Source organism: Thermotoga sp. RQ7, assembly GCF_000832145.1.
Taxonomy (GTDB): Bacteria; Thermotogota; Thermotogae; order Thermotogales; family Thermotogaceae; genus Thermotoga; species Thermotoga neapolitana.
The window spans coordinates 690,054-805,396 of record NZ_CP007633.1; the positions used below are offsets into that span (position 1 = coordinate 690,054).

109 protein-coding genes, 9 tRNA genes and 3 rRNA genes (2 of these 121 cut by a window edge) are annotated in these 115,343 nt (G+C 48.4%); 36 read left to right on the top strand and 85 right to left on the bottom strand.

Annotation, left to right across the window (positions count from 1 at the left end; genetic code table 11):
• Positions 1-395: the start of a hypothetical protein gene (locus TRQ7_RS03480; RefSeq protein WP_038066616.1), read on the bottom strand. It extends 844 nt beyond the left edge of the window; 395 of the gene's 1,239 nt are visible here — the first part of the coding sequence; the start codon lies at positions 393-395; the stop codon falls past the left edge of the window.
• A 65-nt stretch (positions 396-460) separates the two neighbouring features.
• Between TRQ7_RS03480 and TRQ7_RS03485 the strand changes: the two genes are divergently transcribed.
• From TRQ7_RS03485 to mnmE, 4 genes are read left to right on the top strand one after another with little or no spacing between them, the layout of a single operon-like run.
• Positions 461-1,306, top strand: coding sequence for a methylenetetrahydrofolate reductase (locus TRQ7_RS03485; protein ID WP_041844045.1), 846 nt, complete (start codon positions 461-463; stop codon positions 1,304-1,306).
• Positions 1,293-1,901, top strand: a complete 609-nt coding sequence (locus TRQ7_RS03490; protein WP_038066621.1) for a methionine synthase — start codon at positions 1,293-1,295, stop codon at positions 1,899-1,901. The genes TRQ7_RS03485 and TRQ7_RS03490 overlap by 14 nt, the downstream gene beginning before the upstream one ends.
• Complete coding sequence (locus tag TRQ7_RS03495; protein ID WP_015918913.1) at positions 1,885-4,191, top strand: homocysteine S-methyltransferase family protein; 2,307 nt, start codon at positions 1,885-1,887, stop codon at positions 4,189-4,191. The genes TRQ7_RS03490 and TRQ7_RS03495 overlap by 17 nt, the downstream gene beginning before the upstream one ends.
• 4 nt (positions 4,192-4,195) lie before the next feature.
• A complete protein-coding gene (mnmE, locus tag TRQ7_RS03500; protein WP_041844046.1) occupies positions 4,196-5,548 on the top strand; it encodes a tRNA uridine-5-carboxymethylaminomethyl(34) synthesis GTPase MnmE in 1,353 nt (450 codons plus the stop codon).
• A gap of 24 nt (positions 5,549-5,572) precedes the next feature.
• On the opposite strand, the gene hup is transcribed toward mnmE, so the two are convergent.
• The 29 genes from hup to TRQ7_RS03645 all read right to left on the bottom strand — a co-directional run bounded on the left by hup (position 5,573) and on the right by TRQ7_RS03645 (position 29,484).
• Entirely contained in the window at positions 5,573-5,845 is a 273-nt protein-coding gene (gene hup, locus TRQ7_RS03505) for a DNA-binding protein HU (RefSeq protein WP_015918915.1), read from the bottom strand.
• 180 nt (positions 5,846-6,025) lie between these two features.
• Entirely contained in the window at positions 6,026-7,699 is a 1,674-nt protein-coding gene (gene uvrC / locus TRQ7_RS03510; RefSeq protein ID WP_038066627.1) for an excinuclease ABC subunit UvrC, read from the bottom strand.
• Positions 7,656-8,378, bottom strand: a complete 723-nt coding sequence (locus TRQ7_RS03515; RefSeq protein WP_015918917.1) for a pseudouridine synthase — start codon at positions 8,376-8,378, stop codon at positions 7,656-7,658. The genes uvrC and TRQ7_RS03515 overlap by 44 nt, the downstream gene beginning before the upstream one ends.
• Entirely contained in the window at positions 8,375-10,255 is a 1,881-nt protein-coding gene (gene mnmG / locus TRQ7_RS03520) for a tRNA uridine-5-carboxymethylaminomethyl(34) synthesis enzyme MnmG (RefSeq protein WP_041844047.1), read from the bottom strand. The genes TRQ7_RS03515 and mnmG overlap by 4 nt, the downstream gene beginning before the upstream one ends.
• Positions 10,256-10,264: 9 nt before the next feature.
• Complete coding sequence (gene dnaN / locus TRQ7_RS03525) at positions 10,265-11,365, bottom strand: DNA polymerase III subunit beta (RefSeq protein WP_041844048.1); 1,101 nt, start codon at positions 11,363-11,365, stop codon at positions 10,265-10,267.
• Between the two features lie 13 nt (positions 11,366-11,378).
• Entirely contained in the window at positions 11,379-12,587 is a 1,209-nt protein-coding gene (locus TRQ7_RS03530; RefSeq protein ID WP_015918920.1) for an inorganic phosphate transporter, read from the bottom strand.
• A 13-nt stretch (positions 12,588-12,600) separates the two neighbouring features.
• The gene (locus tag TRQ7_RS03535; protein WP_015918921.1) at positions 12,601-13,272 is read right to left on the bottom strand and encodes a DUF47 family protein; all 672 of its coding nucleotides are present in this window, start codon (positions 13,270-13,272) and stop codon (positions 12,601-12,603) included.
• A 4-nt stretch (positions 13,273-13,276) separates the two neighbouring features.
• Positions 13,277-14,182 carry a D-alanine--D-alanine ligase gene (locus tag TRQ7_RS03540; RefSeq protein WP_038066631.1) on the bottom strand — a complete coding sequence of 302 codons (906 nt, stop codon included), beginning with the start codon at positions 14,180-14,182 and terminating at the stop codon, positions 13,277-13,279.
• Positions 14,097-15,995 carry a type I DNA topoisomerase gene (gene topA / locus TRQ7_RS03545; RefSeq protein ID WP_041844049.1) on the bottom strand — a complete coding sequence of 633 codons (1,899 nt, stop codon included), beginning with the start codon at positions 15,993-15,995 and terminating at the stop codon, positions 14,097-14,099. Before topA ends, TRQ7_RS03540 begins: the two co-directional genes overlap by 86 nt.
• Positions 15,988-17,001: an HD domain-containing protein gene (locus tag TRQ7_RS03550; RefSeq protein WP_041437470.1), complete on the bottom strand. Its 1,014-nt coding sequence runs from the start codon at positions 16,999-17,001 to the stop codon at positions 15,988-15,990. The genes topA and TRQ7_RS03550 overlap by 8 nt, the downstream gene beginning before the upstream one ends.
• 1 nt (position 17,002) lies before the next feature.
• Entirely contained in the window at positions 17,003-17,275 is a 273-nt protein-coding gene (locus TRQ7_RS03555; RefSeq protein ID WP_236681735.1) for a hypothetical protein, read from the bottom strand.
• Positions 17,276-17,401: 126 nt separating this feature from the next.
• The gene (gene rpmB, locus TRQ7_RS03560; protein WP_038066635.1) at positions 17,402-17,614 is read right to left on the bottom strand and encodes a 50S ribosomal protein L28; all 213 of its coding nucleotides are present in this window, start codon (positions 17,612-17,614) and stop codon (positions 17,402-17,404) included.
• Between the two features lie 50 nt (positions 17,615-17,664).
• Positions 17,665-18,114, bottom strand: a complete 450-nt coding sequence (gene smpB, locus TRQ7_RS03565; protein ID WP_174872576.1) for an SsrA-binding protein SmpB — start codon at positions 18,112-18,114, stop codon at positions 17,665-17,667.
• A gap of 4 nt (positions 18,115-18,118) precedes the next feature.
• Positions 18,119-18,445 carry a YraN family protein gene (locus TRQ7_RS03570; protein WP_038066638.1) on the bottom strand — a complete coding sequence of 109 codons (327 nt, stop codon included), beginning with the start codon at positions 18,443-18,445 and terminating at the stop codon, positions 18,119-18,121.
• The gene (gene gatC / locus TRQ7_RS03575; RefSeq protein ID WP_038066640.1) at positions 18,442-18,732 is read right to left on the bottom strand and encodes an Asp-tRNA(Asn)/Glu-tRNA(Gln) amidotransferase subunit GatC; all 291 of its coding nucleotides are present in this window, start codon (positions 18,730-18,732) and stop codon (positions 18,442-18,444) included. Before gatC ends, TRQ7_RS03570 begins: the two co-directional genes overlap by 4 nt.
• Positions 18,695-18,946, bottom strand: a complete 252-nt coding sequence (gene csrA, locus TRQ7_RS03580) for a carbon storage regulator CsrA (RefSeq protein WP_015918930.1) — start codon at positions 18,944-18,946, stop codon at positions 18,695-18,697. Before csrA ends, gatC begins: the two co-directional genes overlap by 38 nt.
• A gap of 4 nt (positions 18,947-18,950) precedes the next feature.
• On the bottom strand, positions 18,951-19,964 hold the full coding sequence (gene dprA / locus TRQ7_RS03585; RefSeq protein ID WP_015918931.1) for a DNA-processing protein DprA: 1,014 nt from the start codon (positions 19,962-19,964) through the stop codon (positions 18,951-18,953).
• A complete protein-coding gene (locus tag TRQ7_RS03590) occupies positions 19,951-20,244 on the bottom strand; it encodes an RnfABCDGE type electron transport complex subunit B (RefSeq protein WP_038066643.1) in 294 nt (97 codons plus the stop codon). Before TRQ7_RS03590 ends, dprA begins: the two co-directional genes overlap by 14 nt.
• A gap of 13 nt (positions 20,245-20,257) precedes the next feature.
• Complete coding sequence (rsxA, locus tag TRQ7_RS03595) at positions 20,258-20,833, bottom strand: electron transport complex subunit RsxA (protein ID WP_015918933.1); 576 nt, start codon at positions 20,831-20,833, stop codon at positions 20,258-20,260.
• Positions 20,830-21,432, bottom strand: coding sequence for an electron transport complex subunit E (locus TRQ7_RS03600; RefSeq protein ID WP_015918934.1), 603 nt, complete (start codon positions 21,430-21,432; stop codon positions 20,830-20,832). The genes rsxA and TRQ7_RS03600 overlap by 4 nt, the downstream gene beginning before the upstream one ends.
• A complete protein-coding gene (locus tag TRQ7_RS03605; protein ID WP_041844050.1) occupies positions 21,429-22,106 on the bottom strand; it encodes an RnfABCDGE type electron transport complex subunit G in 678 nt (225 codons plus the stop codon). Before TRQ7_RS03605 ends, TRQ7_RS03600 begins: the two co-directional genes overlap by 4 nt.
• A complete protein-coding gene (locus TRQ7_RS03610; protein WP_015918936.1) occupies positions 22,103-23,059 on the bottom strand; it encodes an RnfABCDGE type electron transport complex subunit D in 957 nt (318 codons plus the stop codon). The genes TRQ7_RS03605 and TRQ7_RS03610 overlap by 4 nt, the downstream gene beginning before the upstream one ends.
• Entirely contained in the window at positions 23,056-24,363 is a 1,308-nt protein-coding gene (gene rsxC, locus TRQ7_RS03615; RefSeq protein ID WP_015918937.1) for an electron transport complex subunit RsxC, read from the bottom strand. The genes TRQ7_RS03610 and rsxC overlap by 4 nt, the downstream gene beginning before the upstream one ends.
• 4 nt (positions 24,364-24,367) lie before the next feature.
• Positions 24,368-25,219 (bottom strand): radical SAM protein, encoded by an 852-nt coding sequence (locus TRQ7_RS03620; protein WP_015918938.1) that lies wholly within the window; start codon positions 25,217-25,219, stop codon positions 24,368-24,370.
• Complete coding sequence (locus TRQ7_RS03625; RefSeq protein ID WP_015918939.1) at positions 25,216-25,479, bottom strand: hypothetical protein; 264 nt, start codon at positions 25,477-25,479, stop codon at positions 25,216-25,218. Before TRQ7_RS03625 ends, TRQ7_RS03620 begins: the two co-directional genes overlap by 4 nt.
• A 5-nt stretch (positions 25,480-25,484) precedes the next feature.
• On the bottom strand, positions 25,485-26,513 hold the full coding sequence (locus tag TRQ7_RS03630) for a DUF4899 domain-containing protein (protein WP_015918940.1): 1,029 nt from the start codon (positions 26,511-26,513) through the stop codon (positions 25,485-25,487).
• 3 nt (positions 26,514-26,516) lie between these two features.
• Positions 26,517-27,788 carry a glucose-1-phosphate adenylyltransferase gene (locus TRQ7_RS03635; protein WP_015918941.1) on the bottom strand — a complete coding sequence of 424 codons (1,272 nt, stop codon included), beginning with the start codon at positions 27,786-27,788 and terminating at the stop codon, positions 26,517-26,519.
• Positions 27,789-27,799: 11 nt separating this feature from the next.
• Positions 27,800-28,912 (bottom strand): glucose-1-phosphate adenylyltransferase subunit GlgD, encoded by a 1,113-nt coding sequence (gene glgD / locus TRQ7_RS03640; RefSeq protein WP_041844051.1) that lies wholly within the window; start codon positions 28,910-28,912, stop codon positions 27,800-27,802.
• 35 nt (positions 28,913-28,947) lie between these two features.
• Positions 28,948-29,484 carry a hypothetical protein gene (locus TRQ7_RS03645; RefSeq protein WP_015918943.1) on the bottom strand — a complete coding sequence of 179 codons (537 nt, stop codon included), beginning with the start codon at positions 29,482-29,484 and terminating at the stop codon, positions 28,948-28,950.
• A 63-nt stretch (positions 29,485-29,547) separates the two neighbouring features.
• Between TRQ7_RS03645 and TRQ7_RS03650 the strand changes: the two genes are divergently transcribed.
• The 7 genes from TRQ7_RS03650 to murC are packed head-to-tail and all read left to right on the top strand — an operon-like array spanning position 29,548 to position 37,974.
• Positions 29,548-31,020, top strand: a complete 1,473-nt coding sequence (locus TRQ7_RS03650) for a UDP-N-acetylmuramoyl-L-alanyl-D-glutamate--2,6-diaminopimelate ligase (RefSeq protein ID WP_015918944.1) — start codon at positions 29,548-29,550, stop codon at positions 31,018-31,020.
• Positions 31,017-32,300 carry a UDP-N-acetylmuramoyl-tripeptide--D-alanyl-D-alanine ligase gene (gene murF, locus TRQ7_RS03655; protein ID WP_015918945.1) on the top strand — a complete coding sequence of 428 codons (1,284 nt, stop codon included), beginning with the start codon at positions 31,017-31,019 and terminating at the stop codon, positions 32,298-32,300. Before TRQ7_RS03650 ends, murF begins: the two co-directional genes overlap by 4 nt.
• Positions 32,297-33,205, top strand: coding sequence for a phospho-N-acetylmuramoyl-pentapeptide-transferase (gene mraY / locus TRQ7_RS03660; RefSeq protein WP_015918946.1), 909 nt, complete (start codon positions 32,297-32,299; stop codon positions 33,203-33,205). The genes murF and mraY overlap by 4 nt, the downstream gene beginning before the upstream one ends.
• On the top strand, positions 33,202-34,500 hold the full coding sequence (murD, locus tag TRQ7_RS03665) for a UDP-N-acetylmuramoyl-L-alanine--D-glutamate ligase (RefSeq protein WP_015918947.1): 1,299 nt from the start codon (positions 33,202-33,204) through the stop codon (positions 34,498-34,500). Before mraY ends, murD begins: the two co-directional genes overlap by 4 nt.
• Positions 34,497-35,588 carry a putative peptidoglycan glycosyltransferase FtsW gene (locus tag TRQ7_RS03670; RefSeq protein ID WP_041844052.1) on the top strand — a complete coding sequence of 364 codons (1,092 nt, stop codon included), beginning with the start codon at positions 34,497-34,499 and terminating at the stop codon, positions 35,586-35,588. The genes murD and TRQ7_RS03670 overlap by 4 nt, the downstream gene beginning before the upstream one ends.
• Positions 35,585-36,604, top strand: coding sequence for an undecaprenyldiphospho-muramoylpentapeptide beta-N-acetylglucosaminyltransferase (gene murG, locus TRQ7_RS03675; protein WP_015918949.1), 1,020 nt, complete (start codon positions 35,585-35,587; stop codon positions 36,602-36,604). Before TRQ7_RS03670 ends, murG begins: the two co-directional genes overlap by 4 nt.
• Entirely contained in the window at positions 36,601-37,974 is a 1,374-nt protein-coding gene (gene murC, locus TRQ7_RS03680; RefSeq protein WP_041844053.1) for a UDP-N-acetylmuramate--L-alanine ligase, read from the top strand. The genes murG and murC overlap by 4 nt, the downstream gene beginning before the upstream one ends.
• Here the strand turns inward: murC and TRQ7_RS03685 are convergent.
• The 6 genes from TRQ7_RS03685 to TRQ7_RS03710 all read right to left on the bottom strand — a co-directional run bounded on the left by TRQ7_RS03685 (position 37,926) and on the right by TRQ7_RS03710 (position 43,114).
• The gene (locus TRQ7_RS03685) at positions 37,926-38,402 is read right to left on the bottom strand and encodes a metallophosphoesterase (protein ID WP_015918951.1); all 477 of its coding nucleotides are present in this window, start codon (positions 38,400-38,402) and stop codon (positions 37,926-37,928) included. The genes murC and TRQ7_RS03685 overlap by 49 nt on opposite strands.
• Before the next feature lie 4 nt (positions 38,403-38,406).
• Positions 38,407-39,267: an AEC family transporter gene (locus tag TRQ7_RS03690; protein WP_015918952.1), complete on the bottom strand. Its 861-nt coding sequence runs from the start codon at positions 39,265-39,267 to the stop codon at positions 38,407-38,409.
• A 58-nt stretch (positions 39,268-39,325) separates the two neighbouring features.
• Positions 39,326-40,963 (bottom strand): NADH-quinone oxidoreductase subunit NuoF, encoded by a 1,638-nt coding sequence (gene nuoF / locus TRQ7_RS03695; RefSeq protein WP_015918953.1) that lies wholly within the window; start codon positions 40,961-40,963, stop codon positions 39,326-39,328.
• Complete coding sequence (gene nuoE / locus TRQ7_RS03700) at positions 40,960-41,433, bottom strand: NADH-quinone oxidoreductase subunit NuoE (protein ID WP_038066648.1); 474 nt, start codon at positions 41,431-41,433, stop codon at positions 40,960-40,962. The genes nuoF and nuoE overlap by 4 nt, the downstream gene beginning before the upstream one ends.
• A gap of 68 nt (positions 41,434-41,501) precedes the next feature.
• Positions 41,502-42,176 carry a DUF554 domain-containing protein gene (locus TRQ7_RS03705; RefSeq protein WP_038066650.1) on the bottom strand — a complete coding sequence of 225 codons (675 nt, stop codon included), beginning with the start codon at positions 42,174-42,176 and terminating at the stop codon, positions 41,502-41,504.
• Positions 42,176-43,114: a D-cysteine desulfhydrase family protein gene (locus TRQ7_RS03710; RefSeq protein WP_041844054.1), complete on the bottom strand. Its 939-nt coding sequence runs from the start codon at positions 43,112-43,114 to the stop codon at positions 42,176-42,178. The genes TRQ7_RS03705 and TRQ7_RS03710 overlap by 1 nt, the downstream gene beginning before the upstream one ends.
• A 50-nt stretch (positions 43,115-43,164) precedes the next feature.
• Here TRQ7_RS03710 and TRQ7_RS03715 point away from each other — a divergent pair, with 50 nt between their 5' ends.
• Positions 43,165-43,872, top strand: coding sequence for a biotin--[acetyl-CoA-carboxylase] ligase (locus TRQ7_RS03715; protein ID WP_015918957.1), 708 nt, complete (start codon positions 43,165-43,167; stop codon positions 43,870-43,872).
• Here the strand turns inward: TRQ7_RS03715 and TRQ7_RS03720 are convergent.
• Complete coding sequence (locus TRQ7_RS03720) at positions 43,841-44,074, bottom strand: S4 domain-containing protein (protein ID WP_038066653.1); 234 nt, start codon at positions 44,072-44,074, stop codon at positions 43,841-43,843. The two genes, TRQ7_RS03715 and TRQ7_RS03720, sit on opposite strands and share 32 nt — an antisense overlap.
• Entirely contained in the window at positions 44,071-44,871 is an 801-nt protein-coding gene (ecfA2, locus tag TRQ7_RS03725; protein WP_041437486.1) for an energy-coupling factor ABC transporter ATP-binding protein EcfA2, read from the bottom strand. Before ecfA2 ends, TRQ7_RS03720 begins: the two co-directional genes overlap by 4 nt.
• 76 nt (positions 44,872-44,947) lie before the next feature.
• On the opposite strand from ecfA2, the gene fliF reads away from it, so the two are divergent.
• The 4 genes from fliF to fliI are packed head-to-tail and all read left to right on the top strand — an operon-like array spanning position 44,948 to position 49,546.
• Positions 44,948-46,549, top strand: coding sequence for a flagellar basal-body MS-ring/collar protein FliF (gene fliF, locus TRQ7_RS03730; protein WP_041844055.1), 1,602 nt, complete (start codon positions 44,948-44,950; stop codon positions 46,547-46,549).
• 4 nt (positions 46,550-46,553) lie between these two features.
• A complete protein-coding gene (gene fliG / locus TRQ7_RS03735; protein WP_015918960.1) occupies positions 46,554-47,561 on the top strand; it encodes a flagellar motor switch protein FliG in 1,008 nt (335 codons plus the stop codon).
• 1 nt (position 47,562) lies between these two features.
• Positions 47,563-48,270 carry a FliH/SctL family protein gene (locus TRQ7_RS03740; RefSeq protein WP_038066658.1) on the top strand — a complete coding sequence of 236 codons (708 nt, stop codon included), beginning with the start codon at positions 47,563-47,565 and terminating at the stop codon, positions 48,268-48,270.
• Positions 48,230-49,546 carry a flagellar protein export ATPase FliI gene (fliI, locus tag TRQ7_RS03745; protein WP_038066659.1) on the top strand — a complete coding sequence of 439 codons (1,317 nt, stop codon included), beginning with the start codon at positions 48,230-48,232 and terminating at the stop codon, positions 49,544-49,546. Before TRQ7_RS03740 ends, fliI begins: the two co-directional genes overlap by 41 nt.
• On the opposite strand, the gene glyS is transcribed toward fliI, so the two are convergent.
• Genes glyS through TRQ7_RS03785 form a run of 8 tightly spaced genes read right to left on the bottom strand, consistent with a single transcriptional unit; the run spans position 49,529 to position 57,198 of the window.
• On the bottom strand, positions 49,529-51,541 hold the full coding sequence (gene glyS / locus TRQ7_RS03750; protein WP_015918963.1) for a glycine--tRNA ligase subunit beta: 2,013 nt from the start codon (positions 51,539-51,541) through the stop codon (positions 49,529-49,531). The two genes, fliI and glyS, sit on opposite strands and share 18 nt — an antisense overlap.
• On the bottom strand, positions 51,522-52,382 hold the full coding sequence (locus TRQ7_RS03755; RefSeq protein ID WP_015918964.1) for a glycine--tRNA ligase subunit alpha: 861 nt from the start codon (positions 52,380-52,382) through the stop codon (positions 51,522-51,524). Before TRQ7_RS03755 ends, glyS begins: the two co-directional genes overlap by 20 nt.
• 3 nt (positions 52,383-52,385) lie before the next feature.
• Complete coding sequence (locus tag TRQ7_RS03760) at positions 52,386-52,772, bottom strand: RidA family protein (protein ID WP_038066661.1); 387 nt, start codon at positions 52,770-52,772, stop codon at positions 52,386-52,388.
• Positions 52,738-54,198 carry an aminomethyl-transferring glycine dehydrogenase subunit GcvPB gene (gene gcvPB / locus TRQ7_RS03765; RefSeq protein WP_015918966.1) on the bottom strand — a complete coding sequence of 487 codons (1,461 nt, stop codon included), beginning with the start codon at positions 54,196-54,198 and terminating at the stop codon, positions 52,738-52,740. Before gcvPB ends, TRQ7_RS03760 begins: the two co-directional genes overlap by 35 nt.
• Positions 54,195-55,508 carry an aminomethyl-transferring glycine dehydrogenase subunit GcvPA gene (gene gcvPA / locus TRQ7_RS03770; protein WP_038066868.1) on the bottom strand — a complete coding sequence of 438 codons (1,314 nt, stop codon included), beginning with the start codon at positions 55,506-55,508 and terminating at the stop codon, positions 54,195-54,197. Before gcvPA ends, gcvPB begins: the two co-directional genes overlap by 4 nt.
• Before the next feature lie 22 nt (positions 55,509-55,530).
• Positions 55,531-55,905 (bottom strand): glycine cleavage system protein GcvH, encoded by a 375-nt coding sequence (gene gcvH, locus TRQ7_RS03775; RefSeq protein ID WP_015918968.1) that lies wholly within the window; start codon positions 55,903-55,905, stop codon positions 55,531-55,533.
• Complete coding sequence (gene gcvT / locus TRQ7_RS03780; protein ID WP_015918969.1) at positions 55,902-56,993, bottom strand: glycine cleavage system aminomethyltransferase GcvT; 1,092 nt, start codon at positions 56,991-56,993, stop codon at positions 55,902-55,904. The genes gcvH and gcvT overlap by 4 nt, the downstream gene beginning before the upstream one ends.
• Positions 56,971-57,198, bottom strand: a complete 228-nt coding sequence (locus TRQ7_RS03785) for a DUF2007 domain-containing protein (RefSeq protein ID WP_038066664.1) — start codon at positions 57,196-57,198, stop codon at positions 56,971-56,973. Before TRQ7_RS03785 ends, gcvT begins: the two co-directional genes overlap by 23 nt.
• A 159-nt stretch (positions 57,199-57,357) precedes the next feature.
• On the opposite strand from TRQ7_RS03785, the gene pfkA reads away from it, so the two are divergent.
• The 5 genes from pfkA (at position 57,358) to recG (ending at position 63,282) form a co-directional block, all read left to right on the top strand.
• Entirely contained in the window at positions 57,358-58,317 is a 960-nt protein-coding gene (pfkA, locus tag TRQ7_RS03790; protein ID WP_015918971.1) for a 6-phosphofructokinase, read from the top strand.
• Between the two features lie 15 nt (positions 58,318-58,332).
• Entirely contained in the window at positions 58,333-59,736 is a 1,404-nt protein-coding gene (pyk, locus tag TRQ7_RS03795; RefSeq protein WP_038066666.1) for a pyruvate kinase, read from the top strand.
• 12 nt (positions 59,737-59,748) lie between these two features.
• Positions 59,749-60,375: an MBL fold metallo-hydrolase gene (locus tag TRQ7_RS03800; protein WP_015918973.1), complete on the top strand. Its 627-nt coding sequence runs from the start codon at positions 59,749-59,751 to the stop codon at positions 60,373-60,375.
• Positions 60,375-60,887, top strand: a complete 513-nt coding sequence (gene hpt, locus TRQ7_RS03805) for a hypoxanthine phosphoribosyltransferase (RefSeq protein WP_038066669.1) — start codon at positions 60,375-60,377, stop codon at positions 60,885-60,887. Before TRQ7_RS03800 ends, hpt begins: the two co-directional genes overlap by 1 nt.
• A 142-nt stretch (positions 60,888-61,029) precedes the next feature.
• Positions 61,030-63,282 carry an ATP-dependent DNA helicase RecG gene (recG, locus tag TRQ7_RS03810; RefSeq protein WP_236681736.1) on the top strand — a complete coding sequence of 751 codons (2,253 nt, stop codon included), beginning with the start codon at positions 61,030-61,032 and terminating at the stop codon, positions 63,280-63,282.
• Here the strand turns inward: recG and TRQ7_RS03815 are convergent.
• The 7 genes from TRQ7_RS03815 to TRQ7_RS03845 form a co-directional block, all read right to left on the bottom strand.
• Positions 63,266-63,967: an ABC transporter ATP-binding protein gene (locus TRQ7_RS03815; protein ID WP_041844057.1), complete on the bottom strand. Its 702-nt coding sequence runs from the start codon at positions 63,965-63,967 to the stop codon at positions 63,266-63,268. The two genes, recG and TRQ7_RS03815, sit on opposite strands and share 17 nt — an antisense overlap.
• Positions 63,943-64,674, bottom strand: coding sequence for an ABC transporter permease (locus TRQ7_RS03820; RefSeq protein WP_041844058.1), 732 nt, complete (start codon positions 64,672-64,674; stop codon positions 63,943-63,945). The genes TRQ7_RS03815 and TRQ7_RS03820 overlap by 25 nt, the downstream gene beginning before the upstream one ends.
• A complete protein-coding gene (locus tag TRQ7_RS03825) occupies positions 64,671-65,573 on the bottom strand; it encodes an ABC transporter substrate-binding protein (protein ID WP_041844059.1) in 903 nt (300 codons plus the stop codon). Before TRQ7_RS03825 ends, TRQ7_RS03820 begins: the two co-directional genes overlap by 4 nt.
• A gap of 45 nt (positions 65,574-65,618) precedes the next feature.
• On the bottom strand, positions 65,619-67,367 hold the full coding sequence (locus TRQ7_RS03830) for an NADH-dependent [FeFe] hydrogenase, group A6 (protein WP_038066678.1): 1,749 nt from the start codon (positions 67,365-67,367) through the stop codon (positions 65,619-65,621).
• 96 nt (positions 67,368-67,463) lie between these two features.
• Positions 67,464-68,522, bottom strand: coding sequence for a DNA integrity scanning diadenylate cyclase DisA (gene disA / locus TRQ7_RS03835; RefSeq protein ID WP_015918981.1), 1,059 nt, complete (start codon positions 68,520-68,522; stop codon positions 67,464-67,466).
• A complete protein-coding gene (gene radA / locus TRQ7_RS03840; RefSeq protein ID WP_015918982.1) occupies positions 68,500-69,822 on the bottom strand; it encodes a DNA repair protein RadA in 1,323 nt (440 codons plus the stop codon). Before radA ends, disA begins: the two co-directional genes overlap by 23 nt.
• A complete protein-coding gene (locus tag TRQ7_RS03845; RefSeq protein ID WP_041844060.1) occupies positions 69,819-72,281 on the bottom strand; it encodes an ATP-dependent Clp protease ATP-binding subunit in 2,463 nt (820 codons plus the stop codon). Before TRQ7_RS03845 ends, radA begins: the two co-directional genes overlap by 4 nt.
• Before the next feature lie 219 nt (positions 72,282-72,500).
• Between TRQ7_RS03845 and ttuA the strand changes: the two genes are divergently transcribed.
• The gene (gene ttuA, locus TRQ7_RS03850) at positions 72,501-73,415 is read left to right on the top strand and encodes a tRNA-5-methyluridine(54) 2-sulfurtransferase (RefSeq protein ID WP_041844061.1); all 915 of its coding nucleotides are present in this window, start codon (positions 72,501-72,503) and stop codon (positions 73,413-73,415) included.
• Between the two features lie 9 nt (positions 73,416-73,424).
• Here the strand turns inward: ttuA and TRQ7_RS03855 are convergent, their stop codons facing one another.
• The 3 genes from TRQ7_RS03855 to TRQ7_RS03875 form a co-directional block, all read right to left on the bottom strand.
• Complete coding sequence (locus tag TRQ7_RS03855) at positions 73,425-73,916, bottom strand: adenosine-specific kinase (protein WP_041844549.1); 492 nt, start codon at positions 73,914-73,916, stop codon at positions 73,425-73,427.
• Between the two features lie 846 nt (positions 73,917-74,762).
• A tRNA-Arg gene (locus tag TRQ7_RS03870) sits at positions 74,763-74,839 on the bottom strand.
• A gap of 11 nt (positions 74,840-74,850) precedes the next feature.
• A tRNA-Ser gene (locus TRQ7_RS03875) sits at positions 74,851-74,940 on the bottom strand.
• 53 nt (positions 74,941-74,993) lie between these two features.
• On the opposite strand from TRQ7_RS03875, the gene TRQ7_RS03880 reads away from it, so the two are divergent.
• From TRQ7_RS03880 to TRQ7_RS03910, 7 genes are all read left to right on the top strand, one after another.
• Complete coding sequence (locus tag TRQ7_RS03880; protein ID WP_041844063.1) at positions 74,994-75,632, top strand: ABC transporter ATP-binding protein; 639 nt, start codon at positions 74,994-74,996, stop codon at positions 75,630-75,632.
• Entirely contained in the window at positions 75,613-76,401 is a 789-nt protein-coding gene (gene fetB, locus TRQ7_RS03885; protein WP_041844064.1) for an iron export ABC transporter permease subunit FetB, read from the top strand. The genes TRQ7_RS03880 and fetB overlap by 20 nt, the downstream gene beginning before the upstream one ends.
• Before the next feature lie 72 nt (positions 76,402-76,473).
• Positions 76,474-76,549: transfer RNA gene (locus TRQ7_RS03890), tRNA-Gly, on the top strand.
• 10 nt (positions 76,550-76,559) lie between these two features.
• Positions 76,560-76,636 (top strand) — tRNA-Arg (locus TRQ7_RS03895).
• An 11-nt stretch (positions 76,637-76,647) separates the two neighbouring features.
• Positions 76,648-76,723, top strand: a tRNA-His gene (locus TRQ7_RS03900).
• A 5-nt stretch (positions 76,724-76,728) separates the two neighbouring features.
• A tRNA-Arg gene (locus TRQ7_RS03905) sits at positions 76,729-76,805 on the top strand.
• 69 nt (positions 76,806-76,874) lie between these two features.
• Positions 76,875-77,138, top strand: a complete 264-nt coding sequence (locus TRQ7_RS03910) for a stage V sporulation protein S (protein ID WP_015918989.1) — start codon at positions 76,875-76,877, stop codon at positions 77,136-77,138.
• A gap of 52 nt (positions 77,139-77,190) precedes the next feature.
• Here the strand turns inward: TRQ7_RS03910 and TRQ7_RS03915 are convergent.
• The 5 genes from TRQ7_RS03915 to tsaA form a co-directional block, all read right to left on the bottom strand.
• Positions 77,191-77,266, bottom strand: a tRNA-Ala gene (locus tag TRQ7_RS03915).
• A 38-nt stretch (positions 77,267-77,304) separates the two neighbouring features.
• On the bottom strand, positions 77,305-78,063 hold the full coding sequence (locus TRQ7_RS03920; protein ID WP_015918990.1) for an ABC transporter ATP-binding protein: 759 nt from the start codon (positions 78,061-78,063) through the stop codon (positions 77,305-77,307).
• Positions 78,060-79,094 (bottom strand): iron ABC transporter permease, encoded by a 1,035-nt coding sequence (locus tag TRQ7_RS03925; RefSeq protein WP_236681737.1) that lies wholly within the window; start codon positions 79,092-79,094, stop codon positions 78,060-78,062. The genes TRQ7_RS03920 and TRQ7_RS03925 overlap by 4 nt, the downstream gene beginning before the upstream one ends.
• Positions 79,094-80,164, bottom strand: coding sequence for an iron ABC transporter substrate-binding protein (locus tag TRQ7_RS03930; RefSeq protein ID WP_041844066.1), 1,071 nt, complete (start codon positions 80,162-80,164; stop codon positions 79,094-79,096). Before TRQ7_RS03930 ends, TRQ7_RS03925 begins: the two co-directional genes overlap by 1 nt.
• Positions 80,154-80,603: a tRNA (N6-threonylcarbamoyladenosine(37)-N6)-methyltransferase TrmO gene (gene tsaA, locus TRQ7_RS03935; RefSeq protein WP_041844067.1), complete on the bottom strand. Its 450-nt coding sequence runs from the start codon at positions 80,601-80,603 to the stop codon at positions 80,154-80,156. The genes TRQ7_RS03930 and tsaA overlap by 11 nt, the downstream gene beginning before the upstream one ends.
• 207 nt (positions 80,604-80,810) lie before the next feature.
• On the opposite strand from tsaA, the gene TRQ7_RS03940 reads away from it, so the two are divergent.
• Genes TRQ7_RS03940 through TRQ7_RS03950 form a run of 3 tightly spaced genes read left to right on the top strand, consistent with a single transcriptional unit; the run spans position 80,811 to position 83,716 of the window.
• Positions 80,811-82,259, top strand: coding sequence for a HAMP domain-containing sensor histidine kinase (locus tag TRQ7_RS03940; protein ID WP_236681738.1), 1,449 nt, complete (start codon positions 80,811-80,813; stop codon positions 82,257-82,259).
• Positions 82,234-83,343, top strand: a complete 1,110-nt coding sequence (locus tag TRQ7_RS03945) for a cyclic di-GMP phosphodiesterase (RefSeq protein WP_041844068.1) — start codon at positions 82,234-82,236, stop codon at positions 83,341-83,343. The genes TRQ7_RS03940 and TRQ7_RS03945 overlap by 26 nt, the downstream gene beginning before the upstream one ends.
• Positions 83,267-83,716: an SRPBCC domain-containing protein gene (locus TRQ7_RS03950; protein ID WP_038066695.1), complete on the top strand. Its 450-nt coding sequence runs from the start codon at positions 83,267-83,269 to the stop codon at positions 83,714-83,716. The genes TRQ7_RS03945 and TRQ7_RS03950 overlap by 77 nt, the downstream gene beginning before the upstream one ends.
• Here the strand turns inward: TRQ7_RS03950 and glmM are convergent.
• Genes glmM through holA form a run of 4 tightly spaced genes read right to left on the bottom strand, consistent with a single transcriptional unit; the run spans position 83,696 to position 87,878 of the window.
• Positions 83,696-84,982: a phosphoglucosamine mutase gene (gene glmM, locus TRQ7_RS03955; protein WP_015918998.1), complete on the bottom strand. Its 1,287-nt coding sequence runs from the start codon at positions 84,980-84,982 to the stop codon at positions 83,696-83,698. The genes TRQ7_RS03950 and glmM overlap by 21 nt on opposite strands.
• Positions 84,979-85,761 (bottom strand): carbon-nitrogen hydrolase family protein, encoded by a 783-nt coding sequence (locus TRQ7_RS03960; RefSeq protein WP_343327291.1) that lies wholly within the window; start codon positions 85,759-85,761, stop codon positions 84,979-84,981. Before TRQ7_RS03960 ends, glmM begins: the two co-directional genes overlap by 4 nt.
• Entirely contained in the window at positions 85,721-86,935 is a 1,215-nt protein-coding gene (locus tag TRQ7_RS03965; protein ID WP_041844070.1) for a TIGR04013 family B12-binding domain/radical SAM domain-containing protein, read from the bottom strand. The genes TRQ7_RS03960 and TRQ7_RS03965 overlap by 41 nt, the downstream gene beginning before the upstream one ends.
• Positions 86,904-87,878 (bottom strand): DNA polymerase III subunit delta, encoded by a 975-nt coding sequence (holA, locus tag TRQ7_RS03970; RefSeq protein ID WP_015919001.1) that lies wholly within the window; start codon positions 87,876-87,878, stop codon positions 86,904-86,906. The genes TRQ7_RS03965 and holA overlap by 32 nt, the downstream gene beginning before the upstream one ends.
• A gap of 80 nt (positions 87,879-87,958) precedes the next feature.
• Here holA and TRQ7_RS03975 point away from each other — a divergent pair, with 80 nt between their 5' ends.
• Positions 87,959-88,528, top strand: coding sequence for a hypothetical protein (locus TRQ7_RS03975; protein WP_041844071.1), 570 nt, complete (start codon positions 87,959-87,961; stop codon positions 88,526-88,528).
• A gap of 24 nt (positions 88,529-88,552) precedes the next feature.
• Here the strand turns inward: TRQ7_RS03975 and TRQ7_RS03980 are convergent, their stop codons facing one another.
• From TRQ7_RS03980 to leuS, 17 genes are all read right to left on the bottom strand, one after another.
• Entirely contained in the window at positions 88,553-88,831 is a 279-nt protein-coding gene (locus TRQ7_RS03980; RefSeq protein ID WP_015919003.1) for a hypothetical protein, read from the bottom strand.
• 70 nt (positions 88,832-88,901) lie between these two features.
• Positions 88,902-89,018 (bottom strand): 5S ribosomal RNA (rrf, locus tag TRQ7_RS03985).
• A gap of 42 nt (positions 89,019-89,060) precedes the next feature.
• Positions 89,061-92,782, bottom strand: a 23S ribosomal RNA gene (locus TRQ7_RS03990).
• A gap of 40 nt (positions 92,783-92,822) precedes the next feature.
• A tRNA-Ala gene (locus TRQ7_RS03995) sits at positions 92,823-92,898 on the bottom strand.
• A gap of 5 nt (positions 92,899-92,903) precedes the next feature.
• Positions 92,904-92,980, bottom strand: a tRNA-Ile gene (locus TRQ7_RS04000).
• A 44-nt stretch (positions 92,981-93,024) separates the two neighbouring features.
• A 16S ribosomal RNA gene (locus tag TRQ7_RS04005) occupies positions 93,025-94,585 on the bottom strand.
• Together the 16S, 23S and 5S rRNA genes with 2 tRNA genes alongside form the textbook arrangement of a ribosomal RNA operon.
• A 231-nt stretch (positions 94,586-94,816) precedes the next feature.
• Positions 94,817-97,021 carry a primosomal protein N' gene (gene priA, locus TRQ7_RS04010; RefSeq protein WP_038066709.1) on the bottom strand — a complete coding sequence of 735 codons (2,205 nt, stop codon included), beginning with the start codon at positions 97,019-97,021 and terminating at the stop codon, positions 94,817-94,819.
• Positions 97,021-97,872 (bottom strand): YitT family protein, encoded by an 852-nt coding sequence (locus TRQ7_RS04015; RefSeq protein WP_015919005.1) that lies wholly within the window; start codon positions 97,870-97,872, stop codon positions 97,021-97,023. The genes priA and TRQ7_RS04015 overlap by 1 nt, the downstream gene beginning before the upstream one ends.
• A gap of 25 nt (positions 97,873-97,897) precedes the next feature.
• A complete protein-coding gene (locus tag TRQ7_RS04020; RefSeq protein WP_015919006.1) occupies positions 97,898-98,779 on the bottom strand; it encodes a DUF89 domain-containing protein in 882 nt (293 codons plus the stop codon).
• Positions 98,757-99,026, bottom strand: a complete 270-nt coding sequence (locus tag TRQ7_RS04025; protein ID WP_038066713.1) for an acyl carrier protein — start codon at positions 99,024-99,026, stop codon at positions 98,757-98,759. Before TRQ7_RS04025 ends, TRQ7_RS04020 begins: the two co-directional genes overlap by 23 nt.
• 58 nt (positions 99,027-99,084) lie before the next feature.
• Positions 99,085-101,256: a sodium-translocating pyrophosphatase gene (locus TRQ7_RS04030; protein ID WP_038066715.1), complete on the bottom strand. Its 2,172-nt coding sequence runs from the start codon at positions 101,254-101,256 to the stop codon at positions 99,085-99,087.
• Positions 101,257-101,259: 3 nt separating this feature from the next.
• Positions 101,260-104,562, bottom strand: coding sequence for a reverse gyrase (gene rgy / locus TRQ7_RS04035; protein ID WP_041844072.1), 3,303 nt, complete (start codon positions 104,560-104,562; stop codon positions 101,260-101,262).
• Entirely contained in the window at positions 104,553-105,767 is a 1,215-nt protein-coding gene (locus TRQ7_RS04040) for an adenosylhomocysteinase (RefSeq protein ID WP_041844073.1), read from the bottom strand. Before TRQ7_RS04040 ends, rgy begins: the two co-directional genes overlap by 10 nt.
• Entirely contained in the window at positions 105,754-106,221 is a 468-nt protein-coding gene (locus tag TRQ7_RS04045; protein WP_015919011.1) for an HAD-IIIA family hydrolase, read from the bottom strand. Before TRQ7_RS04045 ends, TRQ7_RS04040 begins: the two co-directional genes overlap by 14 nt.
• The gene (locus TRQ7_RS04050) at positions 106,218-106,439 is read right to left on the bottom strand and encodes a DUF4911 domain-containing protein (protein WP_015919012.1); all 222 of its coding nucleotides are present in this window, start codon (positions 106,437-106,439) and stop codon (positions 106,218-106,220) included. Before TRQ7_RS04050 ends, TRQ7_RS04045 begins: the two co-directional genes overlap by 4 nt.
• Positions 106,440-107,066 (bottom strand): redox-sensing transcriptional repressor Rex, encoded by a 627-nt coding sequence (locus tag TRQ7_RS04055; protein ID WP_015919013.1) that lies wholly within the window; start codon positions 107,064-107,066, stop codon positions 106,440-106,442.
• Between the two features lie 9 nt (positions 107,067-107,075).
• Positions 107,076-109,550 (bottom strand): leucine--tRNA ligase, encoded by a 2,475-nt coding sequence (gene leuS, locus TRQ7_RS04060; RefSeq protein WP_041844074.1) that lies wholly within the window; start codon positions 109,548-109,550, stop codon positions 107,076-107,078.
• Positions 109,551-109,646: 96 nt separating this feature from the next.
• On the opposite strand from leuS, the gene TRQ7_RS04065 reads away from it, so the two are divergent.
• From TRQ7_RS04065 to ruvA, 3 genes are read left to right on the top strand one after another with little or no spacing between them, the layout of a single operon-like run.
• On the top strand, positions 109,647-110,828 hold the full coding sequence (locus TRQ7_RS04065; protein ID WP_038066721.1) for a phosphopentomutase: 1,182 nt from the start codon (positions 109,647-109,649) through the stop codon (positions 110,826-110,828).
• Positions 110,829-112,124 (top strand): folylpolyglutamate synthase/dihydrofolate synthase family protein, encoded by a 1,296-nt coding sequence (locus TRQ7_RS04070; RefSeq protein ID WP_015919016.1) that lies wholly within the window; start codon positions 110,829-110,831, stop codon positions 112,122-112,124.
• Positions 112,121-112,687, top strand: coding sequence for a Holliday junction branch migration protein RuvA (gene ruvA / locus TRQ7_RS04075; protein ID WP_038066724.1), 567 nt, complete (start codon positions 112,121-112,123; stop codon positions 112,685-112,687). Before TRQ7_RS04070 ends, ruvA begins: the two co-directional genes overlap by 4 nt.
• Here ruvA and TRQ7_RS04080 read toward each other — a convergent pair.
• The 3 genes in view from TRQ7_RS04080 to TRQ7_RS04090 are tightly spaced (at most 2 nt apart) and all read right to left on the bottom strand, a layout consistent with a single transcriptional unit that may run on beyond the window.
• The gene (locus TRQ7_RS04080) at positions 112,664-113,455 is read right to left on the bottom strand and encodes a DUF368 domain-containing protein (protein WP_041844075.1); all 792 of its coding nucleotides are present in this window, start codon (positions 113,453-113,455) and stop codon (positions 112,664-112,666) included. The two genes, ruvA and TRQ7_RS04080, sit on opposite strands and share 24 nt — an antisense overlap.
• Before the next feature lie 2 nt (positions 113,456-113,457).
• A complete protein-coding gene (locus TRQ7_RS04085) occupies positions 113,458-114,282 on the bottom strand; it encodes a tetratricopeptide repeat protein (protein WP_015919019.1) in 825 nt (274 codons plus the stop codon).
• Positions 114,264-115,343 carry the 3' end of a hypothetical protein gene (locus TRQ7_RS04090; RefSeq protein WP_015919020.1) on the bottom strand. It continues 1,224 nt past the right edge of the window, so 1,080 of the gene's 2,304 nt are visible here — the last part of the coding sequence; its start codon lies off the right edge, out of view; its stop codon occupies positions 114,264-114,266. The genes TRQ7_RS04085 and TRQ7_RS04090 overlap by 19 nt, the downstream gene beginning before the upstream one ends.

Genomic DNA, 115,343 nt, shown 5'->3' on the forward strand with positions numbered 1-115,343 from the left:
ATCGTGACGACGCTTTCTGCTCCAAAAAGATCGGCCAGAAGGGATTTCACACTGTCTTTCAGAGTCTTTGCCTTGCTGGACGGTCCCAGGATAAAACAGTTGTCTTCGTCGTCGAGCTGTACGTAAAGGAGCTCATGGGAGAGAAGATCGTAGAAATCTGAAGGTTCTATGTTTCTGCTGAGAAGCTGGGATTCCAGAACACCCTGAACCATCATCTCCAGGCCAAGAGTTTCTGTGAGGAATCTTCCGGTAGGAAGGTTTTTGAGTTCACCGTAGAAGTCCGAGAGATTTTTCACATATCGAATCGCCTTGAAATCGGTCGGGACATAGTTTAATATTTGTGAAAAAGAAAGGACAGCGATCAACACCGAAATGAAAACGAGCCACTTTCTCATAATGAGGACCTCCTCCTTGTTTTTCTTCCCAACTTCTATGATAACACAGGAAAGGAGGTAGCAAGTTGAGAAAATCTCTTGAATCAGGAAAGTGTGTGGTTCTGGAGGTTCTGACACCGCGAGGGACGAATCTAAAAAAGTTTCTGGATTTCACTGAAAAAGCCTGGGAAACCGGCATCGACGCGTTCACGGTGACGGACATGCCCATGGGCAGGGTGAGAATGGCACCATGGGCGGTCTCTCATCTGCTTGTGGAGAGTGGAAAGGAGGTTCTCATGCATTTCACAAGGAACACCAGAAACATGATAAGGATACAGTCCGACCTTCTGGGGTGTCACGCCCTCGGAATAGAGAATCTTTTGCTCCTCTCTGGAGACGATCCGTCCCACGGGGATTATCCACAGACAACTTCCGTGAACGACGTGGATATACTGGATCTTATACGACTCACAAAACTTTTGAACGAAGGAACAGATCTTGCGGGAAACAGGATGTATGGGAAGACGAATTTCTTCGTTGGAGGTGCGTTGAATCCATTCAGCGAAAAAGATCTGGAGAGGGCAAAGCAAAAAATAGAGGCTGGAGTGGATTTCCTTGTCACACAACCTCTTTTCCAGAAAGATGTAGCACAAAAGATCAAGGAGAAATTGAGCACGAAAATCCTTGTTTCGATAGCATTCTTCGAAAACGCAAAGCAAATGAATCACTTTTCTGGTGTTCCGGGAATAGAAATACCAAAAGAAATAATCGAGTCAGCAGAAAAGGGCGACGAACATGTGAAGGAGAGAAGCTTCGAGGCTGTTCTGAGGTTCGTCGAGGAAACCAGAAACATCGTCGACGGTTTCTACATAGTGGCCGTCGTAAAGGATCTCGAAAAAATAAGGATGGTGGTGGAGGTTGCCAAAGGTTGAACTGAATCCGGAGGAAATAAAGATTCCAGACAACGTGTTGAAAGCAAAACTTGGATTTGGAAAGGCCAGGGAAATTCCGGAGCATTTCAGAGAATACGTGATGAAGGCTTACGAAGAGTTACTCAAGGTTGCAGAACCTGTTGTTCTGTGGAAAGATTTCGAAACAAAGGGATCCCTTTCTTTCAACGACATAGAGATCACGGGTGATCTGGCAAAGAAGCATCTGTCGGGTAGCAAGATCATCACCGTTTTTCTTGCCACGCTGGGAAAAGAGGTGGATAAGAAAATAGAAGAGTGCTTCAAGAAAGGAAACGATCTTCTTGGCTTTTTCATAGACGGTATCGCATCGGAGATGGTGGAGTACGCCCTCAGAAAGGTCGACTCCGATCTGAGAACGAAACGATCTCACCTTGAAGGAAGTTTCAGGATATCACCGGGTTATGGGGATTTGCCACTTTCGCTGAACAAAGAGATAGTAAAACTCTTCAAAGACGAAGTGGATGTGGACGTACTCGAAGATTCCTACGTTCTCGTTCCCAGAAAAACCATCACAGCACTCGTGGGATGGAGGGAAAAGAATGAGGAACAGGCGTGAAGTCGCAAAAATGTTGTCGGAAAAGGTGTTGCTCCTGGATGGGGCGTATGGAACGGAGTTCATGAAACTGGGACACGAAGAACTTCCAGAAGAACTCAACATAAAAGCACCTGAGGTGGTTTTTAAGGTCCACAGGACGTACATAGAAAGTGGCTCCGATGCCGTGTTGACAAACACCTTCGGTGCCACAAAAATGAAACTGAGAAAGCACGGACTGGAGAACGAACTGGATTCTATCGTCAGAAACGCAGTGAGGATCGCAAGAAAAGCCGCCGGTGAAAGACTTGTGTTCGGTGACATCGGTCCAACGGGAGAGCTCCCTTTCCCGCTTGGAAACACCCTGTTCGAAGAGTTCTACGAGAATTTCAAAGAAACAGCCAGGATCATGGTGGAAGAAGGTGTGGACGGCATCATTCTGGAGACGTTCTCCGACATTCTGGAACTGAAAGCGGCGGTTCTCGCGGTGAGGGATGTTTCAAAGGATGTGTTCCTCATAGCGCACATGACGTTCGACGAGAATGGAAGAAGTCTCACGGGGACGGATCCGGTGAACTTTGCCCTCACCTTCGATGAATTGGATGTCGATGCCCTGGGTATAAACTGCTCACTCGGACCGGAGGAGATCCTTCCCATCTTTCAAGAACTGTCTCAGTACACCGACAAGTTCCTCGTCGTAGAACCGAACGCCGGAAAGCCCATTCTGGAAAACGGAAAGACGGTTTACCCCCTGAAACCAGAAGACTTTGCAGTTCACATCGATTCCTACTACGAGGCAGGCGTGAACATCTTTGGTGGCTGCTGTGGCACCACTCCAGAACACATAAAGTTGTTCAGAAAGGTGCTCGGAAGCAGAAAACCACTTCCAAGGAAAAAGAAAAAGATCATCGCCGTTTCTTCCCCGTCTAAACTTGTGACGTTCGACCACTTCGTGGTGATAGGGGAGAGAATAAATCCTGCGGGAAGAAAGAAGCTGTGGAAGAAAATGCAGGAAGGAAACCTGGATGTGGTGGCGAACGAGGCAAAGGATCAGGTGGAAAAAGGTGCAGAGGTTCTCGACGTCAACTTCGGCATAGAATCCCAGGTGGATCCATCTTATGTGGAAAAAGTGGTGCAGTCACTTCCCTATACAGCAAGCGTTCCCCTGTCTCTGGATGTGCAGAGTTTAAACCTTGCAGAAAGATCCCTGAGAGTATACCCCGGAAGACCCCTGTTCAATTCATCAAAAGTCACGGAAAAAGATCTCGAAGAGAAGATAAACATGCTGAAAAAATACGGTGGAGTTCTCATTGTTCTTCTCATGGAAAATGACGTTCCAAAGACCTTCGAAGAGAGAAAGAAAAACTTCGAAAAAGCCTTGAAGATCCTGGAAGAACACCGTTTTCTGGACAGAGTGCTGTTCGATCCGGGAGTTTTGCCCCTTGGAGCAGAGGGAAAGCCCACCGAGGTATTGAAGACCATAGAGTACATCTCGAAGATGGATTTCAAAACGACTGTTGGTCTTTCCAATCTCTCCTTTGGGCTGCCCGACAGGAGTTTTTACAACACGGCTTTTCTCGTTCTTGGAATATCAAAGGGATTGAGTTCAGCCATCATGAACCCGCTCGATGAGAACCTGATGAAGACCCTGGACAGCACGCTCGTGATTCTTGAAAAGAAAGATCTTCCAAAAGCCGAGGTAAGAGAAGACAAACTGGTGGAAGCGATACTTTCAGGAAGAAGAGAGGACGTTGAAAAAGAGGTGGAGAACCTCCTGAAAGAGAAAGATCCTCTCTCGATAATAGAGGAGCACCTGAGACCGGCCATGGAGAAAATCGGTTTGCTTTACGACAAAGGAAAAATATTCCTTCCTCAACTCATTCTTGCTGCTCAGACTGTAAAACCCGTCTTCGACAAACTGGCATCGATGCTTTCATCCGAAAACCAGGGAGAAACCTTCGTCATAGCGACCGTGAAAGGAGACGTACACGACATAGGAAAGAACATCGTGGCGTCCGTTATCAGGAGTAGCGGTTATCGAGTGGTAGACCTGGGAAAAGACGTCGATACCGAAAGAATAGTGGAAGCGGTAGAAAAAGAAAAACCGGTTGCACTGGGACTTTCTGCCATGATGACGACCACCGTGGGAAGGATCAAGGAAGTCGTTGAAAGCCTTAAGAAGAAGGGATTGAAAGTTCCGGTTATAGCAGGTGGCGCATCTTTGAACGAAAAATTGGCGAAAGAACTTGGAGCCGATTATTACGCAAAGAACGCTTCTGAAGCTGTGAAGATATTGAAGTCTCTTGGGAGATGAGAGTATGGACACGATAGTGGCGGTTGCCACGCCACCCGGAAAGGGAGCGATAGCGATTTTGAGATTGAGTGGCCCTGAAAGCTGGGGCATTGTAAGAAAACACTTCAAAACCCGCTCAAACATCGTCCCAAGAAAAGCGATCCATGGCTGGATACGAGAAAACGGAGAAGACATTGATGAAGTGGTAGTGATCTTTTACAGATCTCCAAGGAGTTACACCGGAGAAGACATGGTGGAAGTGATGTGTCATGGTGGGCCATTCGTTGTGAAAAAGCTCCTTGATGTGTTCTTGAGTGCAGGGGCGAGGATGGCAGAGCCAGGTGAGTTCACAAAGAGAGCCTTTCTGAACGGAAAGATGGATCTCACCTCCGCCGAGGCAGTGCGGGATCTTATAGAAGCAAAGAGTGAAGCGAGCCTGAAGCTTTCTCTGAAAAATCTGAAAGGTGGCCTGAGACAATTTGTTGAAACACTGAGGGAAGAACTCATAAACGTCCTCGCGGAGATCAGGGTGGAACTGGACTATCCCGATGATGTGGAGACGGATGTGGAAAGTGTCAAAACAAAGATCGAATCGATTCATGAAAGACTGAAAGAAGAACTGAAAAAAGCGGACGCAGGAATCATGCTGAACAGGGGTCTCAGGATGGTGATAGTGGGAAAGCCTAATGTGGGAAAATCCACTCTTCTGAACAGGCTTTTGAAAGAAGACAGAGCGATCGTCACCGACATACCTGGAACCACAAGGGACGTGATAAGCGAAGAGATCGTGATAAAAGGCATTCTGTTCAGAGTTGTGGATACAGCGGGAGTGAGATCCGAAACGAGAGATCTGGTGGAAAGGCTGGGAATAGAAAGGACTTTTCAGGAGATAGAAAAGGCCGATATCGTTCTCTTCGTGCTCGACGCATCATCACCGCTGGACGACGAGGACCGATTGATTCTCGAGAGAATAAAGCACAAAAGATACCTTGTGGTGATAAACAAGGTGGATATTGTCGAGAGAATAGACGAGGAAGAGCTGAAAAGGAAACTCGGAACCGACAGGCACATAGTTAAGATCTCAGCGCTGAAAGGTGAAGGCCTGGAGAAACTGGAAGAAGCCGTCTACAGGGAAACACAGGAAATATTCGAGAAGGGTTCCAGTTCTCTGATAACGAATCTTCGCCAAAAACAGCTGCTTGAAAACGTGAAAAAATCTCTGGAAAGTGCCATCGAATCTTTGAAGAACAAAACACCTATCGATCTGGTATCCATCGATCTGGAGAGGGCCCTTCATGTTCTCGATGAAGTCACCGGCAGGAGTTTCAGGGAGGACCTTCTGGACGCGATATTCTCCACCTTCTGCGTGGGAAAATAAAGGGGAAGGGATTCCCCTTCCCCATCACTTGACCTTTTCTTTGAGAGCCTTTCCAGGTCTGAACTTCGGAACTTTCCTTTCGGGAATGGTGATGGGTTTCTTGGTCTGCGGGTTCACGCCTTTTCTGGCGGCTGCCTTTCTCACTTCAAAGCTTCCAAATCCAACCAGCTGGACCTTCTCGCCCTTTGCGAGGGCTTCTGTGATCGTTTCGAGAACAGCATCGAGGATCACTTTCACGTCCTTCTTCTTCGCACCCGCTTTCTTCGCCACCCTGTCAACGAGTTCCTTCTTGTTCATGAAACCCCCTCCTTCCTAGGGTTGTGAAGCGATCTCCTCACTGCTTGTAAATATACCATTTTGTACGAGGGGTTTGCAAGTCTCTACACAAAAGCATTTCGAAGATTTTGAATTCCAGAACCAGCATCAGAAGCGGATTTGGATATCACAAAGAAAAAAATTGGACTTTTTACTAAAAGTTTACAATCTCTCCAGAATTCTCCTTGCCACCTCAGCGCTTCCTATTACTCTTGCTATTTCTTCCACAGAAGCAGAGCGAATGCTCTCTATGGAACCAAAGTGCTCAAGAAGCTTCTTTTTTCTGATAGGACCCACTCCAGGAATCTCGTCCAGAACAGATCTGAGAGACTCTTTTTCCCTTCTTCTTCTGTGGTAGTTGACAGCGAATCTGTGAGTTTCGTCCCTCACCTGAATGAGAAGCCTCAAAACAGGATGATCCTGCGGGAGTACGATATCTTTGTCCTCAGTCACGATGATCTCCTCTTTCTTCGCAAGACCAACAACGGGACATGCTTTTCCCAGATCTTTCAACGCTTCCAGGGCAGCGTTTACCTGTCCCCTTCCACCGTCCACGAACAGAAGGTTCGGAAGAGGATGTTTGCTGTACCGTCTTCTTACAACTTCCCTTATAGCTTCGTAATCGTCGGGCCGTTCCAGATTCAATCTGTACCGTCTGTACTCGCTCTTTTTCGGGAGGCCATCCTCGAACACCACAAGGGAAGCAACGGTGTGTTTGCCCTGAAGATGAGAAACATCGATTCCCTCTATTCTATAGACGAATTCTTTCAGGTTCAACAGTTTCATCAACTCCTTCAGTGCTTCTTTTTTAAGCCCTCTCATACTCAGCTCGGTTTCGAGATTTTTCCTGGCCTTTTCCAGCAGATCCTTTTCCAGCTGAGATCGAGGTTTTCCAACATACTGGAAACCCAGTGAGGTGTAGTCCATTTCTTCCAGGTCGCTTTCCACTACGAGAGAATTTGGCACATCTCCCCTTCCAGACACGTAGTATTCTCTTATGAAGTCGTCCAGGTTTCCTCCTTCCATCTCAAAGGAGATCTTTCCTATCAGATAACCATCCCTTACCCTCAAAACCACGAACAATCCCTGAGCGTGAACTACAACGTCACAGTTGATCTTCTCTTCAAAAGCAACTCCCTGCGACTCCAGAACACTCGAAAGGTTCAAAAGCAGATCCCTGTACTTTGCAGCATTCTCAAAATCCAGCATCCTGCTGTGAAGTTCCATCTTCCTGCGCAGATAATCGAAAACGTCCCGCATGTTTCCAGAGAGGAAGTCTCTCAGTTTCTCTATCGCTTCTTCGTGCTGATCAACGTTACCAGCACACGGTCCAACACACCTTTTCAGATGGAAAAGAAAGCAGGGTCTTTTCACCCTGTTCAGATCGAACTTGCACGTTCTAAAACCCAGTATCCTTTGAAGCGTCTCAAGAAGATCTCGAACAAAACGGACCGTCGTGTAGGGGCCGAAGTAGGTACCATCCTTCAGCCTTCTCTTCACGATTTCCACATAGGGGATGTCATCATTCGATATCCGGATGTAAGGGTAAAACTCCGTGTCTTTCAGTCGAACGTTGTACTTTGGCCTGTATTTTCTTATGAGATTTGCCTCCAGAAGAAGCGCTTCCTTTTCGGTTGTTACCACGATCGTCTCCAGATCGTCCGCCTCTTCCACTATCCTTTCAACCTTCTCCGAGGAGGGATTGAGATAACTTTTCAGTCTGGAAGAGAGCCTCTTTGCCTTTCCTATGTATATGGGAGTCTCACCCTTTTTGAACAGGTAAACTCCCGGATCATCCGGTGCCAGTTCGATCTTCTTTCTGATCGTTTCCTTCAAAGACCTGCCTCACCTCCTCTTCGCTGAGGAACCTGTACTCACCCGGTTTCATCTCCTGGGGAAGTCTGAGTCCACCTATTCTGACTCTCTTCAAATGGATCGTTTTCAAACCAACCGCCGCCATCATTCTTTTCACCTGATGATACTTCCCCTCCGTTATGACGATCTTCACCGTATCATTCGAGATTTTCTCCACGTGTTTTGCTTTTGCAAAGAAACCATCCCTTAAACTCACACCTCTTCTCAGTTTTTCCAGTTTATCCTCCGTTATCTCTCCTTCCACTTTGACCACGTACTCTTTCTCGACCTTCCATCTCGGAGAGATCACCCTGTGGGCGAACTCACCATCGTTGGTCACCAGAAGAAGCCCCTCTGCATCCTTGTCGAGTCTTCCCACAGGGAATATACCCTTTATATCCGGTAAGAATTCCATGATAGTTTCCGAGTGAGGATCTCTGGTGCTTGTAACGTAGCCGGCAGGTTTGTAGAAGAGGATGTAAACTTTTTCGGGAAGATCGATCACCTTTCCATCGACTTTCACCACATCTTTATCCGAGAGTTTGTAAGCGGGATCGAGGACTGTTCTGTCGTTGACGGTTACCCTTCCGTGTTTTATTAACGCCCTTACTTCTTTCCTTGTTCCTATTCCCCTGTTTGAAAGATATCTATCCAGTCTCATTTTTTCCTTCCATCCAGGTAGATGATGAGGTTGGATATATCGGAAGGATTGATGCCCGGGATCCTCATGGCTTGTCCTATCGATCTTGGTCTGATCCTCTTCAATTTGTCCCTTGCCTCGGTGGAGAGGTTTGGAACAACGTCGTAGTCTATGTCTGCAGGTATCTCGTAACTTTCGTACTTTTCGAATATCGCCACCTCTTCAAACATCTTCTGGATGTATCCCTCGTACTTCACGTTGATCTCCACCTGTTCCGCAACCTCTGGATCGTCTATGGGATTCGGATCGAATCTCTTCAGCACCTCGTAACTCAACTCTGGTCGCTTCAAGAGCTGGTAGAGAGAGGTTGCTTCTTTCAGAGGAGTTGTGCCTTCGGCCATCAGAATGTCGTTGATTCTGTCTGAAGGTTTGATCACAACTTTTTTGAGCCTCTCTATTTCTTCCTTGACTCTTCTCTCCAGACTAAGCACCTTTTCGTAGAACCACTTTGGGATCAATCCAACACGATAACCGTGTTTTGCCAGTCTGAGGTGAGCGTTGTCGTGTCTTAAGAGAAGGCGATACTCTGCCCTTGAGGTGAGAAGTCGATAGGGCTCGTCGACACCCCTTGTCACCAGGTCATCTATGAGAACTCCGATGTAGGCTTCCGATCTTTTCAAAATCAGGGGAGGTTCCCCTCTCAACTTCAAGGCGGCGTTTATACCGGCTATTAAGCCCTGCCCGGCCGCTTCTTCGTAGCCGCTCGTTCCGTTCACCTGCCCTGCGAAGAACAGGTTCTCCACGATCTTTGACTCGAGTGTTGGATAGAGTTGTCTTGGATCTATGTAGTCGTACTCTATGGCGTAAGCAGGTCGTGTGATGATGGCGTTTTCCAGTCCCTTCACGCTCCTTATCATCTTTATCTGGGCTTCATACGGAAGACTCGTACTCAGACCGTTCAGGTAGTACTCTTCCGTGTCTCTGCCCTCTGGTTCAACGAAGACCTGATGGGATTCTTTGTCCCTGAATTTGATCACCTTGTCCTCTATCGATGGACAGTACCTTGGTCCAACACCCTCTATGAGTTTTACCGTTCCGTAGAGTGGCGAAAATTCCAGGTACTGCCTTATTATGTTATGGGTTTCGGGATTTGTTCTGGTCAGCCAGCAGGGATAATCTTTCGGAAGGACTTTTGGCTCGCTGAAGAAAGAAAATGCAAGGGGCTCATCTGACGTGTCCTGCCTCTCCATGACAGAAAAGTTTATGCTGCGCTTCAAGACCCGAGCGGGAGTGCCCGTTTTGAATCTTCCAACCTCAAAACCCAGTTCGATCAGACTCTGCGTGAGTTTTGCAGCCGGAAACTCCCCCATTCTACCTGCAGGAAAAACCGATCGACCTATGAATATCTTTCCCCTCAAGAACGTGCCGGTTGTGATGATAACGGCCTTCCCAAGATAGTCTATCCCGTAGTTGTCAACAACTCCGACGACTTTGCCTTTCTCCACAAGAAGCCTTTCAACGATTCCATGTCTCAAAACAATGTTCGGGTTGGTTTCGAGTTTTCTTTTCATGGTTCTGCTGTACGAGATCTTGTCTATCTGAGCCCTCAGAGCTCTTACAGCCGGTCCTTTGCTCACGTTCAGCATTCGTACGTTGATCATCGTCTCATCGGTGGTTTTGGCCATCTCGCCCCCGAGAGCGTCTATTTCACGAACAACAACACCCTTTGCGGGACCACCTATGGCTGGGTTGCAGGGAGCCCAGCCTACCGTGTCGGGATTCACAGTGAGCACCAGTACCCTGAAACCCATTCGAGCAGAAGCCAGAGCCGCTTCTATACCGGCATGACCGGCACCCACCACTATGATGTCATAGACTCTATCATCGTCTGACCTCAAATTCTCACCTCATGCCAATCTTATGGGCATGACAATGTAAATGTAGCCGGAGATATCGAGAGGATTTATCTGACAGGGACTGGTCGAGTCGACAAAGTTCATCTCCAGTTCTTCCGTTTCAATGCGCTTCAGGGCATCCACTATGAACTTCGGATTGAACGCTATGATGAGGTCTTCACCCTCTTTCTGAACCTCCAACTCATCGATGACTTCACCGTAGTCCGGACTCCTACTCACAAGTCTCATCGTGTTCTCTTCTATCTCAAACTTCACGGATTCGCTTCCCTTGCTGGCGATCACCATCACCCTTTTCAAAGACTCCTGAAGGGACTTCTTCGAAACAACTACCTTCGTTTTGAAGGTCTCGGGTATCACCCTTCTGTAATCGGGGAACTCCGCGTCCACCACTCTCATCACGGTTTCAACATCGTTCGTTGTGAGGGAAACCCTTCGTCCATCGTATCTCACAACCACCGTCGGTTCCGTTGTGTTGTTCAAAACGTTCTGGACTTCCTTCATGCTCTTCAGAGAAAGCAAAAAGTTCGTCTCCTCCTCGTTTTCTATTTGCTCCTCAGCCAGTGCCAATCTGAAACCGTCGCTTGCCACGAGCCTGAGAAAACCTTTGTGAAGCTCCCAGAACACACCGTTCAGGTTTCTCATGAACTCATCTGTCGCCGCCGCAAATATGACTTTCTCAACCATCTCCTCCAGAAGTGATGTGTCGATTTCGAAGGATATTCCAGATTCCGCCGGAGCAATGTCCGGAAATTCATCGGCCGGCATGGTTGTTATCCTGAAAACAGTACTTCCCGACGTGATCACCAGATTGTCTCCTTCGAGGGAAAGCTCGGTGGTCTCGTCTGGCAAAACCTTCACAAGTTTTTGAAGAACATCCCCTGGCACTACAAATCGAGCATCCCCAGAAATCTCGGCGCAGTTAACTGACGCCTTAACACCCGTTTCAAGATCTGTGGCACAGATGAAGAAGTTTCCGTTCTTCACCTCGAAGAGAAAGCCAGCAAGAACCGGTTTGACCGATTTCTTTGCGAGTGCCTTTGATGCTATTGTTACCTTGTCCTTCAGTTCCAGTGTGGTGGTCACGATCTTCATCTTTACACCCCCATTAGAATTTTAACACGAGTTTCAAAATAGAATACACACCCGCAGAGGTCGCAGCGACGGTGGGAACGATCAGAAACCAGGAAATAACTATGTTCTTGAGAACACCGACGTTCACAACCTCAAGCCCTCTGGCCAATCCAACACCGGTGACCGCTCCCACGACCACGTGCGTGGTGGAAACAGGAAGACCCAGTGAGGACGCAAGAAGAACCGTCGTTGCGGTTGAAAAGTCAACGGTGAATCCCCTTGAGTTCGTCAGGGTGGTTATCTTCTCACCCACCGTTTCCATGACCTTCTGCCCGAGGAAGAAAACCCCCATGGAGATACCGATTCCACCCAAAGCAAGTGCCAGAAAGGGAATTTCAACGGTTTTGGGGATAACACCCGTTGATGCAACCATCATGACTGCGGCTATTGGACCGGCAGCGTTTGCCACGTCGTTTGCACCGTGCGAAAAAGAAACATAGCAAGAGGTCAGAATCTGAGCACGTTTGAATACATTTTCTACCACATCGTACTCGTTCTTGCTGTTTCGGATCAATCTCTTGACGATCAAATGCAGTGAGATAAAAGTCACTACGGCGAGGACCAATCCCAAGATCAAGGATTCAGACAATGGTTGTTTCAGAGTTTTCCTCACAAAGAGGGATGCCATGGTGAAGATGGCCAGAGATATGAAAAAGGGAACGGCGAAAACAGAGGATCTTTTCGGGTTTTTTGTGTGAAATATGGTGAAAGAGATCAGTTTGAAAACGACAAAGGACAGTGCTCCACCCAGGAGAGGAGAAATGATCCAGGACAGGACTATGAAGAGAAACACCTTCCAGTTTATTCCATCGAAACCCGCTGCTACAATTCCAAATCCCAGCATGCCACCAACTATCGAGTGCGTCGTGGAAACGGGATAGCCCCAGTTTGTGGCGATCAGGATCCACAGAGAAGCCGCTATCAGCGCCGAAAGAGAACCGTACATGAGTTCGACCGGTTGTATCCTTTCGATCTCCACGATTCCCTTCACTATCGTCTGCGAAACATGAGATCCAAACATCACAGCCCCCAGAAACTCAAGGAACATGGCTATCAAAGCAGCTTGCCTTACGGTGATGGCTCTGGCACCCACAGCAGTCGCCATGGAGTTTGCAACATCGTTGGCTCCTATGGAGAACGCCATTATGAATCCGAGAACTCCAGCCACAACGAGTATTAACACGACACTCCCTCCTTTATTTCAAAATTGCAGAGTTTATCCTCTTTGTTATGTCCTTTCCCTGGTCCGCAATCTTCGAGACAAGACGTGCTATCTTGTTCAGAAAGATGAGATCGACCGGATTCATGGAATTCTTCAAAGAGTAGAGTTTCTTTCCAAGATCTCTGGAGATGGTGTCCACCTCTCTTTCCTCCATTGAGACGTCAAACACTTCCCTCCTTTCCTTCTCCTCTTCGATCGGGGAGAAATCCGTTTCTGCCAGAACCTTCAGTTGCTCAACAGCCTCCACCGTTTCTCTGATCGTGCTGAGAACACTGTCAACAAGTTCCAGGAAGCGGTCTTTTACTTCCTCTGGCACATCATCAACTCTGTTCATGTCGAGCATAATGACCACATCTCTCACGATGTCGAGTATTTCGTCCGATTTGTGCACTATGTAGAGGAAATCATCCTTTTCGAAGTAGGAGTATTTGATCTTCTGGTAAATTCTCTTCAGCTTCGCTTTCAACTGGTCAGCATCTCTCTCCAGATCGATGACACGGTTGAGGTGTCCTTCACCGAACTTCTTTTCAAAATAGTCCTGGATAGCATCCTTGAGCAGGACCACCGCTGTTTCTCCACGCCTAGCAAGACCAACGAGCAACTGGATCGGAGATTCTTCAGGTATCATCTTTTCTATGAACCTCATGGCCTCACTCTCCTTTCAAAAAGGCACTCTTTATGATTATATCTATCAACTCCTCAAATTCGATGCCAGCTGCCTTTGCACTCGCGGGAAGGTCGCTGAGTTCGGTGAGTCCCGGGACTGTGTTTATCTCGAGAAAGAAAAACTCTCCGTTGAAGAAGATTCCATCCACACGTCCAAAGCCCCTGCAGCCTGCTTCAGTGAATGCCCTGAGGGCAGTTTCTTTCACTCGCTGTTCTTCTTCTGGTTTCAGCGGGGCTGGCAGCAGAAATTCCGTTTCACCTTCTGTGTACTTCGCGATGTAATCATAGAACTTCCTTCTCTTTGGTCTCAGTTCCAGTATGGGTAAAACTTTGAAACCTTCTTCGGTCTCTATTATCGATACCGTCATTTCTCGCCCCGGGATGTATTCCTGAACGATCACACTGCCGTAGAGCGGTAGATCTTCTTTCAGCGCCCTCTGGAATTCCTCATCCGATTCACAGATGAAAACACCGATACTGGAACCTTCTCTTCGTGGCTTCACCACACAGGGATAACCAACAGGAGATGAATCGATGTGTTCCTTGACTTCGACGAAATTCGGTATCTTAACAAAATCCTTCAGGAATCTGTAGGCGAGAAGTTTGTCGAAGCAGAGCATGCTGGAGAACGCATCAGAACCCGTGTACCGAACCCCGAGGAAATCCAGTATGGACTGGAGTGAACCATCCTCTCCGAACGTTCCGTGAAGCACGTTGAACACCAGGTCGAACTCCTTCAACTTTGGAGCCTCTTCCAGGAAATTTCTGCCAACGTCGAAGACGACGTATTCGTACCTCAGAGCATCAAGAGCTTTTTTTACCCTTTCTCCGCTTCTCAGTGAGACTTCTCTTTCTCTTGACGTTCCCCCCATCAGAAGTGCTATCTTCATCGTTCTTCCTCCCGATGAACATCTTTCCGTTCTCTATGACGGCAACCTCATCGTTTCTTACACTTCTGCTTTTTCCACATTCACACTTCAGGTAAAACCCATACCTTCCAAAAGAAAGAACCATGTCCTTTCCACAGGAACATTTTTGATCCGTTGGGTAATTGATGATGATCCTGTCGTTCTCGTTGAAGACCTTTGAAAAGGTTCGATAGAAATCCTGTAAAACTACTTTGTCTGTTTTCTTTCCCTGTTCTACCTCGTCGAGTTCTTTCTCCATCTCGGCGGTGAAAGAAATATCCACGATGTCGGCGTACTTTTTCTCCAGGTAGTCCATGACAACACTTCCGATAACCGTGGGATAGAGGTATCCCCTGATTTTCTTCACGTATTTTCTGGAAAGAAGAAGTTTTATCGTAGATGCATACGTGCTGGGGCGTCCTATTCCGAGTCTTTCCATTTCCTTCACCAGAGTACCTTCAGTGTATCTGGGTTTTGGCTTTGTTTCCAGTTCCTTTATCTCCACTTCCACCGGTTTTACGATCTCACCCTCTTCGAAGGGAAAATCACCGACGTTCCTCTCCGTTTTCCATACTCTCTCGTAACCATCGAAGATCCTCTTCAGAATCGAACCTTTGAATCGGTATTTCCCGTCTTTCGATCTCAACACAAAGCGAGTCTCTTCGTACTCTGAGGGTTTCATTTGAGAAGCAAAGAACCTTTTCCATATCAGTTCATAAAGCTTTCTCTGATCTGGGTTCAAATACTTGCTGATCTTTTCGGGCGTCATGAAAACATCCGTAGGGCGTATGGCTTCATGAGCATCCTGTATCCTGGCAGTCCTGCTCTTTTTTCTTCTTCCAGTTCCGATGTATTCCTTTCCAAAATCTTTCTCTATCAGCTCACGAGCGGCCTCTTTAGCGTAGTCTGAAACTCGGGTGGAGTCCGTCCTCATGTAGGTGATGAAAGCGATGTGACCTTCTTTCGTCTCCACTCCTTCGTACAGCTGCTGGGCGAGTAACATGGTCTTTGCTACAGAAAAACCCAGTTTCGCGTAGGCTTCCTGTTGGAGTGAACTGGTCTTGAAGGGATCCGGTGGTGAGAACTTCTTTCTGGAGACGGTCTTTTCCTCCACAACCAGTTCCTCTATGGACTGCAGCTCTTTGAGTACATCCTCTTCCAGAAAGGTCTTTTCCTTCGTTATCATCTCGGCTTCCAGACCATGGAACTTAACGACAACGCGATGGTATTTCTTCGGTACAAATCTCAGTATTTCCCTTTCCCGGTCACACACGAGTTTCAAAGTGGCAGACTGTACTCTACCGGCGCTCAAGTTGGATTTGAAATTCTTCCACAACACAGGGCTCAGAGAGTAGCCAACGATTCTATCCAGAATCCTCCTTGCAAGCTGGGCATGAACCTTGTTCATATCTATTTTCCGGGGATTTTTGACCGCTTCCTTTATGACCCTGGGGGTGATCTCAGAGAAGATGATTCTGTTTCTCTTTCCAAGGGTGTTTGTGAGTCTGGCCACATGCCACGCGATGGCTTCACCTTCTCTGTCCATATCGGAAGCGATGAATATCTCTCCATCTTTCGAAATAGCCTTTATCTTTTCGACGATCTTTTCCTTTCCTTTTATCACGGTGAACTGGGGTTCGAAGTTGTTCTTCAAATCAACACCGAACTTACTCTTTGGAAGATCCACGATGTGTCCCATCGAAGCGAAAACCTCATACTCAGGTCCCAGAATTCCCTTTATCGTCTTCGCCTTCGCCGGAGATTCCACTATTATGTACTTCTTTTTTTTACTCATTCAGCTCCTCACCTCTTATGAATATCCTTCTTTTGAGGTTCTTGTCGTACTCCGTCCACACCTGATCCGAATCGGCGTTCTCTATGATTTCAAAGAACCTGGCAAGTTTTGAGTCAAGATTTTCCACATGGTGAACGATCAACGCCTCTATGGTCTTCGGTACAACGGGAGATCCCCACTCCAGTTCTCCATGATGAGAAAGGATGATGTGTTCCACTTCTAGCACCTTTTTCTCAGGAAGGCCAAGTTCTTTTGCCTTCTCCCTCACCATCATGGCACCTATCGATATGTGCCCCTTCAATTCTCCCTCCGTGGTCACATCGATTCCAGACTCCGTAACAACGTACTCTCTCACCTTCCCTACGTCGTGGAGAAGAGCCCCGGTTATGAGAAGATCACGATCCACCGGATAATACCTGCTGATTTCCCTGCATATTTCTGCAACCGTAAGGCTGTGTTCCAGAAGTCCTCCTATGTAGGCATGATGAACCCTCATCCCCGCAGGCGATTTGAAGAACTTTTCTGAGAACTCCTCATCTTCTACGAAAAATGCCCTCAACAGTCTTTTGTAATCTCGATCTTTGATCTGATCTATCAAAGAGAACAATTTTTTCTTCATAACCTCAAGATCTTTCTTCGATTGGGCCACGAACTTCGAGAAGTCGTATTCATCTTTCTTCAAAACCCTGATGGCGTTGTAGTCGTTTTCTACGTTTATCTGGATTCTGTTTTCAAAGAAAACGACCCTTCCCTTCACCTTGACGACACTTCCTTCTTTCAACCTCTGATCGTTCAACTCAGCGTTGTACCAGTCAACGGCCCTCACCGCCCCTGTTCGATCCTCCAGGGTCATTATCAGAAACTTCTTGTTGTCTTTAGTTTCTTGAAGCTTTTTGCTTCGAATTTTCAGAACGATTTCGACGTTGTCGTTGATGTGATCCTTGAGATCCTGAACGAAGAGTTCCTGACCAAGCAGATCCTTCGGCATCAGATCTCCCAGTTTCAATTCACTCACTTCCTTTCTCGACGATCAATTTCTTCAAAAAGTCGAAGTCCTCAACAGGATGAGGAAAAACAAAAGATGTCCCATCTTCAAAATAAAAAACTACAGATAGAGCTCTCTTCTCTACACTCTTCACCGAAGAGAGCCTGAAGACTTTTTTTCCCAATCTCAACGCGTCTGCTTCCTGATCGACGACGATTTCTCTTTTGAATATGGAAAGTACCCATACACCAAAGATTATATCCAGAATCAGGAAGAGATACCTCAGAAGAGCCAAGAGGGGTTTGTATAAAAGGAAAATTGTGAGATCAAAACTCACAACCCATAAGGCGAGCAAGGCAAACTTGTACCAGAAAGGTGTTCTGAATCTTATTGTCATGAACAACGCGGGCGAAACGCCCGCTCACACCTCCGAAACCTGACCTACGTATTTCTTCACCTTTCCGGCTTTCAAGCAAGAAGTGCAGACTCGCATTCTCTTGATGGTTCCATCCGGGAGCACGACTCGTACCTTTTGAAGATTCGGTCTGAACCATCTACCGGTCTTTTTGTTGGAATGACTCACGTTGTTTCCAGATCTGGGCGCCTTTCCGCACACTTCACACCTTTTTGCCATGATCACGACCTCCTGTGGATCTGTTTTTTCTCTTCATGAGTATACCACAGTTATCTGGAGTACTTCATGTACTCTCTTATTTTCCTTTCCATCTCCCTTCTCTTTATCGCCTCTCTCTTGTCGTACTTCTTTCTTCCCCGTGCAACGGCTATCTCTACCTTCGCTATTCCCCTATCGTTGAAGTATATCTTCAAGGGGACTATGGTGATTCCTTCCTCCTGCACTTTTCCCATGAGCCTTTTGAGTTCCCTCTTGTGAAGAAGAAGTTTCCTGGGTCTTTCTGGATCGTGGTTGTGTATTCCGCCATGACTGTACGGTGGTATGTGGAGGTTCAAAAGATACAGTTCTCCATCTTTGAACCGGCAGAAAGAGTCTTTGAAATTGACTGAACCGTTCCTGAGAGACTTCACTTCGGTTCCGGTGAGAACGATGCCCGCCTCGTACGTCTCAAGAATCTCGTAGTCCGTGTAGGCCTTTTTGTTGGTGGCCACGATCTTCACTCTCTCACCCCAGCCAGAGACCTTCAAAGTGGTCAATCCCTTTCGGTGTTACCCTCACAAAATCCACCCTCACAGGTCCTTTCAATCCTTTCTGAAGCATGTACAGTTTTGCCGCTTTCTCTATGTTTCGAACCTTCTTCATATCGATCCTTTCAAGGGGATCCACCTTTCCTCTCCCACTTTTGACCTCCACGAACACGGTTTCTTTTCCACAGCGCGCTATTATGTCTATTTCTCCGTACTTTGTTCGGTAGTTTCTTTCCAGAATCCTGTATCCTTTCTTTTTTAAAAAGTCACACGCGAGGTCTTCAGCCGCTCTCCAGTCCATCACCGATGAATCCCGGGAACCTTTATGTGACCGTCTTTTTCTTCGGGGAAGTTTTTCTTTATGAGATCTCTACCCTCGAAAAATCTGGGCCCACCTGTTCTGAGTTCAGCAACATCCTCGACCGGTGTGTACATCGGTTCCACACCTTCAACGTCCACTTCACTCAAAAGTTCCACATAATCGAGTATCTCCTGAAAATCCTTCATGAGGCTTTCTCTCTGTTCTTCAGAAAGTTCGAGTCTTGCCAGATTTTCAAGATGAAGGACCAGGTCTTTTGTAACCTTTATCATTCTTCCATACCTCCTTGAGATCGTCCTTTGATACGCTGGCTGCCTTTACGTTCTCATTTTTGAGTTCTTCGTAGAGTTCTTCCCTCAAAATTTTCACATGCTTTGGTGCCTCTATTCCGATTTTAACAGAATTTCCCTCGATTTTAAGAACAGTTATAACTATATCATCACCGATCACGATCCTTTCTCCGACCTTTCTTGTGAGAACCAGCATACTATCACCCCAGTGTTCTGTAGATACCCCCAGTGAATTCAACAAGGCCCATGAGTTCCAGTTCAGAGATCACCCTGAGAACCTCCGACACATCCCATTCCAGTTCCTCTACCAGATCATCCACAGATTTTGGAGAAACCTTCAGATATTCGTAAACCGTCCTCTGTGCCGGTTCGAGTGAAAGATCTTTTTTTGAGGCAATTCCAAAATAAAGTCTCAAGTCTTCTTCGTCCGTGAGGGGATACGCTCCAGACCTGACGAGATAGTTCGTTCCCTCACTCGTCTTCCTGTCTATATCACCGGGGACCGCAAACACATCCCTTCCGTTTTCCAGAGCAAACTTCGCCGTTATCAGAGCACCACTTTTTATGGGAGCCTCTGTGACGATGATCACCTTGGAAAGGCCCGCTATGATACGATTCCTCGCCGGAAAGTGATGTTTTCTAGGCTTTGTTCCCATCGGGTACTCACTCACAACACACCCGCTCTCCAATATCCTGTAAAACAAACCTTCGTTCGATCTTGGATAGATCACGTCCACCCCGGCTCCAAGAACCGCAACGGTTTTTCCACCGCTTTTCAGAGTTTCTCTGTGGGCAACAGAGTCTATCCCAAGAGCCATACCCGAAACAATCACAAAGCGCTCACACAAAAGCCTCACAAAACGCTTTGTTACACTGATTCCATAACCGGTCGGCCTTCTCGTTCCCACAACTCCTACACAGCTTTCTCTGAGAAGACTGTCATCCCCTCGAACGAAGAGAACAGCAGGTGGAAACTTGCTTCTTCTCAGAGACTCCGGATAGGAATCGTCCCAGAAAGAGATGAGTTTCACATCGTATTTCTCTATGAGGAATTTCTGTCTTTCAAACTCTTCTTCATCACACTTTTTTCGAAACCTCTGTGCTTTTTTTGGATCGGAGTTTTCCAGAAAGTCTTCCAGTTCAAGATGAGGTTTCAGTTCAGAAAATCTGAACCCTCCGTGGTGAACGAGTAGAGCTATCTCAAGAGGCGTCACTTTTGTGCTCCTCGAGTATTTTTTTTATCTTCTCTTCCACGCCCTGCGGTCTTCCTGGAAGACATCTGTTGGTTTCTGCCTGTCCTTTAACTATCGCCTTCGCGTAGGCTTCACAACCGGCAAACCCACAGGCACCGCAGTTTATACCGGGAAGAACCTCCACTATCATCTTCACACGTGGATCCTCTTCCACCCTGAACCTCTGTGCAGAATAGGCAAGAAAAACTCCGAATCCAAATCCCAGGATAGCGAGCAGAAGTGTAGAGTAAAGAACAACCAACTCCATCACCTCCTCACAGCTTCACCATGCCCTGGAAACCCATGAACGCCAGAGAAAGAAGACCGGCGGTGATCAGAGCGATAGCGGTTCCTTTGAAGGATTCTGGAAGATCGTACAGATCGAGTTTTTCCCTTATACCGGCAAAGATCACTAGCGCAAGGGCAAATCCCAGTCCAGAACCCAGGGCGTGAAAGACGGCCTCAACAAAGGTCAGTTTCATGAGACTGTTCAGAAGCACCATTCCAAGAATTGCACAGTTCGTTGTGATGAGAGGAAGAAATATTCCAAGGGCTTCGTACAGATCGGGACTCGACTTCTTCAGGAAGAGTTCAACGAATTGAACAAAGGAGGCAATGACCAGGATGAAGACGATCGTTCTCAGAAATTCCAGACCCGTGGCGATGAGGAGTCTGTCCAGAAACCAGCTGATTGCAGCAGAAACCGTCATGACGAAGGTAACGGCGATACCCATTCCCGTCGCCGTTTCCAGCCTCTTGGAAACCCCAAGGAAGGGACATATTCCCAGGAACCTGGCGAGAACGAAGTTGTTCACGAAAATGGCAGAGAAGAAGAGCAAGAACACCTTCATTTGGCTTCACCTCTCTTCTTCCTTCTCAGGCCGACATAAGAAAAGAGCGCTGAAAGGAGTCCAAGTGTTATGTAAGCGCCGGGGGGCAGTATTTCCAGGAAGATCTTGACCTTCCAGATCTCGTATCCGAATATCGTTCCGTTCCCAAAGAACTCTCTCACACTCCCGAGCAGAACAAGGGATCCTGTGAAACCAAGACCCATTCCCAGACCATCGAGGAAAGAGTCGAAAACTCCGTGTTTTGAAGCAAAAGCCTCTGCCCTTCCCATGATTATACAGTTGACGACGATGAGCGGGATGAAAAGCCCCAGCGTTTTCCACAGTTCGTAGGTGAAACCGTGCATGAGAAGATCTATCATGGTGACAAAGGACGCTATGACAACGATGAATATGGGAATTCTGATCTTTTCAGGAACGAGTTTTCTTATGAGAGAAATGACCACGTTCGACATGGTGAGAACCGCCGTGGTGGCAAGCCCCATTCCCAGACCGTTGATCGCACTCGTGGTGACAGCAAGAGTGGGACACATTCCAAGGACCTGAACATATGTCGGGTTTTCCTTTATGAAACCCTTTGTAAACTCCTTAAGACGGTTCATTTCAGCACCTCCTCGGTCAGATACCTGTACATGAGGTTCAGAGCCACCGTGACCGCCCTTGGAGTGATGGTCGCACCCGTCATGACATCGCTCACCTTCACGATTCCTTTTTGCTTCAGTTCCTCTGGAGACCCCTTCGGAAGACCGGCATCTTTGTCCACCTTCAGTCCATTCTTCAGACCCTCCGGTGGGATGGGAAAGAATCTTTTTTGAACTTCTTCTTCTCCAATCTTCGCTCCAAGACCTGGTGTTTCCTGAGAGTAGTCGATCACCCTCACGGAGTTGAGCATCAAGCCGCTTTCAGTTTCAAGAAAACAGGCCACAACGGTTACGTTCCCTCCGAAACCCGGTGCATAGCCTGACAGAACGTACGCCTTTTTTCCACCGTTTGTTCTGAACTCATAAACCGGTCCAAGAACGGTACCTTCTCTGTACTCTTTCAAAACGATCGTTTCTATTCCAGTTTTCTTCACCACTTCTTCGATCGTTTTTTCGTTCACCAGATATTCACCACTGATGGGATCTTTCAGAACAAATTTGATGGCGCTCAGTTTTGCAGCATTGTCTGCCTCCTGAATCTTTCCTTTGACCCCCACGTATACAAATCCTAGGAAGAGGCCAGAGATGGCCGTAAAGATCATGAGAATCAGCCCTGTTTTGATGATGTCCTTCATTCTTTCACCTCACCGAAAATACGGGGTCTGGTGTATCTGTCTATCAGAGGAACCAGCGCGTTCATGAAGAGAATGGAGAACGAAACACCCTCAGGATACGCCCCAAAGAGTCTTATAGCCATGGTGAGAACACCACATCCCACACCGAAGATCAACTGACCCTTTGCGGTGATCGGGCTCGTCACCATGTCGGTGGCCATGAAAAGGGCACCGAGCATGAGGCCACCGCTGAGAATATGGAAGAGAGGATCCCCAAATCTCGGATTCACCAGATAGGCTATTGAAGAGAACAGAAAAACAGTTCCTATGTAAGAAATGGGGATGAAGATCTTAACTCTCTTTCTCAAAAGAAGATAGAGAAATCCTACAAGGAGAAGAAGAGCGCTCGTTTCACCAAGAGATCCCCCAACGTTCCCTATGAACAGATCCCAGTAGGAAGTGATCACACCATGTTCTTTGAAGAGGGCAAGTGGGGTGGCTGCCGTCATCACGTCCGCCGGGGACTTCCAGAACCCTGCGCCGGGTACAACCCACGTGGTCATGTAGGTGGGAAAGGAGATGAGAAGAAAAGCCCTTCCAACGAGCGCTGGATTGAACACGTTCTGTCCAAGACCTCCAAACGCGTGCTTACCCAATCCCAGTGCGAAAACAAGTCCCACCAGAAAGGCCCAGAAGGGAAGTCTTGTACTCACGTTCATCGCAAGAAGCAATCCGGTCACGGCTCCACTCCCGTCAGGGACAAATTCCTTTATACCCCTCAGGTACCTCATGACGAATATGTCGAAGAGTTCCCCAAGCAACGCCCCTGAAACGCAAAGAAACAACGCGTACCACCCGAAAAAATAGGCCGCTCCGACAACGGCAGGTGAGAGGGCGATGAGAACGTCTATCATGACCTTTCTCACATCGTCGTTTTCCCGAAGATGGGGTGCATAGGCGCTCGCCAACTTCATTTTCTACCCCTCCTTGTGGCCCGATAGACAGTTTTGGCAAGTTTTATGTATCTCACATGCTCTATCTTGGACGGACAGGTGTACGTGCATGATCCGCACTCTATACAGTCCATGAGGCCGTTTTCCACTGCCTCGTCGTATTTTCTCTTCGTGGAAAGAAGATAAAGCAGATAGGGCTGAAGGTTCATCGGACACACCTGAACACACTCACTACATCTTATACAGGGTTTCTGAGACTGGGGTTTCCTTGGGAGAAAGGCTGTTATTCCGGAGGTTCCTTTCATAACGGGAGTATCGAGACTTGTGATAGAGATGCCCATCATTGGACCACCCAGAATGACCCGTTCTGTCCTTTCATCGATTCCACCGCAGTACTCGAGGACGTCCTTCACGGGTGTTCCAATTCTGACGATGAGATTTTTCGGATCTCTGACCGCATCACCGCTGACCGTCATGCCTCTTTCCACAAGGGGTTTTCCATCAACGACCGCTTCTTTCACCGCAACGCAGGTTCCAACGTTCTGAACGACCACCCCAACGTCCATGGGAAGACCGCCCCTTGGGACCTTCCTTCTCGTGATAGCGTATATGAGCTGCTTTTCTGCCCCCTGAGGGTACTTTGTCTTGAGAAGCGCCACATCAACAGGATATCCCTTGAAGACCTTTTTCAAGTGATTGTAAGCATCCATTTTGTTGTTTTCCACTCCGACTACTGCTTTTTGAACTCCCAGCACCTTCATCATGATCAAAATTCCCTGGAGTATGTCTTCTGCCCTCTCCAGCATCATTCTGTGATCTATTGTGAGGACGGGTTCACACTCTGCACCGTTGATGATCAGGGTGTCTATCTTCTTCTCAGGAGGCGGTGAGAGTTTCACGTGGGTGGGAAACATGGCTCCACCGAGTCCAACTACCCCTGCCTTTTTGATGACATCCAGTATCTCCTCTTTCGACATGCGTTCGAAATCACCTGTTTCTAGCCTCACCCATTCGTCATCGGAGGTCCTTTCAATCACGACAGCTTCAACGGGTTTTCCAGCGACTGGATGAAGAATCTTTTTTATCTCGATCACTTTTCCTGTCACAGGAGAATGGAGGTAGGCCGAGATGAAACCATCTGGCTCTCCTATGATCTGTCCCGTTTTCACCTCATCGCCGGGTGAAACCAGTGCTTTGGAGGGACTTCCCGCATGGTTCAGTAGAAAAACGTAGACCTTCTGAGGAAGTGGCATCTTCTCGATTGGTTTTTCCTTCGTCCAATCTTTCAACTGTGGAGGATGTACCCCTCCTTTGAAAGTGAGCACGCTTTCACCTCCAGTGCACGTTGTAAACCGGTCCCTTCGGGCTTTCGTTGTAATAAGGGCGTGTACAATGTGGACAGCCTCTGGTTCTGAATGCCTCCTCTGGAAACTCACCGGACCATCTGACGTCAATTATTCTACCATTTTGATCAAAAATGATATCCTTCAGTGTTATCAGATCCTTCTCCAAAAGATATGTCGAAAGCTGAATCCTTCTGTAACGCTCCAGGGAGGGCCTTTCTTTCTTCTCCAGAGCGGTACCCTTTATGGGTGTGAAGGCGAAAAGAGAGAACGTGATTTTTCTCTCCTTTGTCCAGAGGAAAAATTCGATGATATCTCTATCGCTCTCTCCCAGTCCCACTATGACGTGCGTTGTGATCTTCCCCGGAAACATCTCCGAGGCTTTCTCAAGGATGGAAAGGTGTCTTTCGTAGTTTCCACCCCTGATTTTCTCGAAGAGATCTTTTCTCGGAACGTCCACGGCGATTCCCACTCTATCGGTTCCCAGTTCGAAGTACTCTGCCACCTCTTCTAAACTGACTGGCCTTACACTCAGGGAGACAGGTATCGTGAACCTTGGAACGATGGAACGAAGTGCCTTTCTGTAACCTGGCTGGGAAACGACCTGAACACACACCCTTTTGAAATGAACGTTCAGTTTGTCGAGAAGATCACCGGAGATCTCTTTCCAGACAACCCGGGAGAGGAAATGTGAGGGGGAAGTAGAGGACCTTGCCTGGGAACAGTAAAGACAATTGTACACACACCTCTCACCGAGCATGAGATAAGCAGTGTCCATGCTGAAGGCGGTTTTCCCTTCCAACTTCTGAAGTGTTCCTGCTGAGGCCCTCAGTATCATTGCTCCACCTCGAACCTGTACACTCTCCCAGATTTTTTCAGATATATGAAACCGTCCCTCACAGACACTTCGAAGCCGTTGTACGCTCCGGGAACAGTCTGACCTGCTTCGATCCTCATTAGAACACCCTTTGCTGTTCTTTTTGCGATCTCCCGTTCTCTGTACAACACGAACCTTTTTCTGGCCTGAACTGAAACACTACAAACCATCAAAAAGGCCATCGTCACAATGAGCAAAGCGAAGAGAGTTTCGAGAATCAACGAACCTAACTGAACAGAAGATAAGACAGAATCAGAAGTATCCCCATCACGAGCAAAGCCAGAACAAAAGCCAGGAAGAAATCCGAACTCGTCACCGCCTGTACAGGTTGTGCGTACTTTCTTGAAGGCGGTTTTTTCTCCTCCTTTGATGCTTTTTCCCCCTCCAGTATCTCTCCGATTTTTTCCATCCATTCTTCATCGGAAGTCTTCACCCTGTTTTCACCGTACTTTATCTTCAAGTTTGGCGATACTATGGCCTTTCCGTAGATGCCCTCGTCGAATTCTACCTTTAGAAGGTAAAAGTTGCCACTTTTCGTTTTTATGAGTTCTTTCGATATCAACTTTCCTGGAAGACTTGCCACATTCTCTGTTCCAAACCTCTCTTTGAGAAAATTCTTGAATTTTTCGGAAACACCACCATTCCCGTAGTTGAGGATCACAAAATCCACCACGTCTTCAACGTCTATCTCCTTTATGGTGACACCGTTCAGGGGGTCGAGAACGGGAAAGATCTCAGGGAGGTTTTTGAGGTCTTCCCTTTGTAAGACACTGAACACCGCCTCCGTAGAGAGCTCTTCAAAGTGTTGCTTCACCGCTTCAAGAGACACGTCTTCGAAATTCAATGGGGTGGCGACAACTTCCACATCGACCTTTTCAGACCACTCTCTCAGGATATCGGAGATGAACACCCTCAAGGCTTCGTGGTCGCCATTTTCGGTGAGCCTGAACAGCTCGCTTCCAATGAGGCGCAGGTTCTGCCTTCTGGACTGTATCAACCAGAAGTCGAAGAACTCGTCCGTTAGAGTAGGGCTCTCCGCAACTTCCACCAGTGCTTTTTCCTTTTTTATTCTGAAATCTTCGAGAAAATCCTCGAAGCTTCCGTTGAGGTCGACAGAGTACTTCCTTGCGTATCGGCCAGGGACAACGAAGAAGTCGTACTCAGGAACCTGGTTTAGCTTTCCGAGAAAATAACCCTGGACGACTTCGGATGTCAGCTTCGAGATCGCCCTGAACTTCACAAAATAGAGATCCACCCATCATTCCTCCCTGGGTAGAACAAAATCCCCTGACTCCAGTTTTTTTGTTTTGAAATCCTCGGGTTTCACACCAACGCCTATTACACAGTTTTTCCCAATTACCACGTCGTCCGGTATCGTTGAATTCATTCCCACCACCGTCAAAAGTCCCGTGTAGATCTTGGGGTCAAGTTTGCTCTTGGCGTCCTCACCCACTCCCATTTTCACGTTGTTTCCTATCTTAACGTTCTCTGCCACTATCACGTTTTCCAGATAACAATTTTCTCCTATCTCTGTCCTCGTCATTATCACCGAGTTTTTCACGACGGTACCCTTCCCGATCCTCACTCCCTGAAAGATCACAGAATTGGTGACTTCTCCGTACACCTCTGCACCCTCGCTGATAAGGGAAGTGGAAGTTCTTGCCTCTGGTGCCACGTACGCTGGAGGCATCTCTTCAGAGTGAGTGAAGAATCTCCAGTTTGGATCGTAAAGGTTGAAGGGAGGAACGGGAAGTACGAGTTCCAGGTTTGCTTCCCAGTAAGATCTGATGGTCCCCACATCCCTCCAGTATCCATCGAACCTGAACGCATAGAGGGACCCTTTGTTTTCCCTCAAAATCTTCGGTATCACATCTTTTCCGAAATCGTGCGAACTGTTCGGATCGTTTTCGTCCTCTATGAGGACCCTTTTCAGGAATTCGTAGTTGAACACATAGATTCCAAGGGAAGCAAGATTTGAGCGAGGCTTTGGTGGTTTTTCCTCGAAGTCCACGATTCTCCCTTCGACGTCCGTTATCATGATACCGAATCTGCTCGCTTCCTCCAGCGGCACCTCCATACAGGCTATCGTACCGTCTGCTCCTTTCAACAGATGATAGTCTATCAGGTCGTTGTAGTTCATGGCGTAGACGTGATCACCGGATAGAACCAGAACGAGCTCTGCATCGTTTTCTTCCAGAAACTCCAGGTTCTGATACACCGCGTTCGCCGTTCCCTTGTACCAGTCAGATTCGTTTCTTCCAACGTAAGGTGGCAGGATTTCCACTCCTCCATCCTTTCTGTCCAGATCCCAGGGTCTACCTATTCCTATGTGTTTTGCCAGAACGTGTGGTCTGTACTGCGTGAGTACTCCAACTCTGTATATACCAGAGTTCACGCAGTTGCTCAGTGTGAAATCTATTAGGCGGTATTTCCCACCAAACGGTACAGCGGGTTTTGCTATCCTTTCAGTGAGAACACCGAGCCTCGTTCCCTGCCCACCTGCCAGGATCATTGCAACTACGTTTCCCATGATATCTCACCTCACAGAACAGCCCTTTTCTCGAAAACGGGAAGATCACCACTGCCTTCCACGACCCGTCCTTCCCGTACGATACAGTTCTTATCGATTATCACGTTCCTCAGAACCGCACCTTCCTCCACGACCGTGTTTTCCATGATTATCGAGTTCTCCACGACGGCACCAACCTTTATCCTGACGTTTCTGAACACAACAGAATTTCTCACAGTACCAGCGATCACGCTTCCATCGGCTATCAGAGAGTTCTCCACAACGGCGGTCGAAGTGAACTTTGGAGGTGGAAGATCCTTCAGCTTCGTGTACACCTTGCCGTTCTTGTAGAACAGTTCATCACGGACTTCCTTTTTCAAGATGTCCATGTTTATTCTGTAGTACTCTCGTATTCCTTTCTTCACGTTCCTCCAGTATCCATCGAACCTGTAAGCGTACACCTTCAATTTGTCCAGATTTGGGATCACCACATCGAGTAGAAGATCGTACTTTCCCTGTGGAACGGTTGCGTAAAGAAGTTCTTTGAGAAGCTCCTTGTTGAGAAAATAAACTCCGAGAAACGCAATGTTCCCCTTCGGTTTTGCGGGTTTTTCTTCTATCTCCACAACCCTCATGTCCTGGTCAAGTTGTACGATTCCATACTCGCTCAGATTGTATGTCTCATCTAGTTCTTTTACAAGCAGTGTGATGTCCGCTCCTTTTTTGAGATGGTAGTTGAACATATCCTTGTAGATCATCTTGTAGATGTGATCGCCCGATCCTATGAGAACATGATCTTCTTCTCCTCGCCTCAAGATGGTCATGTTCTGAAAGATGGCATCCGCCGTTCCCCTGTACCACACTTCTCTGTTCGGTCCAACGTAGGGTTGGAGGATGAAGAGACCACCGCTTTTCCTATCGAGGTCCCACTCCTTCCCGGCCCCCAGATGATCCATGAGGCTTCTTGGGTTGTACTGGGTCAGGATACCGACTTTTCTGATACCGGAGTTCACCATGTTACTCAGCGTGAAATCTATCGCCCTGTACTTCCCGAAAACAGGAACGGCAGCACTTGCTCTGACCTTCGTCAGAGGCCACAACCTGTCGCTCTTTCCACCAGCGAGGATCAAACCGAGCACTCTCATCTTCTTCACCTCTCTTCTTCCTCATCGAAATTCTATCACCCCCAGCTTCCCTCAACGAAACCGTTGGAGAGTTTTTTCAAAAGGTTGAGGATAGAATTGGTAACGGGATCGGGATACTCTCTGATGACGAGGAAAACCCTCTCTCCGACACTCCTCATGGCGGACAGAAAACCCGCCACCCTGAAGACATGACCTACCGCCTCTGGAAACACCAGGACATCTGCTCTTTCCACTTCTTCAACTGTTCGTTCCGGTACGTCGAGCATCTCTTCGAAACTCACGCCGTAGCGTTTGGAGAAAAGATCCAGCATCGCACAGGAAAGGGAAAAAAGCACCTTGGGGTGTTCTGGAAAATGCTCTTCGAGTTTCTCAAAAAGACCGAATATCTGCGCGGATTTTGCTTCTTTCAGAAATCCTTCGTACTCTTCCAGCACGGCAACCACTATCTTGTAGTTCTCTCCCAGACTTCTTTCTGGAACGATTGAAGAGACTCCTTTGAATTTTCCCTCCATCAGTTCCAGTCTGATGATTTCCCTGTCCTGCCATTTCTCCAGATGATAGGTTACTATCATAATCTCACCTCCCTGGAAAAGTTTTAAATAAGGTGTTAGAATTCCTTCAGGGGTGGTTCAATAATGACTATATCAACAATCGCTTCGATTTTGAAAGATCAAATTCTGAAGGTCAACGCCCCTATGGATCTGGAAATCTCCGGAATCTCCAACCACACTTCCAGGGTGAAGAAAGGAGATCTTTTCATCTGCAGAAAGGGAGAAAAGTTCGACTCCCATGAGATAATTCCAGAGGTTATCGAAAAGGGAGCCGTGGCCGTTGTGGTGGAAAGAGAAGTGAATTTTGATGCTCCAAGCATCCTGGTCTTCGATTCGAGATATTTTGAAGCAAAGCTGGCGAGCCTGTTCTTCGAGGATCCCTGGAAGGACACTCTCACCTTCGGAATCACGGGCACGAACGGAAAAACGACCACAACGTTGATGATCTATCACATGCTCACATCGATGGGAGTGAAAGGGAGCGCCCTCACCACAGTGTTAAAGAACGTTCTTGGAAAAACCTATTACGAAGACATCACCACTCCCGATGCAATCACCGTTCTCTCCGCAATGAAAGAAAACAAAGACGGTGGAGGAAGGTTCTTTGCCCTTGAAGTGTCTTCCCACGCACTCGTACAGAAGAGAGTGGAGGGTGTGAGGTTCGACGTTGGTATCTTCACCAACATATCACGTGATCATCTGGATTTCCACGGAACTTTCGAAAATTATCTGAAGGCCAAACTCCATCTGTTTGATCTTTTGAAGGACGATGGTTTTGCCGTTCTGAACGAATCTTTGTCCGATGCCCTTCATCGAAGGGTAAGGAAGGTCACTTTCGGCACATCCAGAAATGCAAACTACAGACTGGGGAACATCGAAGTGAGTTGGGAGGGAACATCTTTCGTACTGGAAACACCGGATGGCTTTCTGAAGGTTTTCACAAGAGCCATCGGTGATTTCAACGCGTACAATGCAGCAGCGGCCATAGCCGCCCTTCACCAGCTGGGGTTCGATCCAAAAGAACTCGCCGAATCCCTGGAGAGTTTCACGGGGGTTGAAGGAAGATTTGAGGTCGTGAAGGCAGCAAAAAAATCGGGCTTCAACGTCATCGTTGACTTTGCCCATTCACCGGATGCCCTGGAGAAACTGTTAAAAAACGTCAGAAAGATATCTAAGGGAAGAGTGATCGTTGTGTTCGGGGCGGGGGGAAACAGCGACAGAGGCAAACGCCCCATGATGTCGAGAGTTGTTTCTGAGTTAGCAGATGTGATGATACTGACGACGGACGATCCAAGAGGTGAAGATCCAGAGCAAATAATGGAGGATCTGATAAAAGGGGTGGACAAAAACAAGCCCTATCTTGTGCTCTTCGATAGAAAGGAAGCCATAGAGACAGCCCTCACGATAGCAAACAGGGGGGACACCGTTGTCGTCGCTGGAAGAGGTCATGAAAGATACCAGATAATAGATGACGAAAAGAAGATCCCGTTCCACGATAGAGAGGTGATCGAAGAGATACTGAGAGAAAAGTTAAGGGGGAGGAAGTTCGTCCAGTGAAGGAACTCCTTGGAAGAAGATTCGTTTTGAACTCAAAAGAGGTAAAGGAAGGAGACGTTTTCGTTGCTGTGAAAGGAAAAAGATTCGACGGTCATGATTTCATAGATGAGGCTCTGAAGCGCGGAGCTCATGCTGTCATAGCAGAGAGAGCAGTAGTACACTCGGACAGAATTGTTCTTGTCAAAAACACGGTGGAAACGCTGGCAGAACTTGCCCGCCTGAAATTGAACGACTCTCCGAAAACGATAATTGGAATAACGGGCTCGAACGGAAAAACAACAACGAAGGAAATACTTTACGAACTTCTGAAGAGAAGAAGAAACGTTTTCAAAACCCCCGGCAACATGAACACGGAGTATGGCCTTCCCCTTTCTATACTGAACGAGTACGGTGGAGAGGAGATCCTTGTTCTTGAGATGGCCGCAAACAAAAAAGGAGACATCGCACATCTGTGCAGCATAGCACCTCCCGACGTGGCCGTTTTGCTGAACGTGGGAAGCGCTCATCTGGAATTCTTCAAAAGCAGGGAAAACATCATGGAAGCCAAACTCGAGATCGTAAAACATTCGAAGAAAGACTCCGCTGTCGTCACATTCTTTGACGATGGTGACCTGAGAAAGAAGGTGCCAGTTCTTAGAGAAAACGTGTTGTTCTTTGGAACAAAGGGTGGAGATGTCGTTCTAGAGGACTGGTGGTACTACGAAAACTCCACCATCTCAGAGTACCGGATGTTCGGTTCATCTTTCACGATCAAATTACCGGGATTCTGGAACAGAGGACAACTTCTCAATCTTGCTGCCTCACTCTGTGTCATGAAGGTCCTTGGAGAGAAAGTGGACGTTCTCGAGTTATCCAATCTGAAAGCTGTTCCGGGAAGATTCAACGTGAAGGAAGTGGAGGGAGTGAGGATCATCGACGACACCTACAACGCCAGTCCAGAAGCCTTTCAAATGGCGATAGAAGCGCTTCTCAAATTCCCCGGCAGAAAGTTCGCCGTTGTGGGGGCGATGAAAGAGCTGGGGGAGGAATCGAAAAAATTTCATGAAATGCTAGGAAAACAGCTCGATGCCCTGGACGGTGTGTACGTGTTTTCAACTGAACCCGAGGCAGGGTGGATAAAAACCAGAAAGAAGGTGCTCGAAACAGACAGTGCAGAGGAGATCGCCAGAGATCTCTACACGAGAGTCAGAAAAGGAGATACTGTGCTCTTCAAAGCCTCCAGAGCGGTTAGAATAGAAAGAGTTCTGGAGATCTTCGAAAGGGAGCTGAAAAAAGGATGATAGCAGCAAGTTTTCTTTTGAACCTTCTGATCTATCCGTTCCTGATAAACCTGTTCAGAAAAAAGAGTGTGGGGCAGTACATAAGGAAAGAAGGCCCCGATCTTCATGGGTACAAAGAAGGAACACCAACGATGGGAGGCATTCTGTTCGTCCTGATCGGACTTTTGTTTGGCGTGCTTTCAAAAGAAAATGGTGTGATCCTCACCGGAGCATTTCTGTTCTTTCTCATAGGTTTTCTCGATGATTTTCTCAGCATTGCAAAGAAAAACTCCACCGGTCTAAGAGCATACCAGAAGGCTCTCCTTCAAATTGCCGCTGCTTCCGTTGTGATCGCTTTTTCCCAACCGGAAACGGCTGTCGATTTCTTTGGTATCAAACTGGAAATGGGTGCCTGGTACTACCTACTTGCGCTGATCGTGATCGTGGGAAGTTCGAACGCCATGAACCTGACCGACGGGCTCGATGGTCTTGCGGGATGGGTCTACATCAGTGGAGCCATTCCATACTGGTTCTTTCTCAAAGAGAAGGGTTTTTCAGAAAACATCATCATCCTTCTGAGTGCGGGAGTTCTGGCGTTTCTCATCTTCAACTCTAAACCTGCCAGGATCTTCATGGGTGACACAGGATCCATTGCGCTGGGCGGGACACTGGGTGTCGTCTCCGTTCTCACCAAGACGGAGTTCTACCTGATCGTGTTTTTCCCGATTCTGGTCGTTGAAACACTGAGCGTGATCCTTCAGATTCTGTCCTTCAAACTCTTCAAAAGAAGAATCTTCAGGATGGCACCTCTTCATCATCATTTCGAGCTTCTCAGCTGGGAGGAAGAAAAGATCGTGGCGGTCTTCACCATTTTCAATCTGATTTCTTCTCTGATAGCCCTCGAGGTCTTCGGGGTGATAGGATGAGGATCGGTCTTCTTGGATTCGGAAAGAGCAACAGGGCGCTTCTGGATTATCTTCTGGAAAATGGGGAAGCCGAGATCTTCGTGAGCGAGGAGAAAAGACTCGATGACGATACGAAGAGTTATCTGAGAAAGTGCGGTGTTGATTTTGAGGAGGAAGGCAACACCGAGAAACTCCTGGATTGTGACGTTGTGTACGTCAGTCCCGGTGTGAAACCCCGCTCGGACATTGTCAAAAAACTGCTTGCAGGTGGTGTGAACATATCCACAGAGCTTCAGTTTTTTCTGGACAGAGCGGACAAAGAAAAGGTCATAGGTATCACCGGAACGAACGGAAAGAGTACCTCTGCTGCTTTAATGCACCATGCCCTCTCACATCGAGGATTGAAGGTCTTTCTGGGAGGAAACTTCGGAACACCCGCTGTGGAGGCACTCAGAGAAGATTACGACTATTACGTTCTAGAGGTGAGCAGTTTTCAGCTCTTCTGGTGTGAAAGACCCCGAGTTTCCAGATTTGTACTTTTGAACATATCGGAGGATCATCTGGACTGGCACTCTTCGTTCAAAGAGTATCTCAACTCGAAATTGAAACCCGCTTTCTTTCAGGAAGAGAAGGACACATTCGTGTACAACAAGAACATAGAGACTCTGGAAGACCTGAGCAGAGTGAAACCGAAAAAGATCCCGTTCTGGACAGAGGACACCTTCGTTGAAGAAAACAGATTGGTTCTTCAGGGAAAAAGTTTTCCACTTCCAGGATCCTATCCACTCCAGATGAAGGAGAACATCCTAGCGGTTTCCGTTCTGTATAATGAACTTTTTGGGGATGTGGAAGGATTTCTGGACTCTCTCAGAAGTTTCAAACCCCTTCCTCACAGGATGGAGTTTCTCGGAAAGATAAAGGGAAGATCCTTCTACAACGATTCCAAGGCGACTTCCACTCACGCTGTTCTGGGAGCCCTTTCAAACTTCGACAGAGTCATTTTGATAATGTGTGGTATCGGAAAAAATGAAAACTACTCTGTGTTCATAGAAAGGGCAAGACCAAGAATAAAACATCTGATCGTGTTCGGTGAGATCTACAGAGATCTCAGACCGTTTCTAAGTAATGTTCCTTACAGCATTGTCTCTGATCTGGAAGAAGCGTTTAGAAAGGCACTCGAGGTGTCAGAAGAAGGAGACGTGATCCTGTTCAGTCCAGGCGGTGCCAGTTTCGACATGTACGAAAACTACGCAAAGAGGGGGGAACACTTCAGAGAAATCTTCGAAAGATACAAAAAAGAGGAGGGTGAATCTTGAACGAAAAATCCCTCGTGTTCTTTATCATCGTTCTTCTGTGTGTTGGCTTTATGGCTCTCAGCAGTTTCGAAATGGTGCAGGACTACATAAGACCCACAAGTGAGCGTTCTGTGATCTTGAATCACCTTCTGAAACTGACGGTGGCCCTCGCTTTCTTCGTGGTTTTTCTGTACACCGACCATAGACTTCTCTTTTCAAAACAGGTGATAGTGGGTGGATATATCCTTTCCCTGGTGCTGCTGATGATTGTGCTGATTCTTCCAGGTGGAGAGACAGGAGCACACAGGTGGATCGACCTTGGCTATTTTTCCTTTCAACCTTCCGAACTGGTCAAGATATACACGATCCTCTTTCTGGCATGGTATGTTGAAAAAAACCAACTGTACATGAAGCGTCTGTTCAGGGGATTTCTGAAACCTTTACTTCTGGTGTCTCCGTTTCTCTTTCTCATACTCGTGGAGCCAGATTTCAGCACCTTCGTTTTGCTTCTCCTCACCGTTTTGCTGACCCTCTACGTTGCCGAAACACGCGGTGTATACGTTTTGACGTTCTTCCTTATAGGTGTGATTTCCTTCATCTACATGTACAGAATGGGGATTTTAGACAACATCCTGAGAAGCTATCAGATGCAAAGAATCGTTTCCTATCTGAAAGGAAACGTTTCAGAACAGGTGATGAGAGCCGTTGAGGCGATAAGAAGTGGAGGGGCTGTGGGAAAGGGTCTTGTTCTGGGGGAAGAAAAGCTTTTTGTTCCGGTTGTGACCAGTGATTTCATACTGGCGATAGTTGGAGAAGAACTTGGTTATATCGGCCTTGGTGTGGTTCTCTTCTCCTTCTACGGATTGATACACAGCCTCGTGAAAGTGGTTTCAAGAATGCAGCCTATGCTTTCTGTTAAAACATTCATCTCAGGCTTTGCGATTCTGATCATGCTTCAGGTGATGGTGAACGTCGGTGTTATATCCGGAATCTTTCCTGTGACAGGGGTAACACTTCCACTGGTGAGTTATGGAGGAAGTTCTCTTCTTGCCACGATGATAGGGTTTGGCATAGTCGGTAACATGATCCTGGAGAGTGAAAGAGAATGATACGGGTGGCAGCCGCTGGTGGAGGAACGGGCGGACATCTTTACCCTTTGCTTGCCATACTTGAAACACTCTCCAAAGATGTGGAAACAAAGGTCCTGTTCTTCGCTGTGAAAGGAAAGATAGACGAAAAAGTCGTGAAACAGGAACATCCAGAGTACGAAGTTGTCACTCTGGACGTTAGAGGCCTTTTCAGGCCACTCTACCATCCAAAGAACTTCTGGCGAGCCGCGAAGGTGGTCAACGCGATTTTGAAGGCAAAAAAAGAACTCCTCCGGTTCAAACCCGATGTGATTGTTCTCACCGGTGGATACATTTCAGGAGTTGTGGGGCTTGCGGCAAAAAACATGGGAGTTCCCATCTTCCTGCACGAGCAGAACGTGGTACCCGGCCTTGCGGTGAAAACTGTGGCGAAATACGCCAGAAAGATCTTCGTCTCTTTCGAGAGAACAAGAGAGTTCCTGACAGAGTGGAAGGACAGGGTTCTCTTCACTGGATGTCCTGTGAGAGAAACAAAAGAGGAGGTAGATCTGGAAGACTTTGTCCTTGTTCTTGGTGGAAGTTTGGGGAGTGACCTGATAAACAGTCTGATGGAGGAAGTATATCGCAGGATCTCCTGTATTCGTTTTGTCCACTCTACGGGATCTCGGAGATGGGCAGAAAGGCTCTCTGTGTTTCCGAACGTCACAGCACATCCTTACATAGAAAACATGTCTTCCTTCTGGAAAAAGGCACGCGCGTCCATCTCCAGGGCAGGTGCGAGTACGATAGGTGAGATGATCTACTATGGAGTGCCCGGTGTTCTCATACCCTGGGAAGGCTCGGCAGAGTCACACCAACTTGAAAATGCCCTGGAAGCTGAAAGGCTCGGTTATGCGATCGTTGTGAGGGAAAAGGAGGCCACTCCTCAGAAGATAATTGAGGCTATTGATAAAACAATGAAAAAAGGTAAAATAGAGAAGATGAAGGAAAACCCTGCAACGATAATCTCGAGAGAAATACTGGGGGAGATAAGGTGAAAATTCACTTTGTTGGTATCGGTGGAATCGGAATGAGCGCACTGGCACTGCATGAATTTTTCAGTGGCAATGAAGTTTATGGTTCCAACATAGAGGAAACAGAAAGAACCACGTATCTAAAAAAGTTGAAAATACCCGTTTTCATCCCTCACTCTGAGGAGAACTGGTTCGACCCGGATGTCCTGGTCAAAACACCGGCCGTTCACGAAGACAATCCTGAGATAATCCGCGCAAGGAAAGAGAACGTACCGGTTGAAAACAGGCTTTCTTACTTCAAAGTGATCCTCAAGCGGGAAAACAGGGAAGAATTTGCCGTCACAGGAACGGATGGGAAAACCACCACAACGGCCATGATCGCCCACGTTTTGAAAGAACTGAACAGATCTCCTACGGTGTTCCTCGGAGGGATCATGGATTCACTGGAACACGGTAACTATGAAAGTGGAAAAGGACCAGTTGTGTACGAACTCGACGAGAGCGAAGAGACCTTTTCGGAATTTTCCCCGAACTATCTGATCATCACAAACGCCAGAGGAGACCACCTGGAAAACTACGCAAACTCGATCTCAAGGTACAGAGCCGCATTTGAAAGAATCAGCAGAAACTCAGATCTTGTGATCACCTTCGCCGAAGACGAACTCACCTCGCATCTCGGCAACGTGACTTTCGGTGTGAGAAAGGGAATGTACACACTGGAGATGAGGAGTGCGTCCCGCTCCGGGCAGCGGGCAATCATCGAAAAAAACAGAAAAAGATACGCAGAACTGAAACTCAGGATTCCAGGTTTTCACAACATACTGAACGCTCTGGCGGTGACGGCCCTCTTTGATTCTCTGGGATACGACCTGGAAGAAGTTCTGAAAGCCCTGGAGAGGTTTCCAGGTGTTCGAAGGAGATTTTCGATATCCTACCACGATCCGGAGAACAACATATACGTGGTCGATGACTATGCGCACACCCCGGAGGAGATAAAAAATCTCCTTCAAACGGCAAAAGAAGTCTTCGAAAACGAAAAGGTCGTGGTGATCTTTCAGCCCCATCGTTATTCACGTCTGGAAAGGGAAGATGGAAACTTCGCAAGAGCACTTCAGCTGGCAGACGAGGTGATAGTGACAGAAGTCTACGATGCGTTCGAAGAGAAAAGACCCAACGTCTCCGGGAAGATCATCTGGGACTCTCTAATGAATCTTGGTAAAGAAGCGAAATTTGTGGATGACCTTTCTCGGCTGAACAGCGTTATCGTTCCCAGAGACAACACCGTGTTTTTGTTCGTTGGAGCAGGAGATATCATTCACTACTCAAAGAAGTTTGTGGAGACGCTTCAGAGCTCCACCAACTCTCCTTCACGCGTTTCTGGATCGAAAAGGTAAACGGTCGATCTTCCGGTGAGATATCCACACAGCTCTCCTGGATTGATAACCAGGGTTTTTCCCACTTTCCTCACATCGATTCGATGGGTGTGACCGTAGAGCACCAGATCGTACTCCTGGGAATTTGCAATGGTTTCTATCAGAATGGGTTCGTGCATCATCACCACCTTCAGACCATCTGCTTCGACAACAGAGGGTGGCTTCACTATCCTTCCATCGCTTCTTCTGTGAAGGAGCAGAACTTCTCCATCGTTGTTTCCAAACACCCCGTGAAATTCCACTCCTTCTTTCAGAAGTTTTCCCAGAACGAAGGGTGCCACGAAATCTCCGCAGTGAAATACCCTCTTCACCTTTTTCTCAACGATCAGGTTCTCAACCCTTTCCAGAACCTTCATGTTATCGTGAGAGTCACTCAAAATCAACCACATAACCTCACCCCCAGAAACGATCTGTCAGCAAGATGATAGCCGATGAAACGATTGTGGAAAAGGTGATCAACCCACTCGCCAGTTCGGAATCGTAGTCCTTCTCTATAGAATAGACAAGGGTCATAATGGCAGATGGAAGAAGCGGAGAAAGAAACAGGTTCATCTTTTCAAACGATGAGAGTGTAAACATCCTTACCGCAAAAAAAGACACGATGAATCCCAGAAGATACTTCACAACACCCGCCACCGCTATCAACCGGGCCTTCCTGAAGACCGATTTGAAACTCAGGTAATATCCAACAAGGAAGAAAACCAGAAAAGCGTTGGCGTTCTTTATTGTCTGTGCAACTTTGAGGACTATCCCTGGAGGATAAAATCCAAACTGGTTGAGAATCAAACTCAACATAAGAACAAGAAAGGGCGGAAACTCAAAGACTTTCAGAACTCCCTTCACACCTGATCTCTCCGCCACTGCTTTGCCCACCCCGAATATGAAAAAAGAGTTTCCCAGATCGAAGAGAGCGTAATTCACAACGGAATCGACTCCCCAAAGGCTTTCGGCCAGAGGGTACATGAACAAACCTGTGTTGAACCCCACAAAAGATAAAACGATGGGAATCCTCACTCTCGGATCCTCTATTCTTGAAAAGACGAGCAATGCAACCGAAATCAAAACCAGATTGCTCAGCACCCCAGTCGCTGTGAAGGCAAACTTGGAAAAGTGAAATCGCGCGGTGGTCAGGCTGTAAAAGACGGCCGCCGGCAGGGTAAAGTTCACCACCAGCTTTGACAGGATCTTTCCCGTTTCTTTCTCGAAGAATCTCTTCGTCAGGTACCCAATCAGTATCACGATTGGAAATTCCATTCACTGCACCCCTGGTAGAATTTTATCAAACAGAAAGGGCGCCCTCTTGGCGCCCTCTTTATCTGTTCTTGACACTTATCTTTCTTGTGGCTTTTTTCTTTTTGAATTCACAAACGCCCGCGGGACACTCTTTAGATTCAATGTGGGCTCTGAACTCGTCTTCGAAATTGTTGACGATCGAAAGCAACGGTACCGGGATGCTCTGGCCAAGCCCACAGAACGATGTTTCACCCGCGTTCTCTGCCACTTTTCTGAGAAGATCCAGATCCTCTTTCCTTCCCTCTCCCCTGCTTATTCTCTCGAGAATTTCAACGGCGATCCTCGTGCCTTCTCTGCATGGTGTGCACTTACCACAGGATTCGTGCTCAAAGAATCTCATGACGGTAAGTGCGAGATCCACCGCACAGTGTGACTCGTCCGCAACGAGTATGACACCAGAACCAAGAGAAACACCGTACTTTGCGTACGAATCGAAATCCAGTGGTACGTCGAGTTTGTCAGGACCTATGAACGTTCCCGCACTTCCTCCTGTTTGGACCAGTTTCAACCTCTTTCCTTTCTCCACACCTCCACCGAATTTGAAGATTAAATCCCTGACCGTTACACCCATGGGTACCTCCACAATCCCCTTCCTCACCACGTTCCCCACAAGTGAAAAGACCTTGGTGCCGGGCGACGATTCTGTGCCGAACTTCCTGAACCAGTCCGCTCCGTTCAGGATGATCCTTGGAACGTTCACGAAGGTTTCGACGTTGTTCACGACTGTGGGTTTTCCAAAAAGGCCAAAAGTCGGTGGATATGGAGGCTTCAGTCTGGGACGTGCGGGCTTTCCCTCTATGGACTCTATCAGCGCGGTTTCCTCACCCGCCACGTAGGCACCGGCACCGAGTCTGATCTTCAGATCAAAAGAAAAGCCTGTTCCAAGGATGTTTTCACCCAAAAATCCATATTCGTAAGCCTGCTCTATCGCCCTCTTCAGGATCTCGATGGAACTGTAGTACTCTCCCCTGATGTATATGTATCCCTTTCTCGCTCCAACTGCATAACCTGCTATGATCATGCCCTCTATCAGAGAATGCGGGTCTCCTTCCATTATGAGCCTGTCCTTGAAGGTGCCGGGTTCTCCCTCGTCCGCGTTACAGAGAACGTACTTCTGATCGGAAGAAGCCTTGTAGGTGAACTCCCACTTCAGGCCCGTTGGAAAGCCTGCACCACCCCTTCCTCTGAGACCACTCCGCTTTATCTCTTCTATTATCTCCTCCGGTTTCATCTGAAGTGCCTTCGCGAGGGCAAAGTATCCGTCCCTTGCTATGTACTCTTCTATGCGTGTGGGATCTATTTCTCCCACGTTCTTCAGGACGATACGTGTTTCTTCCGATACCCTTTCTACCTCCACCGTTCCCTTTATCTGATCTCTCGATATTTCAAGATCCGGAATTCTTCTTCCCTTCAATATGTGTTCTTCGAAGATCCTCTTCACATCGTTTTCACTCTTCACAACGTAGTAGACATCATCCGGAAGAATGGAAACGATCACACCCTCAGGATAAACTCCCATGCTTCCCGTTTCCAGCACATCCACAAAATCCGATAGATTGTGATCTCTGACCAGATCTCTCAGGTAATTGAGAAAGTGACGCGCCCCCATCAGAACACTGTTGGAGTCCACCGAAACGAGAACGGTGATCGGTTTCATTTTTCCTCACCTCTCAATCTGTTTATGAGGTTCTTCACTTTCTCCGGTGTCATGTTTCCGTAGTACTCGTCGTTCACCATGATCACAGGTGCCACACCGCAAAGCCCCAGACAACTCGTCATCTCTAAGGTGAACATGTTGTCTGGGGTGGTCTGACCGAAGTCTATTTTCAGGGTCTCTTTCAGCGCTTTCACCACTTCCCTTCCGTTTTCCACGTGACACGGAAGACTCTCGCACACCCTGATCACGTACTTTCCCTTCGGCTTCGTGGAGAACATCGTGTAGAAGGTGAGCACCTCGTAAACCTTTGAGAGGGGAACGTTGAGCTCTTCCGAAACGATTTCGGCTGCTTCGGGTGGTATGAAGTTTTCGAAGCGTTTCTGGATCTCGTGAAGGGTGTTTATCAGGATATCCCTCTCCTCTGCCGATTCTTTCGCCTTCCGAATGATCTCAACTATTGCTTCCCTCATGTACCTTCCCCCTTCGTCAAAAATTTCACAATTATTCATAGAAAATTATACCACTTCTAGCCGCACATTCAGAAAAGGTTCTTCAACCAGTCAAAGAATGGTATCAGAACGAGCGCCGGAAGGAGATTTCCCACCCTCACTCTTTTCAATTCGAGGATCCTTATTCCAAGGCCCAGTATCATGATTCCTCCTGTTCCAACGAAATCGGCTATGAAGACGTCACCGGTGAGGAAAGTGAGACTTCGTGCAAAGACAACCAGCAACCCCTGAACAATGAACACGGAAAAAGCAGACAGAAATACCCCCGATCCCAGGGTTGCCGTGAGTACAACGGCAGAAACGGTATCGAGGACCGTCTTTATGAGTATCAACTCGGCGTTTCCAGAGACCCCTATGTTTATGGAACCAATGATCGTCATCGGACCAACAAGGAAAAGCAAAGAAGACGCAAGGAAACTCTCCGCAAATCCGTGAGAATCTTTGAATCTTCTGCCGAGGTTCTCTATTCTGTCCTCGATCTTCAGAAGCTCTCCAATAACTCCTCCAGCGACGAGCGAGAGCAGTATCAACAGAAAGTCGTTTCCCTGGATGATCATGCGCACACCTATTCCCAGGGTGGTGAGCCCAATCACCGTGAAAAGGATTTCGTGGAGCTTTTGTGGGATCTTCTTCTTGAATATGGCGCCGATGAAGGCACCAAGAAGTACTCCAAGAGAGTTCAGGATGACGGCATAGTGGAACATCATACCAGCCTCCCGCTCTGCGCGAACACGCCGAATATTCCTCCTGTGTGGACGAATAAAATCCTCTTTCCAGAAGACCTGAACATCTCCAGTGTTCCTCTGAAGGCCTTCGAGGTGTAAACCGGGTCAAGAACGATCGCTTCTTTCGTTGCGATCTCCTTTATAACGTTCACATCTTCATCGGAAGGAACGGCATAGGCAGGCCCTCTGAACGAATCCACTATCTCGAACCTGGGTTCTTTCGCCTCCACGCCGAGTTTCCCCATATCCTTAACGATCTTCTTCACCTTTTCAACGAAGTAATCTGCATTTTTCGTTGTGACGTTCACACCGATCACCGGTACACGATAGCCCAGGAAGGAAAGAGCTGCCGAGATTCCCGCTATTGTTCCACCGCTTCCCACAGCACAGACGATGGCCTCGAACGATTCCACATCGATCTGATCCTTCAACTCCATCACCATGTTGAAATAACCAAGAGCGCCCAGGGCGTTCGATCCTCCTTCTGGTATGATGTAGACTTTTTCTCCCCTTTTTTCTTTCTCTTTTTTGTACTCCAAAAAGATCTCGTCGATGTTCTCGTATTCCTCGGAAGATACTTCCACAATTTCTGCTCCAAAGAGCATATCCAGCAGGAGATTTCCGTTCAAAACTTTTTCACCTTTTCTGAGGAACAGAACGGGTTTTAGCCCGAGTTTTCTGGAAACGTACGCAGTTGCCCTGGCATGGTTCGATTGAAGACCTCCACTGGTGAAAATCGTCGTTGCCCCCTGTTTCAGAGCATCTCCCATCAGGTATTCAAGTTTTCTGATCTTGTTTCCAGAACCGAGAAGCTCTGTGAGATCGTCTCTTTTGATGTAGAGATCGAATCCGTACTCCGCCGAGACTTTTCTCAGAAATTGAACGGGAGTTGGTTTGATGGCAAGGTCGATTCTCACAACCACCCCTCCTTTCGTTTGTTAGAATTGTAGCACGGAGGGATGTCGAAATGATCGGAGAGAAGATCATCTCGTTTGAAACGATAGATTCCACGAACCAATTTTTGAAAGAACATTTCTCGAAGTATCCCAGTGGAACGGTAGTAGTTGCTCTGGAGCAAACATCGGGATACGGCAGAAACAAAAGAAGATGGTATTCGGCAAGGGGTGGTCTGTGGTTTTCCGTACTATTCAAGCCAAGAAAACAGGTAGACACAACCTTCTATACCAGGGTATTTTCCGTTGCCATTGTGAAGGCACTGGAGACCTTCAAAGTTCATGCGGACATAAAATGGCCAAACGACATTTACGTACGCGGCAGAAAACTCGCAGGAATTCTTACAGAGGGGATCTTCGAAGGGAAAAAGCCGCTGGCGTTAATTGTAGGAGTGGGCATGAACGTGAACAACGAAATTCCAGACGAACTGAAAACGAGGGCGATCAGTCTGAAGGAAATCCTCGGCAGGGAAATACCTCTGATGAAACTACTGGAATTGATACTGAAAAATGCCCGGGTGCTTTTTAGAAGATACACCAAGAAAAAAGAAGCATTGACGAGGATCTGGAAAAGGCATTTGCTCCAGAAGGAAGGAGACATCGTTACCTTTTCAGAAAACAACCAGGAAAAGATTGGAAAGATCCTGAAAATCTTGCCGGATCATCTGCTCGTTGAAACCGATGAAGGTGTCAGGAAGGTCTATTCACTCTCTCCTCACTGAGAATCTCGTACCCTCCGTTTCCCACCACTCTCAGTTTCACCTTCTTTGTGGGAAGAAACACCTCCACCACATCACCGTCTTTCACCTCGTAAGAGGCTTTGGCCGGTCTTCCATTCACCAGGACCTTCTGTCCCTTCAAGAGTTTTTGCGCGACGGTCCTTCTCTTCACAACCGAGATCTTCAGGAACACATCCAGCCTCATATCCGATACACCCTGTCTATCAACTCTTCATCTCCCATCGAAAAAGGATCTTCACCTGATAGAAGGAGTCTTCTCATCGTCCTCAACCTGGTCGTGAGGTAATGAACATCGATTTCTCTCAAAAAATCTTCCCTTGAACCGTCGAAGATCTTTCTTCCATTTTCCAGAAACACTACACGATCCACGTGCTTTATCACCGTCTCTATGTCGTGCGAGATGATGACAACCGTTCTTTTAAGTTTCTTCCATTTCTCTATCACCCTCAAAAGATCGCCCTTGCCTTCCCTGTCGAGTCCCACAAGCGGTTCATCAAGCATTAGAACGTCCGGCTCGTGCACGATCACAGAGGCAATGGCGACTCTCCTCTTTTCACCTCCGGATAGAAAGAAAGGAACTCTATCTTTGAACTCATCGAAGTTCAACCCAACAAATTCCATCGCTCTCTTCACGAAAGGAACGGGATCTTCATCGGGGTAAAAGTTCCGCACAGCGAAAGCGATCTCATCGAAAACAGTTTCTGCGAAGAACTGATCTTCCGGATACTGGAACGCTATGCCAATGTGTTTTCTCACCTCGTAACCCTTTCTCTGTCTTCCATCGTACAGCACCTGTCCACCGGTAGGTTCTATCAAACCCGCAATGATCTGAAGGAGGGTGGATTTTCCAGATCCGGTGTTTCCAGCAACGAGGAGACACTCTCCCTCCTCGATCGTAAGATCGATATCTCTGAGTGCGATTCTTTCCAGAGGGGTTCCACGGTAAAAGATATGGGTGACGTTGACGACCTCGATCTTCATGTTGAAAATTATAACAAAGACCGGCCGTCTCTTCAGCCACATACGTGGTAAAATTTAACGAGAGGTGAACAGAAGGATGAATCTTTTCGAGCAAATCAAAAATCTCTGGAAGAAGATCTTCGATTTATGGAACTCCATGCCGCGGGAAAGAAGATTTCTGGTAGGGGGCATCGCAGCGGCCCTCATAATATCGATCGTTCTCTTTGCAATAATAGCCGCCACCCCACACTACAGACTCCTTGTTGCCGGCCTCAGCGAAGAAGAGGCGGGAACGATCATTCAGAAACTCGAAGAGATGAACATTCCCTACAAAGTCTCCCCGGGTGGAGACATTTACGTCTCCGACAAATACAACGTCTACGAGTTGAGAATGAAACTCGCTTCCGAGGGAATACTTGGAGGAACAAGACAGGGTTTCTCCATACTCAGCGAAAACTCGTTCGGGGCCACCAGTTTTGACAAACAGGTGAAATACCAGATCGCTCTACAGCAGGAACTTGAAAGAAGCATCATGACCATCAGGGGAGTCAAAGACGCCCGGGTCCACCTGGTCCTGCCGAAGTACACCTATTACGTCCGCGGAGAGATGGCTGAACCACGTGCCTCCGTCCTCGTTGTGCTGGAACCCGGTGCTGAGCTCACACGAGAGCAAGTAAGAGGAATCGTTGAACTCGTCTCGGGAGCCGTTGAGGGGTTGAAACCAGAAAACGTGAGAGTGGTGGACAACTACTCCAGATCGCTCAGTGATATGCTGGAAAGTGATGAAGAAACCTTTCTGGCATCCAGTAAACTGGAGTTGAAACAACAACTTGAGAAATACTACGAAAACAAGTTGAAGAAGGCCCTTGAGAGTGTTTTTGGCCCAGGAAGGGTAGAGGTGATTCCCGATGTTTCCCTGAACTGGACGAAGATAGAAACAGAAATGAAAAGGTACGAAGCACCGGCCAGAAGAGAAGGACTGGTCAGAAGTCAGGAGACAGAGACCGAAAGAAGTCAAAATCTGCCTGTCAGCGGTGGTGAAGTGGGAACGGAGTCGAACATACCTCCACTCAGCTATCCATCCGTAAGTGGCGAAGGAACGAGCACATACGAGAGAACCCACACCATCACCAATTACGAGCTGAACGAGATCTATCAGAAGATTCTTCAAAACCACGAAGGAGAGATATCATCTCTTTCTGTTGCTGTCATAATCGACGCTTCCTCCACAGTTCTTCAAAGCAACAACAACTGGAACGATGTCATAAACGATCTGGTGGAGAAAGGGATCGGTTCTGTCACCTCTTCCGCTTCTTTGAGCGTTGCGGTGGCGTTTCTGCCTTTCGACAGAACAATTGAAAGAACCCTGCAGAGGGAACTGGAGCAGATTCAGGCAAGAAAGAGGTTCACCATGTACTCGCTTGGAATCGCTATCCTTGGTTTTCTCACCTTTTTGCTCATGTACATCCTGATAGTACAGATCCGAAGAATCAGGGCCAGAAAACTGGCAGAAGAAAGAAGAAGAAAGCTCGAAGAAGAGATAAAGGAAGTCCTCCAGGAAGAGATGAAAGAAGAAAAAGAACTCTCACCCGAAGAGAAGGAACTGATGGAACTCATAGAAGAATTGGAGAACATTTTCAGCCGATCACCCGCCGATATCGCTGAGATAGTCCGTCTGTGGTTCTTCGAGAGGGGATGATATCATGCCCGAAAGAAAACTGGATGGGAAGAGAAAGGCAGCCGTTCTTCTGGTGGCGCTTGGTCCGGAGAAAGCCGCTCAGGTGATGAAACATCTTGATGAGGAAACGGTAGAACAGTTAGTGGTGGAAATAGCAAACATAGGTAAAGTCTCCCAGGAAGAAAAGAAACAGGTGTTAGAGGAGTTTCTGAATCTTGCCAAGGCAAAGGAGATGATCTCAGAGGGTGGTATAGAGTACGCAAAGAGAGTGCTGGAAAAAGCGTTCGGACCAGAAAAGGCCCGAAAAATCATAGAAAGACTGACTGCCTCCCTTCAGGTGAAGCCCTTCAGTTTCATAAAGGACACGGATCCTGTCCAACTTGTGAACTTTCTTCAGGGAGAACACCCTCAGACCATAGCGGTCGTTCTGAGCTATCTTGATCCACCAGTCGCTGCCCAGATACTGGGAGCCCTCCCGGAGAATCTGCAGAGTGAGGTTTTGAAGAGAATCGCCCTTCTTGAGAGAACCTCACCGGAGGTTGTGAAGGAGATCGAGAAAAACCTCGAGAAGAAAATATCCGGATTTGTGAGCCAGACTTTCAGCAAGGTGGGAGGGGTGGACACCGCCGCTGAGATCATGAACAACATAGACAGAAGCACGGAGAAGAAGATCATGGACAAACTGGCTCAGGAAGACCCCGAACTCGCCGACGAGATAAGAAGGAGGATGTTCGTGTTCGAAGATATCCTCAAACTCGATGACAGATCGATCCAGCTTGTCCTGAGAGAAGTCGACACGCGGGATCTGGCTCTCGCCCTGAAGGGTGCCTCAGACGAGTTGAAGGAGAAGATCTTCAGAAACATGTCCAAGAGGGCAGCCGCATTGCTCAAAGACGAACTGGAATACATGGGCCCCGTGAGGATAAAAGACGTCGAAGAAGCCCAGCAAAAGATCATAAACGTGATCAGAAGACTCGAAGAGGCAGGAGAAATCGTAATAGCAAGGGGCGGTGGAGAGGAGTTGATCATGTAGTATGCTTCTCAGAAAAGATGAGATATTCTACATAGACCTTCCAAAAAAGATCAAAACAGAGGAAAAAGAGTCCAAAGAGTCCAGAGAGGTCAAAGAAGATCCAAGGAAACAGTTCAACAGGATCAAAGAGCAGATCATCTCCCAGGCCCGGGAAGAGGCCCGAAAGATAGTAGAAGAGGCAGAAAAAAGGGCAGAAGAAATATTGAAGAGCGCTTCAGAAGAAGCGGAGAGGTTGAAACTCGAAGTGGAAAGGCTTCTAGAAGAAAAGAGAAAAGAAAAACAGAAGTTCTCCGAGTACATTCTCTCGCTGAAAAAACAGATTCAAATGCAGATCCATCAAAAACTGGAGGAGATCCTTCCCGACATCGTTGAGGTTCTCAGGGTGCTGTTCAGAAAGATTCTCGAGAAAGAAATGGACGAGTCCGTGGTGGTGAGAAAACTCAGGTCCGCTCTTTCTAAGGTAGCCGGTATCGAGAATGTGAAGATAAAAATACACCCGGAGGATCTGGATAAAGTCGATTTGAAAGAGCTGAAGGGCAAACAGGTGATACCGGATCCCAACGTCGAAAAGGGCGGAGTGATACTCGAAACGGAGTACGGTGTTCTGGACAAGACTTTCTCCTACCAGTGGAAACTGGTCGAGGACATATTCGAAGAGGTGGTGGGTTTTGAAAGACCTTCTCAGAGAATTGAAGAAAAGGCTGACTGAAGAGGACTTCAATCGCTTCAACGGAAGAGTGACACGCGTTGTCGGTCTCACCGTCGAATCACACGGACCCGATGCGTTTCTGGGAGAGATGTGCAAGATCTCCCTGCAGAACGGAAAGAACGCCCTGGCAGAGGTTGTTGGTTTCAAAGAAGGAAATGTCGTTCTGATGCCCTATGAAGACGTTTCCGGACTGAAGATGGGCTGCGAGGTGATAAGAACAAACAGAGTCCTGGAAATCGGTGTGGGCAGAAACATGATAGGCCGAATCTTCGACGGACTGGGCCGACCACTCGATGGAAGATCTTTCGTCCCGGAAGCGCGATACCCCCTGACAAACTCACCACCTCATCCCCTCAAAAGAAAAAGAATAAAAGATCCTCTTTCAGTCGGTGTCAGAGCGATCGATGGCTTCATCACCATAGGGAAAGGGCAGAGAATCGGGATATTCGCAGGTAGTGGAGTTGGAAAGAGCACGCTCCTTGGTATGATCGCACGGAACACAACGGCAGACGTGTGTGTGCTTGCACTGATTGGAGAGAGGGGAAGAGAGGTCAGGGAATTCATAGAAAGAGACCTCGGTGAGGAGGGTTTGAAGCGCTCCATACTCGTGGTTTCCACTTCCGATCAACCGGCCCTCGCCAGGGTGAAATCCCTTCTCACGGCCACCAGCATAGCGGAGTACTACAGGGATCTTGGCTACGACGTACTCTTGATGGTGGATTCACTCACCCGATGGGCCATGGCACAGAGAGAGGTCGGCCTTGCCATAGGAGAGCCCCCGACCACCAGGGGCTATCCTCCCAGTGTGTTTGCTGGACTTCCAAAGATACTCGAAAGAGCGGGAAACTCAGACAGAGGGAGTATAACAGCCGTCTACACGGTCCTCGTTGAGGCAGACGACTTCAACGAACCCATATCCGATACGGTTCGATCCATCGTGGACGGCCACATCGTTCTTTCAAGGAGACTCGCAGAATCGAATCACTATCCGGCAATCGACGTGCTGGCGAGTGTGAGCAGGTTGATGAACGACGTGGTTTCGGAAGAACACAAAGAGGCGGCGAACCGCCTCAGATCTTTGCTTGCCTCTTACGAGTCGGCAAAAGACCTGATAGAGATAGGAGCCTATAAAAAAGGAACCAACCCTCTTGTCGACAAAGCGATTGAAATGCAAGAGGATATCAACGCGTTCTTGAGACAGGGGATCTTCGAGAAATCTTCTTTCGAAGAAACCGTCCAGAGGCTTTTTGAACTTTCTTCACGTTCTCTTGACTAGATGTGACATGTCTCCTATCATCATGAAAAGGTCGTCGATGTTCTTCAGGAATCCCAGTCTGTTCATCCTCAGATCATCCCGGTTTACCATCACGAAGACGTTGTCGAAGTACTCATCGATGTAAGGTTTCAACTCTATCAGGTACTGGAGTGCCTCCTCGTAGTTCAGCCTTTCCAGAGCCTTTAGAACCTTCTCCTTCACCTCGAAAAACTTGTTCATCAGTCTCTTTTCCTCTTCTTTCTCAAAAAGTGCACCATCGAATTCCCTGGAATCGTGTTTCTTCGTTATGTTGTGTACACGCTCGAATCCAACGAACAGATCCTGAAACTCCGGTCTCTCTGATATATTCTGAAGGGCCTCCGCCGCGAGCGTGCCTCTCAGGGGCTTTTTCCACAGATGATTCACTGCCCTTGCGACATCGTAGGATACCCCGATCTCGTTGATGAGGAACTGGTAGAACCTGCTTGAAAAGAATTCTTCCAGGTCATTGGAAAGGTGGAAACCAACCAGGGACGCTGCAAAGTTCAGAAGTTCTTCGAGTGAGACATCCCATTCGTTCTTCCTCACTATCCTGAAAACAGTGTCCGCCTTACCCTTCAATCCGTACGGATCCTTCGAACTTGTGGGGATGTTCCCTATCGCAAAATTGCCCACGATGGTGTCCAGCCTATCCGCCATCCCCAACACTGACCCTATCACGGTTTCTGGGTTCTCAGAGTAATGATCTTCGATGGCAAACGCAAGTTCTTCATCCATTCCCTCCTTCAAAGCATAGATTCTTCCCATGACTCCCTGAAGTTCTGGGAATTCGTACACCACTTTTGAAGCGATGTCTGCTTTGCACAGCGATGCTACCTTCAGCACCTTTTCAGTGAAATCTTCGGGAAATTTCAGCTCCCCACATATCTTTCTGGAGATCTTCACAATCCTCTCCACTTTATCGTACAGTGTGCCGAGTCTTTCCTGAAACACGATGCCCTTCAGCCTTTCATTCATCTCTCCAAGAGACATTTCCAGATCCTTGTGGAAGTAATAACGGGCGTCCTCCAGACGGGCGTTTATCACACGTTCATACCCTTTGACAACGTTCTCAGAAGACTGAGGACCATCCTGAAAGGCCACGAAGAAATTTGTCAATCCGTCTTTATGAGCAACAAAGGCCCTCTGATGATGCTTCACAGCCGTGACGATGATTTCCTCTGGAAGCTCGAGATATTTCTGGTCAAACTGTCCCACGAGAATCCTCGGATACTCTGTCATCGCAACGATTTCAGCGATAAGAGCTTCATCACGTTCGACCTTCATTCCATAGGTTCTTTCAAAATCTTCCAGCTGCTTTAGAACACTTTTCTTTCTTTCCTCGTGAGAAGCCATCACGTATCCCGACTTGAGAACTTCGTAGTACTCCTCCGGAGTGTTTATCTTCAGAGCACCAGAATGGTACCTTTTCCCATAGGAAACATGTGAAGCCCTGAGACCGAAGAGAGTGAGGTTTAAAACCCTGTCGTCAAGCATGGCAACGATCCAGTGAACAGGTCTTACATACTCGTACTCTCCTGTTCCCCATCTCATGGGCTTTTTAAAACTCATTCCCATCACGAGATCTTCAAAGACTTCAGGAAGTACCTCTTCAACAGCCTTTCCCTCTATTTTCCTCGATATGTAGACATAACCATCTTTTTCTATGATATCCTCAAAGGTGGCGTTGTTTTTTCTCAAAAATCCTTCCAGCGCCCTGGTGGGAGCACCCTTTGAGTCATAAGCCACATTCAGCGGAGGTCCTTTCTTCTCTTCCACAAAACCTTCCTGCTTTTCTGGGAGACCACGAAGGAGCACACCAAACCGTCTGCTGCCGACGAACACCTCTATCGAATCGCACTGGATCCTGTTCGCTTTCAACAACTCCCTTGTTCTCGTTTCGAGCTGTTCCAGGATGTTATAAAATTCACTCGCTGGAAGTTCTTCGAGTCCAACCTCAAGCAGGGCTGTTCTCATGTTCTTGCACCTCCAGGAAAACTCTTGCAACCTTTCGCGCCATCGCCTGAATCCTCTTCACGTACGTTTGTCTCTGGGATACACTTATCGCCCCTCGAGCGTCCAGAAGGTTGAAGGTGTGGGAACACTTCAAAACGTAGTCGTAAGCGGGAAGATATAGCTTTTTTTCTATGAGCCTGTAGAACTCACTCTCAAATTCATCGAAGTGTCTGAACAGAAGTTCCACGTTCGCCTCTTCGAAATTGAAGAAGGAAAACTCCCTTTCGTTTTCAAGGAAGACATCTCCATATTTTACGTGCTCGTTCCACTTCACTTCAAAAACGTTGTCGACTCCCTGAAGATACATGGCGATTCTCTCAAGTCCATAGGTGATCTCAAGGGGTATCTCCCTGAGCGAGATTCCACCTATCTGCTGGAAGTAGGTGAACTGCGTGATCTCCATACCATCCAGCCACACTTCCCAGCCAACACCCCAGGCACCAAGCGTAGGAGATTCCCAGTTGTCCTCCACGAACCTGATATCGTGCTCTCTGAGGTTCACTCCCAGGTATTCCAGTGATTCAAGATAGAGTTCCTGGGAGTTCTCGGGGGAAGGCTTTATGATCACCTGGTACTGGAAGTATCTCTGCAATCTGTTCGGGTTTTCCCCATACCTTCCATCGGTCGGTCTTCTGCTGGGCTGAACGTAGGCAACCTTCCATGGACCTTTCCTCAAACTACCGAAGAAGGTTGCAGGATGAAAGGTCCCCGCCCCCACCTCCAGATCGTACGGTTGCTCAAGAAGACACCCTCTGGAAGCCCAGAACTCGTTCAGTTTCATTATCACATCCTGAAGATACATCCCTCACTCCCCTTCCTTCACGGCTATGGCCTCTATTTCTATTTCCACGTTCTTTGGAAGCTGAGCAACCGCCACAAAGGATCTGGCGGGTTTGTGTGAAGAGAAGTAACGCGAGTACACCTCGTTGACCTTCGAGAAGAACTCGATACTGGTGGTGAATATCGTCACCTTCACCACGTCTTCCAGGGAAAATCCTCCGGCCTCAAGGATCGCCTTCAGGTTTTCCAGGACCCTCTCTGTTTTCTTTTCGATCGTACCCTCCACGATCTCGCCCGTTTCGGGATCCACGGGGATCTGTCCGGAGACGAACATCATGTTACCGACAACTATCGCCTGAGAATAGGGACCTATGGCCTTAGGTGCCCTGCTGGTTTCGATCACCCGCTTCATACTTTCCCCTCCATCTGAAAACAGGTTTTCTCGAGGCGAGCACTTCGTTCACCCTTCGAACGGGAGTCCTGTGAGGTGCGTTTTTCAGAACATCCGGATTTTCGAACGCTTCTTTGATCACTTTTTCGAGAATCTCTGCGTACCTATCCAGTGTTTCCTTGCTTTCCGTTTCGGTTGGCTCTATCATGAGGGCTTCTGGTACTATCAGCGGAAAGTACACCGTTGGTGGGTGGACTCCATAGTCCAGAATCCGCTTTGCGATGTCCAAGGTTCTGACTCCTGTTTTTTTGAACACCTCTTCGGCACTGGCTACAAATTCGTGCATGCAAAAGCCATCATAGGGTACCTTCAAGAATCTGGAGATCTTTTTCTTCAAATAGTTTGCGTTCAAAACGGCCATCTCACTGACTTTTTCAAGGCCATCTCTTCCCATCATCAGGATGTAGCTGTAAGCCTTGACGAGAACAGGAAAGTTTCCGAAGAAACTCCTCACACGCCCTATGGTCTTCTTCGGGACGGTGAGTCTGTAAAGATTTCCTTCTTTCTCTACATTTGGAAACGGAAGAAAGTCGACAAGATGGCGTTTCACGCCGACGGGTCCTGAGCCGGGTCCACCCATGCCATGTGGTGTGGAAAACGTCTTGTGAAGGTTCAGATGAACGATATCGAACCCCATGTCACCCGGTTTCACCTTACCCATGATGGCGTTGAGGTTTGCTCCATCGTAGTAAAGAAGTGCCCCACAGTTGTGAGTCAACTCTGCTATCTTCAAAATATCCCTTTCGAAGAGACCGAGCGTGTTGGGATTTGTGAGCATGACGGCTGCTACCTCATCGTCCAGATGCTTTCTCAAATCCTCCACGTCCACCATACCGTTCTTACTCTTTATCTCCACCACCTCAAAACCCACCATTGAGGCAGATGCGGGATTTGTCCCGTGTGCAGAGTCCGGAACCAGTACCTTTTTTCTTTTCGTGTCTTTTCTGTCATCGAAGAACTTTTTCACTATGAGCATTCCCGTGAGTTCACCGTGGGCTCCCGCAGCAGGCTGGAGCGTCATGTCGTCCATTCCGGTGATCTCACAGAGCATTGCTTTCAACTCGTACATCAGTTGCAAACAGCCCTGAAGCGTTTCTTCTGGCTGGAGCGGGTGAACGTTTCTGAAACCCGGTAAATTCGCTGTTCTTTCGTTCAACTTGGGATTGTACTTCATGGTGCACGAACCAAGCGGATATATTCCCACATCCACCGCGTAATTCTTGCGGGCAAGTTCTGTGTAGTGTCTCACAACGTCGGGTTCGCTCACTTCCGGTAACTTAAGAGGTGTTCGACGGGAAAATCGTTCCGAAAGAGGATACTCCGGAACATCCCTTTCCGGAATGGTGAAAGCCCTTCTTCCTCTTTTCGATTTATCGAAAATCGTCATTTCATCGCCTCCAGAAACCTTTCGATGTCATCCCTGGTGGTCATCTCCGTGGCGCACGCAAGGGCAACGTTGCCCAGCTCAGGATACATCCTTTCCAGAGGCAAAGGTCCAAGAATCTTCTTTCCCATCATCTTTTTCCATCTTTCGGGGTAATCTTCGGGAACTTCGAAAACGAACTCGTTGAAGAAATCACCCGAAAATTTCTTTCTGAACCCTCTTTCCTCCAGTTTCTCCTGAAGGTAGTGCGCCGCATCGTAGGAGCGTTTTGCCACTTCTTTCAAGCCTTCCGGTCCCATCACACTGAGATACACAGCCGCGATCAGAGCTGCGTGCGCATGGTTTGAACAGATGTTGGAGGTGGCCTTTGCACGTCTTATGTGTTGTTCTCTTGTTTGAAGAATCATCGTGTAAGAAGCGTTCCCTTCTGCATCAACGGTCTCTCCTATCAACCTTCCGGGCATCTGTCTGACGTATTTTTCCCTTGTGGCGAAGATTCCAAGAGAGTAACCCCCAAGCCACATCGGTATACCAAGAGATTGCCCTTCTCCCACGACAACATCTGCCCCGAAGTTCCCAGGAGGTTCCAGAATCGCCAACGAAACGGGTTCCACAACGACCACCATCATGGTATTCTGCGTTTTTTTCCTCACGTACTCAAGATCCTCTATCACCCCGAAGAAGTTTGGATACTGAACCACCACAGCCGCCGTTTCATCGTCGATGTCTTCGAGAACGACCCTTCCTGTGTCATCGTAACCCATTTCCTCTATCCTGAAACCGCGAGTTTTGAGATAAGTTCCGAGAACTTCTCTGTACTCTGGATGGACAGATCTTGCGACGAGAACTTTCTCTTTTCCCGTGAGGCGAAAACACATCAAAACAGCCTCGGCCAGAGCGGTCGCCCCATCGTACATGGAGGCGTTTGCTACTTCCATCCCTGTCAACTCGCAGACCATGGTCTGGTATTCGAAGAGTGACTGAAGTGTTCCCTGGGAAATCTCCGCCTGATAGGGTGTGTAGGCCGTCAGGAACTCTGGTTTCATGGCAAGATCGTAAACGACCGATGGAACGTATCTTCTGTAGATACCCGCTCCAAGAAGAACGGTGTATTCTTCAAGGTCTGCGTTCTTCCTGGAAATTCCCTTGAGATGAGCGAAAACGGTGAACTCGTCCTGAGATTTTGGAAGATTCAGAGAAGACCTCGTAGAAACTGGAACTTCAGAAAACAGATCGTCTACCGATGAAACCCCTATAAAGTCAAGCATCTCACGTATATCTTCTTCCGTATGAGGAATGTAGGGATGTTTCAACATTTGTGCACCCCCGGAAAACTCACTTCTGCTCACAGAACTCCCTGTACGCCTGTTCATCGAGAAGATCCGACAGCTCACTTTCATCGGCGATTTCCATCTTGAAGATCCATCCTTCTCCCTCAGCATCTTTGTTTATGAGTTCGGGCTCGGACTCAAGCCTTTCGTTTACCTCCGTGATCTTTCCACTGAGCGGTGCGTAAACGTCTGCAGCCGCTTTTACGGATTCTATACTTGCCACAACATCTCCCTTTTTCACTTCTTTTCCCACTTCCGGAAGATCCACATAAACCACGTCTCCCAGCTCTTCCTGTGCGTGGTTTGTGATTCCAACGGTTGCCATTTTCCCTTCAATCTCGACCCACTCGTGAGTTCTGGTGTACTTCTTCATCCTCACGCCTCCCTCCTCACACTTCCTCTGTAGAACGGTTTTTTCACAACATGGGCTTCCACGTTCTTTCCAGGAAACACAACTTCCAGCCGATCGCCGGTCTTCACGCACCTGGATACGAGAGCCAGGGCTATCGATTTTCCGAGGGTAGGTGAAAAGTTCCCACTTGTTATCTTTCCCACCTCTTTTCCTTCTTTCAAAACGGTGTAACCCTTTCTTGCGATTCTTCTTCCCGAAAGTTCCAGTGCTACGAGTTTCCTTTCGACTTTTTCTTTCAGTTTGAGCAGTGCCTCTTTCCCGACGAAGTCTTTGTTCATCTTCACTACCCATGAGAGTCCCACTTCGAACGGATTGGTGCTCTCATCCATATCCTGACCGTAGAGAAGGTAAGATGCTTCAAGACGACACACATCACGGGCTCCCAGACCGGCGGGTTTTCCATCCACGTTACCAGCGATCTCTACGAGAGTATCCCAAATCTTCGCAGCGCTTTCTGCGTTCATCATCAACTCGAAACCATCTTCTCCTGTGTAGCCTGTTCGGGATACAAGAACTCTCTCTCCATCCAACCTTCCCCATTGGAACGAATAGTAACCAATCCCTTCAAGATCGATATCCACAACTCTTTGAAGGGTCTCCTGAGACTTCGGTCCTTGGAAGGCCACAAGCGCCGTTTCATCGGAGACATTCCTCACTTCGACGTTGAAATTTTTCGCATGCACTTTTATCCATTCGTAATCTTTCTCGATGTTCGCCGCATTCACAACCATGATCGCTTTCTCGTGAGATATCCTATAAACCACAAGATCGTCAACGATCCCCCCCGTTTCGTTACACATCACAGTGTACATCGCCTTTCCTTCAGGGATGGCGGAGAAATCGTTCGTGACAAGAAAATTCACAAAGTCCACAGTTTCCTGACCTTCCACGACGATCTCACCCATGTGTGAAACGTCGAACACCCCTACTGACTTTCTGACGGCCATCACTTCCTCGAATATGGACGAGTAATAAAGAGGCATGATCCAGCCTGCAAAATCGACCATTTTTGCCCCCAGAGCAACGTGCCTTTCATAGAGAGGGGTCCTCTTCATCCTGTATTCCCTCCAGAATCTTTTTCGCCTTCTCCAGAAGATCTTTCGGCACTTTTACCTGGACAAGAGCGGATGAACCGAAGATGGCCCGGGGAGTGACGTCATCGCATGTTTCGATCACATACGGTATGTCGTTTTCTTTCAAAAGATCTTCCACCATCCGGATTTCCAGTTCACTTCCCTCGATTAAAACACTCCATTCCAAAGATTGAAACCTCCTTACACTACGATTCACGATGTGTTAACACCCCACAGAAGTGGTAAATTGACATAGGGATCCCAAACAGATTTTATCACCTTCTACCACATATGCTAAACTCTCAATTGAGGTTAATAAATAAACTTTCGAGGGAGGACGATAGTCTTGAAGAAAATAGCAGTGCTCACAAGTGGAGGAGACGCCCCTGGTATGAACGCTGCGGTGCGAGCGGTTGTGAGGTACGGAATCAAAAACGGCCTGGAAGTTATTGGCGTGAGAAGAGGTTACTCTGGTCTCATCGATGGAGATTTTGTGAAGCTCGAGTACAAAGATGTAGCGGGTATCACAGAGAAAGGTGGTACGATCCTGAGAACCTCAAGATGTGAAGAGTTCAAGACGGAAGAAGGCAGAGAAGCAGCGGCAAAGCAATTGAAAAAACACGGAATAGAAGGCCTCGTCGTCATCGGTGGTGAGGGAAGTCTCACAGGAGCACATCTTCTTCACGAAGAACACAACATTCCCGTTGTGGGGATTCCTGCGACCATAGACAACGACATCGGACTCACCGACATGTGTATCGGGGTTGACACGTGTTTGAACACGGTCATGGACGCCATTCAAAAGCTGAAGGATACGGCGAGTTCCCACGAAAGGGCGTTCATCGTTGAAGTCATGGGAAGGCACTCAGGTTACATAGCACTCATGGCGGGATTGGTGACGGGAGCGGAAGCCATCATAATTCCGGAAATCCCCGTGGATTACTCTCAACTCGCGGACAGGATCCTCCAGGAGAGAAGAAGAGGGAAGATAAACAGCATCATCGTTGTTGCAGAGGGTGCAGCGAGCGCGTACACCGTTGCAAGACACCTCGAATACAGGATAGGCTACGAGACGAGGATCACGATACTGGGCCACGTTCAAAGGGGTGGTTCTCCAACGGCGTTCGACAGAAGACTCGCCCTGAGCATGGGAGTAGAAGCCGTTGAAGCCCTTCTGGACGGTGAAGCGGATGTGATGATCGCTCTTCAGGGAAACAAATTCGTCAGGGTTCCCATCATGGAGGCGCTCTCAACCAAGAAGACCATCGACAAGAAACTCTACGAAATAGCACACTTACTCTCATGAAACGAGGTGAAAAAAGTGGTAAGGAGCACCAAGATCGTCTGCACAGTCGGTCCAAGAACGGACAGCTATGAAATGATAGAAAAAATGATCGATCTTGGGGTCAACGTTTTCAGAATCAACACCTCCCATGGAGACTGGAACGAGCAGGAACAGAAGATCTTGAAGATAAAAGACCTGAGGGAGAAGAAGAAAAAGCCTGTGGCGATCATGATCGATCTTGCAGGACCAAAGATCAGAACAGGTTATTTCGAAAAAGAGTTCGTGGAACTGAAGGAAGGTCAGATCTTCACGTTGACCACAAAGGAGATCCTGGGAAACGAGAAAATCGTCTCTGTCAACCTGAGCACTCTTCCAAAGGATGTGAAAAAAGGAGACACCATCCTTCTGAGCGACGGAGAGATCGTTCTTGAAGTACTCGAAACAACGGACACGGATGTGAAAACGGTCGTGAAGGTTGGAGGAAAGATCACACACAGAAGGGGTGTGAACGTTCCAACGGCGGACCTTTCAGTTGAATCCATCACAGACAGAGACAGAGAATTCATCAGACTCGGCACACTCCACGATGTGGAATTCTTTGCACTCTCCTTTGTGAGAAAACCAGAAGACGTTCTCAAAGCAAAGGAAGAGATCAGAAAGCATGGGAAAGATGTCCCCATAATATCGAAGATAGAAACGAGGAAGGCCCTGGAACGCCTGGAAGACATAATAAAGGTGAGCGATGCCGTCATGGTAGCCCGTGGAGACCTGGGTGTAGAGATCCCCATAGAAGAGGTGCCCATCGTCCAGAAAGAGATCGTGAAGATTTCCAAGTACTATTCCAAGCCCGTTGTGGTGGCAACACAGATCCTTGAATCGATGATAGAACACCCGTATCCAACCCGTGCAGAGGTCACTGATATAGCGAACGCCATCTTCGACGGTGCGGATGCCCTGCTTCTGACGGCCGAAACCGCCGTTGGAAAGTATCCCCTGGAAGCGATAAAGGTCCTGAGTAAGGTGGCAGAAGAAGTGGAGAAGAAATCGGAGTTCTTCAGAACGCTGGAATACGATACAAACGACATCTCCGAAGCCATATCTCACGCGTGCTGGCAGCTTTCCAGTTCTTTGAAGGCAAAGCTGATCATCACACCCACCATCTCCGGCAGCACGGCCATCAGAATCTCAAAGTACAACGTGTCACAACCCATCGTGGCTCTGACCCCTGAAGAGAAAACCTATTACAGACTCTCCATCGTCAGAAAGGTGATACCCGTTCTCGCTGAAAGATGCTCACAGGAACTAGAATTCATCGAAAAAGGCCTGAAAAAGGTTGAGGAGATGGGGTTGGTCGAGAAGGGAGACCTTGTGGTCCTAACTTCCGGAGTGCCCGGGAAGGTGGGAACGACGAACACCATAAGGGTGTTGAAGGTGGAGTGAGGGGGGATCGGCATGAAGATCACCTGGTTCGGTCACGCGTGTTTTTCCCTGGAGATCGAAGGGATAACCATCGTCACCGATCCGTTCGATGAAAGTGTGGGCTATCCCATTCCAAACGTGACAGCCAGCGTTGTCACAGAAAGCCATCAGCATTTCGATCACAACGCCCACCACCTCGTTAAAGGGAACTTTCGGTTGATCAACTCTCCTGGAAGTTACACCGTGGACGGTGTGAAGATAAAGGGTGTAGAGACCTTCCACGATTCTTCACACGGAAGAGAGAGAGGAAAGAACATCGCCTTCGTTTTCGAAGGTGAAGGGTTGAGAGTCTGTCATCTGGGCGATCTGGGACACGTGCTCACACCGTCTCAGGTGGAGGAGATTGGAAAGGTCGATGTGCTACTGGTTCCGGTTGGAGGAACGTACACCATAGGTCCGCGTGAAGCAAAGGAAGTTTCAGAGTTGCTGGAGGCAAAACTCATCATTCCTATGCATTACAAGACAAAATACCTGAAGTTCAACCTTTTGCCCGTCGATGAATTTCTGAAACTGTTTGAAAAATACGAGCGCGTCGGGAACATACTGGAGCTCTTCGAAAAACCCACCGAGCGAAAAATTGTCGTCATGGAGGTGCAGTGATGATAAAGGTGCTGATAGACGAAGAGACGCTGAAGAAGAGAGTGAAGGAACTCGCTCAGGAAATAGAGGAATACTACAAAGACAAAACGGACACCATCCACGCCGTGTGCATTCTGAAGGGTTCCATACACTTTTTCAGTGATCTCGTGCTGAACATGAGAAATCTGAACGTCAAATACTCCTTCATCCATGTATCGAGTTACCAGGGAACCTCTTCAACGGGGAGAATCAGGGTGAAATCCTGGATCGATGAATCCATACACGACGAGTACGTGCTCCTGGTGGAAGACATCGTCGACACGGGCCTTACACTCCAGCACATAGTCAGATACCTGAAAAAGTACAATCCCAGGGACTTCAAGATAGTGACTCTCATAGAAAAAACGGTTCATGACCACGGTGTTCCTCTGGACTTTGTTGGTTTCAGAGTGGGTGATAAATTCCTCGTTGGATACGGTCTGGACGTGGATGAAAAATTCAGAAACCTTCCGTACATCGGTTATGTGGAATAAGGGATTTATCCTCATCTTCGCTTTGGTTGTTCTTTCGATAGTTTCTTTCATAATACTTCAAATACTCTACATCCTCTCCTTTCTGGTGGGGTGAATCCTTCTGCCTGTACTTCTGGAGGAATTTCTCGACGAGATCGAACGTATGTTGAAAGATCAAATCGACGAAAAGAAAATCCTCCAGCTCCACAGGGAGCTGGATGATCCTTTACTGGAAAACGAAGATTTAAAAAACAAACTTCGTGCATTTGTAGATTACGTGAGAGAGATTCCCCACCTTCCAGAACCAAGGAAGAGATACAGAGTCGGGAAAACTTTTGAGATGATAGAAAAGCTCAGAAAGTGGTATCTCATAGAGTATCTGAACTGTTCTTCAGCAGAAAAAATAGACCTTTCAACGGACGTTCAGTACGCCAGGGGAGTTGGTCCTGGAAGAAAAAAGAAGCTCAAAAAGCTTGGGATAGAGACATTAAAGGACCTTCTCGAATTCTTTCCCAGAGACTACGAAGACAGAAGAAAGGTCCTGAAACTGAACGAGCTGATACCGGGAAGAAAGGTGACAACGCAGGGAAAAATTTCGAGTGTGGAGAAGAAAAAATTTCAGAACATGAACATACTGGTGGCCGTTCTGTCCGATGGGTTGATGCACGTGCTGCTCAAGTGGTTCAACCAGGACTTTCTCCTCACCCAGCTGAAACAGCTCGTCGGCAAGGAAGTTTTCGTGACAGGGACCGTGAAGTTGAATCCTTACACCGGTCAATACGAAATTCACAACGCCGAAGTCCTTCCAAAGGAAAGGGAGATCATAAGGCGGATATTTCCCATCTACCGCCTGACTTCCGGTATTTCCCAGAAACAGATGAGAAGAATCTTTGAGGAGAACATACCCTCTCTTTGCTGTTCTCTGGAAGAGACCCTCCCGGAAAGGATCATAAAGAAAAGAAATCTTCTCAGCATAAAAGACGCTTACTACGGTATGCACTTTCCGAAGACACTTCATCACCTTGAAAAGGCAAGAGAAAGACTGGCTTACGAAGAACTGTTCACATTGCAGCTTGCCTTTCAGAAAGTGAGGAGGGAAAGAGAAAAACACGGAGGAATCCCAAAGAAAATAGAAGGAAGACTGGCAGAAGAGTTCATAAAGTCTCTGCCCTTTCAACTCACAGGCGCCCAGAAAAGGGCTCACGAAGAAATACGAAAGGACATGATCTCAGAAAAGCCCATGAACCGTCTTCTTCAGGGAGATGTTGGCTCTGGAAAAACGGTGGTGGCCCAACTTGCCATTCTGGACAACTACGAAGCGGGATTTCAGGCTGCTTTCATGGTTCCAACCTCGATACTTGCGATACAGCATTACAGAAGAACCATGGAAAGTTTCTCCAGATTCGATATTCGGGTGGCACTTCTCATCGGGGCAACTTCTCCATCTGAAAAAGAAAAGATAAAATCTGGCCTCAAAAACGGTCAGATAGATCTTGTGATAGGGACACACGCCCTGATACAGGAAGACGTTCATTTTAAGAATCTCGGTCTTGTCATAATCGATGAACAACACCGTTTTGGGGTGAGACAGAGAGAAGCCCTCATGAACAAGGGACGAATGGTGGATACGCTGGTGATGAGTGCCACACCGATTCCTCGAAGTATGGCCCTTGCCTTTTACGGAGATCTGGACGTCACCGTGATAGACGAGATGCCACCAGGACGCAAAGAGGTACAGACCATCCTTGTTTCAATGGACAGAGTAAACGAGGTGTACGAGTTTGTGAGGCAGGAGGTGATGAAAGGAGGCCAGGCTTTCATCGTTTACCCGCTGATCGAAGAATCTGACAAACTGAGTGCAAAATCCGCTGTTGAGATGTTCGAGTATCTCTCCAGGGAGGTGTTTCCGGAATTTCGTGTGGGTCTCATGCACGGCAAACTCTCTCAGGAAGAGAAAGACAGGGTGATGATGGAATTTGCAGAGGGAAGATACGACATCCTCGTATCCACAACCGTTATAGAGGTCGGTATAGACGTTCCGAGGGCAAACGTTATGGTGATAGAAAATCCCGAAAGGTTCGGTCTTGCCCAGCTTCACCAGCTTCGTGGAAGGGTCGGAAGGGGAGGCCAGGAGGCCTACTGCTTCCTTGTGGTGGGTGACGTGGGAGAAGAAGCCATGGAAAGGCTCAGATTCTTCACACTAAACACAGATGGATTCAAGATAGCAGAGTACGATCTGAAGACAAGGGGACCAGGAGAGTTCTTCGGACTCAAACAGCACGGCATGAGTGGTTTCAAGGTGGCAAATCTCTACAAAGATCTAAAGCTTCTTGAGTGGGCAAGAGAGGATGTCCGGGAGATCGATGTCGACAAAATCGATCTTCCAGAGGAAATAAAGCTCATAGAGGTAGGTTGAGAAGCCTTTCGATCACTCTCTTTTCCATCTCGAACAGTCTTTCATCGGCAAGACTCAACGCCCGTTCGTTCAGCGTCACTTCATCGACGAGCTTGGAAGGCCTTCCAGAAAGAAAGAAGATTCTGTCTGCTATGAAAACGGCCTCTTTCACGTCGTGAGTCACAAAGATAATGGAAAAATTTCTCCCTTCCCACTGTTCCATCAGAAGATCCATCACCCGTATTTTCGTCTTCAAGTCCAGGGCGTCAAAAGGTTCATCGAGAAGGAGAAGATCCGGCTCCACAAGGAAAGCTCTCACGAAGTTCACCCTCTGCTTCATCCCCTCGCTGAGCTGCCAGGGATAGTGTCCTTCAACACCCTCCAAACCCACTTTTTCCAGGAAAAACCTTATCCTTTCTGGATCGTCCCTGATCAGTCTCAGGTTTTCCATGACCGTTTTCCATGGAATCAACCTGGGATCCTGAAACACGTATCCTATCCTTTCTGTGAAAATCTCCACCCTTCCATGGAAACTCTCAAGACCAGCGATTATCCTCAAAAACGTGGTCTTCCCACAGCCAGACGGTCCAAGGAGGGCCACTTTTTCCCCTTTCTTTACTTCAAGGTTCCAGTCTTCTATCACCGTCACACCATCGAAGTCTTTCTTCAGATTCTCAACCCTCAGGAGAGTCTCCACCTTCTCCACACCCTCCCCGTGAGCACTTTCACAAGTCTCTCGAAAGATATTCCAAGAGCCACTGTGAAGATGGTGAGAGCGTACACACGAGGCACATCCACGTACTGCCTTGCCCAGGAGATCAAAACACCGAGTCCCCTGTCACCACAGAGATACTCTGCCATGACGATCGCCTTCCAGACGTTCCCGGAGGAAACCTCAAGAATGGAAAGGACGAACGGCCAGAGCGAGCCAAGGTACACCTCTTTCAAAACCTTTGTCCGGGGTACTCTGTAAACCCTCATCACTTCTACAAGTTTTCTGTCGACACTTCTGACACCCGATACGGTTGTGAAGATGGCAACCGGAAGGAGGGAAAGGATGGATATGACAACGGGTCCCTGCCACCCTATACCCCACAAAAAGATCACAACCGCAAGCCAGGAGATGACCGGTACTGCCTGTATCACCGTAATCACAGGACGCAAAAATTCGTACACCCTATCGCTAGTTCCCATGAGAAATCCCACTGGAAGTCCCACTGCGATAACAACCACTGTGGAAAGTGCTCCTTTCCACAGTGTACTCAGAAAAGCCTCGAGTGTTTCTCTGTTCATAGTTTCAACGAGAACTTTAAAAGTCTCCAGGGGACCGGGCAGAATCAGAGAAGAAGGAAAGAGAAGATGAAGAAGATACCACACAAAGAGAACGAAAACGATTCCAGATAGTGTTTTCATTTCCTGTAGAATCCTTCGTCCGGCACCTTCTGAAGACCTTCCGGATAGAGTTCGTTCAGTTTTTGAAGAAAGAGCGAGACCTCGTCTTTGCATTCTTTCGACGGTACATACTGAAACTCTATCCTCTCGAGTGAGGCCCTGAGGATTTCATACGGAATGCCGAGCTTTTCAGAAGAGAGTTGAACGGTCTCTTCGAGATTCTTCTTCATCCATTCTATCGAAGCCGAAAGAACCTCTTCAACTTTCCTGACCGTTTCTTCATCCACTCCCTCTCTCACAAAAAGCCCCGCAATCGGAATTCTTCCGGGAACTCCCGCCTCTTTTCCCCACTCCTCCTGAAAATCAAGCACCACCCTTCCTCTATCAAGACACATGGAAACGAAAGGCTCAGGTAGGGCCGCATACTTCACTTTCCCAGCCTTGAAAAGGGCCACTATCTCCTGAGGGGGAGCGTAGAGAATCTTCACGTCTTCATCGGGTTTTAAACCCGACTTCGACAGGAAGTACCTCATCAGCACGTCAACGGTCTGCCCTCTTCCATGGGGGGTATAGACCTCCTTTCCCCGAAGACTCTCCCAACCATCGAAACCAGCATCACTTGCAGCAACAAGGTAGAACACCTTCCACTCGTGCACACCCACAAGTTGAATCCTGACACCTTTTGCGTAGAGATTCGCTCCGACGGTTACAGGAAGCACAGCAAAGTCGACCTTTCCAGAAACGATCTTTGCCACAGCCTCTTCCGGATTCTTCCAGATTTCGATGTTCACATCATCCGACACCTTTCCACTCATTATCGGCACAACCGGTATCAGTGCAGGACCGAAGGGGTTGAGAACGGTGAGTCCAAAAAGGAAAGAAGCCGACAGAAGGACCAGAACAAGGGTTATCCTCTTCATGTGGATCACCCCCAAAAGAGAAAGGGAGGGAACAACCCTCCCGCATCACTTTATCGCAAGCTTTTTCTTCCTCGACCTGTCTTCGTAGTAAGTGTGCAAGAGTTCGTGTGCCCTGTGGCTGAGGGGATGTTCGAGGTATTCCTCGTAGAGCTTCTTGATGGCCGGATTTTCGTGAGATTTCCTAATGGTCATTCTTTCATCGATAGTGTAGATCGCCTCAGCTCTCTTTCTGAGCACCTCAGGATCTCTGCTGTAGGGCTGTCCTCCTCCACCGATACAGCCACCGGGACACGCCATGACCTCGACGAAGTGGTACTTCACTTCCCTCCGGAGAATCTTTTCAACGAGGTTCCTCACGTTGGCCGTGCCATGGACTACCGCTACCCTGATCTTCTGACCATCGAGTTCCACTTCTGCTTCTTTGACGCCCTTCAATCCTCGCACGTCCTCAAATACAAGCTTTGGAAGTGTCTTCCCAGTCTTGAGCTCGTACGCCGTTCTCAGGGCAGCCTCCATCACACCACCGGTAACACCAAACAGGGCAGCAGCACCCGTTGAGATGCCAAGGGGTGCGTCGTACTCCTCTTCGGGCAGGTTCGCAAACGGAATTTTCTTGATCCTGATCAGTTTTCCGAGTTCTCTTGTGGTGAGAACAACGTCCACCGCAGGTACACCGTTCACCATGAGCTGTTTTCTCATCGCCTCATCTTTCTTCGCCGTACACGGCATGATGGATACGTGGAAGATGTCCTCTGGCTTCACCCCGAGTTTTTCTGCAAAGTACGTCTTCACCAGAGCAGAGAGCATTCCCTGAGGAGATTTTGCACTGGAGAGCCTGGTTCTGAGCTCAGGATAGACCTTCTCCACAAGGTTCACCCATCCAGGGCAGCAGGAAGTGAACATGGGAAGGTCTTCGAGATCACCCTTTTCCAGCCTTTCGAGGAACTCGCTTCCTTCCTCCATTATGGTGAGGTCGGCTCCAAAGTTCGTGTCGAAAACGTAATCAAAGCCGAGTCTTCTGAGAGCAGCAACAAGTTGACCAGTGGAGACCGTTCCGGGAGCATAGCCGAACTCCTCACCGATTGCAACCCTCACGGAAGGTGCCGTTTGAACAACCAGGATCTTTTCTTTCTTTTCGAGTTCTTCAAGGACGACCTTCACCGCGGAGTTTTCAACGATGGCACCTGTTGGGCAGAACACAGCACACTGTCCACAACCGATACAGTCTGTCTCGTAAACGGGCATGTCGAAGGGTGTTCCGGGATAGGTCCTGTAACCTCTTTCCACCATAGAGTAGATGTGCATTCCCTGGACCTCAGAACATACTCTGACACACCTCTGGCACTTGATACACTTGGAGATTTCTCTCACGATAGCGGGACTACTTTTGTCGATCAGGCCCTCTTTCGTACCGTAGCCAAAAATGGGTTCCACATCGTACTTGTAGATCAAATCCTGAAACTCACATCTTCCGTTCGCCTCACAGCTCATACAGTCGTTGGGATGCTCGGAGAGGAGCAAAGCGAGATTGAACTTTCTTGCGGTCTTCACTCTGTCAGAGGAGGTCTTTATGACCATGCCATCTCTCACTTTCGTCACACACGCCGGCTGAAGATTCCTGGCTCCCTCCACCTCGACGATACACACTCTGCAGGCACCGATCGACTCACCAAGTCTTGGATGGTGACACAGCGCAGGGATTTCCACTCCTGCCCTTTCACAGGCTTCCAGAACGGTGAGATTGTCCGGCACATTCAAAGTCCTTCCATTTATGACAACCGTCACTTCAGCCAAAGCAAAGCACCTCCCCATAGAATTGGTTTCACGATTTTGTGATAAAATTCTCAAATTGTTTTTAAAAAAACTACTTCATAGAATATATTACCACAATCATTCGGAAGTTCTTCTGTGTTTTAATGAACTGATACTTTCCGATATGGCTTTTGCCCTTTTTTCACCGATTCCTTCCACTTTTTTGAGATCTTCCACGGAGGCTTTACTGATCTGGTCCAAAGTCTTGAACATCTTGACAACGTTGTAGCCAATACTGATGGGTATTCTCGCTGCGGTCTTGAGCAGCCTGTATCCTCTTGCGGAAACGAGTATATCGTCCAGTTGAGAGACCTGCTGAACATCGTACCCAAGCACTCTGGATATTGAGATAGGAGAAGGTTCTCTTCTTGTTACAAAGTCCTGTAAAATAGCCTGTGCCGTTTCTTCATCCACCTCGTCAGAAGAGTAGTCCATTATGAGAAGAACCATCAGGTCATCCACATCCTCTGTCAGTTCTCTGAGTTGCATCCTTGCGAGTCTTCCTTCTTCTCCGAGTTCTACAATGTAAGGACGTGTTTCTTCGGTTATCCTCAAAAGTTCTACACCCTTCATCAGCGTTCTCACCACGTCTGCGAGTGTAACTCTGTTCTCCAGTTCAAGTACTTCAAGATCAGAAAGCAATTTGTCAAAGTTGTCTTTGTACTTTTCAAGAGTGCTGATCGCCTGTGTCACCTTCGAGATCAAAAAGTCCACCTGATTCACAACGTACTTGTAATTCTTGTAGTAGAGAGAGATGATGTTCCTCCTTCTGGAAACCGCTATGACAACCTTTCCTGTCTGTTTTGCCAGCCTTTCGGCGGTTCTGTGCCTCGTTCCAGTCTCTCCTGTTGGTATGGTTGGATCGGGAACAAGGTGAACGTTTGCATAGTAGATTCGTGTGAGGTCCTCAGAGAGCACGATGGCACCATCCATCTTCGAAAGTTCATAAACCTTCTCCGCAGAAAAATCCGTATCTAGCCAGAATCCCCCCTGAATGATGTCATCGTATTTTTTTGGATCATCGACAAGGAAAATGAGGGCTCCGAAATTGGCACTTATGATATCATCAAGCGCTTTTCTCAACTCTGTCCCGGGTGAGATGAGCTTGATCTTTTCAATCAGTTCCTGCGGGACCAAAAGACTCACCCCCGATCAGAGAAACTGCCTCCTTCAGGTCATGAACGATGAAGACCCCCTCTTTCGATCCTTCGAAAGGAGGTGCGATGATTCTGCCAAAACCCTTCAACGAGTTCAATCTTCTATTAATATTGTAAACCTTTTTCACCCTTCCGTCCAAACCTATCTCTCCGATGGCCACCGTATCTCGAAGGGACACTTCCAGATACGAAGAGACGATAGCAAGGGCGATGGCAAGATCTGCGGCGGGATCGGTTATCCTGAGCCCTCCCACCACGTTCACATAAACATCGTGTGTTTCCACTGGAAGTTTCAGAAGTTTGCTGAGCACCGCTATCAAAAGCATAACCCTGTTCACGTCCACTCCCTTGCACACTCTCTTCGGTGAAAAGGTTTTGTTCTTGGAAACGAGCGCCTGTATCTGAACGACAAAGGGTTTTGTCCCTTCGAAGACACAGGTGAGAACGTTCCCTGGAAGGTCGGTATCACCCTCTGTGAAAGAGGGATTTTCAACCTGAACGAATCCTTTTTCATCGAGTTCAAAAACGGCAACCTCGTCTGATGGTCCAAATCTGTTCTTCGTGATCTTCAACAGTCTCAGACCCGTGCGTCTGTCGCCTTCGAAGTAGGCAACAGTGTCCACCATGTGTTCTACGAGTTTCGGACCGGCTATTTCCCCTTCCTTCGTCACGTGTCCTATCAGAAGGACCGGAACGTTCTTTTTCTTCGCAAAGTTGATCATCTTCATTGTCACGTTCTTCACCTGGGAGATACTGCCAGGACTGCTTCCCAGTTCCGAAGAGAAAACCGTCTGGAGTGAATCAACGATCACGAATTTGACCTTTTCCCTTTGAAGTACCGGTATCAACTCTTCCAGATCGTTTTCTACCGCAAGCAAAATGTTCTTCTTTCCCCTGATGGCCAGTCTGTCTGCCCTCATTTTCAACTGCTGTGGAGATTCTTCACCGGAGATGTAAACAACCAGCCCGCTTTGTGCGAATGTCTCTGCGAGTTGGAGGGCAAGGGTGCTTTTTCCTATGCCCGGTTCTCCAGAAAGAAGAATCACCTGCCCCGGTATGAATCCTCCCTTGAACACCCTGTCCATTTCTGAAAATCCAGTGGCAATTCTCTGCAAGGAAACCTCGCCAGCTACCTCCAGATTCAAAAACAGGGAGGGTTTCCCCTCCCTGCCTTTTTTTTCTAGGATCTCTTCAGCCGTATCGTACTCACCACACTGGGGACACTTTCCAAACCATTTCGGAGATACGTAACCACAGCTGGAGCACACGAACTTCTTCACTGGACCACCTTCTCTTTCTTTTCCTTCTTCTTCGTGAATCTCAGACCATCTTTGTGAGCCCTGCAGACGATCGTGTCTCCTTCTTCGAACTTGCTCTTCAGTATCTCCTCGGAGAGAGGATCTTCAACGTATCTCTGAATCGCCCTCTTCAAAGGTCTGGCACCGTACACTGGATCGAATCCTTTTTCAACCAGAAATTCCTTTGCACTCTTGGTCAAAACAAGTTTCATGTTCTTCTCTGCCAATCTCTTTCTGAGATCCCTCAGGAGTATATCGATGATCTGTTCTATGTGTTCCTTCCTGAGTGGATGGAAGATGATGGTCTCATCGATCCTGTTCAGGAACTCTGGTCTGAATGTCCTCTTCACCTCATCGAGCACGAGTTCCTTTATTTTATCGAATTCTTTCTCTTCGTCATCGTCACCGACGAATCCAAGGGTCCTCTTGGACTTGTTGATGTAGGAACTTCCGATGTTGCTTGTCATGATGATTATGGTGTTTCTGAAATCGACCTCGCGACCCTGGGAGTCGGTGAGCCTTCCATCATCCATGATCTGAAGAAGCAAGTTGAAAACATCTGGATGAGCCTTTTCTATTTCGTCGAACAGGATGACGGAGAACGGCCTTCTTCTCACTTTTTCTGTGAGCGTTCCTCCTTCTTCGTAACCCACGTACCCAGGAGGTGCTCCGATGAGCCTGGAGACAGAGAATCTCTCCATGTACTCGCTCATGTCGAATCTTATGAGCGCTCTTTCATCACCAAACAGATACTCTGCGAGAGCCTTTGCAAGTTCTGTTTTTCCAACTCCCGTCGGTCCAAGGAAGAGGAAGACACCAATCGGTCTTCTTGGATCTTTCAAGCCACTTCTTGCTCTCCTTATAGCCCTCGCAACAGCCTTTATTGCCTCGTCCTGGGCGACGATCCTCTGGTGGAGCGCTTCTTCGAGATTGAGGAGTTTCTCCACTTCCGTTTCTTCGATCTTCTTGAGAGGCACTCCTGTCCAGGAGGACACAACCTCTGCTATATCATCGACATCCACTTTCACAACGGCCGTTTCCGCCTTTCTTCTCCACTCGGCATATTTTCTTCTGTACTCTGTCTCAAGCTCCATTTCTTTCTCTTTCAACTTTGCTGCCTTTTCGTAATCCTGATTCAAAACGGCAAGTTCCTTGTCGGTTCTTATCTTTTCCAGTTCGTTTTTGATTGATTTCAACTCAGGAGGAATGATGAAGACCTTGAGCCTTGCCCGGGCTCCGGCTTCATCGATCACATCGATCGCCTTATCTGGGAGAAAATGATCCGTTATGTACCTTTTGGACAGGTAAACTGCTGCCTCCAGTGCTTTGTCCGTGTATATCACCCTGTGGTGTGATTCGTATTTCTTCTTCAGACCTTTCAAGATCTCGAGTGTTTCCTCTTCGGTTGGTTCCTTCACATATATCTTCTGAAACCTTCTTTCCAGGGCCGCATCTTTCTCTATGTACTTTCTGTACTCATCCGGCGTGGTTGCACCTATACAGCTTATCTCTCCTCGAGCAAGAGCGGGTTTCAGAATGTTCGCCGCGTCGATGGCACCCTCGGCTGAACCTGCTCCAACGATCGTGTGTATCTCGTCTATGAAGAGTATGATGTTTTTGTCTTTCGTCACTATCTGAAGCAACTTCTTCATTCTCTTTTCAAACTCTCCTCTGTACTTTGTGCCGGCAACCAGAGCGGCGACGTCCAGCGAGAAGATAACCTTGTTTCTCAAAATCTCCGGAACGTCACCCGCCACTATCCTCTGAGCGAGCCCTTCGACGATGGCAGTCTTACCAACCCCTGGATCTCCTATCAGAACTGGATTGTTCTTCTTCCTTCTCACAAGAACCTGCATGACCCTCTCTATTTCTTCGTCTCTTCCTATAACCGGGTCTAACTCTTTCTTTGCGGCAAGTTCTGTGAGATTGACACCGAATCCCTCGAGTTGTTTCACGGACCTGTAGGTGAAGTCTTCTTCCTCTTCGTATTCCAGGCTCCTGTTCGAAGAATAAGAGTACAGGTCTATGATCTCCCTTCTCAAAGCGTTGAGATCCACTCCCAGTTTTCTCAGTATGTGGATCGCTATCCCTTCACCTTCTCTGAGGATGCCAAGGAGAATGTGCTCGGGATTTATCTTGTCACTTCCAAGGATCTTTGCCTCTTCATAGGCGAGCTCAGTTACCCTCTTGGCTCTGGGGGTCATCTGGGGTGATGGGACAAAACCTCTCATCCCCATGCCAACCATGGAGATGATCTCCGATCTTACCTTCGAGTAAGATGCGCCCATCTCTTCAAGGACTTCTACAGCAGGACCTTTATCTACCTTCAGGATTGCGAGCAGAAGGTGTTCTGTTCCCACGTAAGAATGTCCGAGTTCTTTTGCCTCTTCCTGGGCGGTCACAAAGATCTGAGCCGTTTTTTCCGAGAACTTATCAAACATAGTCTCACCTCCGGGTCTTCCAATTTCATTATATCACCCTTATGGACATGGTACCTTTCAAAAATGTTCAAAATGTGTTTGAAAAGAAAGGAGAAAGTAAAAATTATTCTCACCAAATTCACACTCGATCTTCGCTGAAAAAACAGAAATTTGTACCCAGTGTGGTACAATTTAATCGAACCGAATTCAAACTCCTGCTTCTCAGAAAGGAGGGAAAAAATGAAGTGTACGAAGTGTAAAAGAGACGCCTCGGTGAAACTGAGACACTACAACATCAAGCTCTGCAAAGAACACTTCAACGAGTTCATAGAGGGAAGAGTAGAGAGGGCAATAAAAAAGTTTAAAATGTTCAGAAGAGACTCGAAGATACTGATAGCCGTCTCCGGTGGAAAAGACAGTGTTTCATTGTGGCACATGCTGAAAAAACTCGGATACGAAGTGGACGCCTTGTTCATACGGGCAGGACGAAGCAGAATGGTTCAGAAAGCCCAGGAGATCGTTGAAAAGAACGCAGAACTTCTTGGAACAAAGCTTCACATTGTTGACGCAACAGAGTACTTCGAAGGACTTTCCACTCAGGAAATCTCCATTATGTTGAGAAGACCTGTGTGCTCAATTTGTGGCGTCGTGAGAAGATACCTTATGAACAAATTCGCTTATGAAAACGGATACGACGTGGTGGTAACGGGTCACAACCTGAACGATGAAGCATCTGTTCTTCTGGGAAACATCCTGCACTGGCAGGAGGGATACCTAGAAAGGCAGTGGCCTCTTCTTCCAAAAACACACGAAAAACTCGTTCCAAAAGCCAAACCCCTCGTGCTCAATTACGAGGAGGACATAAAACTGTACGCAACGCTCAACGAGATACCTCACCTCGAAATGGCCTGTCCGTTCTCGGTCGGAGCGACGTCTCTTGTGTACAAAAAAGTTTTAAGAGAACTCGAAGAAGATCAGCCCGGCATCACATTGAACTTCTACCTCGGTTTCCTGAAAAGAAAGAAAGAACCGAAATACGAGGTGGAAAACCTGAGAGAATGTAAAGAGTGCGGGTATCCAACCACAGCCCAGATATGTTCTTTCTGCCGTTTGAGAAAACAGGTGGAAAAGAGAAAAAACAGAACCCCCGCGTGAGCGGGGGGATCATTTTTTGTACTTTGTTACCTCCCTGAGGAACGCGTGTCGTTTCTTTTTGTCTTCCTCTCCTTCCACACCCTTCGGTGAGTAACCATCAACGACCCCCAGAACCGCCCTTCCCTGAGAGGTTATGCCAACTATCACCTGAAGAGGATTGGCAGTTGCCGTGTAGATCCTGCACACTTCCTGAACGTTCTTGATCTGGTTCAGTATGTTGATGGGGTATCCTCCTCTTATGTAGATTACAAAGATATGACCGGCTCCTATCCTCTTTGCTGTTTCGATCGCCTGCTTCACCAATTCTTCATCGTTTCCCTCGTATCTAACAAGACAGGGTCCACTTGCTTCGTTGAAGGCTATACCGAACTCCAGATTGGGATTGGTCGTCACCATCACCTCGTAAAGATCCTCAACGGTCTTGATAAAATGAGAATGTCCCAAAATGATGTTCGCACCTTCGGGAATGGTAACATCCACAACTTCGATCTGCACACTCATGTTTCCACCTCCCAGAAATATTCTAACATCAGGGGGGGGAAGGGCATGATAGCGTTGCTTGACATGGGAAGTAACTCGTTCATCATTCTCATCGTCTCTGAGAAGGGAGATGTGATCCTTGAAGAGGTACACGAGGTGGGGATCGCATCCGGAAATCTTCAGAGAGCAAAAGAGGTGTTCGGAAAATGTGTGAGAAAGGCAGAAGAACTGGAAGCAGAACTTCACATATTCGGTACAGCGTTCTTCAGAAAAAACCCCGATATTTTTCATGAAATAACGGGTGGTAGGGGGAAGATCCTATCAGAGGAGGAGGAAGCACGTTATTCTTACATCTCTGTGGTGAGAGATTTCGGAAAGGAAGACATTCTGGTGGCGGATCTTGGAGGTGGAAGCCTTGAGCTTGCATGGAAAGATGGATACACGAGTCTTGAACTCGGAACCCATATTTTGAATCGTATCTTTTCCTTAACACTTCCATTCAGGAAATCCGTGGACGATGTGGTTGAATACGTAATGGATAAATTACCAGACCTGGCCAAAAGCGATCTGTTCGGAGTTGGAGGAAGTTTCGTAGCGTTGGCTGCCCTGATGAAGGGAAAATGGGATCTGAAGTCCATACACGGAAGTACTCTGGAGATAGAGAGAGTACAGAAGATAGTTGATCAGATCAGAAAAATGAGCTTCGAAGATATCAGAAAACTGAAGATACTGCCGGAAGGAAGGGAAAAGACGATACTCGCAGGTGGAATCGTGACGATCGCTCTCTTGAAGAAATACTCGCCGAAGATGACAGTGAGTACGAAAGGATACAGGTATGGCATCGCCTGGGAGATCATTGAAAAGAGGTGGCGTGCCCGGGGGGATTCGAACCCCCAACCTCCAGATCCGCAGTCTGGCGCTCTATCCAACTGAGCTACGGGCACATATAAAAAACTGGCGGAGAGGGTGGGATTCGAACCCACGGTGGGGAAACCCCCACACTTGCTTAGCAGGCAAGCGCCTTAGGCCGCTCGGCCACCTCTCCACCTGTTCTCTATTATAGCAGCACACACGAATATGTTCAAGGGGAGAAAGAGTATGTTTCTTCTCAGGAACGTGAAGTACAAAAACATTCTTGAAATCGAAGAACTGTACATCCCTGAAAAGATGATCACCGTCATCACGGGTGAAAGTGGTTCCGGAAAAACGACCCTCCTGAAGATGCTGAACAAGATGATCACTCCGGACAGAGGAAAAATCTTCTTCAAAGGAGAATCTCTTGAAAAGATAGACTCTGTTGATCTCAGAAGAAAGGTAGTCATGTTACCGCAGTTTCCCGTGGTTTTTCCGGGTGATGTGAGGGAAAATCTCATTGCGGGCTTGAGGTTTTCAGAAAAGAAAATCCCTTCCGATGAGAGACTCAGAGAAATTCTGGAGTTTGTGATGCTGAAAAAGTCATTGAACGATGACCCAGAAAAATTCTCAGGAGGAGAAAAACAGCGCCTGGCACTCGCGAGGGTTTTGCTCATGGATCCGGACGTGTTTCTTCTGGACGAGCCCACTTCATCTTTGGACAGGGAAACTGGAATTGAGATCATAAGAAGGGTGGTTGACCTTGTACGAAAGAGGAATAAAACGCTCATCGTGGTCACACACGACCCAGAACTGAGAAGATTCGCAAACCGACTGATAGAAATGAAAGATGGGAGGGTACTGAATGGGACCAGTGGACATTAGCCTGGTGCAACTTCTGAGTGCCTACGTTTTTGTGGTGATTTTGATGTTGATCCTGAAGGCTCGGAAGATCCCCAGAGAAAAGGATGTTTTGATGGCGTCTCTTCGTATGACGATTCAGCTGGTACTGGCCGGTTTCGTCTTGAGTTACATCCTGGAAAATCCCACACCGTTTTACACGATCCTGGCCGTGATCGTTATGGAGGCGTTTGCGATCTACAACGTGTACAGAAGAGCAAAACTCTCGCTCCCAAAGAATGTGAAGATGCGTCTTGAATTTTTCATAGCCATCTCCGTGAGTTCGGGCACTCTCCTGAGCCTTTTTTATTTTCTCTACGTGGTGGTGAGGATCAGTCCATGGTTCGATCCAAGATACGTCGTTCCCCTTGCGGGGATGATCATTGGAAACTCCATGACGGGAGTGTCTCTTGGTGTAAAAAGCCTTTCTGAATCGATTCTCTCTCAAAAACCTCTCGTTGAGGCAGCCCTGATGCTGGGAGCAAGACCAAAGGACGCAACGAAATACTTCAGCGATAAGGCCTTCGATTCTGCCATTCTTCCAACGATAAATTCCATGATCGGAATGGGAATCGTCTTTCTTCCTGGTATGATGACAGGGCAGATTCTCTCTGGAACTTCTCCTATAACCGCTATAAAATACCAGATAGCCATAATGCTCGGAATCCTCGGGGGAGTAACGATCAGTGTCAGTGTGTTTTTGATGCTGGGATATCGGGCCTTCTTCAACAAGGAGGATCAGTTGATCATATGAAAGAACACCACCTCTCTTGACGATCCCGTACGAATATGATAATATTTTTAGTGCCTGGAGGGTCTTTGACGGGCGGGTGTAGCTCAACTGGTAGAGCATCGGCCTTCCAAGCCGAGGGTTGCGGGTTCGAGTCCCGTCGCCCGCTCCAGGTTGGTGGTGCGCCCGTAGCTCAACAGGATAGAGCATCGGATTTCTAATCCGAGGGTTGCAGGTTCGAGTCCTGCCGGGCGCGCCATTTTTTTCGTGGTGACCATAGCTCAGTTGGTAGAGCGCCTGACTGTGGATCAGGTGGTCGCGGGTTCGAGTCCCGCTGGTCACCCCAGTTGCGCGCCCGTAGCTCAATTGGATAGAGCGTCGGACTTCGGATCCGATGGTTGCGGGTTCGAGTCCTGCCGGGCGCGCCAGCCGAAGCCAATAAACCAGTGTTCGAGGAAACCAAGAAAAAACACTCACCGTAGAGGAGGTAGAAACCCATGGAAGTACTCAAGGTTGCTTCCAATTCCAACCCCAACAAAGTAGCAGGAGCACTCGCAGGTGTTATCAGAGAGAAAGGAAAAGCGGAACTTCAGGCAATCGGAGCCGGTGCGGTGAACCAGGCTGTGAAGGCCATTGCCATTGCAAGGGGTTATCTCGCTCCGAGTGGAATCAACCTCGTGTGTGTACCCGCTTTCACAGAGGTGCAGATCAACGGCGAAACGAGAACGGCCATCAAGTTCATCGTTTTTCCGAAAGATTGAATCCCAGAGTTGCAAGAAAAAGAAACCCCCGCGAACGCGGGGGTTTTTTCTTTGGTGGAGCCGATGGGACTTGAACCCACGACCTCTACCGTGCGAAGGTAGCGCTCTCCCAGCTGAGCTACGGCCCCACATCCGTGATATATTATACTGAATCTTTTCTTCCTGTTCAAGACCTGCTTCTTTTCAAAACGAAAACGGGAAAACCAGAAACATTCTCGACAGAGCCATCCACGTGATAAACCACACCGAACGTCTCCGGTTTCAGGGTTTCTTTCCCGCCATCTTTCACGATCTTTCCGTCTTTCATGAAAATGAACCTTGTAGCGAATCTGAGTGCCAGGTTTATATCGTGAACCACCATGATGGCTGTTTTTCCCATTTTCACGAAGTCCTCTACGATTTGCATGACCTCCAGTTGGTTTTTCGGATCGAGGTTGCTGGTTGGTTCATCGAGAAGGAGTATTTCAGGATTCTGAGCGAGGGCCCTGGCGATGTTCACCCTTTGCAGTTCGCCGCCACTCAAATTACTGGCATTCTCCAGAGCCAGATGAGATAACCCAAGCCTTTCAAGCAAGGATTCAACCATTTTTATGTCTTCTCTCGAAGGTCCAAACTTCATATAAGGTCGCCTTCCAAGAAGGGCCACATCGAAAACTCTCATCATACCCGGATAAAACTTCTGCGGAACGTATCCAATGACTCTTGCTAGCTCTTCTCTGGTGTAAACACTGATGGGTTTTCCTAAAATCTCCACACCTTCACACTTCAGAATACCGGCCAGGCACTTCAGAAGCGTGCTTTTCCCAGCACCGTTTGGCCCCAGAATAGCAACCAATTCCTTCCTCTTCACTTCGAACGAAATTTCCCTCAGAACCTCTTTTCGTCTGTAACCGAAAGAAAGGTTCTTCACCCTCAGAACGTTCATTTCATGCGATCACTCCGAACCAGAAGATATATGAAAAGAGGTGCCCCAAGAAAGGAAGTCACCACTCCCACGGGTAGAACCATTGGTGAAAACAGGAGACGAGCAAAGGTATCGGCCAGAAGAAGAATCAACCCCCCCAGCAGAGCGGAGAAGGGAACGAGAAACCTGTAATCTTCTCCGATGAAAATCCTGATCATGTGTGGAGAGACCAAGCCCACAAACCCTATCACACCAACAAGTGCTACCCCGACAGCTGTCATCAACGATGAAAGAAGAACCATCACCAGTCTGATCTTCTCTACTCTCACCCCGGAAGATTTCGCAACCTCATCCCCGGCAACCATAGCGTTGATGTCCCAGGCTTTCAGGAAGAAATAAACGAAGATCGCGATCGAAACTGTAAGAAGAAGAACATTCCCTTTCCAGGTTGCCCTTCCAAGATCCCCAAAACTCCAGTAAACCATGGTTGCAAGTTGAAGTTCGTCTGCAAAGTACTGAACCAGCGTTGTGGCAGCGGTGAAAAGCGAACTCATAGCGATTCCCATCAGGACCACCGTCTCCGGTGCTGCCTTCTTCGTCTTTCCCAGGATGAAAATAACGATCGATGGTATCATCGCACCTGCGAAGGCGAAAAGGATAATAACATAAGGGTTGCTCAGAACGATTCTTCCCGTGCTCTCCGAATAACCCGCTCCCAGAATTATCGCAAGGGAAGCTCCGAACATCGCTCCATGCGATACACCCATCGTGAAAGGACTGGCAAGAGGATTTCTCAAAGCCCCCTGAACAACTGCACCTGAAACGGCCAAAGAGGCACCGGTGAAAATACCGGCCAGCACTCTGGGAAATCTTATGTTCCAGATGAGAACATGGGTCTTTCTGCCACTTCTTCCAAACAGAGCGCTCAAGACCTCACCAAAAGAAAGATCGTACCCTCCATGAGAGAGTGCGTACACCATCGTGATGAAAAGAAGAACTAACAAAACCACACCGATCAGGATGTTTCTTGAGACGTACCTTCTGTAGTTCATCACTCACCTCGAAGGATTTTCCCCGAAGAAAGATCTATTCTTCCAAATCCTCCGAATTGTTTTGCCATCTCCTCGTATACCGCCTTTCCAAGGAGAAACTCGTATATTTCGTTTGCCTTTTTTTCTGGATCGATGTCTTCAAAACGTTTCGGATAGAGAATCTTCCCGATGAAATACGCGTCAGCAAGGGCCGTTCCGATGTTTGTAGTGTAGTAGTTGTACGGCAAAATACCAAATACCCTCTTTTCCTTCACGGCATCCAGCAGTTCATAGAATTCTCCACGCTTTCTGTAATCCTCAAGAACCATGCTCAAAGCATTTTCATCGATGAAGATGTACTCAGGGTTCCACTCCAGTAACTTTTCAAGATCGATGAATTTGTGACCTTCTCCCAGTTCATCGACCACGTTTCTGGCACGAAGAGCAACGAAAGGTGGATAATGTGCCATCGTGCTTTCGATCCCATGAACTCCCCTGTAGCCGATACCACCAACGTAGACGGTGGGACTTTCGATGTTTTCCGTTCTTCTCGAAAGATCCTCCTGGATCTGTTTTATGAACTCGATCACTTCACGCGCCCTTTCTTCTTTTCCAAGGATCTTACCCAAAAGTTCAATCGAATCAAAAAGTTCTTCATCGTCGAACGTTCCAAGATCTCCATAACTGAGTACAATCACGGGTATTCCAGTCTTTCCCTGAACGTCCTGAGCCGTTTTGACGTCGACATAGGTCATGAACAAAACATCCGGGTTCAACACTACCAGTGCTTCCATATCCGGAAGTTTTCCAGGGCCCCCAGGACCTATTCTGGGAAGTTCTTTGAGTTCTGGATGTGCCAGTATATAGGGCCTGCCAAGAGGCCTCAAACGTTCGAAATCCTCCACACCAACGACCATATCGGTGGCGTTCAAATAGACGATCAACCTGAGGGCACCGGGCCCTGCCGCCACGATCCTCTCAACTTTAGAAGGGATCTCCACCTCTCTTCCCAAAAGATCCATCACAACATCGGAAAATCCTGAAAGAGAAACAAAGATAAGAAACACCAGCAAAAATCTTTTAAATCTCATCCATTTTCACCCCTTCAAACCATCCTATTCTGGCATTTTCCACGCAATCGATCTTTGAGGAATAAGGCTTGATATCAACGACCGGTGTTCCATCCAGGGCATCGAGACCCCTCACAAACAATCTCCTCCCATCCACTTTCAAAAGTTCCACAACGGAAAACCCTATAGGGTTTGGTCTGTGAGGGGAGCGCGTGGCGAACACACCATGTTCTTTTCTATCAAATGGAGGAAGAGCGATCAGCTTTTCTCTGTCTGCTTTGTGGAGCCAGTAGAGAATTATCAGATGAGAGCATGTGTCGATATCCTTCAGCCCCTCTTCGTACTCCGGGTACAGTTCGATGATGAAATCCTCCCTGGAAAACCTTCCCTGAAAGGGACACTCCGCCACGTTTCTGTAGGGAGATCTTATCACACCTATCGGTTTCAGACAGAAATCCACGATGCCACCTCCCGTGATGTTTTCTATATCATGATATCATGAGACAATGGCATTTTATGAGAAATATTGTTAGATTGTTCTATAAAGTGATCTTTGGTTTTATAGGGTATTATATCGTAATTTAAAAAACGAAATTTCATAAAATTATTGACGAGAAACCAACTCATATGTTAAATTAATCAGAGGAGGGGATAACATGGACCCTTTATGGTGATCTTACTTTTTGGCATGGTTCTTATGTACTTCATATTTCCAGCAGCAACGAACGTAGTGATCGTCTCGGTTTTGAATTTTGTTGCCCTCTTTCTTTCCTTCATCATTCACCACACGAGCCTAAAAAAAGACAGCTCGCAGGAATTCTTTGCCTTTTCCTGTCTTTTTTCTTCCTTTCTTTCCTTCTTCTTCCTTCGGGCCTTTCTCATGAACCCAGAAAAGTCGTGGGTGTTCCTGAGCAGCTCCAAGTTCCTGGTCGCCGAAGGTTTTCTCTTCTTTTTGGTTCAAAAGAGGAAAAATTTATGCAAAATAGCGGTCTTTTCCACATTCGCGTTCCTCTTTGTCCTCTCTGTTTTGAAATTCGATCTGTCGCTTTATCTTGAAACTTTGTCACTCGCTTTTTTCGCTGTGGTTCTGCTCATCAGAAGACTACCTTCCACCTTTCTCACGGTGAGTGTCTTTCTCTACTCTATCTCCTCGCTGTTCTTCTTTTTCTCCAGAGATATCTACCCCTACCACATCACTTCAGGAAGTCTCTTTCTGGCATGGCACTTTGTAAAGAAATACGTGGATATTCCAAAAAAGGAGGCAGAGAAACTTTCAGAGGAAATGAACGTTCCCCCTGAAGAGATTTCCACCGCATTCAAAAACGTTCAGGATTTTCTTGCCAAAATTCCCCGGATCATGTCGGATATCCTCCGGGAAACCGATCAAAAAAACGTGAAGGAACTCTTCAACAGGCATTTCCAAGAAGATTCCCCTTCCTATCTTCTGCGTCTGAAAGGCATCTTCTCCGAATTCGTCGAAGAATACATCCTCTTTCTGGAAGAGAGGAGGAAATTCCAGGAAGTGCATCTTGTTCTCACAAAGAACCTCGCACACAACCTGAAAAATCCTGTGAACGCCATCTATGTGAGCGCTCAGCTTTTGAAACTTCGTTATCCTGAAACATCATCCATCGCCGGAAACATAGAGAAAATCTGTCAGGAGATGAACAGGGAGATAGAAAGGATACTGAAGATGTCGATTGGTGAAAAGAAAACGGTCAAAAGGATCGATCTTGAAGAAGCGCTGAATCCTATTCTGGAAATGGCCAGGTTGAAGGGCCTCGAAGTGGAACTCATCCTGGACTTTGAAGAACTCGAACTCGACAGAGATGCCTTCCTTGCACTGGTCACAAACCTCTTTTCGAACGCCGTGAAATACACTCCCTCCGGAAGGGTAACCCTCAGTGTGGAGAAAAGAAATGATAGAATCTTGTTGATTGTCTCTGACACGGGGCCGGGCCTGAAATCGCCGAACGGGTTTGGGCTCTTCACTGTCAAGAAACTGGTGAACTACCTGAACGGAAGTATGGAGATCTCAAAAGACGGGGGAACTACTTTCAAAATAGTCCTTCCCATCAGGAGGGATAGCGATGACGGTACTGGTCGTAGAGGATGATGAGATCACACGAGAGGCTGTAAGCCAGTACTTGAGGCTCTCTGGTTTCAACGTCCTCGAAGCGGAAAGCGGAGAGAAAGCCCTCGATCTTTCCAGAAAGGTCGATGTTGCACTGGTGGATGTGAAACTTCCTGGAATGAGCGGAATAGAACTGGTGAGCGAGATAAAGTCGAGAAATCCCTCCTGTGTGGTTTTCGTTGTAACAGCGTACGACAACACAGAGACCGTGAAAAAGAGTGTGGAAGCGGGTGCCGATGACTTCATCAAAAAACCCGTTAACCTGGAACTTCTGAAATTGAAAATAACCCACGCCCTCAGAAACAGGGTGTTTCATCTGTACAGAAACAGTTATCTGAAATCCCTGAAGAAAAAGCTTTCCCTTCTTGAAAAGACCGCAGAAGAGTTCTTCACAGAATACGAAGACTTTCTGTTTGAGGTCCTCGATATACTGAACATGCTCTCCGAGTACAGGGACGCAGAAACCCACAAACACACAGAACGGGTGGGGTGGCTCTCAGGCAGGATAGCAGAGGAGATGGGAATGGATGAGGCCTTCGTTACGGAGATACAGTTTGCGGCGCCTCTTCACGATATCGGAAAGATAGGAATTCCAGACAGAATCCTTTTGAAACCCGGCATTCTCACCCCGGAAGAGTTCGAGATCATGAAACAACACACCACCATTGGATTCAGGATCCTCAGTCGAAGTTCTTCTCCCATCCTTCAACTTGGAGCGGAGATTGCCCTCACGCACCACGAAAGATGGAACGGCTCCGGATATCCGAAAGGTCTCAAGGGAAAGGAAATACCACTTTCTGGTCTCATAGTGGCGGTGGCGGACAGCTTCGATGCGATGGTGTCCAGAAGACCGTACAAAAAACCAAAAACGCTGGAAGAGGCCTTTCAGGAAATAGAAGAACTATCCGGAAAGCTTTACTCTCCCGAAGTTGTGAAAGCCTTTTTGAAACTGGAAAGAGAAATTATGGATGTCTACAGGAGGGAAGAAGATGAAGATTCCTCCAACGACAGCAGGAGTTCACATAAGAGCTCCCCTGGAGAGGGTTTGGAAGGTATTCGTGAATGAAAGAGGCTGGGATGGATGGTTCACAGATGGGATGAAGATGGAACTGAAAGAGGGTGGAAGGATTTTCTTTCGATGGGTGAGAAAGACCTTCGGAGAAGAAGTGACGGACGAAGGGGTGATCCACAGACTCGAACCACCCCATCTGATAGAATTCTCCTGGAACTCCTACGAAGACGGCTACAGATCGAGGGTGAAAATGGAGTTTTTCCCATCGAGTTACAACGGAACGTGGGTCCATGTGGAGGACCACACGATTGTGTTTACAGAAGAGGACATGAAGATAAAACTCGAGTGTGCAGTTGGCTGGGGTGAGATGCTCACCCTCGCCAAAGTGTGGATAGAGTACGGAATATCAACCCTCGAGAATCCTTGAAAGTTCTTCCGCAATCTCTTCCACTCTGTTTCTATCTTTTCCCTCGACGGTGATCCTTACGACGGGTTCTGTCCCGGACGGTCTCACCACGATCCTATAACCCTCGGCACTGTACCTTTCGATCAACTCTCTCAATCTTCCATTTTCTAGAGAGGTTTTCTCCGTCCTCCTCACGTTTCTGGTGATCTGTGGAAGATCCGGTATCTCTTTTGCAAGATCTGAGAGATTCTTCTTCAACCTTTCAACGACTCTCATCAGTTCCAGAGCGGTTATGAGACCATCTCCCGTTGTGCTTCTGTCGAGGATTATGATGTGCCCCGATCTTTCACCACCGAGATTTGCCCCTGACTTCAGCATTTCCTCCAGAACGTACTTGTCTCCCACCTTCGTTCGAACAAGTTCTATTCCCCGTTTCCTCAGATACTCCTCGAGCCCCCCGTTGGTCATGATGGTTCCTACAACGACGGATTCCCTCAGTCTTCCTTCCTCCATCATTCCCTCTGCCAGTATTCCTATGATCTTATCGCCGTTCACCACGTTTCTTTCCTCGTCTACAGCGATCACACGATCACCATCACCATCGAAGGAAAAACCTATTCTACCCCTCTTCATCTCCTCTGCGAGAAATTTCGGGTGAGTGGCACCGCAGCCCTGATTTATGAGAAGACCGTCCTGAGAGGAGTTGAAAACCTCAACCTCGGCACCGAGGAACTCGAACACGTCTTTCGCCGTGGTCGTTGTGGCGCCGTTGGCAAGATCAAGGGAAACGCTCTTTCCGGAAAGGTCAAGATCTTTGAACATCTCAAGAACGGCACCGATGTACATATCTTTTCCTTCCCTGAAAGACTTGATCTTCCCCACGACGTACCGTCTCTGAAACTCTCCTTCCATTCTCCTCTCTATCTCTTCCTCCAACTCGTCCGGTATCTTGTAACCGTTTTTCAGGACCTTTATACCGTTGTACTCTGGTGGATTGTGAGAGGCCGAGATAACCACACCGTAGGACCTTGTGATCCTTGTGAGAAGGGCCACAGCAGGTGTGGGAAGGATTCCACAGGAGAGAACATCGACACCCATCGAGGTGAGCCCTGCGGCGAGGGCCGCCTCCAGAGAATCCCCAGAAACCCTTGTGTCCTTTCCTATGAGAACTTTTCCTTCTCCGACGATCTCTCCCAGCGCCTTTCCTACCTTAAACGCCAGTTCATCGGTCAGGGTATCCCCGAAAACACCCCTTATCCCGTCGGTTCCGAAGTACCTCACCTTCACAACCTCCCCTTCTGCAAACTGTACATGTGAGCCCTGTAGTTTTTGAGGTATGCGTGGGAGTCGCCCTCTTCGTCGTACCTGTAATGATAAACGATGTCAGGATCGATGTCCTCGAAGATCACACCCTCACTGGTCTCCAGTTCTCTGAGGACCTTTCCGTTGGGAGCAACTATCCTTGTTCTCCCCACAAACTCCACAAATCCCTTGCCACACATGGACGAGGCCACAAGAAAGACTCCGTTCTCCACTGCCCGCGCCCTTGTTGCGATATCGTAGGTGTGCCCTCTTTCTTTTCCGAAGGCAAAGGAAGAAAGTATCACCTTGCTTCCTTTGAGAGTCAGTATCCGGGAGATCTCTGGAAAACCTATCTCGTAACAGATCAGCGTTCCAAAGATCACTCCTCTGTGAGAGAAAACGAGGAAATACTCTCCCGGTTCGAAGACATCCTTTTCTCCACGAAAAAGATGCGTCTTATCGTAAAAAAGAAGTTCTCTCTTCTTTTTGAAAATCACCAGGGAGTTTCGGAGTTTTCCCAGAACGATCCTGGGAGTGCCGGTGACGATGACGATCTGTCCCTCTCTTGAGAGCCTCAAAAGTTTTTTTCTGACAACTTCCTCAAAGAACCTGGCTCCCCTTTCAAGCGTCTTCTCATCCCATGTGTAACCACTGATCGTAAGCTCAGGGAACACGATCACGTCCACACCGCTTGAAATGGCTTCTTCTACAAAGTGTTCTATTCTACTCAGATTCTCCTCGAACCCCCCGATTGCCGGGAGCATCTGAACCGCCGCCACTCGCAATTTCGTACACCTTCCTTGATAGTGTTTCCTGTTTCAACCAGTATCCATCCAGTATACCCTTTGAGGCAAGCCTTCCAAGGAACCTGTAGTGATCTTTCGTGAGTCTTCCAGGCCCTGCCCTGAAAAGCTCCGTTCCAGGAAGTGGCATGAAGGTGTGGGCGTGTATCTTCGCACCGTATCTTTCTACAATTCTCATGATGAAGTTAAACGTCATCTCTATGTCTTCCTTTGTCTCGAACGGAAACCCGAATATGAAATCAACGTGCGGTGTGAAACCATGAAATGCGATCTTTTCTATTGCCTCCTCCACCTGTTCAACTGTGTGCCCGCGTTTTATGATCTTCAATACTCTGTCGCTTCCACTCTGAGCTCCTATCACTATCGATCGGTTTTTGACATATTTTTTCACCACTTTCAGCACTTCATCGGTTACGGATTCAGGTCTTACCTCGGAGGGGAAGGTACCGAAGTAGATCTCCTCAACACCCACTTTTTTGAGTCCATAAAGGAGTTCTTCGATCTTTTCGACATTCGGTGTTACTCCGTTTCTAGAACCGTATCCGAAGGAGTTCGGAGCTATGAAACGTGCCAGTTTTCTGTTTTTTTCCACACCGAGCTTTGCGTAATGAATGATCACATCCACATCCCGGTGCCTCACCTGTTTTCCTGCAAGACTTGGGGTCTGACAGTACGCACAGGAGAAGGGACATCCCCTTGTGATTTCGATGGGCATGTAGATTCCCTTCGAAGGAAGGAAAGGCGGGTAGTGGTTCAGATTGACTCTCTTTGAAATCCCATCGAAGATCCTTTCTCTTTCTCCCATCAGAAACCTCAGGATGTTCTCTTCACCGTCTCCGATGAAAACATGGTCGAATCCCATTCCCAGGCAGCCTTCAGGATCGGCACTTGCGTGCGGGCCTCCCGCTATGAGCGTGTAGCCCTGTTTTTTCAACTGGACAACTTCCTCTTTCACAACCTCAAGGTCAAAACTCATGAAAGAGTAAGCAACCACGGTTTCATCGGGAGGGAAGTTCTTTATTTCACCGAATTTTACAGGTCTTGCTTCCACGTCGAGATGTCTGCTGTATATCGTAGAAAGCAGAGCAGCGATACTGTACCAGTTATTCTTCGTTTCCCTGAACAGAATATACATCCAGTGCCACCTCTTCGATGAATTCGTGGAAGAAGGGTTTTGGATCTTCTTCGCTTTTAACGGATCTGTCCAGTTCGTAGAGTTTCCTGAGGATCGACTCGAGTTTGGTGGTATCGTAGTAGAGAAGGTGGTTTATCACCTTGAACTTCCAGGCCTTGAACGCAAATCCAAGGAAGCGTGCCACCCTGGGAACCGGCATACCGAGTTCTTTTGAGATCTTCGATATATCCGGCCAGGTGTAGTACCTCTTCCTGGTGACGAGCACGACCAGTTTGAAAAGGTCGAGGAAATGATTCACGAGCACAGCGGAGATCACCACAGGTTCTGTGTTCTTCCACATCTGTGACAAAAGGGCGTGGGCGAGCCTTCTTTTGCCCTCGGAGACGGCAAAGCAGAACTCGTCGTATCCTGGACTCTGGTAGGTGAAGACCACTTCCTCCACGTCCTCTGCAGAGATGTTGCCAGTTTCGGAGTAAGCCTTCAGTTTTTCGATCTCTCTTTCTATGAGAAGATCATTCGTTCCAACCTTGGAAAAGAAGAGTTGCAGCGCATCTTTTGTGATCTTCAATCCACTCTCTCTGAAACGTTTCTCTATCCACTCAAGCCACTTGTCCGTCTCCCAGGGTTTTGGTAGATCCAGGTTCACACCCTTTGCGGTCGACTTCTGGGATCGCACGAAGATGTGGACATCCTCTGGAACGTTTTTTACGAGTTCAAGGAAGCGCTTTTGTTCCTGAGAGCGCCACGAATCGAAATCGATGATGTCCACCACGGTTTTTCCGGAAAATATCGTTCTTGTGTTGATGATGGATCTCAGAAAGTTCAATTTATCGGGATCGTCCGGATGGATCCTTATGTACTCCGCTTTTTCGTCTTTCAAAAGTTTTTTTATCAGCTCTTCCTTTTTGGTCTCCGAGGCACCCGTGAGGAAAGTAACCGGCATTCGATCACCTCTCAAAGGAATTTTAACACGCTTTGGAAAAAAGTTTCAAAATGATACCATTAAAGAAAGGAGGTGAAAGAATGAAGAGAGTACTCTTCTGGTCTGCACTCATAACATCTGGTATTTTGCTGCTTGTTTCCGGCTGTATTCCAGTACCCATTCCTATCGATCTTGGAAACCTCGGTATCGAACCTCAAGTGTTCGGGATTCCACAAGGAAGCTCCACCACCCTGGATGCAACATGGACAAGCTTTATCATCAAAGCGGAAGATGTGAAAAACGCACAGCAAGAGGCTGGTATTCCAGGAACAGTGCACCTTCACAACATCGAGGTGAGTGGAAATGTCACCGTGGAAGGAGATCTTAATCTTGAAGGATTCATAGGTTTTTCTCTCACCGAGCCAACATCAACACCGACTATCGGTGATATTGATATCAAAATTAACGCTCCTCAGCAGACTGAATATTCTCCTTCCATCTCTGCCAGCAACTCACCCGCTCTGAAAGAAGCTCTGAACAGGATAAACAACGGAGAAGACGTTACACTCTGGGTGATCTTTGGGCAGAGAAACTACAGCTCCACAAATGGAGCCACCGTGACCGTTGAGATAATAAATGTAAGACTCTGGGTCACCTGGACTGCCTGGTGAAAAAAGCCCCTCTTTTCGAGGGGCTTACTTTTCATCGAAGGACAGTTCCATGTAATCGGCCTTCACACCCGGTAGTTTGTTTAGTTTGTCACAGAGTTCTCTGTGCTGCTGCGGACTTCCCACAAGTTCAAGAACGATGAGTCCGGCGTCCGAGCAATTGTCCAGAACACCATCGTGAAGGCCCAGTCTTGTCTTGATCAAACATCCCCAGGCGGTGAGGATTTTCTGAACCTTCTCAGCCGTTTCCTTTCTGTTTTCCACAAGGATAGCCATCACCGTCTTTATGGGAAGTTTTTCCGCCACTGGATCACCCCCTTGATATCATTATAACAAAAAGGGGCTCTTGAAAGAGCCCCTTCATAAAAAACAAATCCCCGGGCGCTACCTACTCTCGCATGGGGCTGCCCCCATACTACCATCGGCCCAGGGCGGCTTAACGGCCGGGTTCGGAATGGAACCGGGTGTTTCCCGCCCCAGTATCGGCACCCGGGGATACTTCGAAGGATCATTGGAAACTGCATAGGGGATTTCGGAGGTCAAGGCCTCGGCCGATTAGTACCGGTGGGCTCAACGCCTTGCGGCGCTTACACCCCCGGCCTATCAAGGTCCTCTTCTCGGACCGGCCTTACTCCCTTAACGGGATGGGAGGCCTAATCTTGGGGCGCGCTTCCCGCTTAGATGCTTTCAGCGGTTATCGCTTAGGGGCATAGCTACCCGGCGTATGCCGCTGGCGCGACAGCCGGTACACCAGAGGCCCCCTCCTCCCGGTCCTCTCGTACAAGGGAGGACCCCCCTCAAGCCTCCTACGCCCGCGGCAGATAGGGACCGACCTGTCTCACGACGGTCTGAACCCAGCTCACGTACCCCTTTAATGGGCGAACAGCCCAACCCTTGGGACCTGCTTCAGCCCCAGGATGGGATGAGCCGACATCGAGGTGCCGAACCCCGCCGTCGATGTGAACTCTCGGGCGGGACCAGCCTGTTATCCCCGGGGTAACTTTTATCCGTTGATCGACGGCCCTTCCACACGGGGCCGCCGGGTCACTAGGGCCGGGTTTCCCCCCTGCTCGGCCTGTCGGCCTCGCAGTCAGGCCGGCTTATGCCCTTGCACTCTACGGTGGATTTCCAACCCACCTGAGCCGACCTTTGCGCACCTCCGTTACTCTTTAGGAGGTGACCGCCCCAGTCAAACTGCCCACCTGGCACTGTCCCCACCCTGCTCTTCACAGGGTCAGGTTAGGACTCCAGTGCACCGAGGGTGGTATTCCACTGGCGGCTCCACCGCCCCTGGCGAGGCAGCTTCACAGCCTCCCACCTATTCTATACACGATGCACCAGAGCCCAATACCAGGCTGCAGTAAAGCTCCACGGGGTCTTTCCGTCTAGCCGCGGGTACTGGGCATCTTCACCCAGACTGAAATTTCGCCGGGCCCCCCGCCGAGACAGTGCCCCAGTCGTTACGCCATTCATGCAGGTCGGAACTTACCCGACAAGGAATTTCGCTCACCCTTATCCCACCCTTTCGGAGTGGGGGTGGACTGTATCTTCATCCAGTCCCCGGATCTCTTCGAGGGTTCGTTTCAACCTTTCGTGGTTTCCTGTGTTCATTTCCATGGCGATTTCCAGTATCTTGATGAGACCTTCTTTTGTGAGATGTTCTCCCCGTTCCATCATTATGAGAATCCTTCTGAATTTTTTGAAGTCAACGTTTTTCTTCGTCTTTAGAGGATGTTTTTCGAAGAATTCTACAACTTTCTTCAAGCACGACCTTTTTCTGATCCTTAGTTCGTATCGATCGTCGTGGTTCTTCCGCACAACACCGCATCCGAAGAACTTCCTCAGTGCGTACAGAACCTGTATGTCACGCTTGTGCTGGACGATCCTGAATTCGGGGAGAACCTGATAACCCGTTTTCATGGTGCGATTTCTGCTGACACCAACGTAGAAACAACCTTCACCATCGACGAACCCAACGACCCAGTCAGGCTTGAGATCCAAGATTTCCACCCCTTCTCACGGGGACTGGATGCCCGGCGTACAGTCTCTGAGGATCCCCCCTCAACGGGGTTTCCTGCGGATTGCCCAATCCCTTCCATTTTTACCTGGGCTGGCCGCAGCCCCCAGGTAGGAAGGGCTCTAAGGGCTTCCCCGCATACAGCCGGGTATTGCCCCACAGGTTTCCCTGTGGGCAGGCAGCGAACGCTACCTTAGGACCGTTATAGTTACGGCCGCCGTTTACCGGGGCTTCGGGTCGGAGCTACGCTCCCACAAGGGGAGCCTCACCCCTCCCCTTAACCTTCCGGCACTGGGCAGGCGTCAGTCCCTATACTTCCTCTTTTCGAGTTAGCAGAGACCTGTGTTTTTGGTAAACAGTCGCCAGGGCCTTGTCACTGCGACCGCCTCGGGCTCCCCCGGTTTCCGGGTTGCCCCTTCCCCCGGGTTCACCCTAACGCGGCACCCCTTCTCCCGAAGTTACGGGGCCAATTTGCCGAGTTCCTTGGCGAGGGTTAACCCGCTCCCCTGAGCCTTCTCAGCCCGCCCACCTGTGTCGGTTTGCGGAACGGGCACCTACGGTCTCAAGCGGTACGCGAGGTTTTTCTCGGCAGTGTGGGGTCGGCGCCGTTGGTCCCCGAAGGGACCTCCCCATCACGGCTCAGGCTCGGGGCGCGGATTTACCTACGCCCGTCATCGCCCTAACCGCTTGGAGGGGCATGCCACTTGCCCCCGGCGCCTACCCTCCTGCGTCACCCCTCGTACCATCGACCGCAGGTGGCGCCGGAATATTAACCGGCTTCCCTTCGGCTACCCCTTTCGGGTTCACCTTAGGGTCCCGGCTAACCCTGGGCGGACGACCCTTCCCCAGGTACCCTTGGGCTTACGGGGGGAGGGATTCTCACCCTCCTCTCGCGTACTCATGCCCGCATTCTCACTTCCGCCTCGTCCAGCGGCCCTCGCGGGTCCGCCTTCACCCTACAGCGGAACGCTCCCCTACCGCCAGTACCTCCAGCGGAGGTACTGACCCGCGGCTTCGGGGGGTGGCTTGAGCCCCGTTACATTTTCGGTGCAGGGCGCCTCGGCTGGTGAGCTGTTACGCACTCTTTAAATGATGGCTGCTTCTAAGCCAACATCCCAGCTGTCTTAGGCGCCCCACATCCTTTACCACTTAGCCACCTCTTCGGGCCCTTAGCCGGCGGTCTGGGTTGTTCCCCTCTCGTCCGCGGAGCTTATCCCCCGCGGGCTCACTCCCGGGCTTTGTGTGCAGGGATTCGGAGTTTGACGGGGTTCGGAGGAAACCCCCCTAGCCCCATCAGTGCTCTACCCCCTGCACAGACCACCCGAGGCTGCACCTCAATGCATTTCGGGGAGAACCAGCTATCACCGGGTTCGGTTAGCTTTTCACTCCTACCCCCAGGTCATCCGAGGACTTTTCACTGTCCACCGGTTCGGGCCTCCAGTGGGTTTTAACCCACCTTCACCCTGCCCAGGGGTAGCTCACCCGGCTTCGGGTCTGCCGCCGGTGACTAGACGCCCTGTTCGGACTCGCTTTCGCTACGGCTACGCCTCAATCGGCTTAACCTCGCCACCGACGGCAACTCGCGGGCTCATTAATCAAAAGGCACGCCGTCACCCCCAAATGGGGGCTCCGACTTCTTGTAGGCACGCGGTTTCAGGTCCTCTTTCACTCCCCTTCCGGGGTGCTTTTCACCTTTCCCTCACGGTACTGGTGCACTATCGGGCGGCGGGTAGTATTTAGCCTTGGAGGGTGGTCCCCCCAGCTTCCCACGGGATTCCACGTGTCCCGTGGTACTCGGGAACACGACCCAGGGAGTCCCTCCCCTTTCGCCTACGGGGCTGTCACCCTCTCCGGCCCACCTTCCCAGGTGGTTCGGCTAGAGGAGGGATTTGTAACTCCCCGGCGAGTCCGTGGCCTCGCCCGGTCGTGTCCCGCAACCCCAGCGTGGCAACGCCCACGGGCTTTGGCACCACGCTGGTTTGGGCTCCTCCCCGTTCGCTCGCCGCTACTAGGGGAATCTCGGTTGATTTCTTTTCCTCGGGGTACTGAGATGTTTCACTTCCCCCGGTGTCGCACCGCCTTTCGGCGGCGAGTGGCCTCAACGGCCACCCAGGTTTCCCCATTCGGGAATCCCGGGATCAACGCCTGCTTGCGGCTCCCCCGGGCTTATCGCAGCTTGCCACGCCCTTCATCGCCTCCCGCCGCCAAGGCATCCACCGCGTGCCCTTAGTACCTTGACCTCCTACTCTCCCCTATGCAGTTTTCAATGACCCTTCACCTTGGTGGAGACGAGGGGATTCGAACCCCTGGCCTCCTGCTTGCAAAGCAGGCGCTCTCCCAGCTGAGCTACGTCCCCACCAATGGTGGGCTCGGGTGGACTCGAACCACCGACCTCACGCTTATCAGGCGTGCGCTCTGACCAGCTGAGCTACGAGCCCCCGAGCCATTGGAATATGGATAGCAGCCCCCGAAAATCTCCTAGAAAGGAGGTGATCCAGCCGCACCTTCCGGTACGGCTACCTTGTTACGACTTCGCCCCCCTCGCCAGGTTCTCCCTCGACACCCCCCCTCCCTTTCGGGTTGGGGCAGGTGTCTTCGGGAGCCCCCGACTCGGGTGGCGTGACGGGCGGTGTGTACAAGGCCCGGGAACGTATTCACCGCGGCATGGCTGATCCGCGATTACTAGCGATTCCGGCTTCACGCAGGCGGGTTGCAGCCTGCGATCCGAACTGAGGGCGGCTTTGGGGATTGGCTCCCCCTCGCGGGGTCGCAACCCATTGTACCGCCCATTGTAGCGCGTGTGTCGCCCAGGGCATAAGGGGCACGAGTACCTGACGTCATCCCCTCCTTCCTCCGGCTCGTCGCCGGCAGTCCCCCTAGAGTGCCCGGCCGAACCGCTGGCAACTAGGGGCAGGGGTTGCGCTCGTTGCGGGACTTAACCCAACACCTCACGGCACGAGCTGACGACGGCCGTGCACCACCTGTGCCGGCTCCCAGTCCCGAAGGACTGGGTCCCTACCCCTTTCGGGGAGGTACCACCGGCATGTCAAGCCCTGGTAAGGTTCTTGGCTTAGCATCCAATTAAACCACACGCTCCACCGCTTGTGCGGGCCCCCGTCAATTCCTTTGAGTTTCACCCTTGCGGGCGTACTCCCCAGGCGGCCCACTTAACGCGTTAGCTTCAGCACGGAGGGATTACCCCCCCACACCTAGTGGGCATCGTTTACAGCCAGGACTACCCGGGTATCTAATCCGGTTTGCTCCCCTGGCTTTCGGGCCTCAGCGTCGGGGTCGGCCCAGGAGACCGGCTTCCCCACCGGCGTTCCTGCCGATATCTACGGATTTCACCCCTACACCGGCAGTTCCGTCTCCCTCTACCGCCCCCAAGCCTGGTAGTTTCGGATGCAGCCCCACGGTTGAGCCGTGGGATTTCACATCCGACACACCAGGCCGCCTACGCCCCCTTTACGCCCAGTAAATCCGGGTAACGCTTGCCCCCTACGTATTACCGCGGCTGCTGGCACGTAGTTAGCCGGGGCTTTCTAGCGGGGTACCGTCATCGGCAGGGCATTTCCTCCCTGCCTTATTCTTCCCCCGCCACAGCGGTTTACACCCCGAAGGGCTTCGTCCCGCACGCGGCGTCGCTGGATCAGGGTTTCCCCCATTGTCCAAGATTCCCCACTGCTGCCTCCCGTAGGAGTGGGGCCCGTGTCTCAGTGCCCCTGTGGCCGACCACCCTCTCAGGCCGGCTACCCGTCGTCGGCTTGGTGGGCCGTTACCCCACCAACTACCTGATGGGCCGCGGGCCCCTCCTCCGGCGGGGCAAACGCCCCTTTCCTCCACCAACTTGCGTTGATGGAGCGTATGGGGTATTAGCCAGGGTTTCCCCTGGTTATCCCCCTCCGGAGGGCAGGTTACCCACGTGTTACTCACCCGTCCGCCGCTGGGTACTCCTCCCCAAAGGGGAGTTTCCCCCGCTCGACTTGCATGTGTTAGGCACGCCGCCAGCGTTCACCCTGAGCCAGGATCAAACCCTCCATATAAGATTCGATCCGGCTCAACAAAATCGGGGGGCTGCTATCCATATTTCAATGACCCGAGGACAAAAACCTTGAAGTTTGCTTCAGCTCCAGAGTGTGTAACTTCTCTTTTCGGGTTCTATTCTCTTTTTCCGCTTTCTGAAGACCCTTTCACTCAACGTCGCCGAGATTAATAATAGCACCCCTTCCACAGCAGTTCAATTAAGGAAAAGATAAGGTAAAGTTACATTAAGGTTAATCCGGTATCTCCAGAGAAGGCGGATCCACCAGTATCAGTGGATCCAAACCCAGCACCTTTGAGTACTTCTCCACCTTTGAAAGGGTTTCTTCCACCTTATCCGTTTTCACCACCAGGTGGTGTCGATAAAAACCTTTCAATTTGAACATCCAGTGCTCTGCAGGTCCAAGAACCTCTTCACCGTCAAGGGAATTTCTCAGTCTCGTCAGAAGCCTTTTTCCCTGGTTCGGATCTTTTGACTTCAGTGCGATGTGAATCAAGTGCTTGTAGGGAGGATAACCCAACGATTTTCTTCTTTCGAGTTCTCTTTCATAGAACCCTTCCACATCTTCTTTTATTGCCCTCATGATCACCTCTTCGTCGGGGTTGTACGTTTGAAGGATAGCCCTTCCCGTACCCTTTCTGGACGCTCTTCCGAACACCTGGACAATCAACTGAAACACCCTCAACGAAGCTGAAAAATCCGGTAGAAAGATGAGTGAGTCCACATCAAGTACACACACAAGACCGATTTCCGGAACATCGAAACTCTTCGTTACCATTCTTGTTCCAACAAGAATGTCTATTTCCCCGGAAATCAACCTGTTTATGTAATCCTCCACCTCCATTACATCCTCGACAACTTCCCGATCTATTCTCATTACTCTCCTTTCCGGAAAATATCTTTGCAGTTCCCTTTCAATCTTTTCCGTGCCAAATCCTTTCCCGGAGAGTTTTCCACCGCAAACAGGACATTCTTCTTCGAATCCGTACTCTCTGCCACACTGATGACATTTCAGTGATCTAGAATCCAGGTGGAAAACGAGAGACACGTCACAGTCTTCGCACTTCAAAACGTGGCCGCAGGTTTCACATTGCACCCTTCCCCAGTATCCTTTTCTTCTCACATAGACGAGCACTCTCCGACCCTCTTTCAGGGTTTCTTCCATCCGATCGAGGGTTTTCCTGGCAAAGCTGCCTACCCTTTCTTCCTTCCTCATATCGACGACCTCTATCGACACGTCTGCGTGTTTTCTTACAAAAGTGAACACCTTGATTTTTCCCTCTTTTGCTTCCACGTAAGTCTTCAAAGCTGGAGTAGCAGAAGACATCACCAGGGGAACTTCAAAGACCCTGGAAATTTCCCTTGCCACTTCAACCGCGTCATAGGAAGGAGGTGAATACTGATAGAAACTCTCATCGTGCTCTTCGTCAACTATGATCAGAGAAAAGTTTTTGACGGGAACAAACACGGCACTTCTTGTACCGAGCAGGATATCGATCTTCCCTTCCACAGCTCTGTACCACTCTAGGTTTTTTCTAGATTTCGATAGGTAACTGTGGTATATGCCCACTCTCATCTGTGGGAACAATCCTTTCAAGCGCGAAAGCAGATGCGTGAGTATGGAAACCTCAGGTACCAGAAAAAGTACTGTTCCCCTTCTAGAATATTCGCCCGCAAGTTGAAGGAGTGCTTCTGTTTTACCACTGCCCGCGGGCCCAAAGAAAAGGTTCACATCAGAGAGTTCCTCTTTGAAAGTGGTTCGATTGGATCTCTTTTTCGGTGGAACGTCCTGATGAAGAACTTCTATTATTCCTTTTTCCCGGAGAGACTCGATCACGCTTCTGGAGACCTCCAGATCCCTCAAAAGGTCCTCCAGGAGTACTCCGCCGTTGAACTGAAGGTACTCAACCACCATCTTCTGCTTCAGAGTCAGCGGTGTTCGTACCAGTTCTGGAATGGACGCTTTCAGAAAAACTCTCTTTTTTAAACGTGGCTTGGGTTCCTTTATATAGAAAGATTTTTCGATTTTCACGAGCCCTTTCTTCAACATCTCTTCCAGGACTTTTTCTCCTTTATCCTTCACAAAATCGGAAAGAAGCATCTCTTCAAAACCGAGGAAAGGACTTTGCGAGATCACCTTCTCCGTTACGTAATCGTCGATTCCCGGCGGGAAGAAAAGATCGAAGACCATACCTATCGGCGAACCGAACCTTCTTGAGATCCACTTTGCTATTTCAACGTGCTTTTCTGTTAGAAAACTCCTCCCATCTCGCTCCTTCACAGTGAAGGAGTCCTTCTGGAAAGAAGGACCTATCACGTAACATTTCGTCCTTTCTCCTTTCCAGCCGACCCATATTCTCTCACCTGGATTCAGCGGTTCCTCTGATCGAACACAGATCGTCCTTCCTGTTCCCGATATCGCTGCCTCGTAGTACATCACAACTCCTCCAGTTCTTTAAAACCCTCTCCCAGAGCCTGTCTTACTTCTTTGATTACGACAAAGGCTTTCGGGTCTACCTTCCTTATGAATCTGATCAGTTCGTTCAACTCTCTTCTTCTTACCACCACAAGGAGTATTTTTCTTTCCTTGCCCGTGTAAGCTCCCTTCGCAGGAACGTAGGTGGCACCCCTGTGAAGTTTGTAAAGAACAAAATCTTTTATCTCCTCAGACCGTTCAGAAATGATGGTTACTTCACTCGATTGCTCTATTCCTCTCAGCATGAAGTCCACCATTATACCGTTCAGTATCACACCGAGAAGAGCGTACATTCCCGTTCTCGCGTTGAATGTGACACCTGCCAGAGCCGCTATGGTGAAGTCCACCATCAGAAGTCCCATTCCCATGGAGATCCAGAAGTATTTGTTCAGGATCCTTGCTATGATGTCTGTTCCTCCGGTGGAAGAATTCTGAGAAAACGTTATGGCAAGTCCCAGGGCAGTGAGTAATGTGCCGAAGGAGACCGCAAGAAACAGATCGTCACCTGTGTACTTCGGTAAAGGAATCAGACGATCGAACAAATCCACAAAGAAGTTGAAAACGAAAGTGCAGTAAATCGTCTTGGCACTGAAATCGAATCCCACGGTGAGGAAGGCGACAAGAAAGAGCAGACCGTTCAGAATGTACATCCAGATTCCCACTGGAAGCGGAAGAAGATGATGAAGTATCATCGAAAGACCACTCACACCGCCGGCAGCTATGTTGTTCGGTATCAGAAAGACCACCACACCAACGGCGGTGACCAGAGTACCAAGAGTACTGAGAACGTACTCCCTGATCTTTTCTATCAACTTTACTCACCTCCTCGGGAAAAGATCAGAGGGAGGAAGAGGAAATGAACACCTTTCCTCCTACGGGAACTTTCAGAACTTCCGCCACAAAATCACACTTGGCGGTCAGGAGGAAGAACAGGTTCTCTCTTTCTTCCTCGTAAAGACCCTCGAAGTTTCCCTGTCCTTTGGAGACGACGAGGTCTGTTTCGAAAAACATCCTTCTGAACTCTGGTGTAGCTTTGTCCAGGACCACACCCGGCTCTTCCACACCGGAGTCGATCAGTGTGGCAACCTCTTCCAGCCTGATTTGCTTCGCATCATCGACTGTGACGTCGTTTATTATCGGCTTTCCACGAACGGCAACCATCACCTCGAGCGATGGATTCTGCATCTTCATGATCTCGATGAAGAACTTATCGAAAACGATCTCTCCGGCGTTATCTGCGATATAAAAGAGTGTGGAAGCACTTTCGAGGGCGTTTCTGAACTCTTCGAAATCTTCCCTGTCGAAAGGCCTTTCGTAGGCTTCGTGAAGTTTTTCAAAGACGTCTTCTGTTTTCCAGCCTGGGATACCAAGATCTATCAAATTTCCTGAAACTGCCAGTTTCGCAGCAGAGTACACAGGATCAGGGGAATTCAGGATCTCTGTTCTGAACATCTCAACGAGTTTCATTGCCATCTCGTTCGATCTTTCCTTTTCTTCTTTGAAGGGATCCTCCTCCTTCACGTACTCCATGATGAACCTGTGGACCTTCCCGTTGACCTCCAGAGGTTTCATTCCCCATTTCATCTCGCTCATAACTCTGAAGATCTCCCGGAATATCACCCATCTTTTTTCAGGGGAGTTGATGGTCTTCTTCAGGAGATTTTCAGCCTGCCTGAGACTGCATATCAGGCACCTTTCATCCGCCCTCAGATACCTCATCGTTGACCTCCTCCAGTTTTCTGCTCACGATATCTATCAGATCTTTTACCCTGCGAAGACTTTCGAGCTCTTCGTCCTCTATCCTTATTGCGAACTCGTCTTCGAAGAACATGACAAGATCTATCACATCTAGCGAATCAAAGCCGAGTTCTCCAAAAGAGACATCTTCATCGATCGTCTCCAGATTCTTTCCCATCTTCTCTGAAACTATTTCCACAAACTTTGCAAGAAGCTTTTCTCTTTCCAAGGTCATCCCCCCTAAGAATCCTACCACAATTTTAAAGGGGGCCGAAGCCCCCTTCTTATCAGAACAGGTGAACGTGTTTGAAGATGGAAACCGCTATCACCGAAACCACCGACATGATCTTTATGAGAATATCCAGAGAGGGACCCACCGTATCCTTGAGGGGATCTCCCACCGTATCTCCTATGACAAGGGCTTTGTGAGGTTCAGATCCCTTACCGTACCCTTCCAAGTTGCCCGCCTCGAGGAACTTCTTGGCGTTGTCCCAGGCTCCTCCGGAATTTGCCGTCAGAATGGCAAGCATGGCACCACTGATGACGGTCCCTATCAGCACACCTCCGACGAACTCCGGTCCAAGCAGAAATCCTGTCACAAGTGGCGTGAGAATCGCTATGAAGGCAGGATATCCCATCTGCTTCAGAGCGTTATCACTGGTGATTTCTATACACTTGTTGTAGTCCGGCTTTGCCTTTCCTTCCAGAAGCCCAGGAATTTCCCTTGCCTGTCTTCTGATCTCATCCACCATCTTCATAGCGGCCTTCGTGACCGCAGAAATTAGGTAACCACTGAAGTAGTAGGTGATCGCCGCTCCAAGGAGTGCGCCCGCTATCACCCTCGCGTCCACCATGTTCAGAAGGAGTATGAGAGAAGGTGGCTTTCCAACGTCCGATGGACTGATCTGCGAGAACATGTAAGAGGCAAAGAGAGAGAGGGCCGCCAGGATAGCCGAACCGATGGCGAATCCCTTTCCTATGGCCGCCGTCGTGTTACCCACAGCATCGAGATGATCCGTTATCTTCCTCACCTCAGGGTCCAGTTCACACATCTCACTGATTCCGCCCGCATTGTCCGCTATCGGTCCGTAACTGTCCACGGAAACGGATGTTGCAACAAAGGAAAGCATTCCAAGAGCAGAGATTGCAACTCCGTAGAGCCCTGCAAAGTAATCTGCGAAGAGAATACCGAGAACGAGCGTTAAAGTGGGAGGAAGCACGCTCTTCATTCCAAGGGAAAGACCGTTCGAGATGACCATTCCTGTGCCTTCGATGGAGGATCTGCTGAGGAACTGTGTTGGTCTGTAGTGATAACTCGTGTAGTACTCAGCCCAGAAACCGACCAAAATTCCCGCAAATATTCCTATGATCGCTGAAAACCACGGAGAGATGGGACCAAACCTGAAGCCAACAACATCCAGACCCTGGGCATCCTTAAGATAAAAGTATGTCAGGAAAGCGGTCAAAACGACCGTGAGAATGGCGGAAGTCCAGAGACTGATGTTGAGTTCCCTCTGAGGATTGTCAGATGGCCTTTTCACGATCACGTAGAGTATTCCAAGCATGGAACATCCAAGACCGACCAGTGCGAAGAGAATCGGATAGGTGATGAGGGACTGTATGGTTTCCTTCGGGATCTGATGAACAAGGTTTTCTCCCACTCTTTGAACGTATATCGGGAACATGTAAGAAGCCAGGATAATGGAAGACACTATGGCACCAACGAAACTTTCCAGAAGGTCAGCTCCCAGACCGGCAACGTCTCCCACGTTGTCTCCCACGTTGTCTGCTATCGTGGCAGGATTCCTTGGATCGTCTTCAGGAAGGTTCAGTTCTGTCTTTCCAACAAGGTCAGCCGCCATATCCGCTGCCTTCGTGTAAACTCCTCCTCCAACCCTGTCAAACATGGCTATGATAGAGCATCCGAGGGCGTAACCAGAGACCGTCATGGCGAAAGGAACAAAGTTTATCCCAAGCCAGTTGGTGTATATATTGAGATTGTCCAGCTGTCCCATCCATTTTCCAAAGATCAGGTAAACCAGAACAAGTCCAAGGAGGGCAAACCCACCGACGGAAAGCCCCATGACACTTCCACCCTGGTAGGCCACCTTCAACGCGGGTCCTATCTTCCTCGTAGTCCTGGCCGCTTCTGCCACTCTGACGTTTGCTCTGGTGGCCATCTTCATCCCCACGATACCGGCGGAGGCGCTCATCACGGCTCCAAGAAGAAACGCCACACCCGTCTGCCAGGTTGTGAAGATCATGAGGAGTATCGCTATGACGATGGCAACTTTGAAGATAGCCCTGGTCTCGTGCGCAAGGAACGAATCCGCCCCACTTCGAATGTAGGAAGATATCTCCTTCATTCGATCTGTACCCTCTGGTTTTTTAACAACAGCGGCGAAGTTTGCAGCGGCAAATCCCAGTGCAACCAGAGGAATGAGAAAGAGCAGCCACATACATTACCCCTCCTCCGTGAGAGATTTTATTTCCTCGTACAAAAGCCTGAGTGTGGATTGATAATCCTCTTCTCCCTTTTCCACCCTGTCCATGATCTCTTCCAGCCTGCGAGTAGTCTCTTCTGTTACGAACCTTTCGTATCTTTCTTTGAGGAACGAATAGACCATCACTCCCAGTTTCGTTGGTCTGATCCTCCTGTATTTATCCTCATACACGTATCCTCTTTTGAAGAGTACCTCTACTATTTTTGCATAAGTTGAGGGTCTGCCAATTCCCCTTTTCTTCATCTCTTCCACTATAGAAGCCTGAGTGAAGAGAGGTACCGTGTGTTTTTTGTAAATCTTTCTTTCAAGAATTCTGTAGCTTCTGTGTTCGAATCGTGGAGAAATTGTTAACGGCATGAAGAGATTCCAGCCGTCCTTCAGAATTTCCACCACGTACTCCTTCTTCAACTCCTTTCCTTCCACATCGAAAAAGACTGACTGCCTCTTCACCTTCACAGGTGAAGACTGACTGGCCAGAAAGCGGTTGAATATGAGCGAGTAAACCCTCAGGTGCTTCTTTGTCAGGTCCGTTATCAGTCCCTCTTCCATCATTTCCTCGATTTCTTTATCGTCGATGGGTTTCACCGGTCTGATGGCCTCGTGTGCCCCCTCGGTTGACCAGCTCCTTCCTGTGAAGAGTTCTTCTTTGCCGATCTTTCTCAGATAGCTGCGTGCTACGTTCTGGCCTTCCAGTGAGACCCTGATCGAGTCGGTCCTGTGGTAGGTGATGAATCCCTTCTCAAAGAGATCCTGGAGAATATCCATCGTCTCCTGAACACCCAGTCTGAGTTTTTGGGATATCTCCGAGAGCGCAGAAGAAGTCGTGTAAGGTGGAGGAGGGGCAATGTCTTCTTCTGTTTCTTCCACTTTCGACACGCTGATGGCATCGACGGACACTTTCCCTTCAACTTCGAGTTGTGCGCCGTTTTCCAGCGTGATGAGTGTGAAGTTTTTTTCGCTTTTTCTATACTCTTCTTCTCGATCTACTATCCATCCCAGAACCGTGGACTGGACCCTGCCCGCCGAGAGGTTTGGTTTGCCGAATTGCTTTTGAAGTTTTCCACTCAATTCAAATCCGATCCATCTGTCCTGGATTCTTCTCACTACCTGTGCCTTCACCAGATTGAAATCGACAAAACGAACACTCTCCCGTGCCTTTTTGAAACCGTATTTTGTGATTTCATGCATTTCAATTCTTTTCAGAGATCCGTTGGCGGGTATCAGATACTGTGTCACGTCCCAGGATATTTTCTCTCCCTCGACATCGGGGTCCGTTGCCACCAGGATCTCATCAACCTCAAGCGATATCTCCCTCAGTGCTCTGAGGGTCTCAGTTTTGTCATCGAGGTCTTTTGAAGAACAGATGGGACATTCTTCTCGATCTTCTGTGAACTGGTATCCACAACTTCTGCATCTTTTCAGAGAGTTGTAAACAGGAACAAAAATACCGTTTTTTTCCTCAACCCCGTGAATTCCTCCTCTGGTGACAAGATCGTAAACGTGTCCTCTCGTTGCCGTGAACAAAATGATTCCTTCATCCGTTACAGCTTCATGGACCAGGATATTTCTTTCTCTTCGGGAAGAGGACTTTCCCAGGAACTTTGAGATCGTATCCGCTTTGGTTGGCGACTCCACAACTATCAGGAGAGAACGGGAAGTGTCGGAAAACTCCTTCTTCAGGCTCTTTCTGCTTTCTTCCACCTCACGAATGAGTTTTTCCCAATCCACCTCTGATTCCTCAAGAATCTCTTCCTCTGCTACGAGGAGAAGACGGGTTCTCAAAGATTCGAAGATTTCCTCATCTTCTTCAAAGATCACGGCTAGACCCTTTACAAGTACACCGTTCAGTATCCTCGATGATCTTCCAGAAGCCTGAATGTAGGTGTAAATATCGGGAATGATGAGCTCTTCTCCTCTCACGGCAGAGCCCCTGAAGATCTCTTTCACTCTCTCTACAAATTCTTCCTGAGAAAAATGTGATTTTGCGAGTTTTCTGAGTTCTTCTTCGTTCACCTCTCTACCTTTTATCAGGCCTGATTCTCTGAGGAGCCTGGTGAGGACAAACTTCGGAGCTCTATCGAGTTCCAAAGGAAACTTCATGGAGGGAACTCCCCAAAAGATCACGTACTTTATCCTCTCTGGAAGATCAACTCCCCTTGTCAGCTTCCCATAATACGCCTGTACACCCACCAGAACATCGATATCGCCGTTTTTGAATGCATCGAAATTTTCCTCGAACCTTTCCCAGGTTCCCTCAACCCTTATTCCCTGACCTTTCAAATAATCGACCAGATTTCTTCCCTCTTCTTCCGTCTGCGTGAAGATCAGGACACCATCTCTGAACACCCTGAGCAGTTCCACCAAGCGTTCTCTGGACTTTCTGGAAATTCTCACGTGCGTGATGTTGCGGGAGACAGAAACCAGTCTTCCCACGGTGAAGTTGAGAAGATCTCTGAACAACAAGGGCCTGATACCGCGTGGTCTGGCCGTGGCGGAGGAAACCACCAGGATTCCTGTTTTCAAGTTGTCTGGTCTTTCATAGATCTTTCCTTGTTTGATGGCAGAGAGTGCCTTCTTTATGACATTTTCCGGGATCCCCACCATCATGAGAAGGGTGTCTATGTTACGGGAGGCCTTGAGGACTGCGTCCACATCGTCCACGAAAACGAAATCGAACTTCTTTCTGGAGAGCTCTTCTCTGTGTCTGGAGACGAACTGTGTGGAAACGACCAGTATGTGGTAGTCATCTTTTTCAAAACTTTCCTCGAATTTCTTTTTCTCTTCCTTTCCCATTGAGGAATAAAATCCTATGATTTTGGCATCTTCTGACATATTCCTCAATCTTTCGAGGGTCTGCTTGACCAGTGTCACTGTAGGGAAGATGAGCGCCGACTTTTTTCCTTTCCTGGCAAGCCACAGAGAGGCAACCATCCCGAACGTCGTTTTCCCCACGCCCGTTGGTGCTACCATCGTGAAACTTTTTCCCAGGATCGTTCTTTTTGCCCACAAACGCTGATACCCCGTCAGATTTTTTCCAAACATTTCCTTGAAAAAATTCCGAAAGTCCTCGTACTCGCTCCAGAATCTGTGATAGAAGCGATAATCTTTCAACGTTCTTCTCTCGAGAAGAGCTTCATAAATGTCAGAAGGGGACTCCTCGGGAAGACACACTTCACATGGAAGTCCCCTCTCGTTTCTCTCATCGGTGTTCACTCCTCTGCAGTTTATACAGGAATGGTGGTACTTCAAATTCACTGCCAACTCTCTAGATACCTCCTTTGTTTTTCTGTCAGGCTGTCTATTCTCACGTTCATGGATTTCAGTTTCATCATGGCCACCTTCTCATCCACTTCGGGCGGGAGAGTGTAAACTCTCGGTTCCATGCTGGCGTGATTTTTCAGAAGATACAGTATGGCAAAAGTCTGAAGAGCGAACGAAAGGTCCATGATTTCGATGGGATGCCCGTCTCCTGCTGCAAGATTGACCAGTCGACCTTCGGCAAGGAGAAAGACCGTTTTTCCATTCTTCAACACGTAACCCGTCACGTTCGGACGTGCTTCGAATTTCTCAACGGCAAGTCTTTCGAGTGTCTCTACAGGAATTTCAACGTTGAAATGACCCGCATTGGCCAGAACTGCCCCGTCTTTGAGCGACAGAATATCTTCCTCGGTGAGTACATCAGTGTTTCCCGTGGCCGTCACAACAAAATCGGCCAGTTTTACTGCCTCTTTCATCGGCATCACTTCGAAGCCATCCATGATCGCTTCCACCGCTCTGACGGGATCCACTTCCGTTACGATCACTTTTGCACCAAGTCCGGAGGCTCTCAGGGCGATTCCCCTTCCACACCAGCCGTAACCGGCCACCACCACCCTTTTTCCGGCGATCAGAAGATTCGTGTTTCTCATGATGGCATCCCACGTGGATTGTCCCGTTCCATACCTGTTGTCGAAAAGAAACTTCATCTTCGAGTCGTTCACAGCAACAACCGGTACTTTCAATTTTCCGGATTTTTCAAGAGCCTTTAAGCGTTTCACGCCGGTCGTGGTTTCTTCAGAGACACCCTTCAGGTTCTCGAGGACATCGGTCCTTTCGGTGTGTGCTATGACCGTGAGATCTCCGCCATCGTCTATTATGAAATCGGGTCTTTCATCGAGCACCTTCATGAGATTCTGCCGGTAGACATCTTCATCGTGAGTTCTCTTTGCATAGACGGTGATCCCTTTTTTCCTGAGGGCCTCCGCCACATCGTCCTGTGTGGAAAGAGGATTGCTTCCTGTGACAACAACTTTCGCTCCAAGTTTTGCGAGTGTGAGCGCAAGATAGGCCGTTTTCGCTTCCAGATGTATGCTCATACCAACAGTCACACCTTCGAGTGGCCTTTTCCCGGAAAATTCCCGTGATATCTCGTTCAGAAGAGGCATGTACCTGGAAACCCAGTTTATCTTCATCTCACCTGTCTTCATCGCATCGTCCCTCCAGCATTTTTTCAAAGAGTCTCAATATCTTCGTCCCAAGGAACTCTTTCTGACTGATCGGTTCCACTTTTATCACATGGAATCCAAATATCTTCCCCATTAGGACATCGGTGAAAAGCTGGTCTCCTATCATCACACAGCGTCTGGGATCTATCTTTTCTTTCTTTAAAAATCTCCATACTTTGAAGCTCAGAGGTTTTCCCGCTCTCCAGATGAACGTCGCTGGAAGATCGACTTTCCTCGGCTTGCCGTTGGAGACGATCACCACCCGTGCTCTGCTCGACAGTTTTTCCAGGATTTTTCTTTTCTCCTCCGGAAGTTCTCTCTCTTTCCAAGGAGCAAGGGTGTTGTCGAAGTCAAACAGAAAATATCTGTACCCCCTTCGAACCAGTTCATCGAAGTTGATGTCTTCCACCTTCTTCACTCGCGTCAGTCTCTTCATGCTTCTCCAGGATTCTCCCTCACATCGATGATTTCAAGGTCGACCATCTCTTTACAGCCTTCCAGAAGTTCTATCGCTTCTTTTGGAAAGGGGGTGATGATCCTCAAAATGCCGTCTTCGTACTTTCTGATGTTGAACATGTGCTCTTCAACTTCCAGAAGGTAGTTCAGAAGATGAACATCCTCTTTGGATACCCTCACGTATATATCGTACTCCATTCATCTGCTCCTCCTTACAATCTCGAAGGTGAGTACCCTCAGAGCTGCCGTTATGTCTATGTTCTCAACGGGAACGGAGACTTTGATCTTGACAGGTGCAAAATTGAGAATACCCAGGATCCCGCATTTTTCCAGTCTTTCCGCCACACCCTGAGCGTGATCAGCAGGGACTGCGATGACGCCTATTTCTGCTCCTTCTTCTCTGACAAACCTTTCCAGATCGCTCACGTCTTTCACGATCAAACCAGGTGCCACTTCTTTTCCAATCTTCGAGGGGTCGTTATCGAATATCCCGACTATCCTGAAACCTTTTTCACGCATAACGGCGTAGTTGGCTATTGCCCGTCCTATGTTTCCGGCTCCCACAACAACGAGTTTCCATTCTTTCTTGACTCCGAGTATTTCTCCTATTGCGTTGTAGAGATGTTCCACGTTGTATCCAACGCCACGTTTTCCAAACTCTCCAAAATAAGAAAGGTCTTTCCTGATCTGGCTTGCCTTGAGGTCAAGTCTTTTTGCAAGTTCTTCCGAGGAGACCACTTCGACCCCCTCATCGATCAGCCTTTCAAGACACATGTAATAACTGACCAGTCTTTTCGAAACGGGCTTTGGAATCTTCTCTGCCATCCTATCACCTCATATCACGATATTTACTATTCTTCCCTTCACGTAGATGAACTTCTTCACGGTCTTTCCATCGATGTATTCTTTGACTCTTTCCCTCTCCATCACCATCTTCTTCAGTTCTTCCTCTGAGATGTCCACCGGAACAAGGATCTTGTCCCTCACTTTTCCGTTTATCTGAATGGCGATCTCCATTTCTTCGACCTCAAGGGCTTTTGGATCGTAGGATGGCCACGATTGCTGAACAACAAGACCCTCCTGTCCCAGCTCGTGCCAGAACTCTTCCGCCAGATGTGGTGCGAACGGTGATAGAACCAGTGTGAGGTTCTCTGCGATCTCCCTCAAAAGCTTTCTGTTCCACTGATCTTCTGGTACACCGCTCAGGTACTGATTCAGATGGTTGATCAGTTCCATGAGACCACTGATGGCCGTGTTGAACTTGAATCCGCCTTCGATATCTTCTGTTATCTTTTTGATGATGCTGTGCAGTTTTCTTCTGAGTTCCTTTTCAACGGGAGTTGTCAACGAAAGCCCTTCGACAGTTTCTTCCTTCACGTGCGGCAAAATTGTGTAGAATGTGTTCCAGAGCCTTCTGATGAATCTGTGCACTCCTTCGATACCTGCATCACTCCACTCGGCATCTTTTTCCGGAGGCGCCATGAAGAGTATGTACATTCTCAGGGTGTCTGCTCCGTACTTTTCTATCATGTCGTCGGGAGATACCACGTTCCCCTTCGACTTCGACATCTTGGCGCCATCTTTGTATATCATTCCCTGAGTGAAAAGATTGGTGAAAGGTTCGTCGAAATTCAAATATCCAAGGTCGTGAAGTACTTTGGTTATGAACCTCGAGTACAACAGATGCAAAATGGCGTGCTCCACACCACCTATGTACTGGTCCACGGGGAGCCAGTAGTTCACATCATCCGGTTCGAAGGGCTTGTCATCCAGATGTGGATTCACATACCTGAGGAAGTACCAGGAGGAATCAACGAACGTGTCCATGGTGTCGGTTTCTCTCTGGGCCTCTCCGCCGCAGATCGGACATTTTGTCTTCTTGAAGCCTTCATGGAAAGAGAGGGGAGACTGTCCGGTTGGGAGAAACTCCACGTCTTTTGGAAGTCTGACCGGAAGATCTTCTTCCGGAACCGGAACGGTTCCGCACTTTTCGCAGTAGATGATGGGAATGGGAGCCCCCCAGTATCTCTGACGGGATATGAGCCAGTCTCTGAGCTTGTACTGAACCGACCGCTTACCGATTCCCTTCTCCTCAAGCCAGTTTATAACCTTTTCAATACCTTCCTTACTTGGAGTTCCTGTAAACGGTCCGGAATTGACCATGATTCCTTCACCTTCGTATGCTTCTTCCATTTTATCCGGATCGAGTTCTCCATCCACAGGTTTTATTACCACCTTTATGGGTATTCCGTATTTCCTGGCAAAGGCGAAGTCCCTCTGATCGTGAGCCGGCACCCCCATGATGGCACCCGTTCCGTACTCCATGAGTATGTAGTTTGCAACGTAGATGGGTACTCTCTCTCCGTTCACCGGATTCACCGCATACCTTCCTAGGAAGAATCCCTCTTTTTCCGCCTCCACGGACGTTCTCTTGAATCTGTCCTGCTGTTTTACACGTTCCAGAAACGCCTGAAGTTCCTCCTTTCTGTCATCGGGCACCAGTTCTTCCACGAGTGGTGACTCCGGTGCCAGTGCCATGAAAGTGACACCCCAGAGCGTGTCGGGTCTTGTTGTGAAGACTCTTATTTTCGTGTCCGATCCCTCGACGGGGAACTCTATCTCTGCACCCGTGCTCTTTCCTATCCAGTTTCTCTGCATCGTCTTGACGTGTTCGGGCCAGCCAGTAAGCTTTTCCAGATCGTTCAGCAGTCTTTCCGCGTAATCGGTTATTTTGAAGAACCACTGTTCAAGGTGCTTTATGGTCACACTCGTTCCACACCTTTCACATTTTCCATCCTTCACCTGTTCGTTGGCAAGGACGGTCTTGCACTTTGGACACCAATTGACGGCTGCCTTTTTCTTGTAAGCAAGTCCGTTCTTGTAGAGCTGGAGGAATATCCACTGAGTCCATTTGTAGTACTCCTCGTCACAAGTTGCAATTTCTCTGTTCCAGTCGTAGCTTATACCCAGTCTCTTCACCTGTTTTCTGATGATGGAAATGTTCTTCCTGGTCCACTCCTCAGGGTGTATTCCCTTCTCGATCGCCGCGTTCTCTGCAGGCAATCCGAAGGCATCGTAGCCAAACGGATGGAGAACGTTGTATCCTCTCATCCTCTTGTACCTGGCAACGATGTCTCCTATGACGTAGTTTTTCACATGTCCCACATGGAGTGTTCCGGAGGGATAGGGAAACATCACAAGGGCGTAGTATTTCGGTTTTTCAGAACGCTGTGGGGTGTGAAACACTCCCTTTTCTTCCCAAACTTTCTGCCATTTTTCTTCTATTTCCTGGGGCCTATACTCCTTCATAGACGCACCTCCTGATTTTTCTCTGCTCTCTACTAATAATATCAAATTCTTCCGTGCTTCGTGATAGAATCTTTCAGGAAAAAAGGAGATGAGAGTATGCGAGTGGTTCTGATCGTTCTGGACAGTGTCGGAATCGGTGCGATGCCAGACGCTCATCTGTACGGAGATGAGGGAAGTAACACACTCGTGAACACGGCAAGGGCAGTGGGAGGACTTCACCTGCCGAACATGGAAAGACTTGGACTTGGCAATCTGGACAACATACCAGGAGTCAAACCCGTGAAACCGTCTGAGGGTGTTTACGGAAAGATGATGGAAAAGAGCCCCGGCAAAGATACAACTACAGGCCACTGGGAGATTGCCGGTGTTATCCTGAAAAAACCGTTCGACCTCTTTCCGGAAGGATTTCCAAAGGAACTGATAGAAGAGTTCGAAAGAAGGACAGGAAGAAAAGTGATAGGAAACAAACCCGCATCGGGAACGGAAATAATAAAAGAGCTGGGACCGATACACGAAAAAACGGGAGCATTGATCGTCTATACCTCTGCTGACAGTGTGTTCCAAATAGCCGCCAAGAAAGAAATCGTACCTCTAGAAGAACTCTACAGATACTGCCAGATAGCGAGAGAACTCCTGGACGAGATGGGATACAAAGTGGCCAGGGTCATCGCAAGACCGTTCACTGGAGAGTGGCCCAACTACATCAGAACACCAGAGAGAAAGGATTTTTCACTGGAACCGGAGGGCAGAACTCTTCTTGACGTCCTGACAGAGAACGGCATACCTGTCTATGGTGTGGGGAAGATAGCCGATATATTCGCTGGAAGAGGTGTTACGGAAAATTACAAAACAAAGGACAACAACGATGGAATCGACAAAACGATCCTCCTCATGAAAGAAAAAAGACACAGGTGCCTGGTGTTCACGAACCTGGTGGACTTCGACACCAAATACGGCCACAGAAACAACTATGTTGCCTACGCGAGAGCCCTCGAAGAATTTGATGAAAGACTTCCCGAGATCTTCCAGGCTATGGAAGAGGATGATGTGCTGTTCATAACAGCGGATCACGGATGTGATCCGACGACGCCTTCAACAGACCACTCCAGGGAGATGGTTCCCCTCCTTGGGTACGGCAGGAAATTGAAGAAAGATGTGTACATTGGAGTCAGAGAAACCTTCGCGGATCTTGGACAGACGATCGCCGACATGTTTGGTGTACCTCCTCTGGAAAATGGAACGTCCTTTAAAAATCTGATATGGGGTGAGAGTCGATAAATGGGATACCTGGACATTTTGAGATATCTCTACCACAAGCGCCCTATGAGTAAGATAAAACCGGGTCTTGAGAGGATCTCTCTGCTTCTTTCCCTTCTTGGAAATCCCCACACGAAGTACCGGGTCATTCACGTTGGAGGAACAAATGGCAAAGGTTCCGTCACGAACATGATCAGCAACGTTCTCATAGCACAGGGGTACAGGGTGGGTTCGTATTACTCACCACATCTCAGCACCTTCAGAGAGAGGATCAGGTTGAACGAAGAGTTCATCTCCGAGGAAGATGTAGAAAGGATCTATCAGCAAATGGAACCCGTTTTGAAACGTCTGGATGAGAACGAAGTGTTTTCTCCCAGTTTCTTCGAGACGGTCACGGCGATGGCCTTTCTCTATTTTGCAGAGAAAAATGTTGATGTGGCCGTTGTGGAGGTTGGGCTTGGAGGACGTCTGGATGCCACAAACGTCGTATCCCCACTCTGCTCGATCATCGTAACAGTGGATAGGGATCACGAGAAGGTACTGGGAACAACCATCGAACAGATCGCCTGGGAAAAATCCGGGATAATAAAAAACTCTGTTCCAGTTGTCACCGGAGAAGAAAAGACAGAAGCACTGAAAGTGATAGAAGAGGTGGCGAGAAAGAAAGGATCGAAAGTGTACGCTCTCAACAGAGATTTCGCCGTGGAGGTTGAATCGTTGAAACTCTTCGAAAACAGGTTCAGCTACCTGGGAGACAAAGTGTTGAAAGACCTTGTTTTGACGATGAACGGACCTCATCAGTTGACAAACGCGGGGGTTGCTTTGAAAGCGCTGGAAGCGATCGATCTTTCGGTGAGCGAGTCGGCGATCCGGGAAGGCTTGAAAAAGGCGAAAAATCTTGGAAGATTCGAAGTGATTGAAAAGGACGGAAAAAGATTCATTCTGGATGGAGCTCACAATCCCCACGGTGCGAGGTCTCTTGTGAAATCGCTGAAACTGTATTTCAAAGAACCTTTGAATCTGATCATCGGTGTGCTGGACGACAAAGATCGAGCTGGCATTTTGAAGGAATACAGGAACGTTTTCGATAGAATCGTCCTCACACGGGTTCCTTCCCCCAGAATGAAAGATTTCGATGGGTTTGTTGCACTTGCAAAGGAGATACTGGGAAACGTCGATGTCATAGAAGATCCCCTCGAAGCGCTGAAGATCGCCGAGGAAAAATCAGTAACTGTCGTCAGCGGGTCTCTCTTTCTTGTGGGTTACGTCAGAGAGTACCTCGAGACAGGAAAGATCGGTGAGGAGTGGTACCTGTGATAGCTGGGATCTACGGAAAAGTGGTGGAAAAGAATGGAAACACCGTTTTTGTCTCAACAAACTCCGGCATAGTCTTCGAAATTGCATGCGATACACAGACATGCGAGGAACTCGAGGAGAATAGGGAGTGTTATCTGTACACGTTCCTGAGCGTCTCTCAGGATGGTGTTGCTCTCTACGGTTTTTCGGATAGGAAAAAGAAGGATCTTTTTCTTTCTCTGATGAAAGTCTCAAGGCTTGGTCCCAAGACAGCCCTGAAGATACTTTCGAGTGAGGACGTGGACACCCTGATATCGATGATCAACTCCCAGGATGTTGAGGGACTTTCAAAGATTCCGGGAATCAGCAGAAAGACCGCCGAGCGAATCGTCATGGAATTGAAGGGAAAGTTCGAAAGCACTGTATTAAAAGACCTGAAGACCTACCATGAATCCCTGGAGGCCCTGGTTTCTCTCGGCTATCCAGAAAAACAGGCAAGAAAGGCCATAAAGGAAGTACTCAAGGACGGCATGTCCACGTCCGAAGTTATCAAAGAAGCATTAAGGATTCTGAGCCGCAGATAATCTCCTTTCCAGTTTCAAAAGCAAAAACCCAAAAACGAGTGACGCAGAAAGGGTCAGAACAGATGGAAAAAGGTCCTCCAGAACGATCTCTTTCGGGAACACCCGGTAGAGAGACGCCAGTATCATCCCCCCTATGAAACTGTAGGTCTCTTCCCTGAACCTTCTCAGGAGAAATCCCATGACCTTTATAGAAACGAAAATCCCGAGGACCACACCCACACCGAAAATGAGCAATTTATCGATAAGAAGATGGGAAACCATGGAGAGAATGGAATCGTACACACCAAACATCAGAAGAATCAGAGAACCGCTGATACCAGGCACTACCATCGCCGCTGCAGCCACAAAGCCTGCCACAGGAAGAACGAAAAGTCCTTCCCCGCCGCTTTCAGCACCACCTGAAAAAGAAAGCAGAAGGACACACAAAATACCGAAAATGAAAAAAATCAGATTCTTCAGAGAAAGAGAAAAAAACTCCTTTGCCTTCACAAAACTCACGATCACAAGACCAACGAAGAAGAAGTGAGTCGGGACAGGATATCTGATCAGAGAGATCTCAAGGAGTCTGGCAAACCCGAACACTCCAGCAAGCAGCCCAAACCCAGCGGGAAGGAGAATCTTCAAAGATTTGAAATCTCTTGAAAACAGAGAATTTATCGCCTCTATCAACCTGTCGTATATACCCATCAGAACCGCAATGGTTCCCCCACTGACTCCCGGTATGATGTTCGCTGCTCCCATGAGAACACCAGAAAAAAAGTACCACACCTTTATTCCTCCCTTAGTTTCTTTTTCAAGGCCAGAACGAGCTTTCTGGCATCTTCTTCGGTGTACTCTTCTTTGGCTTCAAGTTCTTTGAGAGTTTCCTCTACATCCAGATTCGCCTCTTCAGCCGTCAAATCGTCGGGTACTTCCTCGGATCTTTCGTAGATTTCTCTTGCTTTTTTCAAAGCCTCTTCCACATCGAGGCTTTCCTCTCCAGTATTTTCTTCCTGAATTCTTCCAAGAAGTTCTTCAAGAACGTCGAGCCTCTCGTCTGCCTCTTTTTTCTCTTCCAGAGCGGGAATTTCCTCTGGAATGGCTTCAGGTTCTTCGAGTGTTTTTCCTGCTTCTTTTGCAGTTTCCGGTGTTCTCGTGATACGCTTGATAAGCAACCTTTGCAGGAGAAAGACGGCCAGGAACGTTCCACCTGAAACAACTATCGAAAGCCATGTAGGAAAACCCTTCGATGTCTCGGTGGTTTTCGACTTCCCGGATGGTGCCTTCGATCTCACGTACTTTTCCCACTCTTCCTGTGGAACGTTGAGTCTGTTCAATATCTCTCTGGCTATCACGTTGTCTGGAAAGTTCGACAGATACGCCCTTGCCTTCTCGTAGTCACCTATCGCATAGGCACATATTCCCATTTTCAACTTCACAAGAGGATCTCTTTCCTCGATCGTCGGATCTTTCTGGAGGGATTCTTCGAACAACCTCAACGCCCTTCTGTAGTCTCCTTCGAGATAAGCGTTCAGGGCGTTTGTGTAAAGATCGTTCGAGAAGATCGTCAGAGAAAGCAGTAGAAAAAAAAGGAGCATCAACCTTCTACACGCCATTCTTCCAGAGATACTCCCACCTTCTCCTCAAACACAATGAAAATTCCTTCCTCACCCGCAAATGCGTCAACGATCTTTCTTGTGAAACTCTGCCTGACTCCCTCTGTTACGTCTATTACCTCATTTTCACCGATGGCGAATATCTTTTCCTGAAAGCGCAGAATCTTTACTGGAACGGAGAGTGCCAGATGCCCCATTTCCAATTTCTCTCCTGAGACATAAGCAACAGAACCATCACTCAAAAGTATGTAAAGGGCGTCATCCACGAAAGTTCCATCGACTATGTCTGCACCATCTCCAAATAAAGAACTCAGTACTCTCTCTTTTTCAGCGAAATCTTCATCGAGAACGATGATCTCCTTGCTACTCAAAAGTAGATACCTTCCATTCTCTTCTTTTATGGAAACTCCGATTCCAGGTGAAGTGGCAAGAAGCTTCTCTTTTCCATCTTCGAAAAGGTAGTACCTCACACCACCTGGAACCATCTGTGCATAGAGAATGGCATCTTTTGTTATCAAAGCATCTTCTACATCAACGTTCACAGGGAAGGGTGCGTACCTGCTTATTCCTACTCTGTCTATCAGGTATATATCACCTTTACTCAGAAAAGAGATGTAATCGTTCACCTTCTTGAAAAATTTCACGCTTCCCTTGAACATCTCTCTGTCCCACATCAGAACACCCGAGCCGGTGGCGACATACACATCCTTCCCAAGAGTCGATCCCGCTGTGTAGGAAGATAGTGTCAGCGATCGAACCCGCCTCAGGAAATTTTTCGATAGAAACTTTTGAGGGAACACTTTCTTTTCAACTTCTACTTTTTCCTCCTGGGGACTGAGGCTCTCTGAAGAGATCTCTGGATTTTGTACTGGGAGGTACTCTCTGTAACTGTCATCTTTGAACCCGGAGAAAACGGGAGTTTCGTAGCCTAGGAGTTCTTCCACCCGTGACAGGTTCTCTCTCTGCGAGTAAAGATCGTAGAAGCTTCCTTTCAGTTGCAGTGTTTTGCCTATTCTACACGATTGGATGGAAACAAATCCGTCGCCGTTTTCTTTCACAAA

Bases quoted from the DNA above. Each gene is read 5' to 3' on its own strand.
- TRQ7_RS03495 (WP_015918913.1), top strand. From the start codon at position 1,885: ATGAGGAACAGGCGTGAAGTCGCAAAAATGTTGTCGGAAAAGGTGTTG.
- mnmE (WP_041844046.1), top strand. From the start codon at position 4,196: ATGGACACGATAGTGGCGGTTGCCACGCCACCCGGAAAGGGAGCGATA.
- hup (WP_015918915.1), bottom strand. From the start codon at position 5,845: ATGAACAAGAAGGAACTCGTTGACAGGGTGGCGAAGAAAGCGGGTGCG.
- TRQ7_RS03515 (WP_015918917.1), bottom strand. From the start codon at position 8,378: ATGAGACTGGATAGATATCTTTCAAACAGGGGAATAGGAACAAGGAAA.
- dnaN (WP_041844048.1), bottom strand. From the start codon at position 11,365: ATGAAGATCGTGACCACCACACTGGAACTGAAGGACAAGGTAACAATA.
- TRQ7_RS03535 (WP_015918921.1), bottom strand. From the start codon at position 13,272: ATGAGGTTCATAGAAAAGATGATACCTGAAGAATCTCCGATCCAGTTG.
- TRQ7_RS03540 (WP_038066631.1), bottom strand. From the start codon at position 14,182: ATGAAGATAGCACTTCTGATGGGGGGAACGTCAAGAGAAAGAGAAGTC.
- topA (WP_041844049.1), bottom strand. From the start codon at position 15,995: ATGAGTAAAAAAAAGAAGTACATAATAGTGGAATCTCCGGCGAAGGCG.
- rpmB (WP_038066635.1), bottom strand. From the start codon at position 17,614: ATGGCAAAAAGGTGTGAAGTGTGCGGAAAGGCGCCCAGATCTGGAAAC.
- gatC (WP_038066640.1), bottom strand. From the start codon at position 18,732: ATGATAAAGGTTACAAAAGACCTGGTCCTTCATCTTGAAAATCTGGCA.
- csrA (WP_015918930.1), bottom strand. From the start codon at position 18,946: ATGCTGGTTCTCACAAGAAAGGTCGGAGAAAGGATCGTGATCGGTGAT.
- rsxA (WP_015918933.1), bottom strand. From the start codon at position 20,833: ATGAAGGTGTTCTTGCTCTTCTTCTCTGCCATTTTCGTGAACAACTTC.
- TRQ7_RS03600 (WP_015918934.1), bottom strand. From the start codon at position 21,432: ATGAACCGTCTTAAGGAGTTTACAAAGGGTTTCATAAAGGAAAACCCG.
- TRQ7_RS03605 (WP_041844050.1), bottom strand. From the start codon at position 22,106: ATGAAGGACATCATCAAAACAGGGCTGATTCTCATGATCTTTACGGCC.
- TRQ7_RS03610 (WP_015918936.1), bottom strand. From the start codon at position 23,059: ATGAAGTTGGCGAGCGCCTATGCACCCCATCTTCGGGAAAACGACGAT.
- TRQ7_RS03620 (WP_015918938.1), bottom strand. From the start codon at position 25,219: ATGATACTGAGGGCCTCAGCAGGAACACTTCAGAAGTTGGAAGGGAAA.
- TRQ7_RS03635 (WP_015918941.1), bottom strand. From the start codon at position 27,788: ATGGGAAACGTAGTTGCAATGATCCTGGCAGGTGGGCAGGGAACGAGG.
- glgD (WP_041844051.1), bottom strand. From the start codon at position 28,912: ATGAGAGTGCTCGGTTTGATCCTCGCTGGTGGAAAGAGCGACAGGTTG.
- TRQ7_RS03645 (WP_015918943.1), bottom strand. From the start codon at position 29,484: ATGATAGTAACCTATCATCTGGAGAAATGGCAGGACAGGGAAATCATC.
- TRQ7_RS03650 (WP_015918944.1), top strand. From the start codon at position 29,548: ATGACTATATCAACAATCGCTTCGATTTTGAAAGATCAAATTCTGAAG.
- mraY (WP_015918946.1), top strand. From the start codon at position 32,297: ATGATAGCAGCAAGTTTTCTTTTGAACCTTCTGATCTATCCGTTCCTG.
- murD (WP_015918947.1), top strand. From the start codon at position 33,202: ATGAGGATCGGTCTTCTTGGATTCGGAAAGAGCAACAGGGCGCTTCTG.
- murG (WP_015918949.1), top strand. From the start codon at position 35,585: ATGATACGGGTGGCAGCCGCTGGTGGAGGAACGGGCGGACATCTTTAC.
- TRQ7_RS03685 (WP_015918951.1), bottom strand. From the start codon at position 38,402: ATGTGGTTGATTTTGAGTGACTCTCACGATAACATGAAGGTTCTGGAA.
- TRQ7_RS03690 (WP_015918952.1), bottom strand. From the start codon at position 39,267: ATGGAATTTCCAATCGTGATACTGATTGGGTACCTGACGAAGAGATTC.
- nuoF (WP_015918953.1), bottom strand. From the start codon at position 40,963: ATGAAACCGATCACCGTTCTCGTTTCGGTGGACTCCAACAGTGTTCTG.
- nuoE (WP_038066648.1), bottom strand. From the start codon at position 41,433: ATGAGGGAAGCAATAGTTGAGATCATTCGGAAGGCGAAAGAATCGGCA.
- TRQ7_RS03705 (WP_038066650.1), bottom strand. From the start codon at position 42,176: ATGTTCCACTATGCCGTCATCCTGAACTCTCTTGGAGTACTTCTTGGT.
- TRQ7_RS03715 (WP_015918957.1), top strand. From the start codon at position 43,165: ATGATCGGAGAGAAGATCATCTCGTTTGAAACGATAGATTCCACGAAC.
- TRQ7_RS03720 (WP_038066653.1), bottom strand. From the start codon at position 44,074: ATGAGGCTGGATGTGTTCCTGAAGATCTCGGTTGTGAAGAGAAGGACC.
- ecfA2 (WP_041437486.1), bottom strand. From the start codon at position 44,871: ATGAAGATCGAGGTCGTCAACGTCACCCATATCTTTTACCGTGGAACC.
- fliF (WP_041844055.1), top strand. From the start codon at position 44,948: ATGAATCTTTTCGAGCAAATCAAAAATCTCTGGAAGAAGATCTTCGAT.
- fliG (WP_015918960.1), top strand. From the start codon at position 46,554: ATGCCCGAAAGAAAACTGGATGGGAAGAGAAAGGCAGCCGTTCTTCTG.
- TRQ7_RS03740 (WP_038066658.1), top strand. From the start codon at position 47,563: ATGCTTCTCAGAAAAGATGAGATATTCTACATAGACCTTCCAAAAAAG.
- glyS (WP_015918963.1), bottom strand. From the start codon at position 51,541: ATGAGAACAGCCCTGCTTGAGGTTGGACTCGAAGAACTTCCAGCGAGT.
- TRQ7_RS03755 (WP_015918964.1), bottom strand. From the start codon at position 52,382: ATGTATCTTCAGGATGTGATAATGAAACTGAACGAGTTCTGGGCTTCC.
- TRQ7_RS03760 (WP_038066661.1), bottom strand. From the start codon at position 52,772: ATGAAGCGGGTGATCGAAACCAGCAGGGCACCTAAGGCCATAGGTCCC.
- gcvPB (WP_015918966.1), bottom strand. From the start codon at position 54,198: ATGACGATTTTCGATAAATCGAAAAGAGGAAGAAGGGCTTTCACCATT.
- gcvT (WP_015918969.1), bottom strand. From the start codon at position 56,993: ATGAAGAGGACCCCTCTCTATGAAAGGCACGTTGCTCTGGGGGCAAAA.
- TRQ7_RS03800 (WP_015918973.1), top strand. From the start codon at position 59,749: ATGAAGATCACCTGGTTCGGTCACGCGTGTTTTTCCCTGGAGATCGAA.
- hpt (WP_038066669.1), top strand. From the start codon at position 60,375: ATGATAAAGGTGCTGATAGACGAAGAGACGCTGAAGAAGAGAGTGAAG.
- recG (WP_236681736.1), top strand. From the start codon at position 61,030: ATGTTGAAAGATCAAATCGACGAAAAGAAAATCCTCCAGCTCCACAGG.
- TRQ7_RS03820 (WP_041844058.1), bottom strand. From the start codon at position 64,674: ATGAAAACACTATCTGGAATCGTTTTCGTTCTCTTTGTGTGGTATCTT.
- TRQ7_RS03825 (WP_041844059.1), bottom strand. From the start codon at position 65,573: ATGAAGAGGATAACCCTTGTTCTGGTCCTTCTGTCGGCTTCTTTCCTT.
- TRQ7_RS03845 (WP_041844060.1), bottom strand. From the start codon at position 72,281: ATGTTTGATAAGTTCTCGGAAAAAACGGCTCAGATCTTTGTGACCGCC.
- ttuA (WP_041844061.1), top strand. From the start codon at position 72,501: ATGAAGTGTACGAAGTGTAAAAGAGACGCCTCGGTGAAACTGAGACAC.
- TRQ7_RS03855 (WP_041844549.1), bottom strand. From the start codon at position 73,916: ATGAGTGTGCAGATCGAAGTTGTGGATGTTACCATTCCCGAAGGTGCG.
- TRQ7_RS03880 (WP_041844063.1), top strand. From the start codon at position 74,994: ATGTTTCTTCTCAGGAACGTGAAGTACAAAAACATTCTTGAAATCGAA.
- fetB (WP_041844064.1), top strand. From the start codon at position 75,613: ATGGGACCAGTGGACATTAGCCTGGTGCAACTTCTGAGTGCCTACGTT.
- TRQ7_RS03910 (WP_015918989.1), top strand. From the start codon at position 76,875: ATGGAAGTACTCAAGGTTGCTTCCAATTCCAACCCCAACAAAGTAGCA.
- TRQ7_RS03920 (WP_015918990.1), bottom strand. From the start codon at position 78,063: ATGAACGTTCTGAGGGTGAAGAACCTTTCTTTCGGTTACAGACGAAAA.
- TRQ7_RS03925 (WP_236681737.1), bottom strand. From the start codon at position 79,094: ATGAACTACAGAAGGTACGTCTCAAGAAACATCCTGATCGGTGTGGTT.
- TRQ7_RS03930 (WP_041844066.1), bottom strand. From the start codon at position 80,164: ATGAGATTTAAAAGATTTTTGCTGGTGTTTCTTATCTTTGTTTCTCTT.
- TRQ7_RS03940 (WP_236681738.1), top strand. From the start codon at position 80,811: ATGGTGATCTTACTTTTTGGCATGGTTCTTATGTACTTCATATTTCCA.
- TRQ7_RS03945 (WP_041844068.1), top strand. From the start codon at position 82,234: ATGACGGTACTGGTCGTAGAGGATGATGAGATCACACGAGAGGCTGTA.
- TRQ7_RS03950 (WP_038066695.1), top strand. From the start codon at position 83,267: ATGAAGATTCCTCCAACGACAGCAGGAGTTCACATAAGAGCTCCCCTG.
- TRQ7_RS03960 (WP_343327291.1), bottom strand. From the start codon at position 85,761: ATGCTCCCGGCAATCGGGGGGTTCGAGGAGAATCTGAGTAGAATAGAA.
- TRQ7_RS03965 (WP_041844070.1), bottom strand. From the start codon at position 86,935: ATGTATATTCTGTTCAGGGAAACGAAGAATAACTGGTACAGTATCGCT.
- holA (WP_015919001.1), bottom strand. From the start codon at position 87,878: ATGCCGGTTACTTTCCTCACGGGTGCCTCGGAGACCAAAAAGGAAGAG.
- TRQ7_RS03975 (WP_041844071.1), top strand. From the start codon at position 87,959: ATGAAGAGAGTACTCTTCTGGTCTGCACTCATAACATCTGGTATTTTG.
- priA (WP_038066709.1), bottom strand. From the start codon at position 97,021: ATGTACTACGAGGCAGCGATATCGGGAACAGGAAGGACGATCTGTGTT.
- TRQ7_RS04020 (WP_015919006.1), bottom strand. From the start codon at position 98,779: ATGAGGTATCTGAGGGCGGATGAAAGGTGCCTGATATGCAGTCTCAGG.
- TRQ7_RS04030 (WP_038066715.1), bottom strand. From the start codon at position 101,256: ATGTGGCTGCTCTTTCTCATTCCTCTGGTTGCACTGGGATTTGCCGCT.
- TRQ7_RS04040 (WP_041844073.1), bottom strand. From the start codon at position 105,767: ATGAAGACAGGTGAGATGAAGATAAACTGGGTTTCCAGGTACATGCCT.
- TRQ7_RS04045 (WP_015919011.1), bottom strand. From the start codon at position 106,221: ATGAAGAGACTGACGCGAGTGAAGAAGGTGGAAGACATCAACTTCGAT.
- TRQ7_RS04050 (WP_015919012.1), bottom strand. From the start codon at position 106,439: ATGGAGTACGATATATACGTGAGGGTATCCAAAGAGGATGTTCATCTT.
- TRQ7_RS04055 (WP_015919013.1), bottom strand. From the start codon at position 107,066: ATGGCAGAGAAGATTCCAAAGCCCGTTTCGAAAAGACTGGTCAGTTAT.
- leuS (WP_041844074.1), bottom strand. From the start codon at position 109,550: ATGAAGGAGTATAGGCCCCAGGAAATAGAAGAAAAATGGCAGAAAGTT.
- TRQ7_RS04065 (WP_038066721.1), top strand. From the start codon at position 109,647: ATGCGAGTGGTTCTGATCGTTCTGGACAGTGTCGGAATCGGTGCGATG.
- TRQ7_RS04070 (WP_015919016.1), top strand. From the start codon at position 110,829: ATGGGATACCTGGACATTTTGAGATATCTCTACCACAAGCGCCCTATG.
- TRQ7_RS04085 (WP_015919019.1), bottom strand. From the start codon at position 114,282: ATGGCGTGTAGAAGGTTGATGCTCCTTTTTTTTCTACTGCTTTCTCTG.